Genomic DNA, 115,343 nt, shown 5'->3' with positions numbered 1-115,343 from the left:
CTTCAAGTTTACAGTCTCTTTCTCCAGATGGATTGAAAAGTAATGGATTCAAATTAATTTGCGGATTTTTCACAGAACGTTCCCTCCCAAACTAGGCTATGAATCATCTTATGCATGGGATTTTGTTGATGTTCTTATTACTTTCTTTAAGTGCGTGTTCAAAAAGGTGACAAACGAAAAGGGTTACTGGCTAAGTACGCTGGCATCCTGCAAAAAACGCCAGTTACTTGCCCGTCCTGGACGTCGGAAGGAGAAGAGCGGCGGCAGTTCCTGAGGACCGGCATTCCACCGGATGTGGTAGCTTCAGGCGCCAGCCACAGGACGTGAGCGGTTTTAGCCAGCGATCCTCTTGTATCCGCTACATGAGGACCGGAAAAACAAGAGGGCGCCGAGATTCGCAAGTTATCATTTGGTGACTTTTTGAACAACCTCTTTAATTCTTTATAATATGTTTGCATTATGCTTTAGATGGTTATGTACCAAATATAGAACTCTATATGAGTTTTATAAAATACTCATTTAATGTTAAAGAGAAAGGAGAATGATCTTATGTCTCAAACAATTGAAAATCCAACTACACAATATTATAACAGTGAGTTTCCTAGCCAAACACAAGAGCCTCCTGCTCTGCAAGGAAATATGGATCCACTACCTAATAGTGGTGAAGAAAGTTACGTCGGTTCTGGAAGATTAAAAGGTAGAAAAGCTCTTGTTACTGGAGGTGACTCTGGTATAGGACGAGCAACAGCGATTGCTTTTGCACGAGAAGGAGCAGATGTTGCTATTAATTATTTGCCCGTTGAAGAAGAGGACGCTTTAGAAGTAAAACAACTTATTGAAGCCGAAGGGAGAAAGGCCAATCTTATCCCTGGTGATCTGAGTGATGAAGCCTTTTGTAAGGATTTAGTTGATCAAGCCTACAATTCTCTCGGTGGATTAGATACTTTAGCACTCATTGCAGGTAAACAACAAGCTGTCCAAAGTATCACCGATCTTACAACTGAACAACTTCGGAAAACGTTTGAAATTAATGTGTTCTCCTTATTCTGGGTTGTAAAAGCCGCGTTACCATATTTACCTGCCGGTGCATCAATTATGACCACATCCTCAGTCGAGGGATATAACCCAAATCCTTTATTATTGGATTATGCATCAACTAAGCGTGCGATCATTGGGTTTACCCAAGGATTAGCCAAACAATTAGCTGCGAAAGGTATTCGTGTAAACTCAGTTGCACCTGGACCAATCTGGACCCCACTCCAAATCTCTGGTGGGCAACCAAGTCAAAATATACCCAAATTTGGTGAAAGCACGCCTCCAACACCATTAAAGCGTGCAGGTCAACCAGTTGAAGTGGCAAGTACTTATGTTTATCTAGCCTCTCAGGATGCAAGCTACGTTACTGGTCAAGTTTACGGTGTTACGGGTGGCATACCAACCGCTTAATGCACTCGAATTTTGTCGAATAATATGTATGGCAAAATCAAAGTGCAGAGCTTTGCAAAGGATAAATGCAAAGTTCTGCACTTTATTTAATAGGTATACAAATTTTTCAACCAACCTAAGTCCTTGCATCGTAGTGATGTCGGTTCAATACATGTGTGGTGGATTTTATCTTTTATATAGCCCATAATAGCCGCCATAGTTGGATCTGTCGCTGCATCAGCTTGATCCTCTGGAGATGCCCCATCATTTTTCACTAAAAACAGACTCAATAGGTTCTCAAATTTAATTGTTTCTAAAACCACAGTTAGGGAATGAAATATGTAGAAGATGTTATTTATGTTTAATGATTTTTTACTTTATATTGTAGTGTTCTGGATCGATATGGCGTTATGGCCATTTATGGAGGCATTCAAGATCGATGTGACATGACTAATCAGAGCATATTTCGCTCATTTACTACTATTTTCAACAAACTTGGTCAAACTAAAAACAGAATCGTCATCTTTAGCATAAATGATTGCTAATTTGACATCTTTTATGTATAATCAGCCTTATTGTATTTGATTAAATCAGCTTATTTTAGCTATTTAGGGAGGTAGAAAATAATTGGGAAAAGCGTTAATTATTGGCGCTGGTGGTGTTGCTAGTGTGGTTGTACATAAATGCTGCCAGAACTCAGATGTTTTTGAAGAGATATGTATAGCGAGCAGGACAATTGAAAAATGTGAAGCTCTGAAAAATAAGTTAGATGGAGATAGAACAAAGATTCAAACTGCTCAGCTCAACGCTGATAATACTGATGAAGTTATTGACATTATTAAAAAGTTTGAGCCAGATGTTGTTATAAATGTTGCTCTTCCTTACCAAGACCTTACAATTATGGATGCGTGCCTTGCGACCGGTGTCCACTATGTGGATACAGCTAACTACGAGCCGCCTGACACACCCAAATTTGAATATAAATGGCAATGGGCCTATAAAGAAAAATTTGAAGAAGCGGGAATTACCGCATTACTTGGAAGCGGATTCGATCCTGGTGTAACGGGCGTATTTACGGCTTACGCTCAAAAACACCACTTTGATGAAATTCATACCATTGACATTGTCGATGCCAATGCTGGTGATCATGGATATCCATTTGCAACCAACTTTAATCCTGAGATCAATATACGTGAAATAACGGCCAATGGGCGTTATTTTGAAAATGGTAAATGGATTGAAACAGAACCTCTCGCTGAAAAAAGAGTCTATAATCTCCCTGAGATAGGACCTAAAGATATTTACCTTTTATATCATGAAGAATTGGAATCATTATCTATTAATATTAAAGGTGTTAAGAAAATTCGTTTCTGGATGACATTCTCTGAAAAGTATTTGACTCATTTACATGTTTTAGAAAATGTCGGAATGACTTCAATTGAACCAATTGAGTTTGAAGGAAAAGAAATTATTCCACTTCAATTTTTGAAAGCCGTTCTCCCTGACCCAGCTTCACTTGGACCAAGAACTAAAGGAAAAACAAATATTGGCTGTATCATTCGAGGGATTAAAGATGGTAAACCAAAAACGTACTATGTTTATAATGTATGTGACCATGAAGAATGTTATAGGGAAGTCGGGTCACAAGCCATTTCCTATACCACAGGTGTCCCTGCGATGATTGGTGCTATGCTAATTATGAAGGGCATTTGGAAAAAACCTGGCGTTTATAATGTTGAAGAATTTGATCCCGATCCATTCATGGATGCATTAAATAAATATGGATTACCTTGGCAAGAAAATTTCACACCAACTTTAATCGACTAAGGACAGAATAATGACAAACATAATGAATAAAATTGATTTAAATAAATTACCTTCACCTTGTTATCTTATCGATAAAAGAAAGCTTACTATAAATCTAGAGACATTGAATTCTGTTCAAGAACGAACAGGGTGTCATATACTTCTTGCATTAAAAGGATTTTCGATGCATTCTGTTTTTCCACTTATTGGTCAATATCTCAAAGGAGTTACATCAAGTTCTCTCTTTGAAGCAAGATTGGGATATGAAAAAATGGGGAAAGAAGTTCATGCCTATTCACCTGCTTATGTCGAAAGTGACTTTGATGAACTCCTAAAATATGCAGATCATATCGTATTTAATTCCTTTGATCAATGGAATAAATATAAAGATAAAGTGAAAATGACATCAAAACAAATTGAATGTGGTATTCGCGTTAACCCTGAATACTCGGAAATTGATACTCCTTTATATGATCCTTGTTACGCGAATTCAAGACTAGGGGTTACCTTATCCAATTTCAGACCAGATGAACTTGAGGGCCTTGATGGTCTACATTTTCATTCCATGTGCGAACAAAATTCTGATACACTAGAACGTACACTAAAAGTCGTTGAAGAAAAGTTTGGTCAATATATCAAAAGGATGAAATGGCTTAACTTAGGTGGCGGACATCACATAACAAGAAAAGACTATGATATTGATAAACTTGTCCAATCGATTCTTTATTTAAAGGATAAGTATGATGTGGAGATTTATCTTGAACCTGGAGAAGCAATTGCTCTAAATACTGGTTATCTTGTAGCAACTGTTTTGGATATTGTTCAAAATGGCATGAATATCGCCATTTTAGATACATCAGCAACTTGTCATATGCCTGATGTACTAGAGATGCCATACAGACCAGAAATTATTGATGCAGGCCAGCCAAATGAATTGCCTTACACTTATAGACTTGGTGGTCTGACATGTCTTGCAGGAGATGTCATTGGGGACTATTCATTTAAAGAACCGCTGAAACCTGGTGATAAACTTATTTTCTGTGATATGGCTCACTATACGATGGTAAAAAATCATATGTTTAATGGTGTTAATCTTCCTTCTATAGTAACTTATCACGATGACGAAGGAATAAAAGTCATTAGACAATTCGATTTTGAAGATTATAGTGGACGTCTATCTTAAAAAGTTATTCATAGCATTAAAAACGCAGTGCCATTTTTAAATGGTGAGCTGCGTTTTTTTTATCTAAATAGTATGATTTAGCACGAAAGTCATTTCCCAATCATATCCATAATTTTAAACAAAATATAGCCAACGCCACTATATACAATTAAGGCAAATAAGGCGGATAAATCAAGGACATAATCACCAGCAAACGTTACTGGTTCGAACATGTTAAAGAAGGGCGTTAAAAGTGGTGTTGAGAGCCCATTCACCCACTGAACAAATGGAACCTCTTTAGCCCCAAAAAATTTCAATATAATAAATAAACATAATAGAATTTGGATAACACTAAGAAGTATACTAATCAGCCTTGAGAATGTCTTTGGCTTTTTGGCTTTCACAAGGATATCCTCCTCTTATCATAAGTTCCTTGATATGCGATGTAATCGTTACTACATGTTACTACATATTTCCTTTATCATTTCATTTTTAAATTAAATCTATAAGATGTTGTTCAAAAAGTCACCAAATGATACCTTGCGAATCTCGGCGCCCGCTTGTTTTTCTGGTCCTCATGTAGTGGATATAAGAGGATCTCTAGCTAAAATCGCTCACGTCCTGTGGCTAGCGCCCGAAGCTATCACATCCTATAGAATGCCGGTAATAAGAAACATCAACGCTCTCGTCCTCCGACGTCCAGGACGGGCTAGTACTGGCGTTCTGGCAGGATACCAGCGTAATAAGTCAGTAACCCTTTTCATTTGTCACCTTTTGAACATCACTATAAGTAGTTATTAACACGATTAAGGTGGCCCCATTAACCATTACAATCCAAGTTGTTGTCTTTGATCATATGTTAATAGATAAAGGAGACCACGTCAATGAGATTAAAATGGCTAAAATCAAAATATATTCAATTACCCGAGATTCTCCGCATATTTATTGTCATTATCATTTTGATGACGTTGATTGGGTTTGGTATGCATTTAATTGAACCCAAAACATTTGATACTTTTATTGATGTACTATGGTGGGAGACCATTACATTCACGACTATTGGCTATGGTGATATCGTTCCAAAGTCTCAATCTGGTCAAATTTTTAGTATTTTAACTATTTTTATAGGTGCTGGATTTGTCACTTACTTCTATACACATTTAGCTAGCCATGTCATGCTTTCTCAACTTAGGGATCATTATGGCAAATCATTATTTAAAGGAGATCAACATATGATTATCGTAGGTTGGAATGAACGGACCAAAAAAATTATCGAGAGCTATCGTACCCAATATGGATTAAAAAAATCGATTGTTTTAGTTGACAAAACCTTAAAAGAAAGTCCAATAGATGACTGCTATTTTATTAAAGGAAATCCGTATGAGGATGCAACAATGATGAATGCCAATATTATGGAAGCAAAGCAAATCATAATAACAGCTGACCCAAATGTTCTAGAACAAGATGCAGATATCCACACCATAATGACCCTACTTACTGTAAAAGGATTGAACCCAAAAATACATGCTATAGTTGAAATTTTAACCTCATCTCAAATAGATAACGCTAAACGTGCTGGTGCCAATCGAATTATTCAAACTTCAGAACTTACAACAAAAGCAATAGAAAATTCCTTAGGCAAGCTAGACCGCTAATCTTTACAAAAAAACTTCGCCTATAGGCGAAGTTTTTAGATCATAGGACAAATCATCAAATTTATTTATTTAATCTTTTTTCAAGTTCTGCTTTCTCAGCTTCAAACCCAGGTTTACCAAGTAGAGCAAACATATTTTTCTTATATGCTTCAACACCTGGTTGATCAAAAGGATTAACACCTAAGAGATAGCCACTTATTGCACACGCTTTTTCGAAGAAATAAACAAGGTAGCCAAAGTGATAAGGGGTTAATTCAGGTATTTTTACAACAAGATTGGGTACTTCGCCATCAGTGTGAGCAAGTAATGTCCCTTCAAACGCTTTTTTATTAACAAAATCCATTGTCTTACCAGCTAAGTAATTCAATTTATCAAGATTATCTGCATCTTCTTCAATGACAATATCTTGTCTAGATTTTTCTACATATAAGGCCGTTTCAATTAACTGGCGACGACCTTCTTGAATATATTGGCCTAATGAATGGAGATCCGTTGAAAAATCAGCTGAAGCAGGGTAAAGGGCTTTGTGATCTTTGCCTTCACTTTCTCCAAAGAGTTGTTTCCACCACTCAGAGAAATAATGTAACCCTGGTTCGTAGTTCACAAGTAATTCAATATTTTTCCCTTTATTATAAAGGACATTACGACTAACCGCATATTGATAAGCTTGGTTCTTTCTCAATTCAGGCTCGTTAAAATCGTTTTGTGCATCACGAGCTCCAGTCATCATTTCATCAATATCAACACCACTTACAGCAATTGGAAGAAGACCTACTGCCGTTAGAACAGAATAACGTCCGCCAACATCATCAGGGATCACGAAGGTTTCATAGCCTTCATTATCAGCTAATGTTTTAAGGGCCCCTCTTGCTTTATCTGTCGTTGCATATATTCTTCCTTTGGCTTCTTCTTTTCCATATTTCTCTTCTAAGAAACCTTTAAATAATCTGAATGCAATAGCGGGTTCTGTTGTTGTACCTGATTTTGAGATAACATTGACAGACACATCTTTATTTTTGAGTACATCAAACAATTCTTTTGTGTACGTTGGACTAATGCTGTTTCCAACAAAGAAGACTTGTGGTGTTTTACGTTCTGATTGATCAAGTATATTATAGAAAGAATGATTTAACGTTTCAATGGCCGCACGTGCACCTAGATAAGAGCCACCAATACCAATCACAACAAGAACATCTGAGTCATTTTTAATTTTTTCTGCAGACTTTTGGATACGAGCGAACTCTTCTTTATCGTAGTCAGTCGGTAAATTAAGCCAACCAACGAAATCATTCCCTGCTCCTGTACCTTCATGAAGTGCTTTATGAGCTGTTTCAACTGCACCAGCTAAGTAATCTAATTCATGTTCAGCGAAAAAAGTGAGTGCATTACTGTAATCAAATGTAACTTTATTACTCATGTACAAAACGCCTCCTAATATGTAAAACTGTTTACTTAGTTCTAAAAGACTTTCATAGACTCATTTGTAGCAATCGCTTACAGAAATCGCAGAGAGAATATGAAAAATATCTTTATCGTATATCATTATACAATAATTTTTATAATAATACATCGAAATCGCACATATTGACACTTTTTAGTTGTTGTTTTATTTACATATGTATAATTTAATATGGCTCTTGGAAAGCTAATAATGTGCCAAAAAAGGAGGTATAAAAATGGGTGGTTTACAACGTTTTGCACTGGCTTTACTCATCATCGGTGGCATAAATTGGGGATTAATTGGTTTCTTTAATTTTGATTTAGTCGCTGCTGTTTTTGGAGGCCAAAATAGTGCTCTTGCACGCATCATTTATGGTATTGTTGGAATTTGTGCCCTTTATTGCCTAACATTACTTTTCAGGCCAAGTGAACAAGCCGAACATTCCCATCAAACAACAACACATTAAATAAAAACAAGCTGATTCGCAAGTTGTCTAACTTTAAGAATCAGCTTTTTAATGGAACTAAAGTTTATTTCTTTAGACGTTTATTTAATTGTGCTTGACGGTCGTTAGATTCTTTTAACCAGTCTTTTAACTTTTCTTCTAATGTATTAAAACCTGGTTGTTTATCTGTAGATTCTGTTCTAGATGAGCGATTTCTAGGAGAAAAAGTTTTTTTCGGTTCAGCCTTTGGAGCAGGTTCTGTTGCTCTTATTGAAAGAGAAATTTTTCCGGATTCCTCATCAACTGTTAACACTTTGACTTTAACAGGGTCCCCAACACTTAATAAGTCATTGATATCTTTAACATATTTATGGGCTACCTCAGAAATATGAACAAGTCCTTGATGTTCATTATCAAGTGCAACAAAAGCACCAAAAGGCTTTATACCTGTTACTTTTCCTTCAACTATATCACCAACATTGACATTCAATTGCATGAAAACAACTCCTAAACATTTATTAGCTTTTAAAGTATACCACACAACACTCACATAAGACAAAATTCTTAAAAATAGATTTCTTTTGTCGTATTTTTTTAAGCCTTTCTTAAATAACGAGCACCTAAAACTTGATTATAGCTTATGTCCCAGGAAATAATGCTAAAAACTGTTGAAAAATGTCGGTTAAGCAACAAGAATGACCTGTATTTTGATTTATCTAATGGATCCTTTAAGGTTCAGACAGATGCCTAGATTCATTTATACTTTATACCTTAAATTTAAAGCGTAAAAAAGAGAGCATAAGCTGCCCTCTTTAATTTTTAACTGGATCTAATTTTTTTGTTTCGATAAATAATGCTTTTTCAATATAAATTTGATGCCAAATCATAAACACAAGAACGGTCCATATCTTTCTGCTATTATCACGCTTTCCATTTTTATGATCATCAAGAAGTTTCAATACATAAGATTTATTAATATATTCTTCAGTATTACTTTCTCGTATCAATTGTGTTGCCCATTCATATAATTCATTTTTCAACCATACCCGAATTGGCACTGGAAAGCCCAATTTTTTACGATAAAGAATCGAATCTGGAACAATTCCTCGCATAGCTTCTCTTAACGCATATTTTGTTGTTTTTTCAGCTGTCTTTAAAGAAGAAGGAATCGTTTTAGCCACTTCAAAGACTTCTTTATCAAGAAATGGTACACGAAGCTCAAGCGAATGGGCCATCGTCATTCGATCTGCTTTAACAAGAATATCCCCTCTCATCCACGTATGAATATCAACGAATTGCATTTTCTCAACACTATCATACGATTTTGATCGGTCATATAAAGGCCTAGTAATGTCGGTGAAATTAATTGAATCTTGATGTGTTTTCAGAACAAATTGTTTCTCAGCTTCGTCAAACATATAGGCATTCCCAATATATCGATCTTCTATAGGTGTACATCCACGAAGAATATAACTGCGACCTTTCATATCTTCCGGCATTTTTTCAGCCAGCTTTTTCATTATGTTCTTTCCTGGCGTTGGTATCTTATTAAACCAATTTAAAGCTAAAGGTTCACGGTAGATGTTATACCCACCAAAGAGCTCATCTGCCCCTTCACCAGAAAGAACGACTTTAACATGCTCGCTCGCTTTCTTTGCAACAAAATATAAAGGGACAGCTGCTGGATCTGCTACTGGGTCATCCATATGCCAAATAATCCGAGGTAATTCCTGTACAAATGCTTCAGGAGTGATCACTGTATGTATATTGTCAACTCCTAATTTTTCAGCTGAGTCTTTGGCAATATCGATCTCACTATAACCTTCACGTTCAAATCCAACTGTAAACGTTTGGATGCTTGGATGAAACTCTTTTGCTAATGCGACGATGCTCGTCGAGTCAATTCCACTAGAAAGAAAAGCACCAACCGGCACATCACTTCTCATATGCATTTTAACGGAGTCACGAAGGACATTTCTTATCTTCGTCTTAGCATCATCAAGTGATTGATGAACGGGTGAGAAACTAGGACGCCAATAAGCTTCAATGCGTAATGGTTCATTTTCTTTTTTTATAAGATAATGTCCTGGCTCAAGACGTTTAATATTTTCGGCCATTGTATAAGGCTCTGGTACAAACTGATAAGTTAAATATTGTTGTAATGCTTGTTTAAATACAGGATGAGACTCTTCACCAACTAACATACTTTTCTTTTCAGAAGCGAAAAATATGCCCTCTTCTGTATCCATATAATAGAAAGGTTTAATACCAAAATGATCTCGTGCAGCAAATAGTGTACGCTCTTGCTTGTCCCAAATAACAAATCCAAACATCCCCCGAAGACTTTGCATGGCTTCTTCTTTTCGATCAGCATACAATGCTAAAAGGACTTCTGTGTCAGATGACGTTTTGAACGTGTAACCTTTTTCTATTAGTTCTTCTTTTATTTCTAAATAGTTATAGATTTCACCGTTAAATATAATATGGTAGCGTTCATTTTCATAAGGTAGAGGTTGATGACCTCCTTCTAAATCAATAATACTTAAACGTCTAAAGGCTAATTGTACTTTATCATCTGTATAGTAACCAACATCGTCTGGACCACGATGAGTGATAATATTTGCTCTTTCAGGCATTAGATTTTGATCATGTTGTTCAGGTACTAATGATTCATTTGATATAAACCCACAAAATCCACACACTTTTAAAATCCCCTTTCGATGTCAAACAAAAAAATGCATGACTTTACCAATTTAAGTTTATCATTCAAAATTCAAATTGCCTAGTAATCCATCGATTCATTTTAAAAAATGACTCCCATTAATTTAGGGGTTATTCCATGACCAAAGCCCCACCTCTATATATAAAAAATCTTAAGAAGTGAGGCAAGGAAGTTCATGATTGGGAATTTTCTTAAATGTCGTTTCAATTCAAGTAGAATAATACGGATTAGGATAGTTTTATTCTATCATGAATATTCGTTTAAGGGGACTTTTTTATGGATCTTTTTTCACCTGATATTTAGATAAAACTTGCCATATTATTTGGATTGTCAGCGCTACATGAATCATCATTTATACCCGTCTTTTCATGCTCCTCTACTTCACAAAATAAGTCAATAAGCGGTACATTTAATATAATTGAGACTTGAGCTAACGTATCTGCAGTAAATTTACTTCGACCTGATTCAAGATAGTAATAACCATTCGGACTTTGATAGCCTAAGGATGTCGATATTTCTTTTAATGTCATTTTAGACTTTCTTATTTTCTTTAATTTTTCCAAATTTACAGTTAATTTTTTCAATATAATCACCCTTTGCCTAATTGGTAACTCTTAATGTGATTATACCATTATTTTATGATAAATCAAAAAAGTGTTTTCCTTTTTGTCAATTAACCATTCGGTAATTTGTGATCATGATAAAATTTTTAAGACGCAAATTATTGAAAGGTGCATCTCTAAATGAGGAACATACTTGGTTTTCGAATCCGCAATTTACGAGAAATAGCTGGTTATTCTCAAAAAGAACTAGCAGAAAAACTGAATATTTCAAATGTTCAACTCAGTCGATATGAATCAAACAATCGAAAACCAGATCCAGATACACTTATACTTATTGCAGATTTTTTCCAAGTAACGACTGATTATTTATTAGGTCGAACAGATCAAGTTCGCGAATTTAATTTCACATACTCAAGTGATCAAGATATCAAATTCATTAATCGAATTAGACAGTTCCCTAATTTAGAACAATTTATTAATGATCTGCTAGATCATCCGGATAAAATGAAGAAATTACAAGAGATCTGGAAAATTATTCGTACTGATTAAATTAAATAAATGTATCATTTTGACACCTGGATGGTTTTATCATGGTTTAAGTGCTTAAGTACGGCTTCTGTTAAGACGCCCCGTCCTCTTTTAATGGTGTAAACATCAAGTTGCTTCTTCCCCCATTGTTTATATACATCATCGACCGTTTTAAAATACAGGTCCAATGTATAGCCTTTGATGGCGTTTCCCGTATCAGCTACAACACCGTATCCGTACCCTGGAATATATAAAATTGTTCCAATTGGGTAGATTTGAGGATCAGCCGCAATTGTAGAAAATACGTCTCTCGTAACTCTTACCCCACTATATGTAATCCCATAAGACTTGTCTTTTGGCAGTTTTCCTGTAGATTCTTTTCCTGCCGTATAACCTGTCGTCATGACTTTATGATGTGGATAAGTATTCAATTCGGTCACACCCAAAACGACACCATTAGTTTGATGACTATATGCCGTCTTTCCCAATGCAATTGTATGGGATGTTGTTTGACAAAAAAATAAACATAAAAAAAGAAACATAGTAGAGTTTCGTTTCTTTCCGTAGATGTTATATTCCTTCACCATTTTTTCACGCTCCTATAATAAAAGTATCCCCCATTTCTTTTTCATTATGTATTATATTGATTGCACCAGTTTCACCTTCTGAACCTCTCATGACTAAAGTCACGAGTGTTCTCGGCTATTTCATAAAGTGAAACTTCCATCAGTGGGGATTTTTCGACGCACAGAAGTGCTAGTCCAGGCGTTGCGACAGGACGTCGCGTTTTTAGCCTGCGTCATCCCCCAACCTAAGGAATGCTCGTTTACACTCATTCCCTTGAGGTGGTTACTAGCCGTTAATGCGGAATTTTTCAGAGCTAATTAAAAGAGAACCAATAAAGCCATTTTTCCAAGGGTATACATTAAATTTTCCCTAGTACCTCATTTAAAGAGTGGAAAAGGCAACCTCTGGGTTGTATGAAAGAAACATTATTCGTATTTTAAAAGGCTATCGATGTCTATGACATCGATAGCCTTTTAATTAATTTACCAAATATTAAAATGGTTTGAATTTACCTTTTTTAAGTAGTAAACCTACCCCACCTTGTAAGAACAATGATCTATCATCAATGACTTTTTTCATGGTTGCAGCAGCCTTACCTTTGAGTTTTTTATCACCAAATACAACACCAATGGCGTCACTATGTCCGAGAGAAGCCACAGTACCTTTTGATTTATAAACAAAGGTTTCAGTTGGTTCATTTTTAAGAACGTGTTTAATGTTTCTAGCTATTACATTGGCTTCTTGAAGAGCAATCTGTGCAGTTGGTGGATAAGGACGACCTGATTCTTCATTCATAATTAAGGCACAATCACCAACAACAAAGACTGAATCATCATCAGGCGCACGTAAATCACCTTTAACAGGAACTTTACTGCGATTTGTTTCAAAACCAGAGTTTTCAACGATAGAATTCGCTTTTACTCCGCCAGTCCAAATAATTGTACCTGCTTTAATTTCTTCAAGCTCTTCGCTACCTTTAGTTTGCATTTTTACACTACCAGGTGTGACTTCTTTAATGAATGTATTTAACTTAAATTGTACACCTTTTGACTCGAGGTAGTTTTTTGCGTAAGTCACAAGTTCAGGATCAAATCCAGGTAAAATGGACGGAGCTCCTTCAACGTTGGTGATTTTAACGAGTGTTGGATCGATATCATACTCTCTGCATAATTGAGGTACGCGGTTAACGAGTTCACCAAGAAGCTCGATTCCACTGAAACCACCACCGCCGACAACAATCGCTAATTGTTCAGGCGTAGCATTTTTGTCATTGTTATAGTTAGCAAATTGGTAATCAATGTGCTCACGAATTCTACGAGCTGTGTTAATACTACGCATTGCAAAGGCGTATTCATCTAAACCTTTGATACCAAATGTTGCTGATTCAAAACCAAGAGCGATAACAAGATAATCATATGTGAGTTCTCCATTTTTAAGGATAACTTTCTTTTCGTCTTTCTTGATTTCTCGCACTGAATCTTGAACAAAATTGACACGGTTTGTATTAATAACATTTTTAATTAGAACTCTTGCTTTGTCATGATGAATCGTTCCAGCCGATACTTCATGTAACCAAGTTGATTCATAGTGATAATTGTGTTTGTTAACTAACGTAATATCTGCATCTTCATTGCTTAGTTCTTTTGTTAAACGTACGGTAGTCATCAATCCACCGTAGCCAGCACCTAGAATTAATATTTTTGGTTTGCTCACTGGTCACACCCACTTCTCTAATAGTATGTTCAAACTGTATTGATTTTGAGGAGGCTGTTCAAAAAAATATCCTCATTTTTTGAACACGCTCTTTTTTAGCAAAAAACATCTATTTGAAAACATCTTTTGCTTCAATAATCAACTTCATCCATAATTAATAATATGTCTTTTTTGTGTATTTTTCAAGCCTAACGACCCTTATATTCCGAATAACTCACTAAAAGGTCAACATCATTATTCGTTCTTTTGTGACAAATTTGCAAACTGCATAACTGTTGCCGTATCTTGTTGATTATCCACATATTGGATTCGCACACTTTCCCCTGGCTCTAAGAAAACCGAGTATGGAAACTTTGTCGAAGTCACGGTGAAAATTTGAGTTTGCCCCTTTATCATAAATTGCGTGATGGTTCGATTATTCTCAAAAGCTTTATAAACACGAATAACTTTTCCTTCTAACGTTTTCGTATTAGCCATGTCTGACGGAACGGCATTATCTTCCATATTTAATGATAGTTTGTTTTTGTAATTATTGAAAGTGTCTCTTTTGTTGTCACTATATCCCATCATTTTTTCATTTTCTGCATTAACAACAGCTAAATTTCTGAAGACCCCATTATCATCTAACACAGGAACAACCCAAGAATACTGACCATAAATGTTATAAAGGGTTGGTCCTACGGCTTTATATCCTTCACGTTTAAACGTCTTATTTACAACGTTAATAGCTGCTCCACCATTAATAATACCATTTGCTTTTGTGTAATATGTCAATTGACCTGATCTTGCATCCATTAATGTATAACCGACCATCGAACCTGAATTAGTATTATTAATCGTATGATCAGTAAACCATTGCATTTGACCCTTTCGATTAAAAACCGCCGTAACCTCATCTTGACCCTTCCATTTCGTTGGCTCATGTACATCCTTTTTCCCTATTAGACTGTTGAAGAAACCATGTTTATACTTTCCAAACCATTCATTTCTTTCTTCCGCAATAGAATCCGGGATGACTTGATCAATAAACGAAGGAACATTTGACATAGAATAACGTTTCATTTTCCCATTTGTTGGATCTACGACAATGACACCATCAACAGAACGAATTTGGCGAAACTTTGTATAATGACCGTAACTGACAACATAATAAGATTTTCCATTATCGTCAGGTTCAAACGAATCCCCATATAGAATGAGATGAGGATATTTTGCTCTAACCACTCGATCTAAGTGATGATTAAAATAGGCTGAAGGGACAATGTCCATTTTTTCTTTTATAAATTGAGGTTCAGCATTTTCATCCTCAGCATTCATTTTTATATATCCAGGTACCGTCCCTGCCTTCATCCATCGAAAAAATCCTTTAAACTCGATAGGTGTTACCCAATACAACTTTTTATCTATTTTTTGAATAGAGGAATCACCTAATTCGTAATATGAGTAATTGCTCACACTACCTAGTAACTTCTCAGATTTATATCTCGCATACTTTTTAGGAACAACAGGAATATGCTGAATATCCACAGGCTCTTCCTTTTCATTGGTCACTTGTGCATTTGCCATATTATATTTGGGGTGGGCTAACGTCAAAGGGTAAATAAATCGAAATCCCGTATAGGCGAGCAAGAAAATTACAATAAATCCAGTGAGATATGTTATAGGTTTTGTTCTCTTTCGACTAAATATTCCAATATCTATCAAAAAAGATACTAAAATTAAAGGAACAAAAGTAACAAAGAGGCCACTATACGTTAAATCGATCAATTTAAAGTATGTAACGAAGAAAATATACAAACAACCAACGAATAGCTTTATAATTTGATAATAATAAAAATGTGTTTTTCTGTAATGCTCTCGCCATATGGACGGTATAAGGGTCATAAATAGGATGGCAATAAAATAAGGTAATATATGCATCATGACAGCTTCCTTTCCTTAATGATGTACAAAAAAAGAACGTAAAGCTTAGCTCTATTCACTTTTACGTAAAAAAACACTTTTTGGTTCCGCAAAACCTATACTCGTAGACAACGGCATTATCCATAGTCCGCTATTAATTAGACGCAAAAAAGGTTCAATCCATATATGGTATGAATTGAACCTGATCAATATTTGATATTAGAGGTTGTTCAAAAAGTCACCAAATGATAAGCTACAAAAACTCGACGCCCGCTTGTTTTTCCGGTCCTCATGTAGTAAAGACCTACATTTTGGTCCTCAAAACAGCGCCGCCTTGATCTTCCGACGCCCAGGACGGGCTAGTACTGGCGTTTCTTGCAGGATGCCAGCGTACTTAGCCAGTAACCCTTTTCGTTTGCCACCTTTTTGAACACGCACTATTAAGAAAAATGATTAGCAATCTTTCGTTGGTGTGCCTGCATTTGTAGCCGTTTTAAAAGAATGACCACATCCGCATGTCGCAATGGCATTAGGATTGGTTATCGCAAAGCCGCCACCCATCATATTTTGCTTAAAATCAATGGTGACGTCTCTTAATAATGGGGCACTTTCTTTATCAATAACAACTTTTATGCCATTGTCATCGAATGAAAGATCGTCCTTTTTAAGAGTATCATCAAATCCGAGTCCGTAAGTTAAACCCGTACAACCTCCGCCATTGACACCAACACGAAGGAATATATCTTCTTTTTCTTCTTCTTTCATCATTTCTTTGATTCGGAAGTTTGCCGCCTCAGTGATTGTTAGAATCATTTTTTTCTCATCTCCTAAATAAAAGGATGATCATATTATATCGTGAAACCCACTTTTACTCAATTAATTGATGCTTATCCTCGGCTTTGCTTGATTAAGATGTTGTGCAAATCATCAATTTGGCGACTGTATTTCAATACGGTGGGATCTAGAAACCCTCGTTCTATAGCAACTGATATCATACGGTGACGGAATAGTTCAATTTGAGCATAAACGTTTTCTTTATTCATCTTTACTGACCTCCTGCTGATCATTTAAAAGAGATTCATACTTTACACATTTTTCGGAAGAAATTTGATTTATCCCGCCTTAACGGGCAAGTATTGACCCACACTTCAAGATTCTGAGTATTCAAAGAAGATTGACGTGGGATCAACTGTCCGTAAAGGTCCGATTGGTTCAGGCTTTCCGTCAGTTGGAGATGACGCAGGCTAAAAACCAGGCGTCCTGTCGCAACACCTACTACTTGCCATCCTGTGTGTCGAAAAACCCCCACTAATGGAAGTTTCACTTTATTAGCAAGGAACCGCATGATCAGTTTTCAGCCATTAATTGCCGATATCCTATGAGAGAAAGAACATTCCATCACAAATCGTAACAGCAGCTCCTGTCATCCAAACATGATTGGATTCACTGTCCCATTCTATTTGAAGATCTCCCCCAGCAAGATGAACGGTGATCAACTCACCTTGATGGATTCGTCCCTCTAAAATCGATGCAACAACGGCTGCACATGCTCCTGTCCCACAAGCTTGCGTAATTCCTGATCCTCGTTCCCAAACTCGATAATGTATTTCATTTTCTGATATCACTTCAACAAATCCAACATTCGTTCCTTCAGGAAAAAGGTCGTGTCCATCGGCTAATTCTGGACCCAATTCATTTATAGGGATATTGTGTATGTTGTCTACAATAAATATACCGTGCGGATTACCCATAGAAACACCAGTTATTTGATAGGCTTGTCCTTCAATGATGTGTGTTTCCTGAATAACTGTTTCTTCTGGCTTTCCTCCGGTCATGGGAATACGTTTACGTTCTAAAATGGGCTCGCCCATATCGATGGTCACTTTGTCAACACCGCCATCAGTTGGGAAGACTTTTGCCTCTACTTTGCCACTAATCGTTTCAATTGAAAAGTGTTCTTTATTCACCAATCCATGTTCAAAAGCATACTTTGCAACACACCTTAGCCCATTTCCACAATTTTTTGCTTCGGAGCCATCACTATTGAAAATGCGCATTTTCACATCTGCTATTTCTGAAGGTAGAATAAGAATAAGTCCATCTGATCCAATACCGGTATTTTGGTTGGACACTTTTTTAGCCAGTTCAGGATACGGTGGCAAAGGCTCCGTATAAGTCAATCGATCGACATAAATATAATTGTTACCTAATCCATGCATTTTTGTAAAAGGTAATCGTGTCATAGATATTCCCCACTTTTTAATTAATAATCTAAAAACTTATCGACAAATATTGTCGTATTTCGCACTTTGGCAAAATTACAAAAGATATTGTTAATGAAAGAACCTCATTCATTCCGCCTTAACGGCTAGAAAAGACCCCCACCTCAAGAATATTCAAAGAAGATAGGTAGAAGATCAACTGCCCGTAAAGGTCCGATTGGTTTTGGCTTTCCATCAGTGGGGGATGACGCAGGCTAAAAGCCAGGCGTCCTGTCGCAACGCCTGCACTAGCACATCCTGTGCGTTGAAAAGTCCCCACTGATGGAAGTTTCACTTTATCTTAAGGCTTGATCACTCCAGATATAATCTTGATCCATTTCAACAATAACTATTTTTTCATGACAGCAAGGCATAATAACATGGGTTTTTATCCCTTCTGCTGCTTGATTAGCTGCTGCTTTACTTAGATGTAAATAGACATTTTCCGTATGACAAAAAGGACACTCTGTGAAGTAATAATCGTCTTTTATTTTTTCGTATGGCCAAGTATGAGAAAAATCCAATTTAGCATCCTCCTTGATAAAGACTTCGTATAACAACTAGATGTAGCCGCTCTTAGCCTTCTTGCTTCTAATTTGTCACCTTTTTGAACACGCACTTATAATATAAATAGTTGTGTGAAAAAACACTACAGAAGATTTCTGTAGTGTTTTAAAACATCGGGTTTTCTTCTAAATAGGCATATATATTTTCAACGAGTTCATCAGGTGTTTCACCTGACACAAACTCACCATTGACTAACGCATAAGGTCCTTCATAGCATAATCCACAATATCCAAGACATGTATATTCAATGACGTCTAGATTAGGATCCTTTTCGAGTTTCTCAAGAGCCTTTTGCGAGCCACTGGCAAGATTACTCATACAGAACTCTATAATTGGCTTCATTTTGGCTCACCTCGATACAATCCTAACGTGTGATTCCTGTTTCGTCAACTTTTGTTGTTTAACTTCATGGACTAAAAGTCAACCTTTTTTATTCAGAAATAGATAAGCCTTCTTCTTTCTCAATATATTGAAAGATTTTCTTCAGATTCGGTATTCCTTCGCCGATTATCGTGTCATTTGCTACGATTAGAGGGAAAAAAAGTTCATCATTAATGATTTTCTCTGTATATTTCTTATCTTGTTCAGTAATGGGAGAATAAATATCCACATATCGGATTGAATGATTTGTATTCGTAAATTTGCGTCCAATTGCTGCTTCGAGCCATTCCATCGTTTCTCTAGAAGATGGCGCTTGGACACAACTTGAACATCGTGCCTCTGAACCATAAACGGTAAGTTCCATAACATTCACCCTCTCATATTAGTGCGTGTTCAAACAGGTGGGCAAACGAAAAGGGTTACTGGCTAAGTACGCCGGCATCCTGCAAGAAACGCCAGTACTAGCCCGTCCTGGGCGTCGGAAGATCAACGCGGCGCTGTTCCCGAGGACCGGCATTTCTCGCGTTGTGGTAGCTTCAGGCGCCAGCCACAGGACGTGAGCGATTTTAGCCAGATATCCTCTTGCATCCACTACATGAGGACCGGAATAAACAAGCGGGCGCCGAGATTCGTAGCTTATCATTTGGTAACTTTTTGAACACCCTCTATAAGCAACTCTTTCTTATACTATATACAGTTTTCTAACAAAACAAAAGTCATGATTTTCTGTCGTAGCTTTCCGCATGGATTTTTTTATCGTTGTCGTTTATAATGGACCTATATGTATGGAGAAGGGAGTCTGAACGACATGCGTGAACAAGTTGAAGAAGTATTAGATAAACTTCGTCCTTTCTTGCTCCGTGATGGTGGCGACGTTGAATTAATTGACGTAGAAGATGGCATTGTACGCGTCCGATTAATGGGTGCCTGCGGTAATTGTCCAAGTTCGACCATTACGTTAAAAGCTGGCATTGAACGAGCACTTCTTGAAGAAGTACCTGGTGTACGTGAGTTAGAACAAGTTTTTTAAATAAAACATAATAGCTAATCTCTCCCCCTCATACATCGTGTGAAGGGGATTTATTTTATCAATAATGAATGATTATTTTTATAGAACTGGCATCTATTTTCTTCAAGTTAAGGTTTTTAACCAATCTACCGCATTGATATGATATCGATTGGCAAACGACTTTAAAAATTGTTCCATTTTTTCTGATTTTTGAATGATCATTTTTAATTGTTTCATCATTTCCTCGGACCTATCTTCACCAAAGTAGTAATCTTCACCACATTCAATAAAAGAAATGGGTAATAATAAACGCCCATATATACGTGATAGGACATCCTCTGTAAGAGGGAATATTTCATGATAGTGTTGTAAGAATACATCAACTTCATTAATTGGGAGAGTGTGTGTCTTCCAAATGGTATCACGAATCCAGTCAGCTATATCTCGAGATCGATGATCAATAACCCACTCCGCTGGATTATCAACTCCATTATCTGACATTTGCTGATTTTTCACTCGATAATGGCAAAGGACGGGTGGTTCAATTTCTAATGAATCCATATTCCAATCAACATAATATTGAATCGCATTTTCTGATAACCCAATGAAATAGGGAAAAACTCGAATGAATTTTTGTTCAAATGGCTGAATGTGATTTGAATTCAAAGATTGATCTACCTTCTTTTTTAAATTGTCAACTCGCTCTCCCCAATACATATTATTTCGCAAGTAAGGTGATTCTTTAAATGTATTAATATCGATACCTAACGTATCTCGATGAAGTTTTGCCAAGTTTTTCGGATAAGAAAATGAATGCCCTCTTGTCATCAATGGCATACTACACAACACATACGGCTGATTTTGTATTTGAATGGTGTATGGTCCTTGAATGGTTTTATGAATGAACATCGACTTTTGATGTCCTGCTGATCGAAGAGATTCAGAAAGCTGCGCAAGTTGATCGATTTCCTGATGATAAAAAGCCGATAAAGGCTGCAAGATGAGTTTTTCGTTATTCCATCGTAGGATGGGTGATTCTTTTGTACCAATATTTTCACATACAAGGCCATATTGTTGATTGATAAACATTATCCATTCATTGTTCATGTCCATCACCTCAGATGATAACGGTTCTTTCTTTTAGGACTATTCTATGCTAAAGCCCATAAAATGTGACATCATTAAACCAGACTTGATTAAAAAACGATTTGGGAGTGAATAAAAGTGAAACAAAAACAACTGAATGTTATTGAAACAAAAGCTAGAGAATGGCTGCTTGATCGTGGTGTAAAAGTGCAAGACATCGCAGAGTTAACCTATCATTTACAAAGGAGTTATTTTCCCCATTTAACGATAGAGGATTGCATTCGGCATGTCGAGAAAGTTCTTTCCAAACGTGAAGTGCAAAATGGGATTCTTACAGGGATCCAATTAGATCGACTGACAGAAAAAGGTTTATTAGACGAACCCCTACAAAGTATGTTAAAAAAAGACGAAGGACTATATGGCATTGATGAAGTTGTCGCTCTTTCTATTCTTAATGTGTATGGTTCGATCGGTTTAACTAACTATGGATATATAGATAAACAAAAACCGGGGATCTTATCGAGACTAAACGATAAATCCACCGGTGACTGTCATACTTTCTTAGACGATATTGTTGGTGCTATCGCTGCAGCTGCCGCGAGTCGTCTTGCTCATAATTCAGACGTAACACCAACTTCTTAACTTTAATAGCCAAAATTGCTTTAGTTTCTTAAAGAGGTTGTTCAAAAAGTCACCAAATGATAAGCTACGAATCTCGGCGCCCGTTTGTTTTTCCGGTCCTCATGTAGTAAAAACCTACATTCCGGTCCTCAAAACAGCGCCGCCTTGATCTTCCGACGCCCAGGACGGGCTAGTACTGGCGTTCTGGCAGGATGCCAGTGTACTTAGCCAGTAACCCTTTTCATTCGTCACCTTTTTGAACACGCACTTAAAATGTCCATTCTTCTAATGACGAAAGGGCGTAAGTTGGTTTTTCCTTTATGGCTAGTAACATTTCTTTTGTTGTTACTCCTGTATGGACAAGTAATGTATCAATGCCTGCCCTTAGTCCCGCAAGAATGTCCGTATGATAATTATCACCAACCATAATGGTACGTTCCGCTGCTGTACCTATTTTCTTTAAGGCTTGTTCTACGATGATTGGCTCAGGCTTTCCGATAAAAATGGGATCAACCATCGTAGAAACAGAAACTACGGATGTCAACGATCCATTCCCTGGAAGAAATCCTTGTTCTGTTGGAAGAGCAATATCAGGATTCGTGGAGACAAATTTGGCTCCTTTGCGAACAGCTAGACAAGCTTTTGTTAACTTTTCATACGTTATTTCACGGTCCATTCCCATAACCACATAGTCTGGTTTTTCTTCTTCATATTTAAGACCAACCTCTTCTAGTGCTTGCTTTAATCCTACTTCTCCAATAAAATAAACCGATGCATTTGGATTTTCATCTTTAATAAATTGGGCTGTTGCCATACTCGTGGTCAACACGTCATCAGGTGTTGCTGGTACACCAAATTGTTGTAATGACTCTGCAACAACTTCTTTTGTTCGTGTTGAATTGTTAGTGACAAATAAATAGTTAATATCTTTTTCTTTCAGTTTTTTTACGAATTGAACAGCCGCTTCTATTTTTTCCGTTCCTCGGTACATCGTTCCATCAAGATCAATTAAAAATCCTTCATAATGTTTCATCAACATCCCTCACAATTACTATTTTAAATTAAGCATAAAGATTTTTCGCTATGTTCTGTATCAATCAGTTGATTTTATCTTTTTTACGACAAAATAGGCACAGCCAAAATTACAATATTCAAATATGTAATCCGTAAGTGTACTGATTTTGGTGTCGTAGGAGGCTTTTCGATGGGTATCCTCATAGAAACCACGTAGTCTCAATTGCTCATATCCCCAATCTCCAACAATATAATCGAACTTGGTTAGTATATCACTATACCTCTGTAAAAATGAAGCTTCTTTCCAGCCATCGCGAACATTCTCAATAACTTCATATGTTATATTATTGACCATGACTTTCTCACTCAAATTTCTCACTCCTTGCCAAAACTTTCTCCATAAAATTCCAAGTAAATTTACTCTAAAAAAGGTCATGATATATAGTGAAACTTCAATCAGTAGGAGTTCTGCCTACCTCTACTGACTGTAAGCTGAACCAATCACGGTTTCTTGTCTAATAATTGTTCTATTATGCATCTAACGATTCCGCTTTAACGTACTGCCCGTAAATAGCGAGCTATTGATGAAACGGAGAGAGCACCGAAAGAAAAATCACTCGTTTTGTTTATATTATAACAGTTTATCCAATTTTATATCTCCTCTTATCTCATTTCAACTTGGAGAATCGGGGTTGGATTTAGTGTTATAACTAGTTTACAAAATTTAGTAGGGAGGCAAAGCATGTCTTTTTTATTTCGAACCTTGTTTTTATCACTGCTCTTATTTTGCTTTTCTACCCCTTTAGTTGATAAAAACAGTCTTGCTAAACAAGATATATTTGATGAACGTAAAGCGTTATATCTGAAAACAGCTGCAGTCACTGGTGTACCTTGGACAATCTTAGCTGCCTGCGATCAATATGAACGCAATATCCACAGACTAAAGTCAACGACAAATACAAACGATGAGCTGATTGGTATAAAAATGGATGAACATCTGTGGGTTGGATTATTAAATCCAAATCCGAAAGATACAAATCCAAAATCTATTGGTTTTTTTCAAGGGCAAGGAAAGGATGGAAATGGTGATGGCATCATCGATATCCACTCCCCTGAAGATGTTTTATATAGCTATGCTTCTATCCTTTCACATGAAGGACCCGGTCTAGACAATGAGAAAATTGCCTTATGGAAAATGTATCATCGTGGAAAAACGGTTGAAATGATAACTGAATACGCCAAACTATATCGACACTTCAATACCACACAGTTAGAAACTCATGCTTTTCCAGTCCCTGTTCATATGAATTATGATTATCAATCAACTTGGGGTGCTAGACGAGGATGGGGCGGTCTACGCATACATGAAGGAACTGATATTTTTGCTGACTACGGGACGCCAGTTCTCGCTACGTCTTACGGTGTTATCGAAATGATGGGGTGGAATAAATATGGAGGATGGCGTATCGGTACGAGAGACCCACAAAATAATTATCATTACTTTGGACATTTACGAGGCTATGCCAACAACGTTCATGAAGGATCAGTGATAAAACCAGGACAAGTCATCGGTTATGTTGGAAGCTCCGGTTATGGACCTGAAGGAACACAGGGCAAATTCCCTCCCCATTTACACTATGGTATGTATCGAGATAATGGTCGTACTGAATTTTCATTTGATCCATATCCATACTTACGAACATGGGAAACAAAAAGTTTACAACAACATAAAAAATGAAGGCTCTTTACGGGCAGTTGATCCCCTCCTATCTTCTTTGATTATTCAGAATCTTGAGGCGGGATCTTTACTAGCCGTTAAGGTGGAGTAAATTGAAGAAAGGAAGGATGTATGACCACGACCATACATCCTTCCTTTTTGTATTAAATCATTTTTTAGGTAATGGTAAGGCTGGTGTTGAATGAGCGCCATTTCCATCCTGATAATAAGAAGGAACTGGCCCTTTAACAAGCGTTTCAAAAATAGGGACATTTCGAGTAATCGGTTTTGCCTTAACCGCAAATGGAATAATAACATTAATATCAACACGAACTTGAAGATAGAGTCGATAATAGTTGGTGGTAATATCTAACGCTGTCACCTTGGAAACAACATTAACTTTAACATCACTGATTAATTCCATATTAATGGGCACTCTAGGTCCTAAGTTCGATAACAAAGCATTGTGAGAAGCTTCACCTAATGGTATTTCTGCAACCACACCACTGTGTTTTTTAGGATTTTCCTTTATTGTGACATCGTCTAATTCCGAATTACTAAAATCAACGTTCCCTCTTTCGACCATACGAAGGAACCATTGAATTCGATTTTCCGTTTCAGTCATGTATTGTGTTATGGCAACGGTGTTTGGCGTTACGTTGACTGGATAACCCTCTTTATTATATTTTATTGTTGCTAATTGTTTTGCTATTTTTTGTGGATTGTCGAGTTTAGCTGAATCATTTGTTAAATCATTCAGGGTTTTTTTTCCTATGCCATAATTGATGGCATAAGAGCCAATCTGATCGGCCTGTGTTGATGCGATCGTCATTAAAGAAGGTGTGATACTTTTATCGATAATCCTCAGTCCAACAAAAGTAAAGATGGAAAAGAGAATCGTTGTAATTAATAAAACATGTTTGAAAGGTAGATTTCGTCGTTTACGGTATCTTCGATATGGTTTAAACATTGCGAATCCCCCTTTATAAAGCATGTATATGCCTAACTAAAGGGGGACATACGTTTTTTATTATGACGCTAAATCCATTTTATCTATTTGTGCTTTCATTTAACTCATTTTTAACAAAGCCTCTTTGCCTATCATCCCTTTTGTAATCCCCATTTGCTCTGCATGTGTTGTCACAGACTCAAGAGGACATGATAGCAATTGATCAATTGTTCTTACTCCTACAGCACGACCACTAATGATACCACGATCACTTAAATGATCATTCAGAAATTTAACATCTAAAGCTCCACACATGATGTAGCCGACATCATTATAAACGGCAAGTAATGTTGTTTTTGGCATTTTTACGGTGACACTGGTAAAAGGCTTTCCTTCGATGATGATCGTCTCTAAATTAACCATTGAACCACAACTCCTTTACCATTATCTTATGGTAAAGGAAAAGTCTTGGTGCCTATTTTTAGGCTTGAACCAAACCAAGATACAAAAGGCCGCCCAGAGGCGCCTCATTTTGGCGAAAAGATTGGTTTTATCAAATCAACACAGGAGCATGATAAAAATTTCATTTAAAATATGTCTTCAATTTCCATCCGAGCAGATCTCTTAAGGTTTCTGGAATAAAAAAGTTTTGCTTTGCCTTCGCAATCGGTGGTAATAAGGCTCCAAAGGTGAACATGTCGATTGTGGCGACTTTATATGATGCATACCGATTTAAAGGTTGGTTATTCACCATGACATCCTCTTCATGTATGCTACCTTCACGTTCATTATAACTAAGCCCACTAAAAATCAGAGCTCCAACCACTTTTCCCCTGAATCCAAATCCTTTAAGTTCAAAAGTTTGAAATTCCTTATCTCTACCTGTATTAATAATGGTAAGGAGATCTTCTCCAGTTAGTTGAACATTACATGGATTAATGGGATGTGGACATATACGGTGAATCATTTCCTTTGTGACAACTCCAGGCTCCAACCCCTTTAAAATCAACCCTGCATTGATAATACTCATATCCGCATGGCACCATTCACGTAAGCTCTCAGCCAACAAACAAGGCAATTCACTCTTTCCATACCAATCGACTGATAAAGGCCCTGGCATGACCGTTATGACTTCTTGTAACGTTTCCATACCTTTTTGTGAAAGTTCATGAATTAAATATTTGGTCTCAATGTCTTCATCTTGATCTAATGGAATAAGATATGCCTCTTTATTGACGATTGTTTTTGTAGATTCTTCAATTTCTAACGTAACATGTCCTGCAAATTGGCCGTATTTTCCTGCTTGTGTAATAAGGGTTGAGCCTATTTTTAAACCATTATGCAAGAAATGATGCGTATGTGAACCTAGAATAACGTCAATATCCGGTAATTTTTCCGAAATCATCTTATCAAATGGTAGACCAATATGCGACATTAGAACGACAGCATCGGCTTGTTCTCTTAAACATTTGATAATCGGTTCTACTTCACTAAATGGATCTCGTATATCCCAACCAAGAGGTGAATAAAAATCACTAAACCTTGCCGTCACGGCTGTTATCCCAAGCGTGATTCCTTCGATTTCGAAGATAACAAAAGGGGTACACCAATGAGGACGATTTCCTTCTTTATCATACAAATTAGCTAATACAACTTGAAAATGGCGGTGATCATATAAATGATCAAGAATATCTTTAGTAAATGTTATGCCCTCATTATTTCCTATTGTAATAAAGTCATAGCCCGCTTGATTAAGCAATTTGACATTTCCGGAACCCATCGTCCCTTCTGTAAGAGGGTTCACTCGATCCATATGATCGCCTAAGTCAAACAGGAGAGAAGGTTCACCATTATTTTTTAATTGCTCTCTTTGATTTTTTATATAAGTAATAAAACTTGCCCAATGTTCAAAATGGCTATGTATATCATTTGTATGAAATAAATGGAGTTTTTTCAACGTTCATTCTCCTATTTTTTAAATATTTTATCTCTATAAGTGCGTGTTCAAAAAGGTGACAAATGAAAAGGGTTACTGGCTAAGTACGCTGGCATCCTGCCAGAACGCCAGTACTAGCCCGTCCTGGGCGTCGGAAGTCTAAGAGCGGCGCAGTTCCTTAGGACCGGCATTCCACAGGAAGTGGTAGCTTCAGGCGCCAGCCACAGGACGTGAGCGGTTTTAGCCAGCGATCCTCTTGTATCCGCTACATGAGGACCGGAAAAACAAGCGGGCGCCGAGATTCGTAGCTTATCATTTGGTGACTTTTTGAACAACCTCTATAAACAATTTTATCTCTATAAGTGCAAAAAAGGAATGACCAGTTATTCTGGCATTCCTTTTTAATATACCCTAAATTATTAGGATTGAACAAGCATACGGTCTAGTGCAAGTTTTGCCTCTTTGGCTATGTTATTAGGCACTTTAATAATATTTTGTGGATCCCCTTCGGTAATCTTCTCTAAAGCATAGGTGAAGTGCGGAAGATCAATTCGGTTCATGGTGAGGCAGGCACACATCATCGTATTAAGAGAATGAATAGTTAGTTCAGGATGGTCTTGTTTCAAACGTTGAACTAAGTTCATCTCTGTACCGATAGCCCAATGAGTACCAGCTTCTGCTTCTTCAATTTTTTTAATGATATATTGTGTCGAACCAGCATAGTCAGAAGCCTCTACGACATCATATGAGCATTCCGGATGGACAAGAATTTGTATCTTTGGATCCTTCTCACGCCAACTGTTGATGTTTTCAAGCGTGAATTTTTCATGGACGGAACAATGTCCTTTCCACAGAATCACTTTTGTCTCTTCACTAGCCTCACCTTCATAATTATTTTGAATTGGATTCCACACGACCATATCTTTAAGCGGTATCCCCATTTTCGCACCGGTATTTCGTCCAAGATGTTGGTCAGGGAGAAAGAGAATTCTTTTTTTCTGAGTAAAAGCCCATCTCATCATTTTATCAGCATTTGAACTCGTAACTGTTGCTCCACCATGTCTCCCACAAAAAGCTTTTATTTCAGCTGTTGAATTGACATAAGTCATAGGAATAATTGTATCGCCAAATGTTTCTTGGAGAATAGGCCAAGCTCGTTCTAGTTGGTGAAGATTGGCCATATCTGCCATTGAACAGCCTGCTCTCATGTCAGGAAGAATGACTTTTTGGTCTTCACTCGTTAAAATATCTGCTGTTTCCGCCATAAAGTGAACGCCGCAAAAAATGATATACTCCGCCTCGGTATTTTTAGCCGAAATTTGGGCTAACTGTAGTGAATCCCCTTTATCGTGAGCAAATTGAATCACTTCATCTTTTTGATAATGATGGCCTGGAATATACACTTTTGAACCTAGTTCATCAATCATTTGCTTCGCTTTTTTTTCTAAGTCAGCCTGATTCATGGTTTTATACTTTTCAGGTAAGTCGTTTGTTTTTACAAATTGTTCTAATAGACTCATCATTGTGGTGACATCCTAAGACGTTCACCTTCACCTCCTATGATCCGCTTTCTTTCCTGACTTGCCTAAGATCTTCTAAACTTTTTGGATAACCTCAACCGGTTGAATGTTAAAACTGATATCCATCGCTTGATATGAATGTGTAAGAAAACCAAGAGAGATATAATCTACACCTGTTTTCCCGTACGCTTCGAGGGTTGAAAGATCAATACCTCCAGATGCCTCAGTTATAATGTGACTTGGAACATATTGAATGAGCTTACGGATTTCATCCGGCGTACAATTATCGAACATAATAATATCTGCATTGGCCTTGACGGCTTCTCGTACCTCATCTAAACATGTGGTCTCTACTTCAACTTTCACTGTATGCCCAAGTTTTGCTCGAACTTTTTCTACTGCTTGCTTTATACTCCCCGAATAAGCAATATGGTTATCTTTTAACATGACTGTATCATATAGACCTGTTCGATGATTAAACCCGCCTCCACATGTTACGGCGTATTTTTCAAGCATACGTAAACCAGGGGTTGTTTTTCTTGTATCACAAATACGCGTTTTTGATCCTTGAAGCTTTTGGACAGCTCTGTGCGTCATCGTTGCGATGCCACTCATTCGTTGCAAGAGATTTAATAAGACACGCTCAGCTGTCAGTAAATCTCTCACAGAACCTTGAACGGTTATGATATCAACACCTGCTTCTACATAATCCCCTTCGTTCACATGCACGGTCATCTTAATATCAGGGTTGATGAGCCTATAGCCTTGCTCCACAACATGAAGACCGGATACAACACCTGAAGATTTCACCGTATAGGTCCCTGATGTTTGATCATTTGGAAGAAAAATAGATTCACTCGTTAAATCTCCATCTCCAAAATCTTCATTAAAAAAGTCTTGTAACAACATGTTTAATTTAATAGTGTTCAAGTTGACGATTCTCCCTTATTATTTGCTTTAACTGCCATGCTGGATCCTCATTCGGATAATCAGATCTGAAATGACCCCCGCGACTTTCGGTTCTCTCAAGTGCAGATGTTGTAATTAACCATGCTGTTAATAACATGTTGAAACGGATCATTTCATCTTTTCCTATATAAAGTTGGCGCGGAACATGTGTAAAGTCGATCCATTCCTCGCACCAATTTTTCATTTCTAATAACGTCTGTTCGTCACGGATAATACCGACATTGGACATCATGCGTTTTTCGATATCTTTACGACTTGGTAATTCGAGAGTCGATTTTTCTGGAATGCTTTTTTCTAAATAATCAAATGTGTTAAGGGGTGATTCTAGAATTTCATGTGAGACGCGATCCGCAAACGTTACGGCTTCGAGTAAAGAATGACTGGCGATCCGATTTGCTCCATGAACACCGGTACATGCCACCTCACCACAAGCCCAAAGACCATTGAGTGAACTTTGTCCATTCTGATCCGTTACGATGCCTCCCATCGAAAAATGATGACCCGGCGCAACTGGAATTCTTCCTTCGGAGATATCCACACCAGCCTTTTCACAAATTGAGGTAATGGTTGGAAAGTGTTTATCAAAGTCTTTTATCATCGAAATATCAAGATAAACGGTGTCAGCAAGACCCTTCTGTTTTGCCTGATAAAGTGTCCTGGCTACAATGTCTCTTGGGGCTAAATCCTCAAGTGGATGAACACCTTCTAATAAACGTTCGCCGTCTTGATTAACTAATTTGGCTCCTTCCCCTCGGACCGCTTCAGAAACGAGTCCATAAGACTTACCGTCCTTGACAAGTAGAGTGGGATGAAATTGAATAAATTCCATATCCGCGAGTTCTGCCCCAGCCCGGTAAGCCATCGATAACCCATCTCCAGTCACCGCTTCGTCATTCGATGAAGGCTCATATACATGCCCGGCACCTCCTGTAGCTAAAATGGTATGTGCAGCCGTATAGATAACGGGCTCATTTTCTTTATTAAGGGCAAAACAACCAACACAACGTTGATCTTCGATAATGAGATTCATGGCAAATGTATGTTCATGAATGGTGATGGTATCCGTCACTCGAGCTTTCAAGGTTTCTACGATTCGCCTTCCGGTCGCATCACCCCCTGCATGAAGAACACGCGAAGCTGAATGCCCGCCTTCTCTAGCCAGACTAATTTCCCCTTGTTTATTGCGATCAAATTGAACGCCTGCTTCGATTAAATCCTTTATTGTACGCTTACTATGTTTAACAAGATAGGCGGTTGTTTCTTGGTTATTATGAAATCGCCCTGCCTTTATGGCATCTTCTAAGTGGATCTGCCAATCATCCGTTTCTGCAAAAGTGGCTGCGATCCCGCCTTGAGCCAAATATGAATTACTCGACGTCCACGCTTCCTTTGTCAACACGATGACCTGTTTTTGTGGGGCAAGTTTATATGCAGCATATAGTGCTGCCAAACCGCTTCCGATAATAACAACATCAGCTTGAAAGGTTTCCATTTTCATCACCTGTTTTTACATATGTCTTGACACCTATATTGTCACATTATTAAACTATTAGCAAGCATTAAAACTAAGTTGGTAAGAATTGATAAAAGAGGTTGTTCAAAAAGTCACCATATAATAAGCTACGAATCTCGGCACCCGTTTGTTTTTCCGGTTCTCATGTAGTAAAAACCTACATTACGGTCCTCAAAACTGCGCCGCTCTTAGCCTTCTTGCTTCTAATTTGTCACCTTTTTGAACAGGCACTAAAAGAATATTAAAGCAAGATGACAAATCAAGAAAAAAATGATCTATTTTCGAACTTAATGCTAACTATCTATGCTTAAAACAACTAAGGAGAATTTATCATGATATATTTAGATTATGCTGCGACGACACCGATGTCTGATGAAGCACTTGCAACATATACCGAAGTTGCCAAACAATACTTTGCGAATACGATGAGTCTCCATGATATGGGGACAAAAGCGAATGATTTGCTAAATTTCTGTCGTGCTAAATTAGCTAAAGCTATCAATGGAGATCCAGATGGCGTTTACTTTACTTCTGGTGGATCTGAAAGTAATTTTTTAGCCATCGAGGGTTTGGCTCGTGGGAATCGAAATAAAGGGAATCATCTCATCACGTCACATGGGGAGCACGATTCGATAATAAATACATTTAAAAAGTTGGAAACTGAAGGTTTTGATGTAACGTATTTAGATCGTCAAATTGATGGGATTGTTCGTTTAGATGACATCATACCTCATTTAAGAGAAGAGACGATCTTAGTCGCGCTTGGACACGTGAATAGTGAGATTGGGGCTATTCAAGATATAGAAGCGATTGGAAGCGAACTGTTCAAAAGAAACATCTTATTTCATTGCGATGTTGTTCAGTCTTTTGGAAGACTACCGATTCATGTCAATACTATGCATATATCAAGTCTATCCATCTCTTCTCATAAAATTTATGGCCCAAAAGGCGTTGGGGCTTGCTATATTGATCCATCGCTGACATGGGAACCTCTTCTCCCAAATAGTACACATGAAAAAGGGTTTCGAGCGGGTACCATTAATCTTCCTGGCATTGCTTCTTTCATAACAGCGACTGAAGCCATTTTTAAGACGATGACGAATGAACTTGAAAGAATGAAAGAACTGAGAAAACTTTTTATTGAAAACTTAAAAGATTTGAATCAGCCTTTTGTGATAGAAGGAGAAGAAGAGACTACATTGCCAAGTACATTAGCGATTCGTGTAAACAAAATAGAAGGGCAGCAATTAATGTTAGCATGTAATCAATTAGGCCTTGCTATTGCGACTGGATCAGCCTGTCATTCCGGACATCATGCACCATCTAGTACGCTTATTGCCATGGGGAGGTCGAAAGATGAAGCTAGAGAACTTGTCCGATTATCTTTTGGGAAATGGACCACAAAAGAAGATATTCGCCAAGCAGCCAGTCGGTTTAGGGAAGCTGTCAATCGTTGTTTAAACCATGTCTAATTATTAAGTATTTTCCTTACTTATTATAAATTGTTATAATTCATCCAAATTTAGTATATAATTAGTCTATTAATCATCTTTATCTTTAGAGATTGATAGACTATTTTTTAATTTGTTGATGGAGTCATTGGAGGTTTTGATGAATAAGTCGCTGATTGTTTCGTGTCGTCTTTTTTTCATATGTTATATGATTTTGACTTACTTATTTTCTGAAGTTTATCATTTTATGTTACTGAATATCCTACTCGCCTATATCCCCTTTGAGTTATCCATTTGGTTGTCTAGAAAAAAGAGACCCTTCATCGTTTTTGCCCTTGTCAGTGTCGTATGGCTAGTTTTTTATCCGAATGCACCTTATTTGCTGACAGACTTTTTTCATTTGCAGGATCTTGGTATGAAGGATGTTGCTTCAGGACAATTTAAAATGAATGTTTATATCTGGTTCCAATTTTTTATTCTTTTACTTGGCATATTTTATGGATTATTTATCGGTTTTCGGTCCTTAGAAACAATGTTACGAGAATGGATGAATCGTTTAAAAATCAATTCCTATGTCAGTTATTTTACGATACTCTTGATTATTACTTTATTAACTAGCTATGGAATCTATCTTGGTCGATTTGTCCGTCTCCATACCATCTACCTTGTCACAAAACCAATCGTCAGTATCCATGAGATGTTCTCGGTATTTTCCTCGTCCTTCTTTATTTTTATTTCCATTTTCACTGGATTACAACTGTTTGTTTTTATCCTTTATAGCGGCTTGATTTCATCCGAAAATAAAATAAAGTGAAACTCCATCAGTAGGGGTTTTTCGACGCACAGGATGTGCTAGTGCAGGCGTTGCGACAGGACGCCTGGTTTTTAGCCTGCGTCATCCCCACTGATGGTAAGCCTGAACCAATCGGACCTTTACGGGCAGTTGATCCCCTTCCTATCTTCTTTGAATACCCAGATTCTTAAGGTGGAGGTCTTTTCTAGCCCTTAAGGTGAGATAAAAAAATCATCATAAGGTCAAGGGATTATCTTTTCTCTCTCCTATACCATGAAGGTTTTAGTTGATATGATTAAGATAAAAAGAAAATTCTTATTATAACTGTTTAGTTATGTTACAATTATGAAAATACTTTCATTTGGAGGATCTGGTGGAAAAACGGCATACTAAAATAATTCATAACTAAAGATCTTTCTTCATTCACAAAATTAGAGATTAGTATAATAGATCATCCTTGTTTTTTACAAGACCTCTAAAACTCATTGACAGCATAGCCAGAAATTGATCGATAAATGGCCGCATGCTCTCCATCGAAGCCTCCGGGTACTGCTTGAGATAACTAAATACTTGCGTTTCGTAATAGCTTATATGAGATTGAATCACCGCATGAAGGGTGTTAATATTTACGTCCTCTTTCAGGTCAAGTTTATCGACCATTTTTGAAAAATACTCCGTTCCAATAGATTTCATGTCAGCATACACTTCAGTCATCCGCCCTGCCAATTTTTCGGGTGGATTGGTCATCGCTTCGACAACTAGAGGATAAATATCCGGATGGTCTTTCATAAATTGCAACTCTTTCTCCGAATAAATTTTAAGATCATTAATCACTCGGTTGGTTATCGGCCAATTCTCATAGTCAAGTTCTTTCAATGTAAAGTCAATAGCATAGTGAATACACGCTTCATATAGTTTTTCTTTTGATTCGTAATAATGAAAGATTAAGCCTTTTGATGTATGGGCCATTTTTGCAATGTGATTGGTAGAAGCCTGCTCAAACCCTTTTTCCGCGAATTCATGTATGGCCGCTTCTAGAATTGATTTTTCTTTTGATTCTAGCATCTATACTTTCAAGTCCTTCCTCCGGTAAATCCAAAATGTCAAGCAACAAGCGATTAAGATAATAAGCCAATCGGTCAGCATATACTTTCCTTCAATACCATCTTGAAATACCTTACTAGGCAACGCTGCTTCTATTGGAGAAAAATAAGTTAGGAACCGGAAATCATGTTGGAGTTTCCCCACAATCCCCAATATATAGGTTAAGAAGACAAGCCCTAAAGATAGGGACGTTGCTGACTTATTTGATGATAACATGGATGAAAGTAGAAAACCAACACTGAGAAAGGTTAAACCCATCACCCATCCAGCTAAGGCAAAAAGAGAAAAATTAGTGACAAGATCAGATGCTGAAGCACTAGATTCTTTAAAAATAAGACAAATTAAGAGTGAAACACAGACCGAAATAATCCAGTACAATGTATAAAGTAGTAAACTTGATAGCATTTTAGAAACGATGATGGAAGTTCTTGAAATAGGCTGTGCATACAAGTATTCGATTGTTCCCTCTGCTTCCTCTCTTGCCAAACTATTCGTTCCCAGCATAGCTGCAAAAATCCCAGTCGCAATCATAATATACTGAAATATATATCCGAAGTACCCACCAACGGTTGAAAGAGCAGCCATGTCTGAAATATTGAAAGCCTCCATCAGCTCTTGCGGCATCGCATTTTTGAACTCACCCATACTCTCTTTCATTGATGGGAATATCGCCATCATTCCAAATGTCAACAAAGTGACGACAATCATCCAAATGAGCAGACTTTTCGTATGCGTTTTACATTCTAGTCTAAATAACGTCATCACCATTCTCCCCCCTTATTTTCATACATGGACATGAACTGTTCTTCTAGATCACGATTCGAAACTGTGATATCATCAAGCTCATTTGAAAGTTCTTTTAATGTAGTAAAAAGCTGAACTAGGTCTTTTTCATAGAGAAAACGAATTTCATCTTCATTCTGAGTGATGCTCTTTGCACCGATGGCTTCCATTTGCTCAACAGGTAAATTACGGCCTTTCAGTGTAACAACTTTTACTTTTTTATTCATTTTTGTTAGGTCTTCCACACCGATCAGTTGTCCGTTTTTAATGAAAGCTATCTTTGAACAATAATCTTCCACTTCTTTAAGATTATGACTAGATAAAAAGATCGTAACACCTTGTTCTTGTTTTTCTTTCATCAATCGGAACAATCTTGCATGCATCAGTGGATCAAGTCCATTTGTTGGTTCATCTAGAATAAGTAATTCTGGTTGGTGAATCATGGCACAGACAATAGCCACCTTTTTCTTATTGCCTAATGAAAGATCGCCAAATTTTTTCTTTCGATCAACTTGAAACAGTTCACATAACTCATCGACTTCTTTTTTATTTTCTTTTACTTGATGAAAGTCCATGGTATAGCGGATTAAATCTTGAACACGAAGTTGTGGATAAAAGCGGACATCACTAGGCACGTAACCTATTCTTTTTTTGACAGCCACATTTCCAGCAGGCATTTCCTGACCAAAAAGCTTGACGGTTCCCCCATCTTGCTTAATAAAGCTTAGAATCATGTTCATTGTTGTCGACTTTCCCGCTCCATTTGGACCAATAAACCCAAAAAATTCGCCTTTTTCAACTGTCAAAGACAAATCTTTGACAGCTGCAAATTTACCGAAGTACTTACTAATATGGTTTAATTCTATGACCGGCAACATCACGCCACTCCTTTCTCAAACAAAAATGACCACTTGGTCAATGACACTATATCACGGATTGACCAACCGGTCAGTAATGAATTTGAATGTCCATTATCTGCTTTCTTGAACATGGTTTTTGTTATATAAAAGTAATTATTAATTATTAAATAATGCAAGGGGTTACTTAGAAGGGAAGCCAGAAAGAACCCTGACTTATAGAGGTAGAAGCAGTATTAAGTGATCCGATCGAGGTGGAACAATGGAAAAATTATCTTCGCCTCTTTAAGAATTAGGGACTTAACCACTCATATATCACACATAAAAACTCTTCGTAAATGTTAAAGACTACCAATCACATGTTTTGATTTTCTTAAATCTGGTCATTATAATATAGGAATAAATTTGTAGGGGGTTTATTAATGGATTTTTCTAAAGTTATGCAAGAACGTCGATCAGTTAAAAAATACGATCAAAATGTTAAAATGACGAAAGAAAAAATAGAAAAAATCATTGAAATAGCATCATTATCTCCATCAGCATGGAATTTACAACAATGGCATTTTCTTATTGTAACGGATGAAGATAAGAAACAACTATTGCAAAGGTGCGCTTGGAATCAACCAAAAGTCTCGGAAGCCAGTGCGTCAATTGTCGTACTAGGTGATTTACTTGCTTATGAAAGAGCAGGAGAAGTAGCTGAAGAATGGGCTCAAAAGAGTTATGTTCCTTCTGACGGAAAAAAGGGATTAATAGACAGTATCTACAATTTCTATGAAGACATTCAAACGCAAAGAGATGAAGCCATACGCGGGGCCTCTCTTGCTGCGATGTCTCTTATGTTAACTGCCAAAGATATGGGCTATGCTACATGTCCAATGATCGGTTTTGATCCTGAAGCGATTCGAAAAGAGTTTAGTATTCCAGATCGTTATGTTCCTGCCTTAATGATTACACTCGGCAAAGGGGAAGAAACGAGAGAACGTGCAAGCAGGCGAAGTCCTAAAGAGATTATTACATATGAAACTTTTTAAACCAATAACATGACCCTCCACCATTATGGTAGAGGGTCATGTTAATGTTGAGTTAAAAAGTATAAGAACCAAACCACATGATTTCAAATGTGTATTTTCTGTGAAGTCGTTTACTAATAAAGACGACTAAGTTATAATCATTTTGATTTTGGTAAGGAGGATCAAAGGCATAATTTATTTTGTAAGCGTTTTAAATTAAATTTAATTAAGGAGTAAAAATATGACAAAGTTTAAACTATCATCAATGAGTCTACGAACACTACAAATAATGCTCATTGTGCTAATCGTTATTATTCCAGATTCTATTATTTTTTCTTATATCTATAAAACCGTTACCAATTCTATGCAAAAACAATTAAACAATAGCGCAACAAACAGTGTTCATTTGCTAAATAATAATATTACAGAGTTTATTAGTGGTGAAGAGCACGTTTTAAATAACATAAGTAAGCATCTATCAGGTGATTTTGAACAAAAGCAGGCCATGCAGACACTGCTCGATTACATACATGAAACTGATAACAGTAGTAATGCCTTCACTTTAGGCAATGTAAAGGGTCAATACGTTCGTTCGCCCAATGTTAAAGTAACGAACGATGTCAGACAGGAGCTTTGGTACAGGGAAGCCATGGCTCATCCAGGAAAAGTGATCATTACCCCACCTTTTGTCTCAACATTAACAAAACAAATAACAGTTATTATCGCAAAGACAACCCCTGATAACAAAGCTGTTATAAGTATGGATGTTAAGATAAGCTCTTTAGAACAGTTAACAAAACAAGTTACCGTGGGCAATAGCGGTTATGCGTTTTTACTGGATGAAGAAATGAAATGGATTGCAAATCCAAAGTCGAAAGTGGGTTCCAAAGCAGCTGAATTATTAAGAAATAAATTGGCTCATTCCTCAAATGGAACGTTTACCGATACTCGTTATCAAAGTAATGATGAGATCTTCTTTACAACAAATTCACTAACTGGATGGAAAATAGGTGGTGTTATGTCAGCCAAGGATATAAACACTATTGTTCATCCTCTTATATTAAAACTAAGTGTTATTGCGATGATAACCTTAGTTATTATCATCATCCTTGCTTGGCTATTTATTTTCTATAAAATCATTCGTCCACTGGACATCTTTGTTAATATATTTTCAAAAATAGGATCTGGGGATCTCACACGCAGTTTAGGAAAAGAGGTTGCCGCTAATAAGGAATTTACGAAAATGTCACATAGTGTCAATAAAATGATTGATTCTTTAAAAGTTTTGTTTGCTAGTATTCGAGAAAAGTCTGAATTGCTAGCTGCCTCTTCTGAAGAACTCACAGCGTCTACCGAAGAAAATAAAGCTACATCTGATGAGATTGCTCACTCCATTCAAGAGGTGGCATCAGGAGCGGAGGAACAATCTAAACGTGTCGACGACTCTATGAAAAATGCTGATGCGATTCAAGCGGCCTTGACCCATATTGAGAATAGAATTGATCACTTAAATGATACTTCTGAAAAATCGATGTCTACAGTTAACAATGGATTGAATGCCGTCACCCTAACGACTCAACAAATGAATTCGATTAAATCGATCGTTGAGGATCTTTCATCTATTGTAGATAACCTAAGCCATCGTTCAGGTGAAATTGGTAAAATTATTAATGTCATTAACGATATCGCCGAACAAACTCACCTTTTATCATTAAATGCAGCTATCGAAGCTGCTAGAGCCGGCGAAGAAGGTAAAGGATTTGCTGTCGTTGCCGAGGAAATTAGGAAGCTCGCTGATCAATCCTCTCAATCAACCAAACAAGTTCATAATACGATTACTTTGATACAAAATGAAACAAATCTAGTTGTTGAATCCATGAACAGAAGCGTTGAAGAAGTAGAAAAAGGGATACGTGTTGTAGATAAAACTGGCCATGCTTTCAATAGTATCAATACATTTTCTAAAACAGTAGAAGAGCAAATACAAGCTGTTATTGAAGCCATCAATACAATTTCTGAAGCAACGACTCAATCAATAAATTCATTTAATCCAATAGCTAAACTTGCAGATAATACATCTGCCTATTCACAAAGTGTATCTGCAGCAACTGAAGAACAACTCGCTTCGATGGAAGAAGTTGCAAGTAATGCCGAAAGTCTATCTAAAATGGCTGATGAACTTCAAGCATCCATTTCTAAATTTAAAATTAATTAAATCAGTAAACGATCTAAAAGTGAAAACCCCTCCAAATCAGGCTAACCTGCTTGGAGGGATTTCTAATAGGATGATTACCCAATCGAACCTTCCATTTCGAACTTGATAAGTCGGTTCATTTCAACGGCATATTCCATTGGGAGTTCTTTCGTAAATGGCTCGATGAAGCCCATGACGATCATTTCAGTCGCCTCTTGTTCAGTTACACCACGGCTCATTAAATAAAAGAGCTGTTCTTCCGAAACTTTGGATACTTTTGCTTCATGTTCAAGTGAAACATAAGGGTTCAAAATTTCATTGAATGGAATCGTATCCGACGTCGATTGATTATCCAAGATCAACGTATCACATTCGATGTTCGAACGTGAATTGGTTGCTTTTTTACCAAAGTGGACAATACCACGGTAAGTTACTTTTCCGCCATGTTTAGAAATAGATTTCGATACGATGGTCGATGACGTATTGGGTGCCAAATGAATCATTTTAGCTCCTGCATCTTGGTGTTGGCCTTTACCAGCGATGGCGATTGACAAGGTATTGCCTCGTGCACCTTCACCTTTAAGGATAACAGCAGGGTATTTCATCGTTAATTTAGAGCCGATGTTTCCATCAATCCATTCCATCGTGGCATTTGCATAAGCTACAGCACGTTTTGTTACAAGGTTATAAACGTTATTTGCCCAGTTTTGAATCGTTGTATAACGGCAATATGCGTCTTTCTTAATAATAATTTCAACAACCGCACTGTGTAGCGAGTTTGTTGTATAAACAGGTGCCGTACATCCTTCAACATAATGAACCGACGCGCCTTCGTCAACAACGATGAGCGTCCGTTCAAATTGCCCCATGTTTTCGGAGTTAATCCGGAAATATGCTTGAAGTGGCGTTTCACACTTAATTCCTTTAGGAACGTAGATGAAAGAACCACCAGACCAAACGGCTGAGTTGAGTGCAGCAAACTTGTTGTCTGAATAAGGAATAACGGTACCGAAATATTCTTTAAAGAGCTCTTCATTTTCACGTAGAGCGGAATCCGTATCTTTAAAGACAATTCCCATTTCTTCAAGATCTTTTTTCATGCTATGATAAACAACCTCGGATTCATATTGGGCAGACACACCAGCAAGGTATTTTTGTTCAGCTTCTGGAATTCCTAATTTATCAAATGTTCGTTTGATTTCATCAGGAACCTCATCCCATGTTTTACCTTGAGCTTCAGATGGTTTAACATAATACGTAATATCATCAAATTTGAGATCATTTAGATTTCCACCCCATTGCGGCATGGGTCTTTTGTAAAATTGCTCTAATGATTTCAAACGATATTCTAGCATCCATTCAGGCTCATTTTTTCTTTTTGAAATATCTTCTACGATTTCTTTTGTCAAGCCACGTTCTGCACGGTATACTGATACGTCTTTATCGACAAAGCCATATTTGTAATCGCCAATTTCAGGCATTTGTTTTGCCATGTTGTGGAACCCTCCTTATAAGATATGTGTTATCTATGATTAACGCTTTTTTCCATTGCTTTCCATGCGAGTGTTGCACATTTGATTCTTGCCGGAAACTTACATACACCTTGAAGTGCCTCAATATCACCAAGATCCAGTCCAAGTTCCTCTTCGTCCACATCTTTTCCAAGCATCATTTCAGAAAAATAATGGGACATTTTTAAAGCTTCTTCTACAGATAATCCTTTAATCGCTTCAGTCATCATGGAAGCTGATGACATGCTGATGGAACAACCTTCACCCGTGAATTTAGCATCCGTAATTTTATCATTTTCCACTTGAAGGTGTAATTGAATACGATCTCCACAAGTGGGATTATTCATATTAATGACAAGCTTATTCTCACTGTCCAATTCACCGCGATTTCGAGGATTCTTATAATGATCCATAATCACACTTCGATAGAGTTGATCGAGATTATTAAAAGACATGTCCAAAGAACTCCTTCGTTTTCTTTATCCCTTCCACAAGTCTGTCTATATCATCTTTTGTGTTATACAAATAGAAGCTTGCACGGACTGTGGCAGAAACATTCAAACATTTCATCAGCGGCTGCGCACAGTGGTGACCAGCTCTTACAGCAATCCCTTCTGCATCTAGCACCGTAGATACATCATGAGGATGAACCCCTTCGATATTAAAGGTTACGAGACCGCCTCGTTTTTTTGGTCCGTAGATTGAAATACCTTCAACTTCCGATAAAACATCAAGAGCATAAGTTGCAATTTCATTTTCATGAGCATGAATCTCATCCATTCCAACTTGATTTAAAAAGTCAATGGCTGCTCCAAGCCCAATAGCCCCTGCGATCGTTGGTGTACCTGCTTCAAATTTCCAAGGGAGTTCTTTCCAAGTTGAGTCATATAAACCAACAAACTCAATCATATCTCCACCTGTTTCCACAGGCTCCATGTTTTCTAGAAGATCTTGTTTCCCATATAGAACGCCAATGCCTGTTGGGCCAAGCATCTTATGACCCGAAAAAGCGTAGAAGTCCACGTCAAGATCTTGAACGTCAACGGGCATGTGAGGTGTGCTTTGCGCCCCATCCACAACAATGACCGCTTGATGCTCGTGGGCTATTTTGGCTATTTCTTTAACTGGATTAATGGTACCCAAAACGTTTGAAACATGGGTGACCGCAACGATTTTTGTTTGATCTGTAATCGTTTCTTTAATATCTTCTAGGCTCAGTGTACCGTCTTCTTGCATCGGAATATACTTTAGTGTCGCCCCTGTCAGTTTAGCTACTTGCTGCCAAGGAATGAGGTTCGCATGATGCTCCATCGGTGTGATCACAATTTCATCACCCTCATGAACCTTGGCCCTACCATAGCTTTGTGCGACTAAGTTAAGTGAAGTCGTTGTCCCGCGTGTAAAGATAACCTCTGATGTTGATTTTGCATTGATAAATTGACGTGCTTTTTCTCTGGCATTTTCATAGCCTTCAGTCGCCATAGTACCTAATGTATGAACACCGCGATGAACATTAGAATTATATTCTTTATAATATGTTGAAATAGCATCAATGACAGTATTCGGTTTTTGAGACGTAGCCCCACTATCTAGATAAACGAGAGGATGTCCATTGACTTCCTGATCAAGTATCGGAAAGTGGCGTTTAATGAGTGCCTCGTCCATTAGCGAACTTTCCTTTCAATAGCTGCTGTGAGCTGAGCTTTGACACTTTCTATTTGGAGTTGTTCAACAACAGGTTCAAGGAACCCATGAATGATTAAACGTTCAGCTTCAGAACGTGAAATCCCACGGCTCATCAAATAATAGAGTTGAACAGGATCGATACGGCCCACAGAAGCGGCGTGCCCAGCCATAACATCATCTTCATCAATTAAAAGAATTGGATTGGCATCTCCTCTGGCCCCTTCACTTAGCATCAAGACGCGTTGCGTTTGATCACCATTTGATTTAGAAGCACCGTGTTCAATCTTAGTACGACCATTAAATATGGCTTGAGCTTGATCCTTCTGTACACCATGAATTAAAATGTTACTTTCTGTATTTGTTCCTATATGAACAATATAGTTATCGAAATTTTGTTTTTGATCACCGCGGCCAATACTAACGGCTTTCGTATGAGATACCGCACCTTCACCCACAAGTTCAGTAACATTTTCAGACACCGTATTTCCATCATTCATTTGACCAAATGCCCACTCTAGCTGACCATAGCGTCCGACTTGACCTTGTCTATTCACATAAACGGTCACATCTTTTGAAAAGTAATCGACAGCTCCAAATTTTACTTGAGCATTATCTTCAACGTATACTTCTGTTAAAAGATTAGCTACACCTTCAATATTTTCATGATCCGACACATAATTCTCTACATAAGTTAAGGCGCTCCCTTGATCTGCCACAAGGATGGAGTGGTTAATTAAGCCAAAATTTTCTGCATCTTGAAAATAGACCGTCTGTAAAGGTTTTTCTATAACAACGTTTTTAGGAATATAAACAAATGTTCCTGAATTTAAGATCGCTGCATTTAATGCTGAAAGACGATGTTTATCGACTTTACCCGCTTTAAAATAATATTTTTTAACAAGATCGCCATGTTCAATGATCGCCGTTTGCAAATCCGTTATGATAACCCCTTTGTCTTGCAATTCTTTTGAAATTGAAACATATGCTTTATGTCCATTGTGTTGAACAAGGATGGCTGCATATTGATCTTCGGCACCGACAACCTTTGCTGCTTCAGAAGGTAAATCATTAAGACTTGAGACTTCTGTCCCTCTTGTTTTATAGTTAAAGTCTGTAAAATTCCATCCAATAATTCTCGTTTTTTCCGTTCTTGGTAAAGGCAACGTTTGAACAAGTTCGTATGCATGCGTGCGAAAATCCGTTAACCATTCTGGTTCATTTAGTTCTTTTGAAAAACTCACAATATCATTTGTATCATATTGTAGGGTTTTTAATTCGGTTGACATACTATTCCTCCTACCTCATCATTTATCCGATTCAATCATGAGCATCATAATAAATATGAAAAAAGTTGGCTTTGAAAGTTTCCAAAGCCAGATCTTTATTTAACACTTAAGCTATAAGGCCTCTGTCTGCGCCTTATAGGCCTCGCAATCGGCAAGTTTTCTTTACACTTTAAAACAGTTAAAATTTCAAGGTTTAAAGTATAAGGGCAACTAGCATAATCTTCTTCGATTAAGTATCGAGTTGTCGCGAAGGCGAAGCCGTAGTGACACATTCTAAGCCTCTGTCTGCGCCTTTCAGGCTGGCCAATCGGCAAGTTTTCTTTATGCTTCTACTGTTTCGTCTTCAATACCCAATTCTTCTTTAATCCAGTCGTAACCATGGGCTTCAAGTTTTTCAGCTAATTCAGGACCACCTGATTTTACAATACGTCCTTGCATCATCACGTGGACTTTATCTGGTTTAATATAATTTAACAGTCTTTGATAGTGGGTAATGATGAGGCAGCCAAATTCAGGAGAACGCATTTCATTAACTCCTTTGGCTACAAATTTCAATGCATCAATATCGAGTCCGGAGTCAATTTCATCTAATATCGCAAAATGCGGTTGTAACATCATCAATTGTAAGATTTCGTTACGTTTTTTCTCCCCACCAGAGAATCCTTCATTTAGATAACGTTGTGCAAATTCTTGATCCATATCTAAAAGATCCATACGTTTATCTAATTGTTTGATAAACTTCATAAGCGGGATTTCATTTCCTTCTTCTCGTCTCGCATTAATGGCCGTTCTAAGGAAGTCTGCATTGGTTACTCCACTCACTTCACTTGGATATTGCATGGCTAAAAATAGACCAGCGCGGGCACGTTCATCGACTTCCATATCAAGCAAATCTTTACCATCAAGCGTTGCTTTTCCTTGTGTGACTTCGTATTTTGGGTGACCCATAAGAGCAGAAGCAAGTGTTGATTTACCTGTTCCGTTTGGTCCCATAACTGCGTGGATTTCCCCACCATTTATTTCAAGGTTAAAACCTTTAACTATGTGTTTATCCTCAATGGATACATGTAAATCTTCAATTTTTAAATTAGGTACAGACATTCTCTATAACCTCCATTTTATCTTCGTTCTTGGAATTATAATTTCATTCTCAATCTATTCTCATTATCATCTTATATCAAATCCAAAAACTTATCAACTGATACCCATTACTATTTTAATGTTATAAAAGGGTAAAAACATATCAAAGATTCATTCTGTTTTTTCGTTTTTCGTTTATAAAGAATCTGCTAAACGTATCTTAGTTTAGCTTTTCCTCAATATCATTTTTCATCCGCCTTCGAGTAGTGTAACCTCTTTCTCTACCTAAAAAAAAAATCACCTTCAGAACCATGTTCTAAAGGTGATTTTCTTCTATTATTTAACAGGCAAGACAGCGCCTTTGTATTTTTCTTTAATAAAGTTTTGAATGTCTTTTGAATGTAGAACATTGATGAGCTCTTTAATGGCTTTTTTCTTTTCATCGCCTTTATTGACAGCCACAATATTGGCATAAGGAGATTTAGAACCTTCAAGGATTAATGCATCTTTGTTTGGCGTAAGATTGGCTTGTAAGGCAAAGTTGGTATTAATCGCAAACAGATCAGCTGTATTATTTTGATATGCTTTTGGCAATAGTGCAGGTGCGATTGGTGATAAAAATTTCAAGTGCTTGAAGTTATCAATGTCTTTTAAAGTGGCCGTGACTTTATCGACGCCTGGTTTAATTTTAACAAGACCTTTTGACTCAAGTAACAAAAGAATTCGCCCTTGTTCGGATTGGTTATTACTTATTTGAACGGTAGCACCATTTTTAATGTCACTGACGTTTTTATATTTTTTCGAATAGATACCAAATGGTTCAATGTGAATTTTACCAGCGTTCACTAAATTGGTTTTGTGTTGTTTGTTATATAGATTTAGAAATGGGACATGTTGAAAATAATTGGCATCAATTTGTTTCGATGCTAAAGCTTTATTCGGAAGAACATAATCTTGGAATACTTTAATTTTCAAGTTAATCCCTTTTTTCTTAAGTAACGGTTGTGCTTTTTTCAAAATTTCAGCATGTGGAACAGCTGATGCTCCAACAGTGAGTGTTGTTTCTTTTGATGATGAAGATTTTCCACAAGCAGCTAAAACTAAAATTAAAGATAGGGATAATAGCACTAACGATATTTTTTTCATTGTAATCTTCTCCTTCTGTTTCGTTTTCTCTATTTTTTGTATTCGGTTAGTTACTCTTTAAATAACCAATTAACAACACATGATGAACACTCCCTTCAAGCAGCCTAAGATTTATCTCTTATCGACTTGGCGTGTCATGATATCACCAATAAATTGAACGATAAAGACGATAATCAATATAATAATTGTGGCAACTAACGTAATATCATTTTGATTGGCTTGAAATCCATCGTTAAAGGCAAGGGTTCCAAGCCCCCCCGCGCCAACAACACCAGCCATCGCTGTGTTACCGATTAAAGCAATCAGCGTAACCGTAATTCCTGATAAGAGAGCAGGAAGCGCTTCTGGTAATAAAACTTTCCATATGATTTGCCATTTGCTTGCTCCACCAGCTTGTGCGGCCTCAATGACCCCCTTATCGATTTCACGAAGTCCAATCTCGACTAAACGTCCGTAAAATGGGGCAGCGCCAATTATAATAGATGGAAGGGCTGCAGAAGCGCCGATCATGGTCCCGATAATCACCACGGTTAAAGGAATTAACAAAATGATGAGAATAATAAATGGGATCGCTCTAAATATGTTGACGATAGCCGATACAATCCGATAGATAAAGACATTTTCATATAAACTTCCTTTTGCTGTTACATACAATAAGAGCCCTAATAAAAGTCCAAGAATAAATGTAAATACACCAGAAATGAGCGTCATATAAAGTGTTTCGCCTGTCGCTACCCACATGGCATTCCAATCTACATTAGGAAATAGCTGCGCCATGTTCAATCACCTCCACAAGCACACCTTTCGATTTAACAAAATCAATGGCTTTTTCAATATTTTTTTCTTGATCACCGTCAATGTGAAGCACTAGTGTACCTAATGCTCCCTCTTGAGTATGTGAAATTTTCCCCCATACAATGTTAATCGTTAAGGATGTGTCTCGATAAATGTCATTGACAATCGGTTGTTCGGCTATATCACCATTAAACGTTAATTTCACAACTTTTCCTGAACGATGAGTAGATAAAATATCTTCTATTGAAGAGGCCCATTCATCACTCTCATTTACTTGTTTAACGAATTCCTTCGTGATGTCTTCTTTAGGATGATTAAAAACATCCTTGACACGTCCTTCTTCTACAATATGGCCTTTGTCCAAAACACCCACGCGATGGCATATGCTTTGAATGACATGCATTTCGTGTGTAATTAAAACAATGGTTAGCCCAAGATTCCGATTAATTTTAACAAGTAATTTGAGGATTGAATTCGTCGTCTTCGGATCGAGAGCAGAGGTCGCTTCGTCACAAAGCAGCACTTTTGGATTATTAGCTAGCGCTCTGGCAATACCCACTCTTTGTTTTTGACCGCCACTTAATTGCGATGGATAGGACTTGTCTCTTCCTTCTAATCCAACTAACGTGATCAGCTCTTTCACGCGTTCCTTGCGAACTTTCTTAGGGACTTTCGCAATCTCAAGTGGAAATTCAATGTTTTCAGCTACGGTGCGTGACCAAAGTAGATTAAAATGTTGAAAAATCATGCCTATTTTTTGTCTCTCTCTTCTAAGCTTTTTACCTGTTAGTTGAGAGAGATCTTGATTATGAACCCTTATAGAACCGGATGTTGGCTGTTCGAGAAGATTGATCAATCGGATTAAGGTACTCTTACCTGCACCGCTGTAACCAATGATGCCAAAAATCTCGCCTTCTTTTACATCAAGACTAATGTCTTTTAAAGCTTCTACAGGACCATTACTTGTTTGATATATTTTGGTTATATTATCAAGTCTAATCATGATGTCCTCCTAATACATAAACAAAAACGTATTAACGAAAATCCGTATACTTTGTAACAACATAATAAATATAAACGTTATTTTAACTATATGGGTGTGACTCAGGTTAAAAGGTAATCCACACCAAACATGCCTATCATGTATAGCTAGTTGAATTATATATTAACTCATTAAATTAATAAACATACTCGGATTATTTCAAAATTTTTATAAAACTGCAAAAGTAAGAAAAAAGCTTATTTACAAATGAACCATCTATCATGTATCTTGGTATGAATTCATACAACTAACTTTGGATGCTTATCTTTACTTTTTTCTAATGCTTGATCTATATCTTTTAATAAATCATTCACATTTTCAATGCCGACAGATAACCGAACAAGATCTTCCGTGACTCCTACTTTGATTAAATCATCACCACTTAATTGTTGATGGGTTGTCGATGCTGGATGGATAACAAGGGATTTTGCATCACCGACATTCGCTAATTGTGACCAAAGAGACAAATTATCGATAAATGTTTTTCCAGCTTCTAAACCGCCCTTAATACCAAACACAACGATCGATCCATATCCATTTGACAAGTAATAGTCAGCAAGTTCATGGCTTGGGTGATTTTTAAGTCCAGGATAGTTAACCCAACTCACAAGTGGATGCTGACTTAGATGCTCAGCGACTTTTTTTGCATTATCATTATGTGCTTTGACTCTTAAATGGAGTGTTTCAAAGCCTTGTAAAATTAAAAATGCGCTAAAAGGACTCAGTGCAGCACCAAAGTCTCTTAATAATTGTGTCCTAGCTTTCGTAATATATCCTGCTCTACCTAGATCTAGTCCATATCTCAACCCATGATAACCAGGATCAGGCTCCACAAATTCTGGAAAATTACCATTGGTCCAATCAAATTGACCGCTATCGACAATGAGACCACCTATCGTACTCCCATGGCCACCAATCCATTTCGTCGCAGAGTGAACAACAATATCCGCTCCGAAGTTAAATGGTCTTGAAACATATGGGGTTGCAAATGTGTTATCAACGATTAAAGGAATTCCCGCTGCATGTGCGATATCCGATACTGCCTCAACATCAAGCACATGAAGACTCGGATTTCCAATGATTTCACCAAATACGGCTTTTGTATTTGATTGAATTGTCGCTTTAAAATTTTTAGGGTCCGTCGGATCAACAAAACTGACATCTATCCCATATTTAGATAAAGTCGAATTGAATAAGTTATATGTCCCGCCATATAAATTTGATGCAGCAACAATATGATCGCCGCTACCGGCTATGTTTAGAATAGAGTAGGCAATGGCGGCCATGCCTGAGGCTGTAGCTAAAGCACCTACCCCACCTTCAGCAAGAGCGATTCTTTTTTCGAGAACCTCTACGGTTGGATTGCCAATTCTTGAATAGATATGCCCCTCTTCTTCTAAACCAAAAAGTTTTCTCGCATGCTCCGTATTTTCAAACACATAAGAGCTTGTTTGATAAATAGGCACCGCTCGTGATCCAGTTGTCGGATCAGGTTCTTGCCCCCCATGTAGAAGCACTGTTTCTAATTCATAATTTTTCTCTTCAAATCCCATTTCTTTCACTCCTTAAGTTTTTTATCAATCAAAAACTTGAACACTCTTCAAACGCCATATGCTATCAAACGATAAAGCTTGTAATGGTGAAGACACATCAAAAAATGTGAGAATTCTAGGCACTAAAAAAAATATATGAATGCCAATTCTTTAGGAGAAAGAGAGGCGTCAATCACTTATCTTCAGCAATTCAATGAGATGCTTTATATAAGTAAAAAACCCCTCAGATAAGAGGGGTTTTATGTATATAAACCGCTCTTATCTGCCAAAAGTCTTCACTTTTGCAGGAATTAGCACCTTCCCAAATTACTTGAAGTAATAAGGGGGTTGCCGGGCATCATAGGGCCAGTCCCTCCGCCTCTCTGGATAAGAGATCTATTCTTTTTTGTTTGTTAGTGTAATATGAATACTAACACGGTTGTGACTCACTGTCAATTGGTATATTATTAAAATTATTAAAATTTAAAGTGCGTGTTCAAAAAGGTGACAAATTAGAGTAAGAAGATCAAGGCGGCGTTGTTTTGAGGACCGGAATGTAGGTTTTTACTACATGAGGACCGGAAAAACGAGCGGGCGCCGAGATTCGTAGCTTATCATTTGGTGACTTTTTGAACAACCTCTTAAGGAGATGCATAAGCATGTATGCACCACAGTTTACTCTATTTGAATTACAATCAAGAAAAAACGTCTCACTTTCTGACTTTCAAGGCATGCCCGTCATGTTAACTTTTTGGGTTTCATGGTGCCCTGACTGCCAAAGAGATATGCCGAATAAGATTCAGTTTTATCAATCATTAGATAAAAATACATTAGCTTTTCTCACAGTCAATGTAACGGGCCGTGAACATTCTCCAGAATCAGGTCCACAATTTGTATATGATCATCAGCTTCCCTTTCCAGTTTTAATAGATCAAGGAAGAGAGCTTTATGATGCATTTGGGTGTACTGGCGTACCAACAACCATCATCTTGGATAGAAACCATGAAATTGCTTATCAATTTGGTGACAAAGCCTCATTTTACGATATATTACAAGCCTTATCTTCCGTTTTAAATCAGTAAAACAACCTAATAAGTTGTCTTTTTTACACCCTGAACAATCATATCCCTTTTTAGGCATAACTTAACAAACAAGGGTCGCGTTAAAAATTAACTCGTCTCTTGTTTATTTGGTATCACGTTTAAGTAATTCCCATTATTGAATAAGTCATATCCTAAGAGTAATTTATCCTACAAATAAAGTTTATAAAATTAATAATAGCTAATACATTGGATTGGTTTTTATTTTGCTAATTGAGATCATGAATATTTCATCCAGTACTTTTGATCTAATTTAAAACTAGAAGAATCATTTTTTTCTTTTATTTGGACATCTTTTTGATTTTCTTCTAACGGAGTTCCCATGCTTCTTAATTGTTGAAGTGGGATATTTTTGACTTGGTCAATCGTTATAGTGTGATGATTACGCAAGGCATCTAAATAAAACAGATATTTTCCAGTAGAAAAGTGCTGACCTATCGCTTTCTTTCTTTCCTCTATTGATGCATCACGCATTTGATAGTCACTATAACCAAGTTTTACGAGTTTTGGACGATTCGTTTCAAGTGTATGAAGTAAATGAGCCCTTATTTTACTTACATCTGATTTACTCGCTGCATGTGTTAATGTTGTTGTCACCATAAACATCGGATCTTTTTCCACAGGATTAGATTTCTCCATCTGTGACATAAGGTTAGGAAGAAACGTTTTAAGTGACACATCTTCATCGCTCATTTGATTGAGTAATTGTTCTGCTTCCTTATTAAAGCTTCGTGTTTGAATAACATTCAATTTATTATTTAAACTAATTTCAAGACTTGGAAAAGCATCGATACTGACATAGGCTGCCGTATCCTCACTCGTATTCATTCGTTTCACCATCATTAAATACATCATTAATGACAAACAAACAACCATCGCACTAATGGTAAAAAGTATCATAAGACGTTTCATATTAATGAGTGAGAGATCATCGTATAATACTCTTTGTCCCACTGATAGATTCACAGTCTTTTTTAATTTAACAGATTTAAAACTTCCATCCTTTGTCAATACGACTGCACATCGTCCATCCTTCGATACAACAATTCCTTGATCCAGGGTTCTTCCCCCCCTCTTTTTAGGACAGTGTTTCCGGTTCGATATAAGATTGCAAAGCAGCAAATCCACCGATGTAGATTAGCGCTAATGCTATAATATACTTTCGATTCCTTTCAATGGTTTTACGACTGCATTGAACATAATTTAACAGCTCTTGAATAGGTAATCGTTTCTTTTTTTGTAAAAATTGAACCATTTTATCGTTGCTAACAAGTAGTCTAGCCACAACTTTTGCATTTTCCCTAGCATCGACATGTTTCGGGCAATGTTTACTCAATACATTGAATGTAATGCCATATTGCAATAACATTTGCTCATATTCTTCGATTTGAACCATACGTTCTTCAATCTGCTGCTGCTCTTCATAGTGACTGATGGCTACTTGTTGTTCAATATAGCTTTCTTCAAGTCCATTCTCATCATCGCTATCAACATAATCTAGAAAAATGTGCTTTACTTGCCTTGTCTCTTTTCTAATAAAGTCAATAATCCGGCGTCTTATAACCATATCAGCAAAAGTCAAAAACTTACTTCCTTGGCCCTTGCGATATTGATTCATGGCTTCATTAAATGCGACAAGCCCAATACTAAATTCATCCATTGTATGGTCTATAAAACGATTGCAGACTTTTGATACCACTTTTTTTATAAAAGGTTGATAGGCTTCGAGAATACGATTTCTAAGCGACTCATCACCTTGTTGGATTTTATATATATTATTTTCAAGTGTTAAGGTTTGACCGCCCTCAACAGTTAATTGATTTTTATTTAATGTATTTAAAGTATTCATGTATACGATTCACCTCTCGCATTTCGTTCTAACTTTGTTATATCACGAATAATGACGTTCTTTAATATTGTGAAATTTTTTTGTTAAGATGACCGATATTGGGTCAAAAAAAATACTCACGATATCCGTCTATTCCTTTATAACACGAAATAAGAGACTAAAAAGATACAGTTACATAAAAATACACGTCAAACGTTTAACAAATAAGGCAAAACGATAACAATATTACAGGTGTCGTATTTTTTATACTTAAAATAAATAAACTGCAATACAGTTGCAACCTTTTTAAAATTTGTTCATGTTAGATAGATTTTAGTAATCTATGTAGTTTTGTCACTGATTCAAAAGAGTAGATGACATTTTGAACTTCATGATGATGAAGGATCATTAAACAGGGGACACTTGATATTTTTTCATTCATAACAAAGTGTGTCCATTCATTTACACGGCAATGATAAAGTTCTGGAGGCGTTTTTAATGCTTCCATAGCAATCAGAAGCATCCGTTCAGCCAATTGGCATGTACCACAAAGTGGCGAAGTAAAAAAAAGAAGAATCTGTTGACCGTGATTAATATTTGGCAATGACCGTTCTTTTAATTCAATCATTCGATGCTCCTTTCCAATTTATAAGGATGATTTGTCATAATTAAATTTATCAAGTATTGGACAGGCGTCTTATTACTAACAACTTCCTATTATAGTGCGTGTTCAAAAAGGTGACAATTATCGAGGCGGCGCTGTTTTGAGGACCGGAATAAACAAGCGTGCGCCGAGATTCGTAGCTTATCATTCGGTGCCTTTTTGAACAACCTCTTATACTGAATGAACAGTAAAAAACCTGTTAGTTGTCCTAACAGGCATAGAAAGACTCTCTTTATTCTTCACTGATCATTTTCTCATAAGCTTCTGCATCTAACAGTTTTTCTAATTCGGATGGATCTGATGGTTCTAGAACGATCATCCATGCCTTGTCATACGGAGATTCATTAACAAATTCGGGTGAGTCTTCAAGTTCCTCGTTGATTTCGACTACTTTTCCACTTACTGGAGCATAGAGTTCAGAAACTGTTTTAACAGATTCAACACTACCAAATGGTTCATCAGCCTCAAGTTCATCGCCAACTTCTGGTAGTTCAACAAATACTATGTCACCTAACTCGTCCTGAGCGAAATCAGTAATTCCGATTCTAACTTTCCCATCTTCTTTTTTTACCCATTCGTGCTCTTCTGAATAGATTAATTCATTAGGTACACCCATCCTTGCATTCCTCCGTTTATATGTATTTATATTGTTATCTTATAATAACCATCCGCGTTCATCAAGGCGAATTGTATGATTATTCTTTTTCCCAATTATGTTTAAATGTCTCCTCTTTAAACCCTACTGTTACATGATTTTCATCTGCAACTAAAGGACGTTTGATTAACATCCCATCCGAAGCAAGGATGGATAATAATTCGTCTTGGGTTGCCTCATTAATTTTATCTTTCAATCCTAACCCGCGATATTTCTTCCCACTGGTATTGAAAAACTTTTTAATTGGTAACCCGCTTCGCTCAACATAAACTTTCAATTCTTCTTTTGAAGGTGGTGAGTCAACGATATGGACATTGCGGTACTCAACTTCCCGATCATCTAACCATTTCTTTGCTTTTCTTGATGTACCACATTTTGGATATCCATAAAAAGTGATCACGACGGTATCTCCTCCCCATTTTCATTCATCCCATAGTATATACGATTATTCACATGAATACACATATCGTGATTTCCTCACATCATCTGTTTTCTTGTTATACAATCCATTCTTAATCATTTACAGCCAAAACCAAATAAATCAAATTCTAAATATTTTTAATATCATTTTACAGGTGATATGATTCAATTAATAGAAGAAAAAGCCCAGATTAAGCAGGTATATATTTACCATAGCCATAAATTACAAAATCCGCAATATGATCAATAGAGAGGAGATTGTTCATGACGAAACGTACCATAACGACAAATGATCTATATTCTTTTAATTATTCTGGTTCACCTCGTTTTTCTCCTAATGGAAGTCATATCGTATATGTTGTCACAACCACTTCAAAAGAGAAGAACGGATACGCTTCTTCCCTCTATTTGTCTCATAAACAACAACGTTCTATCGCCCTTACCCGCCCATACGCTGATAAGAACGTTCGAGATCACTCACCATTCTGGTCAAAAGACGGCAAATGGATCTATTTTCTCTCCGATCGAGTTAAAAATCAGCAAGTGTGGCGGATTGCCTCTTCAGGAGGAGAAGCAGAGAAAGTGACAACATTTGAACATTCAGTTCAACATTTTGCCTTATCTAATGATGGGCATAAATTAGTTTGTCAACTATCTATTCCGCTCGAAAAAGAGACAGATAATGATGATGTCACGATCGTAACACAACTTCGCTACTTAGCTAATGGAACAGGAATAATACTTAAAAGTCCGCAGTTATTTCTTCTTAATTTGACTAAGCCAAATGAAAAGGCAAAAGCCTTAACAATGGCGTGCGAGCGACTCCATTCTGCCATTTTTTCAACAGATGATAACGCCATTTTTTACTGTAAAGGGAAATCAAATCCCGAAAAACACGATTATTTATATTCACTCTATGAATATGATCTTCTAACCGATCAAGAAAATAAGTTATATGATGGAAAGGGCTCAATCTATAATGTACAACCCTCGCCTAATGGACAATATGTTGCTTTTTGTGGACATGATGATGGTGAAGTGAGTCCACAAAATAATGGAATATGGCTATACTCCCTAACTAATAGGACCTGCTCATGTATCACTCACGAAGAGAAATACTCCATTGGTCAGTATATTAGTACAGATGCTCGATTTGATAAAGGAAATCCAGATTTTGTTTGGAATGCTAATAGTGATTCTCTAACATATCTTGTCACCGTTCATGGAGGTACCTCTTTAAGAACCGTCGATCTTTATGGAAGGATAAGCTCAAATTATGAATCACCGGACGAAGTCATCACATCGTTTGATAGAGTTGGATCGGCTTTTACCTTTATTGCAGAAACACATACAACAATAGGTGACCTGTACTTCTTAAAAGACCGTCATAAATCACAATTATCCTGCCATAATAAAACACTTTTTGATCAATTAATGATCTCAGAGCCTAAAGCCTTTCATTATAAGAGTGAAGATGATTGGGAAATAGACGGTTGGATTATTTTTCCGCCATTACTTGAAAAAAGCAAAAAAGTGCCTGTTGTTCTAGAAATTCATGGTGGTCCTGCTTCTGCGTATGGAAATACGTTTTCCCATGAATTTCAATGTCTTGCGGCAGAAGGTTACGCTGTTGTCTATACAAATCCACGAGGCAGCCAAGGTCGTGGTTCAGAATTTACAGCTGCTTGTTATGGCGATTGGGGTAAGAAAGATCGACTAGATATTTTAAATGGGTTAGATTATGCACTAGAACATTTTTCTTGGTGTGATAGAGAGAAGCTGTTTGTAACCGGTGGAAGTTATGGTGGATTTATGACAAATACCATTATTGGACAAACGTCTCGTTTCACGGCTGCTGTAACCCAACGTTGCATTAGCAATCTCTATAGTTTTTTTGGTACAAGTGATATAGGTTACTATTTTGGTTCCCGTGAACTAGGTAACGTTGATTTATGGGAAGATGAAGAACAAATTATGTCATTTTCACCCATTCGCTATGCCAAACAGGTTACCACTCCTGCCTGCATTATTCACAGTGAAGAAGATTACCGTTGTCCAATCGAACAAGCAGAGCAATGGTATGTTGCATTGAAACGTCTCGGTGTAGAGACTCGATTTGTTCGAATAAAAGGTGAAAACCATGAATTATCAAGAAGCGGAAAACCAAAAAATCGAATCAGCCGATTGCATGAAATCATTAATTGGTTTAATCGTTATTCATAATCTGATTAGGCGACTTATTAATTAAGTCGCTTATTTCTATGGATAACTCATTTATGCTTCGTACCATTTGCCACTCCACCTTTATGCATGACTGAAAGTCGCATAATACTTGTTTACCCACTTGACGGACAATAAAATACTGATTGAAGTTTCATTTTATACGAATGGGAGAAAAATTAGGCTGATCTACAATCTCTTACATCAACATTTCTATTAAATAGATAACCTTTCAATCTAATCTATATGTATTTTTTGGATAATTAATCCATTTTTTCTAGTAAAATCAGGTAACTTTATTTTTACCCCTATTAACCCTCAAAAACTCCGAAACTTATGAGCACAAGGAGGGAGAAATACAACATGAATAAAAAACTACTAAGTATCGCATTAACAGCAGGACTTATTTTACCAGGAGTAGCAGCAACACATGCCAACGCAGAAACTAAGCCGGTGAATTATAAAGTTTGTACAGCTTCTGAAAAAGTTGTGAAATTTGAAAAGGTCAATATCCATGAATTGATCAAAAAGTACAACTTACCTGAGCTTGAAAAACTTATCAAAGAACAGCAATCTAAAAAACCAGTAAATCATCCTAAAGAAACAACAACAAACCATAAACAAGAGTCTAACTCAAATTCTACTCATAAACCTGCTGATTCAAATACAAAAAAACCAGCACAACCAACAAATACAGAGAAGCCAGCAAAACAAGATAATGTAAGCAAGCCTTCTACTCAGGCACCAGCACCATCTAAACAACCAGCTTCAAATAGTGAAAATAAACCAGCAGCAAATCAAAGCAATTCAGCCCTTAATGCATTTGAAAATAAAGTCGTTGAACTAACAAACCAACAACGTGCGAAGCAAGGTTTAAAACCACTTCAAATCGATACAAAATTATCTAAAATGGCTCGTGACAAATCAAAAGACATGAAAGATAAAAACTACTTTGATCACCAATCACCAACATACGGATCACCTTTTGACATGATGAAATCTTATGGTATTTCTTACTCTACAGCAGGAGAAAATATCGCAGCAGGACAAAAAACACCACAAGATGTCGTTAACGCTTGGATGAATAGTGAAGGTCACCGTAAAAATATCATGAATAGTCATTTTACGCATATTGGTGTAGGATATGTTGATGGCGGTGCTAAAAGAACCTATTGGACACAAGAGTTTATTGGTAAATAAGAATCCTATTTTTAACCTCACATTTGTGAGGTTTTTTTATGACGTAAAATAAGTCTATCGGAAATTCTAGGTATCTTTCAGCTTAGTTAAATTTATTATTCATTCATAACCGGTTTCATAAAAAAGGGCCATAACAATCTATTACCGACTGTTATGGCTTTTTTTTAGTGGGTTATTTCTGTTAAGTCTCTTACCAAAACTTCTGCTTTGTTTTCTGGATGGTCAATATAATTAACAATGACCGTGTCTTTCTTCTCGTGAATTTTTTCAAGAAAGACCTCTTCTCCATTATATGTTACCGTAATCATTTCGGGCGAAGCGATTATCTTCTTAGCTCGTTCAACACTGATCATAGGGTATCCTCCTTTCTAAGTATCACTCCTATTATTTCTCTTTTCAAAAAACGTATACACAAACCATTTTCAAATAAATAAAAATGATAACCTCCGCATAGGATGTAAGTGTAAAGGGGGACGGACCGCCATGAACAAATCTCGTCGTATTTCTTTTTTGTTTTTGGTCATATTCCTCATAACCCTTAGTATTCTTATTTTTTATCTTATTAAAACCACAGCAAAGCATGAAGCAATTAACACGGTAAAAGAATTTTATCGTGAAGAGCAAAAAGGAAATTTTGGGACGTCATATGATCTTTTTCATAGTTCTATGCACCAACATTTTACTAAAGATCAATATATTCAAAAACGAGCTCATGTTTTCATGCAAGATTTTGGCACAAAGAGCTTCGATTTTACAATTGGAGATGTCGTACATTTAAAGGAATGGTCATACAACAAAGAAGAAAGCCCTATAAAGGATGTGTTTCAAATATCCATTAGCTTAACTTTTCATAGCGTTTTTGGTGTTTTTTCACTAGAACAAGACGTCTATGTCGCAAAACAGAAGAATGAATGGCGCATTCTTTGGGAGTACGAATAGTGGCCCTGGCACCATTCCTACTTCACCCCCATATATTAGTAGAAAAGAGTATTTGGAGGTGAAACCCAATGGTCATGCAGCAGCCTTCTTCTCCGCTAAATTATGTTGCCATCGGTGATTCTTTAACCGTCGGTGTTGGTTCTACTATTTTTACTCCAGGTTTTGTGGAACGCTATAAAAAATTAACTGAACAAGCATTAAATAGGCCTCTAGCTGTAGTTACTTTTGCCAAAAAAGGGGCCACTTCCTCTCAAATCTATCTAACGTTCGACTTTCCTCCTTTGCTGAATGCTCTAAAACATGCCGAACTTATTACATTGACAGCTGGAGGTAATGATTTCATTCAAGCAGGTAAACAATTCTTAAGAACGAGGAATACTGGTTTCTTATACCATGCCTTAAACACAAGCATGGCAAATATTAAACGCATGATCATCATTATTCATCAAATGACACAAAATCAATATCATCCTATAATGATTCGAATCTTAAATTTATATAATCCCTTTCCACAAATTCCAGAAATTAATGACTGGATCACTCTATTCAATCAACAGTTATTAACACTTTCTCATCCACCTTATATACAAATTGCCGATATCTATCATGCATTCTTAGGTCATGAACGGGAACTTTTATTTATAGATCATATTCATCCTAACCCACGCGGTTATGAAGTTATGGCGCAGACAGTCGTACAACTTGGGTTTAGTCCCCTTTTGTAAAGTAAAGCAGCCTTTTTTTTGAAAAGACTGCTTTTAAAATAGAACACCTCTAGGTCCTATAGCTGCAATTTTATAAAGACGAGATGAGAAATCAAAGGGTTGATATAGTTCGTGGTTTGAAATCCGTTTTTAAAGTAAATCTTCAATTAGAGAGGCTTTATTAGCCGGTAAATAAACTTCTAAAAAGATCGTACGCTAGATGATTTTATTGACTTACTCGTTGGACTTTATTGTAAAGTGAAAACATAAAAGCATAGATTCCGGCACTAAGAAAAGCCAGTATTCCTAGAATAATAAATGTATAGGTATATCCGAACCAAACGGTCATGGGAATGGCGATCGGAGCAATTGTTCGACCAATAGAGAATCGTAAACTTGCAGCTGCAAAATATTGTCCCCTCATGTGTTCTGGAGCTAGTCGAGAGATGAAGCTGTCTTGAACACCTACAGTCATCAGTTCTGCCCATGAGAAGATCATCACTGCGAGAAATAATAACCAAACATTCACTGTATATCCAAATAGAATAATTGCTACACCATAACAGAAAGAAGAGGCCATAAAAACAAAGCGCTCTTGGTATTTCATCATCCATTTCGTTACAAGCATGGTTAATAGCGCCACACACAATCCGTTAATCGATACTAATAAACTAAAAGCACCCTTTCCATCAATAGAAACCAACCAATCTCCAATGGATAGAAGTGTTTGTTTTGGTACAAACCTCGTGGTATGGATTGCAACTAATAAGTCGAGTTGCATAAAGGTTTGCGCTACAAGAATTCCTGCCAATATAAACAAAAGAAAAACCTTATCTTTAAAAATGATGGTGTAGTCTTTCAAATGATGTTTCAAAACGGACTTTAAACTTCGGTCTTCTGATTTGCCCTTTGCAATTAAAGTCTTTTTCGGTGTTGTGTCATGAATATATTTATTAAGTACAAAGATAAGTATAATACTAACAATCAAACACGCGCATAAAAAAGGAAAACGATAATCAAAGAAGAAGATCCCCCCTAATATAGGACCAATGACAACAGCTATATTAACAGTAGTATAAAACACCGCAAAAACAGACGTCCGGTGTTTCTCAGGCACAACATCCGCAATCATGGCATGACTCGCTGGCCAATACAACTGTCCAAATAGACCAAGGAAAGAAAAGCTAACGAAAGTCAAGATAGGTGAAGTGAGCCATGGTGAATTAGAATATGCAAAGAAAACAAAGCAAAGTGCTTCACCAATGCTGGATAAAACCATCATTTTCTTTCTCCCAAAGTGATCCGCACAATAACCACCAAACAAACCAACAACGACACTTAAAATTTGTGAGGCAATAAGTAGGAAACCCGCTGTCTCTTGACCAAAATGCTCAGAAAAGTAAATGGCCATAAAAGGAAAGTACATCCAAAATAAGATATTAAAAATCCCTTCACCAATTAGCCTTACTTTTAAATTTATATCCCAATCCTTCCATCTCATAAAAAATACCCCCTAATAAATTCTTTTCATCATCATGAGAGGGCTTTTAAAACATAAAAAAGCCCATACAACAACATAAACATGCCATTGTACAGACTTCTCTTTCAGTCTTTAGACGAATAGCATGGATTCATGACGTCCGATCATGATGAAGGCATCAAAAAATAAATTCACGAATGAATACGCGAATTGACTTCTTTATCCTCTTAACACCATTAAATCGACTGACATGACCATGACAAAAACCCCTATCTCAGAACTTTGATTCAATTTTTATCCCACCTTAACGGCTAGAAAAGACCCCCATCTCAAGAATCTGAGTAGTCAAAGAAGACAAGCGGCGGATCAACTGCCCGTAAAGGTCCGATTGGTTCAGGCTTTCCATCAGTGGGGGATGACGCAGGCTAAAAACCAGACGTCCTGTCGCAACGCCTGCACTAGCACATCCTGTGCCGAACCCCCCACTGATGGAAGTTTCATCCTTTCATATTATATCTGAACATCTAATATTTAACAATAAGTAAAATTGTAAAAATAAATTATTTTTTAGATAATATTGTCAAATTTCCTTTCATAACATTAGACTCTTTTTATATGAGATTGTGACTAGCTGTTTAAGACAATAGAAGAACATAAAAATTCATCCAGTGCTTGTCTACACTGGATGAACCTCAGTTAATTAAATCTTTTTTCTTTTGCAAAAAGCAAAGTTGTGAAATATTTTCGGGCATCAGCAGACAGAACATGTAAAACTTTCGTTTTCACACTACGGTTATCATGATCTATATAATCGAAATGAACATGTGCACCACTTAGATCTTCTTTAATTCCTATGATTTTGTAGCCTTGATCCACCAAATCATCAATGCTTTCTTTCTCTTTCATAAACAACTGATGTTCATGCAACTGACATCACCTCAACATCTTAGGATAGTGTTGTTGGAACGGTATCGATTTCGACTTCTCCTTGATTAAATTTTTTTCGTTTTAGATATTTTCCGCTCCCTTGTTTACCAACAAATTGTTTGTCTTTAATCACGTATTCTCCGCGAACAAGAACAGAAATAGGCTCACCGACAACCTTCATACCTTCTAGAGCACTATAATCCACATTCATATGGTGGGTTTCGGCTGAAATGACTCTTTCTTTATTAGGATCAAAAAGAACAATATCTGCATCACTTCCAACAGCAATCGTTCCTTTTTGTGGGAACAATCCAAACAATTTAGCTGCTTGTGTTGAAACAATATCCACAAATTGATTTAATGTAATCCGCCCTTTTTTAACGCCTTCAGAATAAAGCACACTAAAGCGATCTTCTATAAATGGTCCACCATTCGGGATTTTTGAAAAGTCGTTTCGGCCAAGTTGTTTTTTTCCATTAAAATTAAAGGAACATTGATCGGAACCGAGTGTTTGCAATTGGCCAGCTTTAAGGGCATTCCAAAGGACATCTTGGTTCCATTTTTCACGTAGGGGCGGGGACCAAACATATTTTGCCCCTTCAAAATCAGGTTTTTCGAGGTCGGTTTGATCAAGGAGCAAATATTGCGGACATGTTTCACCCCAAACTTTATAACCTTTAGCCCGGGCTTCAGCAATTTTGTTTGCTGCTTCGGCACACGTGACGTGAACAACATATAATTGAGCATCAGCCATAGCACAAAGTTCAATGGCGCGTCCCGTTGCTTCTCCTTCGGCTTGTGGCGGACGAGTTAACGCATGATAGATCGGCTCTGTATGACCTTCAGCAAGAGCCTTGGTAACTAGATAATCGATAACATCTCCATTCTCACAGTGGACCATGACGAGGGCTCCACTTTCTTTTGCTGTAACAAAGGTTTTAAAAAGTGTTTTATCATCGGCTTGAAATTCTTTTTTATATGCAAGGAAGATCTTCAATGATGTAATACCTTCAGAGTCGATAATTTGCGGAAGTTCTTCTAATACGGCATCATTCGCATCATTGATCATTAAGTGAAAACCATAATCAATAACCGCTTTATCATCGGCTTTCTCATGCCACGTTTGGACGGCTTCTTTTAATGTTTTATCTGGAGTTGATAGACAAAAATCAACAATAGACGTTGTGCCGCCATAGGCCGCTGCAATTGTTCCAGTTTCAAAATCATCATCCGTCACCGTGTTATTGAAAGGCATATCGAGGTGTGTATGTGGATCTACGCCTCCTGGAAAGACATACATTCCTGTTGCATCAATGACTTCCGCCCCATCACTATTAAGGTCGTATCCGATTTGAACGATTTTTTCATCTTCAATTAAAATGTCCGCTTCAAATTTGTCTGTGGCTGTCACAATAGTTCCATTCGTGATTAATTTTCTCATCATCTTGCCCTCCTAATTTATATATTTATCTTAAAATTAATCGCAGATTCAGATCCTTAACTCACTGTTTCTTCTCCAATGGTCATTTTCCCTAATAGGCTTTGACGCTCATTCCAAGTCATTGCGACTTCACTCGGATATTCAATCATATCAATGGCTCCATCAACCGGACAGACGATAGAACAAAGATTACATCCAACACAATCATCTTCGCGTACCTTCAAATAACTTTTTCCATTCGCATCAATGAGTCGGTCAATACACTGATGCGACGTATCCTCACAGGAAATATAGCACTTGTTGCAGTTAATACACTTCTCAGGATTGATACGAGCAGCGACTTTGTAATTTAAATCGAGATCACCCCAGTTTTGATACTTACTAACTGTTTGACCTATTAGATCCATCGCTCGCGCTAAACCTTTTTCATCTAAATAATTGTTTAATCCATCAATCATATCTTCAACAATTCGAAATCCATGATGCATCGCTGCTGTACAAACTTGTACGTTTGTCGAACCCATTAACATGAACTCTACGGCATCTTGCCAATTCGATATACCACCAATTCCAGATATCGGAATGTTTATTTCTGGATGCCGAGCACATTCAGCAACCATATTTAATGCAATGGGTTTCACTGCTGGGCCGCAATATCCGCCATGTGTCCCTTTTCCACTGACATGTGGGATGGTATTCCAAGAGTGGATATCAACTCCCATTAAACTATTAATCGTATTAATGAGACTGATAGAGTCAGCTCCGCCCTGCACTGCTGCATAAGCCGTTGCGGTGACGTCCGTTATATTTGGCGTTAATTTCACAATAACAGGCGTCTCCGCCACTTCTTTCACCCAATAGGTTTGTTTCTCAACAAGTTCTGGAACTTGACCAGATGCTGAACCCATGCCTCTTTCAGCCATTCCATGAGGACAACCAAAGTTAAGTTCTAAACCATCTACTCCTATGGCTTCGACCTTTTTCACTATTTCGTGCCATTTTTCTTGTTTTGGTTCAACCATTAAAGAGGCAACAATCGCATGATTGGGAAACTTCTTCTTCGTTTCATAGATTTCTTCTAAGTTCACTTCGAGCGGTCGATCCGTAATCAATTCAATATTATTAAAACCGGCCACTTTTTGACCATTAAAGGTACTTGCTGAAAAACGAGATGATACATTAATGACAGGATCTCCTAGTGTTTTCCATACAGCTCCACCCCAACCCGCTTCAAAAGCCCGTTGTACTTGATAACCTGAATTTGTAGGCGGTGCAGATGCTAACCAGAATGGATTCGGTGACTTTATGCCTGCTAGATTAACTGATAAATCTGCCATTAGCATGCCTCCTCTATTTAGATTGCACAGGTATTGAAAAGATTTTAGATTAAACATTTCATTTTCTTATCGACTAGGGTGACCTGTACATACAAAAACCTCCTATAACAACTAAAATGAAGAAAATGACCTAACAAGATAATTTTTTATCTATGGCATACGCCGCACGTTTTCCTTGTTCAGCAGCACTGACAACCATGGCATCACCGTACTCCGTACTACCATATACAACATCACCCGCTGCAAAAATTTGATCATTCGATGTTTGGTAGGTTTTATCATTCAGTTGTAAAATACCGGAATCATGATTTAAACCGAATGCTTCAATAAGGTCAATATGCCTTGACTGTCCGATCGCTCTAACGACAATATCTACATCCATTAAAAACGAAGAATCTTGAACAGGTACAGGTCGCCTTCTACCAGATTCATCAGGTTGACCCAACTCCATCTGAACACACATTAATTGCTTAACATGTCCATTCTCGTCTCCCATGATTTTTGTTGGTTGAGTTAACCACCTAAATTCAACTCCATCTTGTTTAGCAAATTCAAATTCAAATGGATAAGCCGTCATCTCTTCCTCTGTTCTTCTATAGATAATCTTGACATGACTTGCGCCTGAACGAATGAGACATGTAGCAGCATCGATGGCCGTATTCCCTGCTCCAATCACAATGGCACGTTTTCCTATAAACTGTTCTGTTAAAGGTTTCGTTTTTGTATTTTCAACAAATTGAATAGCATCATAGACACCTGTTAAATCCTCGCCCTCTATTCCTAGTTTAGGAACTTGCCCCATGCCTACCGTAATCAGAACAGCATCAAAGTCATTCTTTAATGTTTCAGGAGAAATGTCTTTACCAACCGTACAATTTGTCCGTATATCGACCCCTAATTTTTCTACCTGCTCAACTTCCCAAAGCGAGACAGATTGAGGTAGTCGAAATGATACGATGCCATATGTATCTAAACCACCTGCTTTTTCCTTAGCTTCAAAGATCGTCACTTCATGTCCTAATCTTCTCAACTCCCTTGCTGCAGAAAGACCTGCTGGTCCACCACCTACAATGGCTACTTTTGTATTTGTAGGAACACCTGATTCAAAAAGATCCACATCATGGTCCATTGCCCAATTTGTTGCATGACGCTGTAAGTCACCAATACGTATCGGCATGGACACATCATTTAACACACATGCGCCTTCGCATAACTCACTAGTAGGGCAAACACGTGAACAGGTCGCTCCAACAGGGTTTGCATCCAAGATATCACGTGCGGAGCCTTTTAAATTTCCAGACGCCATTTTTTTAATAAAGGAAGGGACATCAATACCTGTCGGACAGGCATTCATACAAGGTGCATCGTAGCAATATAAGCAGCGATTAGCCTCATCAATAGCTTCTTTCGGTTTCATGTCTTGTTTTACTTCAAAGAAGTTACGCTTTAAATCGACAGCTGTTAATAATTCGCTTTCCGCACTTTTCAAATAATCTCCTCCCACTAACTGAAATGAATTGTTTTAAAGAGGTGGTGGATAAGCAGCCACCACCTTTTGATTAGACTATACTTAATTAAAGAGTAGCTGCACTTTCATCTTTATTCTTTGGATCTGCAAACATCGTGATAGACTCGTACTCTCCTGGTTTCAATAAACTACTATCGTTTCGCATGAGATACGTGTAGAGGGCAATGGCAATGAATAAACCAAAGGTCCATGCATTATCCCATAGGAAGCGTAATCCAGGCGTGAAATAACCTATAACAGGGATTAATATGCCAACAACTAAAGCAATAATACTATTCTTGTTAAATCCTGAAGAATAATTGTACCGTCCATTTGGTTGGTACAACTCTTGAAGAGCTATATGTCTGCGTCTTACGATCCAATAATCAGCTATAGCAATACCATCAATAGGTCCAAGCAAAGCACCATAGACACCTAACCAACCAAAGATGTAGTTACCAAAATTAGACATGATGTACCAAGGTTGCATCAAGATGGCAAATAGCCCAGTAATAATCACACCGATACCAAAAGTAATGCGACGAGGATAAATATTTTCAGCCGCCCGTGCTGGCGCTACTAAGTTAGCACCTACGTTGATCGTCACTGACGCAATAACAATAATGATTGTTCCTAACAGAATCACAAATGGTGGGAATTTAGCTAATAAAGTCACAGGATCCCATAGAGCTTCACCGAAAATAACGACAGTCGCTGAAGTTACGAAAATACTGATAAAAGAGAACACCGTCATGGTCAAAGGTAGAGCAACAGTTTGTCCAATCATTTGTGATTTTTGGCTTTTAGCTTGACGAGCAAAATCGGGAATATTTAAGGCAAGCGTTGCCCAAAAAGCAATAACGCCAGTTAATGATGGGAAGAAAATTTTAAGGAATTCCCCTGCACTATGAAATTTACTTGGCTCGGTAACAATGGGTCCGAAACCACCACTAACATGAGTCGTCGCCCATATAAAAAGAATGATAGCTGATATTCCAACAATCGGGCTTGCGATAATTCCAAGAACTTTAATGGCTTCTGGGCCTCTGTAGCCAATAGCTATATTAAGTAACCAGAAAAAAGCAAAAACAATAGCTGTATGTCCTGGTACATTTCCCCAGGCCTTCATTGATGAAGAAAGTAACGTATCTATCGCCGTTGTTCCAATCCATGTATTAATACCAAACCATCCAGCGGAAACAATAGCGCGCGCCATGGTTGGAATATGGGCCCCTTTGGAACCAAACCACATTCTTGCAAATACGGGATAAGGAATACCAAACTTAGTTCCTGCATGAGAGTTTAATAAAATAGGAATAAGAACAATAATATTACCAAGAAAAATGGTTAAAATGGCTTGCCACCAGTTCATACCTAGTGAAATCATGCCGCTCGCCATCGTATAAGAAGGAATACACAAACACATTCCAATCCAAAGTGTTGAAAAGTTCATGCCTGACCAAGAATGTTCTTTTATCGTTGTTGGTCTCAAGTCTTCATTCCACATATGACTGGATTCCAACTGGGCTGCAGCTTGGTTGGTTAACGTTACAATCCCATTTTCTTCAATTTGTGTTTTCATACTCAGAACCTCCTTCTCCAATTCACATTGTTTAATAATAGTGCCACCTAAACTTAAATCCTTTTAAGAGGTTGCTTTAAAAAGTCACCAAATGATAAGCTACGAATCCTCGGCGCCCGCTTGTTTTTTCCGGTCCTCATGTAGTGGATACAAGAGGATCTCTGGCTAAAAATCGCTCACGTCCTGTGGCTGGCGCATGAAGCTACCACAACGCGAGGAATGCAGGTCCTAAGGAACTGACGCCGCTCTTAGCCTCCGAAGACGCCCAGTACGGGCTAGTACTGGCGTTTCTTGCAGGATGCCAGCGTACTTAGCCAGTAATTTGAACACGCACTTTAAGTGTTCCGAAGATTTGCCATTTGTTCATCATTCGGCATAAATACATGTCATATTTTCTTACTTTATTCTAAATTATTATCAAATATAAACTAAAAATCCACCTTTCCATTATATTTTGTTTCTTGTACGTTACATTTTATAACATGAGTATCGGAATAGCATTTTACAAAATGTAAGTTTTTATCTTAATTCATTTTATGTTTTGTTTAATTATAATATTTAGAATTTATTAATTATTACTCTAACTTCATGATTATGGTCATATGTCTAAGTAAAAAAAGAGACAGCATAGAACCATCAATTCTACGCTGTTTTCATCTTTCAATTTATTCGTGCCATAACCTGAGATAAAAGATGAGCTCGAATGGCGAATTCAATCGATAATCGTCTCTCCGTATTCATAAAGTCTCCTCCAAGTAATTCTTCAATCTTCTGAAGACGATGATAGAGCGTTTGTCTTACAACATAGAGTCGCTTAGCCGCTTCTTGTTTTGAACCTCCACAGTCTAAGTAAACTTTTAATGTTTGCAGAAGATTAGAACCCTTTTCTTCATCATAAGCAAGGATAGCTCCTATGTAGTCGTTAATAAAACTATCCATTTTATGTTCGCCTTGCATCATAAATAGTAATCTAGCGACTCCAATGTCATCGTAGAAATAAGAATGTTCTAGTGTCTCCTCTCTTAACTTGAGTTTTTCCATATTAATAACAATCTGTGATTCCTTAAATCCAAGATGACTATCTAATAATTGATGTCTTTCTCTTCCAATACCAATAATAAGAGTTGTTTTATCTCTTCGCTTGTGTAAAAATCGTTCTTTTATCTGATCTAGAGTATTCTTTAGATGGTGTTTAAGATCACTATTGGAATCCTTTGTCATCACAATAGCAATGATCTGGTTATTTTCTGTTGTTATGAGCAGTTGAAAACCATTTTCTTCAAATATCGTTCGTGTTAATAAGGATATGTAAATACGAAGTGATTCTTCTTCCTCCATGACTTTTCCTTTTTTAAGATCGACCATCTCAATCACACAGACGCGAAAGCGAACACACCCTTTTATGTCTAACCCAAGTCTTGCTTTCATTTGTTTTTGATCAATCGGCCGCTCATGAATTAAATCTTTTATCCACAATTGTTCATGGTGCATCTGTTTTTCTTCGACATATTTAATCCGAATATTCTCTTGAGCAATACATAAAACAGCTCGTCCCATCACTAAAGTATCAAACTCAGAGGGTTTCTGATGACCTACATTCATGCAAAGATAAGCCCATGTTTGTCCCATCGCTACTATAGCTTGTAAAACAAACGTATTCTTATCTTCACTCCATATAATAGGCTCACCACGTTTTAATTTTTGCCTATTCGTGGATACAGCGATTTGCTTTCCAATCTGCTCGGTCATCTTCTGACAAACGCTTTGTTTAAGTAGTGGAATACTTGTCTCTCTTCCTTCATATGGAAGATAAAAAATCTGATGATTCAACTGTTTTTGAAGCAATTTTAATATATTGTAAAGACCTGTGGTAGAAGAAAGGGTGAGTTGGTGGAATTCTTTTGAGATTAATTCAAGTTGTTGCAACGTACGATAATGCGTATTGATTAAAAAAGTATGCAAATCCTGTGTAATTTCGATAAATTTGACTCTTTCTTCAAAAACAATAATGGGAAAATCATGTTCAAGGGCAATAGAAATTAGATCTTCAGACACACGTGGAAATGAAGGACCCAATTCTATACACAGACAGCTTGCCCCATGTTGAATGAGCGTTCGCAAAAAATCTAATCGTTCTGAATCCTTATTTAAACCAACACCCGTTGTCAAAATCAATTCTTCGCCGTTAATGAGTTGATCCATATCAAGAGTTTCAAGGACATGTGCCCATCGAATCCGGCGATATAAACCATTTTTACTCGTCACTAACTTTGCCTTAGAAAAACAAGGTCTATTTAGTGCAGCTTTAACCGTTAAATTCACATCCACGTTCATTATCGCACCGTCCCTTTACGATTTTTATTTACTTTGGTAAAAGAACCCATCTCATTTTTATAGACTTCTGCTGAATGATTTAACATTTTGTCTAATTGTCATTAAATAATAAACTTTATATTAATAAAATTATAGAATATTTGCAATATATTTAACACTCTTATCCCAATTTTATGTCATATATATACGTTTGTCTATATTCATATAACACACAAAACCACAGCTTATAAAAGCTGTGGTAGATTAATTAATGGTTAAAATTTATTTTTTTATGACAAATTACAAACTCTTATTTCTGATTAGCCTCTAATGAAACTGCCACTTTTTCATTTGGTCTATCAATTTCTTCAATTGATTTTTTTTGCCCAAGAACATTAAAGACAATGTTTAAAATAACAGCTGTTAAACTTCCTGCGATAATACCGTTATTTGTAATGATTTGAATCATTACTGGTAATTTTGCAAATAGCGCAGGTTGAACGGTTACCCCAAGGCCGATTCCAATAGAACATGCAATAATAAGCAAGTTTTCATTTTTTGTAAAATCGACTTTACTTAGCATACGAACACCAGAAGCCACAACCATACCAAACATGGCAATCATAGCCCCGCCAATAACTGCACTTGGAATTAAGATGGTTAAGGCACTAATTTTAGGAATAAATCCTAAAATGATCAGAATAAAACCACAAACGTAAATGACGCGTCTTGATTTAACTTTTGTCATTTGAACGAGTCCTACGTTTTGAGAGAATGTCGTATATGGGAATGCATTGAACAGACCACCAACAACAACGGCTAAGCCTTCGGAACGGTACCCTCTCGATAAAGCTTTTTTATCAATAGGTTCCTCGCAAATTTCACTTAGCGCAAAGAAAACACCGGTTGATTCAATTAAACTAACAATGGCCACAATCGTCATGGTAATAATGGCATCCACATGAAAGGTTGGATAACCGAAACCAAATGGTTTCAACCCTTGAATCCACTGGGCTTGTCCGACAGAATTCAAATCAACCATACCCATAAACGCTGCAGCAACGGTTCCAATAATGATCCCCAATAAAATAGAAATGGAACGCATAAATCCAGTGAATAGTCGATTAAGAATAATAATAATTGCTAAAACACCAAAAGATAAAATTAGATTTTTTACACTTCCAAATTCGGGTGATCCTTGTCCCCCGCCCATATTATTAATAGCGACTGGAATGAGTGTTACGCCGATGACGGTAACAACCGTCCCCATAACAACGGGTGGAAATATTTTAACAACTTGACTAAAGAACGGAGCAATAATAAGAACAATGAGACCCGATACAATAATAGCTCCACAAATCCCAGCCATGCCATAGTGTTTTCCAATCGAAATCATCGGGGCAACGGCTGTGAAAGTACATCCCAAGACAATGGGTAATCCAATTCCAAAATAGCGAGTTTTCCAGACTTGTAATAATGTCGCAATACCACTTGCCGCTAAATCAATCGAGACAAGATAAGCCAAGTGTTTCTGATCCATCCCCATCGCAGCGCCAACAATTAACGGAATAAGTACGGCTCCCGCATACATCGCAAGAACATGCTGTATACCAAGTGACAGTGTTTTACCTACTGTTTGTTTTCCTTGCACTTTTAAAAACCTCATTTCATAGTTTTGTAATATCTAAGGTTGTTAATAAAGCGGAACTTGTTGATTAATGCAAAGTTCTTTTTCCTTCTTATTCTTGTAAAAATTCGACTCCCGTCTCGCTTAAAGATGCAATTCGTGCAAGAGAATAAATAGGATAACCAAGTTGATCGAGTCGTTTTCTTCCATCTTGAAACGATTTTTCGATCACAATGCCGATCCCAGAAATCGTGGCATCCGCTTGTTTAACGAGATCGATGAGACCCATAACAGCTTCACCCTTGGCTAAGAAGTCATCAATAATAAGAATGCGATCATTTGCGTTGATGAAATCAGCCGACAGGTAGATCTTATTTGTTTCTTCCTTTGTATAAGAACGGACGACAGCCGTATAAGATCCTTTTCCGAGTGTTAACGAAGGTTTCTTCCGAGCAAAGATAACAGGAACACCCAGTTTAAGTCCAGCCATGACGGCTGGTGCAATACCAGATGATTCAAGAGTCACGATCTTTGTTATCCCCGCTTCTTTAAATCGTTCAGTAAATGCCTCACCGATCGCATCCATTAATATTGGATCAATTTGATGGTTAAGAAATCGATCAACTTTCAAAACGTGCCCATCAATGATGATGCCTTCTTCTTTAATTCGCTGTTCTAGTAATTCCATAAGATAAAAAATCCTCTCTCTTAAAGATACATACAAACACAAAAACACTCTCATTCTAGAGTGAGAGTGTTCGTCCATGATAACGCATATATATATGCAATCTCACTCGTAGTCGAATGTTTTTTGGTCATTCGGTAGAAACTTGCAGGCCATATCCCTGCGATTATACGAGTAGGCTATTAATTTTTTTACAATTGTTAACAAACTAAGTATAATATAAAACTAGTAATGAGCCAATATGAAATATTTACAAATAAATAAATCGAAAAAATAGACTTATGAAATCCTCTCAATTTCTTTTTTATTTCTCTTTTTGCTAGAATTGGCAACAAATTCATCACATTCCTCAATACGCGAACGATAATGGATCACTTTTAAATAATAGAGGTTGTTCAAAAAGTCACCAAATGATAAGCTACGAATCTCGGCGCCCGCTTGTTTTTCCAGTCCTCATGTAGCAAAAACCTACATTCCGGTCCTCAAAACAGCGCCGCCTTGATCTTCTTGCTTCTAATTTGCCACCTTTTTGAACACGCACTAATAAGCGTATAATTAACGAAATAAATATACAGTTTGCAAACAACGAAATGAGGTTAATCATGAAAAAAATTCTTTTACTAGCTACAGGTGGTACGATAGCTTCTGTCACAAGTGATGATGGTCTAGTTCCCGGGTTATCGGCAGAAGAACTTCTTCATTACTTTCAATATGATCAATCTCCCCTTGATGTAACATGTCAAATTCTAATGAACCGAGATAGTACAAATATGCAGCCAGAAAACTGGATACAAATCGCTGATGCTATCAGTAAGCATTATAACGAGTTTGATAGTTTCATTGTGACGCACGGAACAGATACGCTAGCCTTTACAGCAGCCGCCTTGTCTTATATGCTTCAAGGATTAGATAAACCCGTCATATTGACTGGTTCACAGGTGCCGATTAGTTTTAAGAAGACAGATGCCAAGAAGAACGTTCAGGACGCTCTTCGTTTTTCACAGGAAAATATCGGTGGTGTCTTTGTTGTCTTCGATGGCCGTGTCATTATCGGTACACGGGCAGTGAAAATGAGAACGAAAAGCTATGATGCTTTTGAAAGTATTAATCATCCTTATGTTGCCACAATTGATGGCTCATCCATTAAATACTATTGGACTCCCGAAAAGTCAAAAGAAGCTTTTCATCCCGAAACAAATCTATGTACAGACATATTTGTACTCAAACTTTTCCCTGGAATGAATCCAAACATTTTTGATTTTATAAAAGAACATTATAAAGGAGTCATCATCGAAAGCTTTGGTAATGGAGGAGTGCCTTTTGAAGGCCGAAACCTTCTTCCTAAGATAAAAGAATTAACTGAAGCAGGCATTGTCGTTTTAATTTCGACACAGTGTCTTGAGGAAGGCCAAGATATTTACTTATATGAAGTTGGAAGAAAAGTCACAAATTATAATATTCTTGTTTCTGGGGATATGAATACAGAGGCGAGTGTTCCTAAACTCATGTGGACACTTGGGCAAACAGATGATTTTAAAAAAGTGAAGGAAATCATAGAAAAACCAATATGTTGGGATCTTTCTCCAGATTGGGAAGGGTAAAATGGTTAAAAACCTAGTACATGTTATTATTGTACTAGGTTTTTTCGATTGGTTATCATTGATCAATTATTTTTATCCAAGATAAGCTTGAAGCATCCAGACATGTTTCTCTAGGTTGCCTTTAAGACCAATAAATAAATCTTGAGTGACATCATCCCCAGCTTCTGCAGCATGGTTAATCGACTCTCCAAGTTCTTTACTTAGTAAAGTGTAATCATTGATGATTTCCTTTACAAAATCATCTGCCTTACGATTGACATCTGTTGATTCTTGCAAGCTAGCATGTTCAAGATATTCTTTTAGTGTGGAATATGGTGAACCTCCTATCGTTAAGAGACGTTCGGCTAAGTCATCAAATGTCGCTGCCGCCTCATCATATAATTCTTCAAATTTTGTATGTAATGTGAAGAATTGTGGTCCTTTTACATACCAATGAAATTGATGCAATTTGATATAAAGCACACCGAAGTTAGCTACTTGTTTGTTCAATAATTCTTTAATACCCACCGTTTGTGTTGTTGCCATAATAATCTCTCCTTTATCGTTCAAAATAGTATCTTATCTCCACTTACAATTATACTTGTTTTTTAGATTAAATCAAGTATTATTTTATAATAATTATAATTTAACTTTTTTAACCTTAAAATAATCATGACATATATCACTGATTTTTTAAATCTTTGTTTTTATGCTGATTAAATATTATCAATTAAAACTTATAAATGATAATAAACATAGGATTTTGATGATAAATTATGTTGATAAACACTATTTTTGATAGAGTCAAAATAAAAACTGTGCAATCAAAGTCATGGAATCACTTTGACGCACAGTTGGTTATTTTAATATAAAGTTATATGAACTTTAATATAGACCTTCTTTTTCTTCTTTTAAACTAATGTAAATACTTTTCGTTTGTGTATAGGCGTCTAGAACACTTTTATATGTTTCACGACCTATACCAGATTTTTTATATCCACCAAAAGGAACACCAGCTGGCAGTTGGTTATACGTATTTACCCACATACGTCCTGTTTCAACCGCACGTGCTACGCGAAGGGCTGTATTGATGTCGCGTGACCAAACCGCCCCGCCTAATCCGTACTCTGAATCATTGGCTAACTTGATGACTTCTTCTTCTGTTTTGAATTTAATGACCGTAGCCACTGGACCAAAGATTTCTTCTTGAGCAATGCGCATGTCATTTGTCGCATCTGCTAGAATGGTAGGTTCCATAAATACGCCGTTTGCCAAGTCTTTTGTTTTCAATTGACAGCCACCCGTCACGAGGGTTGCCCCTTCTTCTTGGCCAATGGTGACGTATTCCAAAATTTTCTCAAGTTGTCGTTTGTTTACTTGAGCTCCCATTTGTACACCGTCTTCCCAAGGGAGACCCACTTTAACTTTTTGGAAAGCTTGTTTTAGTTCGCTTATAAACTTATCATAAATACCTTCTTGAACGAAGATTCGTGATCCTGCACAACAAACTTGGCCTTGGTTAAACAAAATACCTAATTGAGCTCCTTCGATCGCTCTCTCCCATGGAGCATCATCGAAAAAGATGTTTGCTGATTTACCACCAAGTTCCAAGGTTGAAGGGATAATGCGTTTAGCCGCTTCAATACCTACTTCACGACCAATGGCTGTTGATCCTGTAAATGCTAGTTTACTAAATCCTTCATGTTTCAACATGTAATCACCAGAATCAGAACCACGACCTGTGATAACGTTTACAACTCCAGCCGGAAGAACTTGATCTAAAAGTTTCGCTAATTCCAAAATACTGAGTGACGTAGCTGAAGATGGATGGATAACAACCGTATTACCAGCAGCGATAGCAGGAGCTATTTTCCAAGCTGCCATAAGCAAAGGAAAGTTCCAAGGAACGATTTGTCCAACGACTCCAAGAGGTTCTTTTAATGTGAGAGTCAATGTTTCATCATCAAGATCTTTTGCAGTGCCTTCTTCAGATCGAATAACACCTGCAAAATAGCGGAAATGGTCACTGCTACAAGGAACATCCACATTCAATGTTTCTCGAATTGATTTCCCGTTGTCTAATGTTTCTACCAATGCCAAGTGTTCTGCATTTTCATCGATCAAGTCTGCAATTTTAAGAAGGAGACGGCTTTTTTCTTGAACACTAACTTTTTTCCAAGATTGGAATGCTTTTGTCGCTGCTTCCACAGCCGCGTCAACATCAGCATGACTTGCATCGACAAATTCAGAAAGTTTTTCACCTGTACTAGGATTGTAGCTGGCTAATTTTTTACCTTCTGAACCTTCAAGCCATTTGCCGTTAATGTAAAGTTTATACTCCGTATCAACCGCATTTTCAATTGTATCGATAAGACTGCTCATTGTAAAACCTTCCCTTCATGATTGTATTTATTTAGAAAAATTGACTACATATATATTGTAGTACTTAAAATGAAAAATAGAAATGAAAACGCTTTAATTTTTATAAATTTTTTTTTATTGGAAACGTAAATGCTTAGACATACGTTTTCGTCAAATTGATCATGACATTCATCACTTCCTTATAAAATACTCTATACCCATGACAGTTGGAGACCTTGACGATTATGATTTCTTTTAGGGCGTTGATCGTTGTGATTATTTCAGACAAAAACCCAAAAAAATAACCACCCTTGAGTTCGCAGCTCATAACGGGTAGGTTGTTTTTGTCCTATTCTAGTGCGCTGATCCCTTTGGGAATCACGTTATTGTATGCCCGTTCAGTGTTCCTGCACATGCGGTCTTTTTTATTTTATGTGTTCTACTGTTATTATCGCAATACTTACGAATTTCAAAACACTGTCTAATCGTCTGATGTGGAATTATGATCTAATCTAGGATTATTAGGACGAAAGTAAGAAACAGCATGCTTTAAATTAAAATTTCTTCGCCCTTCACCCTAATAGTGCGTGTTCAAAAAGGTGGCAAATGAAAAGGGTTACTGGCTAAGTACGCTGGCATCCTGCAAGAAACGTCAGTACTAGCCCGTCCTGGGCGTCGGAGGATAAGAGCTGCGTCAGTTTTCTTTGGACCGGCATTCCTCGCGTTGTGGTAGCTTCAGGCGGCCCGCCACAGGACGTGAGCGATTTTAGCCAGCGATCCTCTTATATCCCTACATGAGGACCGGAAAAACAAGTGGGCGTCGAGGATTCGTAGCTTATCATTTGGTGACTTTTTGAACAACCTCTAATAGAAACACTGTAACGATCATACATTTGAAGCTTTCCTTTGGATTTGACTATTACCTTGAGGCGAGGGTCAATATTCGCCGTTAATGCAGGTTATTGAGCCGCTTCCCTAAGTGATTGAGCCACTCTCAGTATTTGAGCCACTTCCTTTGGTAATAATTTCTATATTGAAAAAGACGTCCATGATTTGTTAAACCATGAACGCCTTTATTTAGAACAGTCTATTTATTTCTTATAAACTTTCAAGATCTCATCTCCGGAATTTCTTCCATTTAATTCCGGTACGATCTCTTCATATTCGTTTGTATTGGTGACAATGACCATGGTCGTTGTGTCATACCCTGCTTTTGCAATTTCATCTCGATCGAATGTTGCGAGCAGATCACCTTTATGCACTTTTTGACCATTTTCAACTTTAGGTTCAAAATGTTTTCCATTTAATTCAACCGTATTGATACCGATATGAATCAAAACTTCCACGCCATTTTCTGATTTAATACCATAGGCATGACCAGTAGGGTAGGCCACGATGATTTCTCCATCAACCGGAGAAACAACTTGATTTGATGAAGGTTCAATACCAAGCCCTTTTCCCATCGCTTCTGAACTAAAGACTGGATCATTCACAGATTTTAGCGGAACAGCTTGTCCACTAAGCGGGCTGAAAATAGTATCACTTAATGATAGGCCAGTCGTATCAATTTCTGGTTCATCAATCGAATCACTAGTCGTCGTCTCTTTCGAAGCCATACTTTGTTCGAGTTTGGCTGTTTTTTGTTCCGTTAAGCTCTTTTTACCTGAGGTTACTTTGGCAAATAATTTCTCTGTATTGCTTTCATTGAAGCCCAATAGTAAAACAAGAATGAAAGATAAGAGAAAAGCGACAATTCCCGCAATGGCTGCCCATACGATACTTGAGTTCTTACCGATAAATAACGGCATTTCAAAAACATTCATGATCGGTGTGTATTGGAAGCATTTAACGCCTGCAGTACCAACAATGGCACCACCGACTGCTCCACCAATGAGACCGAAGACAAATCCTTTTTTGTATTTTAAATTAATCCCGTATAAAGCCGGTTCGGTAATACCGAAAAACCCACTTATGGCAGCTGAAGCCGCGATTTCTTTATTTTTTGCTTTTTTCGCTTTAAAGATAGCACCCGTGACAGCACCAAATTGTCCAGCTACCGCACAAAACATCACGGCTAACAAGGTATCAAAGCCATATGTTTGTATATTAATTAATGAAATTGGCAAAATACCCCAGTGTAAACCAAAGATAACGAAGATCTGGAATGTCCCACCTAGAATAGCGCCAGCAATTAATGGACTCAAACCATATAAGAAACTATAACCATAAGCAAGGCCTGTACCTAATGCTGTACCAAGCGGTCCAATAACGACAAAAGTGAGAATTCCAGCCACAATCAAGGTTAAAAATGGAACGAAAACCAATTGGGCGACAGCAGGTAGATGATTTTTAAACCATCTTTCAATATAACTTTCAAGCCAAATGGCGAGGATCGTCGGAATAACCGCACCACCATATGTTTTAAAATTTATACCATAGTCACCTAAATGAGCAATATTAGGTATTGTATTGTCTGTTAATGGATAAACCATGGCCGCTGCTAATGCTACAGCAATAAATCGATTGGTATTAAATTTATCTGCAGCTGTAATTGCAATGAAGATAGGCAAGAGTGTAAAGACCCCACTCGCCAGTGCATTTAAAATGATATAAATGGGCGATGATTCAGGTAATAAGTGCAAACTTGAAATTAAAATTGCAACCCCTTTTAAGACACCTGCCCCAGCCAAAACAGAAATAAAAGGAGTAAAAATACCAGATAAAACAGAAACAAATTTTTCAAACCAATTTTCTTTCTTCTTTTCAACAGTTGCATCACCGCCATCTGAGGCAAGACCCGATTTTGTGTCACTGCCACCCGCACTAAAGTGGTACTGATTCATAATTGACTCATACACTGGTACAACTTCATCACCAATAACCACCTGATATTGTCCACCTGCACTTACTGCGGTGAGAACCTTCGGCAGATCCTCTAGTGCCTCTTTATTCGCTTTACTCTGATCTTTTAGTCTGAAACGAAGTCTTGTTGCACAATGAAGGAGAGAATTTACATTTTCTTTACCTCCGACATTAGCGACAATATCTTGAGCTAACTGAGTGTAATCTTTCTTAGCCATCTTATACCTCCTAGTGAATCGTTTACTTTTTTTACAATAACCTAATTATATGACTATTTACCATAGAATCGTCATATTGCAAAGAACATTGATATCGTAAATGTTATTGTTTTAACATCTCTTTATGAGAACGTTTACATAAAAATTTGTAATTACCTTTTAGCTACTAAAATAATTTTTTATCAATCAGAATTTAAGTAAAACCTACTTTATTTCCGTAATGAACTAAATTATTCATGTACCTAATAGGAAAGCGTTCTCATAATAAAGTAATAATATATCAAAATCTCAAGTTTGGGAAGAGTTTTGTGCTTTTTGACACACTTTTTTCATTTATTATTTCAGAGTATGATCCATTTGTGGGGTTTTATCTTTTTACAATTATTTAAATAAAACTTGCCGATTGCGGGGCCTAAAGGCGCAGACAGAGGTCTAGAATGCATCACTACGGCTTCGTCTTCGCGACAACTCGATGCTTAATCGAAGAAGATTATGCTAGTTGTACTTACACTTTATACTTTAAATTTTTCTTTCTTAAAGTGTAAAAAAGAAGGGCCATATTTATTCATAAGACGTTCTCTTTTGAATCACAAAAATTGAATTAGCAACACAAATAGGGTACAGAATCGCAATGGTTCTCGTACCCTATTTTTTATTGATTAATCAAGGTTTTTAGAGAATTATCATAGTAAATCGCATACCGAATCGCAACAGAATTTTTGTAACGGGAATAAGTGTTCTTTTTTTGGTAAATACTATGCTAAAATAGGTGTGAATGACTATACCAAAACAGAAGGTTTGAACGACATAGCAAAGCCATTAGAGTTCATCATGCCAAAAAAATCCTTTTTCATACTTTAAATAAAAGTTAAAGTGCGTGTTCAAAAAGGGAGCGAATTAGAAGCAAGAAGATCAAGGCGGCGCCGTTTTGAGGACCGGAATGTAGGTTTTTGCTACATGAGGACCGGAAAAACAAGCCAACGCCGAGATTCGCCACTTATCATTTGTTGACTTTTTGAACAACCTCTTAAAGAACAGTTTCTTAAATAAAGGATAAAAATAAAAAAGCATGGTTGACTAAATAGGAAATTTACCATGCTTTTTCTAATGCTATTTACTATGATTTTTTCCAAATTGTGATTTCAAAAGGAACACCTAAATCATTAACCAAATCCTCTTTTATCTTTTTTATTGTTGTATTTGCCTTTTTAACGAAATGATTCGCTCTTTGGGAAGATGTGTTTTTTCTGCTATATAATCAATTTCCTTATGCTCTCTAAGAAGTTCAATTGCTTTAAATACATTATCCAACGCTTCTGCTTGACTTCTTTTCGTAATTTCTTCGTATAACGGTGTCATTTCAATCACCTCTAACATTTTATTGGTTTCGTCTTCCGATAAAAATTTATGCGAAATGGTTATAATAAATGAAAGAACCTTCGTTTGCATATCTTTATCTGGAATTTTACTTGCGATTTGAGCAGAATCCAAAACTCTTTCCGAACGTTTTACTTCTGTCTTCATTAGAGGCAATAAAATTAATTTCCCCATATCAGCATTTGATAAAGATTCTCCATTTTCTACCTTCATCCATAAATCTTTAACCAATGCATCCCCATCTTGATTACTTAGAAATATAAACTCTGGTTGGTAGAAAATAGAGCCATACGATTTTGATTCAATTGCATCTTTCACATCTGCTCCAAATACAATAACTGTCCGTACTGGTTTCTTATACCTATCATACAAAAGAGCATCATACTTCATAAATCGATCCAAGTCTTCACCTTTTGTTGTGGTTTGAAACTCTAAATGTAAATAGGTTTCATCTTCCAATAAACAAAGAAAATCGACTTCTAAATCACTCGTTTCAATCGAAATAATATTTGTAGGGATCATTCAATTACATTTGCTACATTTATTATACCCAATGCATTAAAAAAATCATCTTTAAACCATTCTGCAATATACTTAAAAGTCAGGTCATAGTTATTTCGATGAATTTTATGATTCCTCATACAACATCTATCCCCATTTTAACATATCTTCCCTTCCCGTTCCATTCACTTAAATACTTGATAATGTCTATCCTCCTTTTTCTGTATGGACAAGTTTCTGTATGGACAAGTTCCAATCCTGTTTTGTAATTAACTATATATTATAAGCGTGAGATATGAATACGAAAAGGAATTATTTCAAAAAGTTCGTTTTTTAGACTATGATTACTACCGCATATCCAAATAAGGATTATAAACAGTTAATCTCTGGATACACAAATATCAAAAATAAATGATGGATGTAAAGCAGGGGGAATTCATACGAATTCCCCTGCTTTTTTATATGTGATTCACTATGATATTACAGATTTTGCACTCCAAAAGAGAACGTCTTAATTTATTCAGGCACCTCCTTTATTTACTTACATTATTTTCTTGTATAAATGACTATTGCATCTCTTAAGAATTCGGCCGCACCTTTTCCACATTTGGTATCATAGTATTTCATAAAACGATCATCGTCGACATACATTTGGGCAAGACCTGCATGAGCTTCCTTCGAGTAGGCGTGCCACCAATACATCAGCCATTGTTTATGCATTTCTGCTATTTCTTGTGCTTCATCACTTGCTGGATCACCTGTCTCAATCGCTTTTTCTAACTTTGTTAATATAGCCTGACTTAAGCTTTCAACCTTTTGATATTCTTCTTGACTCATGCCTTTTAATTTCTGATTCGAACGGTTGATTATATCTGCGCCATATTTTTCGCGAATTTCCTCTCCGTACTTCTTTTCATTTTCTTCTATCATTTTATCTTTAAAACCTTCGAACTTTTCTTTATCTGTCATCGTTATCCGCCCTTTCTCTGAATCCATGGTTTTTTCCACATTTTCAATAAGTTTGTCAAGATGAGCTCTTTTCCTTAGAAGCTGAGTGTGATGTTCCTTTAATGTTTCATAACGATTAAAGTCTGGTGTCGATATCAGCTTTTGTATTGTTTCTAAGCCCAAGCCAAGTTCACGGTAGAAGAGAATATGCTGCAGCTTATTAACCTCTTCTTGACCATAAATCCGATATCCTGACGAATTCACTCTTGCCGGCTTTAAAAGATCAATTTCATCGTAATATCTAAGTGTTCTCCCGCTAACACCTGCCAATTGAGCTAACTTTTGAACCGTGTATTCCATATCACCCCTCCTGACAAAACTCATCTTACACCTTGACGTAACGTAAAGCTCAAGGGGTTACCTGAAAAAGATCAGAAAAAAGGATGTTTTTTCAATGCAGATTGCATTTTGCAAAACGTTCCACTTCTTTTTCGAATGTCAACTTTTTGATTTCTCATACTTATCAATCATCGCATGGTAGGTCAAAATTTTTTTATCCAAATGCTTAAGGTTTTCTTCTAGTTTCTTTTTCTCCTCTATTATGAATAAGCGATGTTGCTCTAGCATCGCTCGTCTCTCCTTCATGGTTGAATCACCTTCATATCTTAACCTAGCGTATTCTTTAATCTTTTTAATCGGCATGGCCGTTTCTTTTAATCTTAAAATAAAGGCGATCCACTCTCTATCTTTTTCTGTATAGGTTCGTCTGTTATGTTCATCCCTCTCTGGAATGATTAATCCTTCTTTTTCATAGTAGCGCAGTGTATCAATGCTCAAGTTCACTATTTCAGCAAAAGTTCCGATGGAATAACTCATCTTATCACTCCATTTTATGGTTGACATGGAGTTAACTCCAGCCATTATGATCATTTTATAAGAAAAATGGGAGGTCATCAATATGGAAAAAAATCGCTATGAGTTAGGGTTAGAAAAACTAGGAGAAGTTGATGGAGACCAAGGAGATAAAGTGATTGAATCGTTAAAAGACATTGCTCCAGATCTCGGTAAATTCATTATTGAATTTGCATTCGGTGATATTTACACACGTCCTGCATTAGATCTACAAGAACGCGAACTCGTGACGCTTAGCTGCTTGACAACCCTTGGAGCAACAGAAAAACAACTGACGGTTCACATTAATGGGGCACTCAATGTCGGTATAGGGCAGGAGAAAATTATTGAGACATTCATTCAATGCATCCCTTATGTTGGATTTCCAAGAGTCTTGAATGCTGTATTTGTAGCGAAAGAGGTTTTTCAATCAAGATCATTTTGAGCAAAAAAAGAATTTCTTGAGCCATATTTTATTGGCTAAGAAATTCTTTTTTATGCCGGTCCAGTTTTTTATTGTCTGACTCACATAGGCTTAGATCTTTCCATAAATCTTCCTCTAAATCCATTATAAATTAAGGCTATACCTAAACTAATGATTAGATACAAAAGTAAAATGAGCACATCTTGAACAACAATATGTGCCACCACACCTCCTACTGATTCCCGAACCATGCTGATCGCATAGGTGAAAGGCAAAAATGGACTTAGTGTTTGAAAGAAGGACGGTGTCATACTGACTGGAAAGGTTCCGCTCGATGCCGATATTTGTAGGACAAGGATAATAACCGATAGTCCTTTTCCGATATTTCCAAATAATGAACATAACGTATAGGTGATCGTAATAAATACCAAACTGCTGAGAAGGCAAAGCAAAAAGAATAAACCTTTATTGACAATGTAGGTTTTGATTAAATAGATATCTCCTAAAGACACAACAGCTGCTTGGGCTAAACCCATACTTAAGAATGATAGAAGTCGTCCTAAGTACTTTTGCCTAGGTGTATACAAATGTTTTTGATCCTCCACCCTCGTTGGTAAAGACGAAATTAATAATGTCGCCCCAACCCAAAATGCAAGTACCGTATAAAAAGGGGACATAGCCGAACCATAATTAGGAATAGGGAATACCCTCTCCGTTTTCAAGGTAATCGGATTCGATAAGAATTCACTGTGTGATTGGGGATCATGCATGAGCATATTAATGGCGTCATTCAAATTCATATTATTAGAAAATTGGTTGATTTTATTAGATGCTGTGTGAACGTCTTTTTCAAATGTTGGCAAGTCATTTCTTGCAAAATTGGCTGCTCTTTTGATCACCTGTTCCACTTGTGGAAGCTTTGTTCGAACCAAATCTGATGCTCTTCGTACATCCTGTTCGAGCTTTGGTAAATCGTTTCTTACAAAATTGGCCGCACGATGTATTTTCTGTTCCACCGTAGGAAGATCCTGACTCATAAATTGTGAAGTTGATTGAAGCATACTTGCAGCCTTTGTAAGTCGTTGGTCTAATCCTTGACTAACCGCTTGAATTTCATTTCTGATATCTTGTAATTCTGTGTATTGACTTTCTAGTTCCTGTTGATTTCCTGTTATTTCTTGATTCGATGCTGTTATTTGTTGTAAACGACGAATTTCATCATTCAGTGCTTCCGAAATTTCAGACAAATTACTACTAACTTGATGATTGACTAAGCCAGCTGCACGATCCATACGATCCACTTTGTTTTGAATCGCCATAATTTGATCTCCAGCTTCATTTATTAAAGGTAATTTATCTTCAACTTTTAAAATCGTATCTCCTGCTCTATCAATGTCTGATAGTCGATTTTCTAATAAGATGACCTTTTGACCTTTCGCCTTGATTTCAGGTAATTTTTTTTCTAACAAAATAGCCTCTTGCCCCATTTTTCTAATTTGAGGAAGAGCATCTTCCAATTGATTAATTTGGTTTTTAGTATGTAAAAACAAAGGCATATCTTGCTTTAATTCAAGCCCAACTTTGTTGAATTCCGTAAACAAGGCTTTTCCCACTGTCTTGATAAATGCTTGTCTAATTTCTGTCGTAATTGTCGTAGCGCCTGAAGTAGCCACTTTAGGTGCTACCGAATTGATTTTTTCATTCACCGAAAATTTGAGTTCTGGTTTTTTTGGATGATCCTTAAGAATACTCGAGATATCTGTTGAGAAATTTTTTGGAATGAGGATGCTTGCATAATATGACCCTTCTTTAAGACCGTCTTCCCCCGTTTCACGATCTACAAATTCCCAGCCAAGATTGTGGTTATGTTTTAACTTATCGATGATTTCATCACCAACGTGGATGGTCTTGCCTTGAATCTTTGCCCCTTGATCTTCATTTATCACAGCTACTTTTATCCCAGATGTATGACTATAAGGATCCCATAAGGCTTTTATATTAATCCAGGCATAGGCGGATGGAAGAAAGATTAGCCCAAGGACCAAAACTAAGATCGAGGGTGTGCGACACATTTTTATCCAATCTAATTGATAGATATGTAAAATCTTGCTCATGATTTTCTCCTAACATAATTTTAGACAGTGTCTATCCTTATTGTTAGGATTTGTTGATCAGGTGGAAAAAATACAATTTAGCTGATCTTTGGTAGATGAGCTATTTTTGACTTCCTTTATTATGAATTTATCGATTGTCCACCTTAAACATGGAGAATTTGACCTGTGATATCTTTTTATTGGAGTGGATGAGTGGCATTAAATAAATGTTGCCCATCCAGTTTATTCCCATAACCCAAGATTTCAACTTGAGGATCATCAACTAATAGTCTGTTTCTATCAATCCCATCAAAAGGTACAAAAGCATTCAATCTAACTTCTTCCCCTGGCTTAATATTTAATTCATTTCCTTTAGCTAATATCTTAAATTCATTACCTTTTTGTCCACCCTTAATTTTTATAGGGAATGAAACAAAAACATCATTTTGCTTTAAAGTGAAATGACTACCATTAATTAAATTTATCATATATCTTATACCATCTTTAGAAGTTTGTTTTTGATCTAATTTCAGTTTAACTTTCTTAGCCTCATTAAGATTAAAATCAGAAGTCTTTTCATTTGAACACCCAGTTAAAATAATTACAAATACCCCTAAAAACAACATAAATTTTTTCAATATTCCGTCCCCCTTTCTATTGTGTAATAGTTTAACATTAACCACCAAGAAGGGGAAAGTGATCTATGATTAGTGAAACGATGATTCTAAAATTAATTGAATAACAAAAGACCATTCAATCATACTATTCGTCATCCGACTGGATCCTCAGATTGACTCCCTCGTCAAGGGTGTTGGAGGATGTATTCACTTAGATGGCTTAAGTGTTAAGTAAAATAACAATAAATAAAGAATCAAAACAAAAAAGCAATGTAACATTTTTCGTGTTAAGTCTTATTCTTTCTAAGGTTTGTTCCAGAAGAATACGGATAAAGCAGGTAGGATAACTGCAAAAAAAACGACAATAGCATTTCCAATTTATCCTATTATTCTGAGTGCGTAATTGCTTAAGATAGATGTAATCATAACCATAAAAGATAAAATAACTGCGATTAAATAAATGACTCGATCAGAAAAAAGATCGCCAGCATGGCTAAAAAACCACATCAAATAAAGCACAAGAGATATTACAAAGGGAGTTATGGATATAACACCAAAAATCTTTCGCATGTTCATCCCTCCTCTGTAAAGTTAAATACGGCACAAAAAGTAAATTCATTTTAAGAATAAAGTCTAGAATGTTAATTTTATTTTATTTCAATCCACATATTGAGTTTTAACAATAAAGGAGCCTAATTTATTTTTTATTGCTTCATTATTCACTATATGGGAAATTTCTTCTTTTTCTTGATCACTTATCTTTTGATCTTTTTTGATCATAATAGTGATTAGTTTTTTATCAACGCCAATTTCTATGGCTGCCGCTCCAGTAGATCGATATCCGTTTGCTTTTAATTCTTTAGTCACTTTATCGACAAACTTTGATTTGCCTATCATTTTTGACATGGCTGTTACATACTGTTCTTCTTCATGTGTTATGACATTGGGTTTATCTTTATCATTTGTATCTTTCGCAGAAACAGGCTTGTGTAATTGAGAATAAAAACGAGCTATTGATAGACTAATAACACAAACTAAGATAATAGTCGATAGGGTGATTAGATTTCTTTTCATATTACTCTCCCTCATACTTAATAATTCCCATATAAAGCATGTATACTATGTCAAAGACACATTAGAACTAAATATATTGAAGTTCTTATCTCACTAGTAATGAACTGGACAAAAAGTTAATGAACTTATTAAATATCATTGGTTAACTTAATTCGGCTTTGACCATATTAATAGTCAGTTGATCTGTGTTTATTTAATCAGTAAAAATGTCATTTAAATCACTAATCTCTAACTTTATATCAATGAAAGTACTGTAAAGAGTTAAAAGTACTTAACGTTATCGGATATTTTTTAACGCTCTTTGTTTAATACCAACCATCCTTTAAATATTGAGTTGTTTTTAAGATTAAAATAATACTTGTGAATCTGACGAATTCTTGAGTGTTAACCTCCTTGAATCGATATAGTCGGAAGTAAGTCTTAAGAAATTTTTCTGCCCCTTTAATGCCACCTCTATTTTCAAATAGTTTCCATAACATTGCACTTGATTTTTTCTGATAAAATGAAAGCGCCTTGGAAGCTTCTTTAGAGATTTCCTGACATTCCTGTTCATCCGTTCCAAATACACGAATGGCTGTCTGTCCACTCTTAATAGTGGTATATTGTGGCTTTTTTAGAAATGCAACAAATATTTCTTTAACATTATTAATAGAATATGAACCTTTATGTTGACTTGGAAATTGATCATTTTAGTAGAAGCGATGGTATATGTTTTGGGAATATCATAAGTCACATGAATGCCCTCACTTTCCTTTTATGATAAAAGAATCCATATCCTTCTAAAAAAATTAATTCATCCCAGAATAATGAAAAGGATCAGGATGATTTATATTAAGTTCATTATCCACTAATCACGTAATATACGCATTAAATCATAATTACGGTATTTTTTATTTCTTAATGTTTCAGAGTCAGTGAATAGCAATTTTTTATCTACTAACGATTTTAATGCCTTTCTTGTCGTATTCGGAGATAATCTCGCCGCAACAGCTGCTTTTGATGTAGTAGTGAAAGGATTTGAAAAGGTATAAAGCCAGACCTTTGCTTCAGAATCGGTACCGCACAATCCCAAACCTTTGTGAGCAAGAACTTCAGCATCTGATAATTTTTTTATTAATCTATCCGACATGCGATCACTTGCATTTAAAAAGAATAAGATCCAATCTCCCCAATTTGGGTTCTTTCCTCGAACGGCATTCAACATTTCATAGTATCTAGGTCTTTCTTTTTCTAATTCTTCACTTACAAAGAAAATAGGTTGAGAAATAACCTTTGACTGCATTAAGTGTAATACAATTAAGATACGCCCTAACCTTCCATTGCCATCTAAAAACGGATGTATTGACTCAAATTGCGCATGCAATATCGCCGTTTTTATTAATTCATTCGCATGTTCATCAAAAATAAATTGTTGTTCGTCTCGTTGATTTATTGATAAATTTACACCATATGGATGTCCATTAATAAAATACTCCAAGTTCTCCATATATTCATTAATTTTTTCAGCTGTAATAGGGATATACGATGCATCTTCTATTTTATTTGTTGGACCGATAAAGTTCTGTATTTTTCTAAATTCTCCTGAAGCTTGAGTAGAACCTCTGGCACCTTCCATTAATAACTGATGTAGCTCTTTTATTAACCGAGTCGATATAGGATATCCGTTACGAATCCTCTCAAAACCAGTCATTAGCGCATGTTGATAATTACTAACCTTTTTGATTTCCGATCTTGGGTTCTTATTATCTTTTTCTTCAATCATATCTGTAAAAGTTACTTGAGTTCCTTCGATTCTTGTTGATTCAACAGATTCACTCAGTGATAATATTTGTACAAGTGCATCACTAACAACCGAATGTTTAAAATCCGACTCAAGTCTTCCAATCTTATTACTAATTTGAGGTAATAGTTGCAGGATGGTTAAGGCACTGGGAATATCAACTGAAACAGGTAATTTCGCTAATCCTTGTCTCGCCATAATTAACATCCCTTTCTTCATTATTTTCCTTAACTACATCCTTTTTTATCAATAAACGCAAAATATTAATAAAACTGCGTTTATAAAAAATGACACGATACTGTTTGACAGGGGATTATACCTATATCTAACGTTAATGTTCTAGGCGGATTTTGGCGAAGCGGCACCTAAACTAAGTTAAACCGAAATATAGACCATCCGACTATATTACCCCATTCTCTATAATGGAAAGTCCAGGTTTGTCACAATTAATTTCAGTTAAAGCACCATATGGAAGTATACATTTTGGTTCATTATGACCAAAACTCGCATTATAGAGAATAGGCAAATCTTCTCTACCAAATTCTTTTACAACTTGCAGAATCACTCGTTTATATTCTTCATAATATTTATTCTCCTGCGGTTTTCCGAAAATAATGCCATTAATTCTCTCAAGTATACCCATAATCCCATAACTTCTTAGGCTTGTTTCAACCATCCAAACAGGAGGAAATTCCTCTGACGTTTCAAGAAATAAGATGGAGTCATCAAAACAATGTAACTCGGGGAATAAAGGGGTCCCTTTCATCATATCTATTACTTCAAGATAACCACCGATTAATCGTCCAGAAACTGTTTTTTGACCTTGCAGGAGTTCATATCCTGTATTTTTGATAAAATTTCTCGTCACGTTTTTATTTTCTATCGTCCATTCTAATCTTTCGCCTGTCCACGTATTTGATGTTTGAATCTCACCAATCGTTTGATTTTGAAATAATACTTTTTTGATCCATTCAATAGAATATTCCGGCATGGAAACATTTTCAGCGAAGTCAGTCAGAACAGACGCGCCGTAGAAGCTTGATATCCCCGCCTTTAAACACATAAAATGAGTCACCGTACTGTCTGAATATCTCATGAAAATTTTAGGATTATCACGGATCAGATCAAAATCAATATATGGTAACATTCTGATACTATCGATTCCCCCAATACAGGCAATAATCCCTTTAATCGAAGGGTCAGCGAATGCTTGCATTAAATCTTCTGCCCTTTTTTCAGGATGCTTATAAATATAATCAGAGCCTTTTAATGTATGTTTCATTTCAACAACTTCAAGACCAAATAATTCTTTAAGCCGTTCCTTGCCTTGTTCATAGCGCCAGAGTAAATCTTTGTCTCCTGCACCACCCCAAGAAAGACTAACAGTAGCGATTTTATCCCCTCTATTTAACTTTTCAGGTTTAATAAGATTTAGCATCTTTAATCCTCCTAGCAAAATTTGAAGACTATTTTCACTTGAATGTTACCTGTTTTTATCTAGTAGATTTGTTTCGCATCTTTTGGTAAATCCTTAATATGTTTTATAAATGCGAAACTTTTCTCGGCTTTTTCATCTGTTTATGATTTATTCCTTCTAATCCAACCATAATCCCATCATGATAGAATCATAGTAAACACCATCGATAAAGAGATCTTTTGTAATTAATCCCTCTTCTACAAAACCAAAAGTGTAGTATAAATGAATCGCTTTTGTGTTATCACTCCGCACGAGTAAGTTGATTTTTTTTATTACACCTTCATCTTTGGCTAATTTTATAATCTCTTGCATTAATGTTTTACCAACATGCTTCCCCCAGTAGTCTTTCTGAACACTGATTCCAAATTCAGCAGTATGAAAATTTCTTGGCTTTAAACCGCCCGTAAGATTGGAACATCCAATAATTATACCGTCCGTTTCAGCAACTAAATATATCGAGTTTTTTTGTTTTTTATGATCTTCTAGAAAGGCTTCTTCTTGTTTAACAGTAACATGAAATTCACCTTCTCCAAATGAAAGATAATCAGACTCCGCTGCAATGGTCTCAAGATATTCAATTATTTTCCTGGCATCCTCTTTAACTGCTTGTCTTATGACAATATTACCTTTTATTTCCATATTTGAACCACATTTATGAAAAAAACTACTACGATACCAAATTTAAAATAATTTACAGAAGGGGCATTTTATTAAAATTACGAAATGAATAAAAAAAGCTTACTTCAATGGCGGCGCAACAAGTTCAATCTTCATTCGATCTGGATCCTCAAAATAAACTGCATAATAATCGTCTCCTCCAGCAAATGGATGCTTGTCCATATAAAGAATTTTCACCCTTCGTTTTATTAACTCGTTCGTAATCTCGTCAACCTCTTGACGAGAATCAGCGTGAAAAGCTAAATGATTAAGTCCAGTCCCGCATCTATGATAGGGATGATTAAGATATTTTTCCCGAGTTTGAACAAAGACAATATATGTATCACCTAGTCTATAACTCTTCCCCTCAGTCCATTCTTGAAAAGGCTCATAACCTAACTTCTCTAAAAACCATCCCCAGAAATGAATGGAATGAGATAAATTAGAAACGTTGAATTCGATATGATGAATAAGTCCGCTCATTATGTATCACTCCGATGATTCAATTTATAAATCATTTCAAACTCCTCACAAACCACTAACATATCTTCCGAAAAAGCTTTATTTATCTCTTTTAATTCATTTTCAAAAAACTGAATATGTACTTTCCTCCAGTACTCTAATGATCGATCACCTTCACCTTCTTTAAAAGCAAAGTCACTCGTAACTTCATAAAAAGGTAAAACATCAACTTGTTTGGTTTGTATGATACATTTTGCATCACCCTTGGAATTTGTAATGATGCCTATATCACCTTTTTCCGGAAGTTTTTCATTTTCAATCTCATACAAATAGTATAGAGAGGTGGTTGCTGTTTTTTTCTCTTTTAAAACAAGATCAGCCAATTCATCAGCTTGAGTACCGAAACTCCAAACATCGTATGACCTTTTCGTTTGTATGTTTTTATTCATTAATTTTAAATAATTTGACCACATGTCTTCAGGTGTCATAAAAATCCATCCTTTGATTAGTTTTCTGCTCTATTATGAGCTACAGCGATTTGTTATGTAATCTATTGATAACCATAAAAAATATATTATAGTAAAAGATACAGATTTGATTTAGATGTATTGTATGAATTACTTAAAAAGCCATCGAATCCTTTAATATACTCATAAAAAAAAATCACAAAAAAGAGGTTATTAGCTTGATAGAAGTAGTGTTTCTTTATCTTATCATTTTGAATATTATTGGCTTATTTGTCATGTATCTAGATAAATACAAAGCCAAACATAGACAGTATCGAATTAGTGAATCAAAGTTGTGGCTAGTAGCTTTCTTTGGTGGAGCTCTCGGTTCAACCTTAGGTATGCACTTATTCAGGCATAAAACAAAACATATTCATTTTAAATTAGGATTCCCAACCTTAGCGATTCTTCAAATTGCGATTGTTTTTTTCCTATTTTTACGCTGAAATAGGTTATTGTTTTTAAGAAGGGAATCTACAAAAGTTCGTACTCCATGATTTGCTTTCTTAAATCTGTTTCGCTAGTTTTAGATAATGAGCGAAACCCTAACTTATTTAAGAATATTAATTCAGAGGAAGAAGTTTGAATACCGGCACGCATCGTCCTAATTCCCTGTGTCCTTAGATAATTTGCGAAACATGTAAAGACCTCTTTACCTAGCCCATTTCGCTGATAATCTTTGTGAATTAATCGTAAACCTAACCAGAATGATTATCTGTTAGATTTTTCTCAAGATAGTCCATCATGCCAACCGGCGTCCCGCTATCTTCTAAAGTAATACCAAGGATATGTCTTCCAGTTTCATCTGTGCCATTAACCAGTCTCTTGGAAACATATCCATGTCATAGTAATCGTGATCCTTCACGTCTAAGAAAGAAATCAGTGTTAGAAATATACACCTCAAAAAAAGAATCTAAAAATTATTCCTCGAGTTCTGAAATTTTTAACCTATCGCTCTTAAATTCAATCATTGTTTGTCCCTGGATTCACTTTGGCTTTAATCCGTTTACTACTTTATCTAACACTTTTTTTACATATTGATCAGTTTCTATAGATACAGAATCCAGCATTCTCCCTTGAACCAAAACAAAGGTCATTAATGTCGAAAGAAACATGGAAGATGAAAGAGCTAAATCCTGCTTATCAATTGGAACTCGAATCATTTTTTGAAGCAAATCACTCGCAAAGTCCCGCATCGATATAAGAGCTTTCCCTAATTCATCACTTATGTCATGATTGGTTATCATTTCAGGAGACCAAACAAATAAAAGAAATTTTTTATTGCTGGAAAGAAAATTGACATATATCTCACCAAAAGTCTTCAATGCTTGATAGGGTTCCCATTCACCTAATGTTTTCATTTCCTCTTGAATGGATCCAACAAAAGAATATCTCTGCGTGAGTTGCCGTAATAATGTATTTTTATCTTTAAAGTGATAAAAGATGAGTCCTTCTGCTACGCCACTTCGATTAGCAATTTCTTTTGTTGTTGTAGCAGAAAAACCTTTCTCACAAAATAGTTCTAAAGCACTTTCTAAAATTAATTCTTTCTTTGTCGGCATAATTTAAAAACTCCTCGGTACAATTAATCATACATTTCAAATCATGTAACTTAACTGGTACTTAATCTTTTTCTAGTTGTTTACCTAAGAATAATCCGAGTTGATTTAAAAATAAAGTTAATACAACCCCGACAGGCACACTAATTAAAATCATCATCCAATTGATTAAACCCATTTGAAGAACATAAGAAAAAAAATAGATACAAAAAGGGATTAACAAAATAATAGCCGTTAAAACCCCTGGGGTATAGCCTTTTAACACGATAGCCTGAGCGAGATGAGTAAAACTATGCAAGAAAAGAATAGAGACAACGGAAAGAATACCCACAATCGACCATTCATACTCTTGGCCCCATAAAGCAAGAAATACCATGAAAAGAATTCCAATATACTCAACCAGTACAGCCACTGAAAATCCCGCAGTATGTCTTGGAAATACACGATTAAAATATCCGTGAAATCTTTTTGGTAAAACACTTAGAATTCTTTTTTCATTTTTATTGAGCCATTTCTCTACAACAATAATTTCTTCAAAATCATGAATGATAAAAACACTTAATACAAGCCAAATCAACGACGAAAAATCCATCAGAAGACCTCCTCAAACTTTTCTTTTTGGTTCTTGCTCAATTTCATGAATTTATCTTTTTGAGTAAACACTCAAATCGAGTATATACTCAAAACCTTGGATTGATCAATAATTATTTCTCATGATTTTTCTATACGTCATGAAAAGGAAAATCATCCAAAACGTCGAAAGTTATAGCTAAAGGAAAACAGAATAAATGACTGTGAATCATCACAATATTAGTTATGATGATTTTTATAGTTGGTGTTTCAAAACTTGGAGGAATAAATGTCACAGGAAAATAAAGAACTCACTATAAGACCTATCGTTGAATCAGATTTACAAAGACTATGGGAGTTAATCATTCTATCCATAAACAAAAAGGAAAGAGGTGCAGAAATATAATTCCGTACCTCTTTCCTTTTGAAAATAAATAATCCTTCACTTCTCAGGCCTTTTGATTTGCAATCTCCTTCTTCAAATCCTTCATTCGTTTTTTTCCCCATTCAAACATCATTTCTACAATAGGGAGAATGGTCATACCTAACTCAGTCATGGAATACTCCACTCTCGGCGGAACTTCTGGGTAGACTTCTCGATGAACGATGCCATCTTCCATCAGTTCACGCAATTGATTGGTTAACATTTTATGGGAGATCTTTGGAAAAAGTCTTTGGAGATCACTAAATCGATGAGGACCTTCCACACCTAAATGCCAAAGAATGACGACTTTCCATTTTCCACTTAAGATCGATAATGTTAGTTCTTTTTCACAATTAAAATCGCCATTGATGATTTTCTCTTTAATTTCTTTACGAAGTGTATCTGTCAAAACGCCCACCTCCTTCTTTCAAAAGTTACTCTTTGGTAACCACCTTACAAAAAAGTGCATTCTTCACAGAACGATAAACCAAGAGTAAACTTAGTTGTGTGATGAAAATAAAAAATATCCAGGAGGTTATATTGATATGAGTAAAAAAGCATTACTAATTATCCCCCCAGAACGATTTAACGAAGATGAATTATTCAAACCAAAAGCAGCTTTAGAAGAAGCTGGCATTGATGTAACAATTGCTAGTACGAAAACAGGTGAAATCACCGGAGATTTCGAAGGAAAAGCAACGGCAGAAGTTGTTTTTACTGAAGTTAATCCAAGTGATTTCGATGTTATTTCAGTCATTGGTGGATCCGGTACAAACGATTACCTTTGGGGAAATGAAGAATTACTCAGCTTAATCAAAAAAGCATATGATCAAAAAATTCTTGTTTCTGGCATCTGTGCAGGATCTGTTACCGTTGCTAAAACTGGGCTTCTCGCTGATCGAGATGCAACATGCTACCCAGTTGACGTTCAAATTGATCAACTCAAAGCAAATAACGTCAAATATGTTGGCGGTCATGTTGTAGCTGCAGAAGATATCATCACAGGCGACGGCCCTGATGGTGCTGAAGAATTCGGTAAAAGTCTCGTTAAAGCTTTAAACTAAATCTAATCCTTTACTTAAGAGTCTTAGAATTTCTAGGGCTCTTTTATTATAATCGATTGAAATCTAGCTTACAAAAAAGGGGCTTGGTGGTATGTGTCAAGTTTTTTTGATGTTGTTTTAGTACCAATATTTATAGCACTCTTTTTTTGTACATTTTTTCTACCGCGCGTTAGCTGGCTATACCTGGTATTTCGTTCTCACGTTCTAAACCTGGAGCCTGCAACGAAATACCAGGTTATCTGAGATTTGTGCAATTCCGCCTTGAGGTGGTTCAATCCATGCATAAGTCGTGCAATCTCATGTCAGAGTTGTGTAATTAACGTTGTATTAATCTATGTTTGAACTTATTTTAGCTGCTTTTCATTATTTGAGGAACTTCGGCGCCGAATTGAGCCACTTCTGGATTAATTGAGGAACTTCGGCGCCGAATTGAGCCACTTCTGAATTAATTGAGGAACTTCGGCGCCGAATTGAGCCACTTCTGAATTAATTGAGGAACTTCGACGTCGAATTGAGCTACTTCTATATTTATTGAGGAACTCTGGCGTCGAATTGAGCTACTTCTGGATTAATTGAGGAACTCCGGTGTCGAATTGAGCTACTTCTATATTTATTGAGGAACTTCGGCGTCGAATTGAGCCACTTCTGGATTAATTGAGGAACTCCGGTGTCGAATTGAGCTACTTCTATATTTATTGAGGAACTCTGGCGCCGAATTGAGCCACTTCTGAATTAATTGAGGAACTTCGGTGTCGAATTGAGCCACTTCTGAATTAATTGAGGAACTTCGGTGTCGAATTGAGCTACATCTAGATTAATTGAGGGACTCCGGTGTCGAATTGAGCTACTTCTGGATTAATTGAGGAACTTCGGCATCGAATTGAGCTACTTCTGGATTAATTGAGGAACTCCGGTGTCGAATTGAGCTACTTCTATATTTATTGAGGAACTCTGGCGTCGAATTGAGCCACTTCTGGATTAATTGAGGAACTCCGGTGTTCTTTATTATTCCGTTCCATGGAAATCCCTTTTTCTAAAATGTACTAGCCTGCCAGTATACATTTATGATAGAGTGCCTTTTCTTTTTTGGCTAGGCAATAGCTGCTTCATATACCCTCGACAAATATTTGCTCGTTTATACTCATTACCTTGAGGTGGGGATCTTCATTCCCGTTAATAAGAGATAAAAATTCAAGTATAAAAAAGTAAAAAAAAATGAGTCATACTCTAAATCACTAAAGTTTCTCAGTTTTCTTTTATCTCTTAATCTTTATATCTAATTTTCAAATACATCCCATACGGTAATGATCCCCAATAACTCTTCCACTGGATCACCATGCTCCGTGATAAGTAAAGCATTTATGTAGTTATGGTTATGCCTTGTCGTTAACAGTTCAGAAGCAGAATAGACATCCATATCTTGATCAATAAAAAGATAATTAATCTTTCCCTGTTCGACAACCAGAATATCCTTTAATGTCGTCTCACTCATTGAGATGATATCCTCATGCACATTTTGAGAAAGCCATATGGCAATCCCGCTATCTGTGACCATCCCTTTAAACTCCTGCTGATCATAAACAGGAAATTGAGTAAACCCTGTTTCTCGTATCGTTTCAAGCATCAAAGCCAGTGAGTCATTGACATCAAAGGTCGTTACCGGCCATTGAAACTTTGGAATCACTTTTGGCGGTGAGATAAGTTCTGAGGCTACTCTTTTAATGTGAAAATAAAGATCTTCAATAGATTCAGCTGAGACTTCTTTTATATCTATTTTCCCTATATTAATGGCATTATAAATCTTTGAAAAATATAAAAGATCACTTTCAAAATATTTGATAACAGCATTAATTTGTTTTTTAGCCCGAATGGTTTCTGCAAAGGTTGGGTAATTTGGATCCTTAATGTAAGATTCAATTTGTTTAAATTGTTGGTTAAAATCTCTAGTTGTAATGGTCATATTAGGAATCCTCCTTTAACCTGCTAATCTAGTGCAAGCCAAATCACACTTACCAGGTAGGAATTATTATAAACGATAGTTTAAGAACGTGTCAATTTACTTTCAAATACTTCTAATAATCAATATAATCAATTTATTAAAGAAAACTTACCGATTGCGGGGCCTATAAGGCGCAAACAGAGGCTTAGAATGTGTCACTGCGGCTTCGCCTTCTTGGCAATTCGATGCTTAATCGAAGAAGATGATGCAAGTTGCACTTATACTTTATACCTTGAATTTTTTATACTTTCTTAAAGTGTAAAAAAGTCAAAAAGTGAAAGATTCGATATATTCGATTTCAAAAAATAACATACATAGATGTATAAACTTTATATTTTGCATATAGATATTAGAGAAAAACTTCATCCTAATTTTCTTAATTTTCTCGTTAGGTTGACTTTTATTTTTCGAGGTGTTAGACTCAGTTCAACCCAATTTTATAAGAACTTACGCGATGACAAGGAATAGTACATTTCCGGGTAGAATCTAAGAGAGCTGCTGTTTGGTGTAAAGCAGCATTCCAAGGAAATCGAACTCGCCTTTGAGTGGCTTACTGAAATAATGATTAGTAGGTAATGCTGGCGGTCAGCCAATATCCTGACGAGATATTCTGATATCTCACTAAGTGATTCTTATCGTTAACGATAAGGATAATTAGAGTGGTACCACGGAAGTTAATCCAACCTTTCGTCTCTTAAAATTAATTAAGAGGTGGGAGGTTTTTTATATTTCTAAATCTAAATACACGACCTTGATAAATAAAAAATAGAAGGTGGCGTTTTACATGAACTATCAAAAATATAAACCTTACAAAAAAATCAAAAAGGTAAACCGCAAATGGCCTGATAATGAAATTACAAAGGCGCCGATATGGTGCAGTGTGGATCTAAGAGATGGTAACCAAGCTTTAGAAACACCCATGAACCTTGAGCAGAAAATTAATTTTTTTAACTACTTAGTGAAATTAGGTTTTAAGGAAATTGAAGTGGGCTTCCCTGCTGCTTCTGATACAGAATACACATTCACAAGAACCTTAATTGACAATCATATGATACCTAAAGATGTGACTATTCAAGTCTTGACTCAGCTTAGAACACATATCCTAGATCGTACCTTCGCAAGTCTAGAAGGTGTGCATAAAGCGATCGTTCATCTCTATAATTCAGTTTCTACCATTCAACGTGACGTTGTCTTCCGAAAAAGTAAAGAAGAAATAAAAGCACTTGCTGTCGATGGTGCTAGACAGGCAAAGAAACTAGCCAAAAAATATGGTGAAGAACGTTTCATCTTCGAGTATAGCCCGGAAAGTTTTCCAGGAGCCGAAGTCGATTATGTTGTAGAGGTTTGTAATGCCGTTCTCGATGAACTCAAACCTGCATCTGAAAATAAAGTCATTATTAATCTACCAAATACCGTTGAATTATGCACGGCTAACGTCTTTGCCGATCTTGTTGAATACATTTGTGAGAATCTAAAATATAGAGAAAATGTCATTGTTAGCCTTCATTCGCACAACGACCGTGGAACAGGCATTGCGGCTTCAGAACTTGGCTTAATGGCAGGTGCCGATCGAATCGAAGGTACATTATTTGGTAATGGAGAACGAACAGGTAATATGGATATTGTGAATTTTGCTTTAAACCTACTTACACAGGGTGTGGATCCAAAGCTTAATTTTAGCGACATGGATGAAATGATCAAAGTCTATGAAGAATCAACGAAGATGAGTATTCACCCAAGACACCCCTATGCAGGAAAATTAGTTTTTACCGCTTTCTCAGGCTCACACCAAGATGCGATTAACAAAGGCATGGCCCATATGGAAAAAGAAAACCTTGATTATTGGGATGTCCCATATTTACCAATTGATCCGAAAGATGTTGGACGAAATTACGATGCTATTATCCGAATTAACAGTCAATCTGGTAAAGGCGGCGTTAGCTACATTTTGAAAACTCACTATGACCTTCATCTTCCAAAAGCCATGCAGCAAGACTTTGGACCAATTATTACACAGATTTCTGATCAAGCGAGTAAAGAACTTACACCTAAAGAGATCTATGAAGCTTTCATTAGTGAGTATGTGAACATTGAGTCACCTCTTCAATTGATAAACTATGTCGAACAAGTCGATGATAACCATCAATCTACTGTCCGCGCTAACTTAATCTCTGAAGGTGAAAAAGTGGCTATTTCAGGACATGGAAATGGTGTCATAGATGCCTTCTGTAAAGGTTTGAGTGACTTAGTTGAACAAAAAATTGATATTGCTAGCTACAGTGAACATGCACTAGAAAATGGTTCAACATCAAAAGCGATAACCTATATCCAAATCCATACAGAACAAGGTGACTATTCTTATGGATCTGGTATATCACCGAGTGTTACCCGATCATCTTTGCAAGCCATTGTAAGTGCTACAAATCGTGTTTTAAAAAAAGTGGTTGTAATGCAATAAAAAGATAAAAGTTTCCGTTTTTGTTCATAATTTTCCAAAATAAAAAGGAGATGGATTGTAATGATAGAAATCAAATGTCCACATTGTGAAGTAGTAGGAAAAGAGCATATCGTATCAACGGAAAGCGTAGAAAAAAGTAAAAACGGAGATCCTTGGTTTCACATTGCTTATTGTGATAAGTGCGGTCATGTCTATGGAACATTTACAAAAACTGTTAAACGTCCTACTCAAAATTTATATCCGATATTCTAATTTAAAAAGGGTTTATGCTTTTTATCCCACATTAACGGCTAGAAAACTCCCACCTCAAGGTAATCCAATGTAAACGAGCATTCCTAGGTGTAATAACAGCCCGTAAAAGCCCGATTGATTTAGGCTGACAATCAGTGGGGGATGAAGAAACACCCCACTGATTGAAGTTTCAAATTATTAAATCAAGGAAGGTTTTTTGAAATTTATATTGTAAAACATTCTTTATGGCTAAAAGAAAAGGATAGATGAACAGGGAGCATTCCTTCTACATCTATCCTTTTTTTGTACGTCATATGGATGCACTATTTGACTTTACAACACTAAAATCCCATATCTTTCTTCAACTAGAGCCGCTGTTTGTAGAAGCAGCTCCCTTTTAATTAGCGATGATTTTACCCTAGTATAATAACTAATACTAGGAGGATAATCTTTAAATTGATATGCTTTCATTTCATCTAAAGTACGATCTTGAAATTCTAAAGTAGTTAATAGTGCCTTTTCAGCAACCTTTTTAAATTTGGAGAAGGGGCTTTTTTATACCGTCATTTATACCTTTCAGAGTTATCATTGATTCCATATGATATATCGATTGATTAAAAAAGGGGGTGTATATAGATGGGTTTTCAAAATAACACCAACTCCTATGGAGGAGGATATAATAACAACTCATTCGCTTTAATCGTTGTTTTATTTATCTTGTTAATCATTGTCGGTGCCTTCTACTGCTACTAATCTTTAAATCAACCTATCCCCTCAAAAAAGCCAAGTTCTTGTCATCACCTTTTGGGGTACCAGCCATTGGTACCCCTTTCCTTTATCCGCTAATTCAAGAATCACCATTGCCATGGGAACTTCATAAAATACTCAAAAAATGGAGTTGAACAAAATGGTGCAATGGATTGATGTATCAACATCAAAACATAAATTAAAACTTTTTGATGATGACACTTTAATTAAAGAGTATCCTATTGCCGTTGGAAAAATATTAACACCAACGCCTGTTGGGACTTATACCATTATCAATAAACAACCTAACCCCGGTGGGCCATATGGAGCATTTTGGATGGGATTATCAAAACCCCATTACGGTATTCATGGAACAAATAATCCAGCTTCAATCGGTAAGGATGTCTCTCTTGGTTGTATTAGAATGTATAATCAAGATGTTTTAGAATTATCGACTAGAGTTCCCATTGGAACTAAAGTTAAAATCCATAAATGATGACTTTGGTGAAATTTCTTCCCTCGCTGTGATGGAGTACAACCTTAAATCTAAAAAAACAAATATGTAGTAAAAGCACTCATTTTTACTCACTTCTCTATTATTCTGCTTCTACTGAAAAAAGGTATAGGAACACTCGTTTAAGCCATTTAGCTTCAAGTTCAATGTTTTCTTTTTTCGATGGTAACGTTAACTTGTTTTGTTGGGTGATCTTGTTATGAAGTGAAGTACATCTGTAGATGGTTTATTATATATAAATGATAGATGAAACATTTAATTGGAATAATGTGGGCATTCGGTTATCTAGTACTCTGGTGTAAATTCACCAATTATTATCTAGACATTCATTCAATGTATAGTTTGACGCCATTTGGATCTACGGTCTTTTTCAATTTTATATTACTAATGATAGCTCGTAATATTGTTGTTTTGTTCCCAACTGTTGAAATGATCTGGGGGATATCTTCTTCGAATAGATTCATTAGTAATTTCGAAAGACCATCTGATTTAGTACTTATTTCCAACTTGTTTATTTTAGTAAGGCTGTTTTCTGATTCTACGGCATCGTGATGAGTTTGAAGTTCAATTCGGAAACCAAAAGGAGTTCCGATAAAAGTTCTTCTTTCATTCACTTGTACATTTAAATTCATTTTCCGTGCCTTGTTAAGGATCTTTTGATTATCCTCATCTGAAACGAAAAAGCCAATATGGTCAAACATGATTTTCTTTCCATAACCAAAGGTAATATTAATTGCGCCCTTTTTCATTTCAATAATCCGAAAAATAATCTTCTTATTTCTAAACTCCTCCCAGTCTTGAGGGGGATTAAATGTTTGAAAATCGCCTTGATATTTCCCAATTCTTTGATAAACATAAACACCATTAGCTTTATAAAACTCTTCGGTTTCTTCAACAAAAGGTGTCCAAAAATGATAATGAAATAACATTTCAAAAACCGCCCTTTTTATTTATCATACTTTAACCATGCGGAATATTGAAATAACTTGCTTAACGAAATCGGTCCACTCTTTATATACAATGTTATACGGAATACGGATTCACTTACAAATCAATACATAGATGTTATACTACTAATCATTTCTTTTTCGCGTAATCTTTCACGTTCTTTTGAAATAAAGCACTGATACAAAATAGAAATCCAATGACTAATGTGATAAGACTATAATGAAATTTGTCGTTAATCATATAAGCAATCGAACTTGCAATAAAGATAACTGATGTAATTGCCTTAAAGGTTCTTTTTTGATTGGGAGACATTTCTTCTCACTCCATTCTTCGTCTATAACGAGATAGTCATTCTATTAATAGACTTATTTTACCATATGTATACTTGGTTCTATTTATTAGATTGTGACAGTTTCGTGGAGTAAACTTGTCTTCTTTTTGAAATTTAAGGACGATTTTCAATACTTTATGTTGATTGTATACTACATGTCTGAATTGCACTACTTCATCATTGAATTGCACTACTTATCATGGAATTGCACTACCTCATCACTGAATTGCACTACCTCGTCACTGAATTGCACCACTTATCATTGATTTGCACTACCTCGTCACTGAATTGCACCACTTATCATTGATTTGCACTACCTCATCATTGATTTGCACTACCTCGTCACTGAATTGCACCACTTATCATTGATTTGCACTACCTCGTCACTGAATTGCACCACTTATCATTGATTTGCACTACCCCATCATTGATTTGCACTACCTCATCATTGATTTGCACTACTTCATCACTGAATTGCACTACTTCACAAAACCCACTTTTGCTCATCCGCATACCCGTCCTAATTAAGTCATCAGTGAGGAGCTTTACTAGCCGTTAAGGCGGGATAAAACAAAAACTGTGCACCCACTATAAAGGTACACAGATCTACTTTTATTATTTTTGCAATTCTACATCAGAGAAGTCAAAGTCGTCGTCAGTTAATGGTTCAATGTTCAATGGTACAACATAATCCCCTTTAGTTGAGAAGAAATCATGATTGACCGTACTTGTATCAATTCCATTTAATACGATCTGGCTGACTGGATCATGTTCATAACGATCATCTTTTCCAAGGTTTTGTAATGCTCTGTTGGCATTATATTTAACATAATCATATACATCTTTTTCTAGATTAATTTTTTTATAGATTTTTTCTGTATATGTTTTTTCAAGTTCAAGCAGTTGATCGAGTAGCTTGTAAGTTTCTTCATCCGCTTGTTCTTGTTCAGCTACAGTTAAGTCTTCGTTGTATAGGCGCTGGGCCACCATTCCTGTGAAACTTCCGTGGATCGATTCATCTTGAATGATTTTGCGAATGATTTCTCCACTTGCAATCATGCGGCCTTGTCCTGATAGATAAACTGGGTAGAAGAAGCCGCTGTAGAATGAGAAACTTTCAAGAAAGACAGAAGCGACCATAGCCATATAACGATCAAATGAAGTAACTTTAGGAGCTAAAAGTTTATGATACCAATAAGAAATGAGACGATATTTCTCTTGGAGTTCCGGCTGCTTATCCACCCATTCGCCTAGATAATAGTCCGTTTTATTCGATGGAATCAGAGTTGAGAAAATATGTGAATAACTTTTAGCGTGAACATGTTCCATCATGGCCATCCATGAAAAAACAGCTTGTTCGTGCATATTATCGTGGTGGTAACCAATTAAAGGCATCCCTTCATCGCCTTGTTCACGGTCAAGACCTGTTAACCCGGACAGCACTTCAACATAAGTGGTTTGTTCATCTTCAAGCATGTTATCCCAATCAGATAAATCGCGGGATACTTTGAACGCTTCTTCTGTCCAGAATTGATTTAAGTTTTGCTTCCAGTAAATTTTTGCGACTTGATTCGCATTTGTATTCCAATTAATGGCTTTCATCTATAGTAATCCCCCTCACACTGAGCAAGACGTGCATTCTTCAGGTGATAATAGTTGCGTTCTTGTATAGTAAAGTGATTTCAACCCTTTTTTATGGGCATAAGCGTACAGACGGGCAAGTTCACGTGTACTCGTCATGCTATCAACATAAAGGATGGTCGAAATACCTTGGTCGACATGCTGCTGTGCTTCAACAATTAAATCAATCACACGGTATTGATTCGTTTGAAAGGCTGATTTATAGTACCACATCGTCTGTGGAGATAAGAAAGGCATGGGATAGAACGTTTCACTGTTGCCATATTTTCTGCGTTCAATAATATTGACGACAGGCATGACTGAACTTGTTGCATTTTGAACGTAGCTAATCGATTGTGTTGGTGCGATAGCTAAACGATAGGCATTATACAAGCCATTTGCCTTTACTTCTTCACTAAGGTTGTTCCAGTCTTCTGGTGTAGGAATGGCAATACCTCTAAATAACTCTTTGACTTTCTCCGTTCGTGGAGCAAAAGATTCCACTCGATATTTATTAAAATATGTGCCATCAGCATAACTTGATTTTTCAAAACCATCGAAAGTTTTACCACGTTCTTTGGCGATCTCCATCGATTTTTCGATCGAATAAAAATTGACAATCGAGAAGAACGTTCTGACAAAGTCACGAGCTTCTTCCGATTCATAAGCGATTTGATTCTTCGCTAAATAGCCATTAAGGTTCATGGCACCAAGTCCGACGGAATGGAGTTCATTATTTGCTTTTCGTACACCTGGAGCATTTGATATGTTCGTCATATCACTAACTTGAGTTAAAGCATCGATACCATCGTGAATGGATTCTTGTAACTTCCCGCTTTCCATAACATTAACGATATTTAATGAACCAAGATTACATGAAATGTCACGTCGAATGATATCCTCTACGCCGTAATCATTAATCGTAGACGTTTCTTGAAGTTGAAAGATTTCTGTACAAAGATTGGACATTTTAACTTGTCCAAGGCTACTGAGAGCGTGATTTTTATTTGCATTGTCTTTAAAGAAAATATAGGGATAACCTGATTGCATTTGCATTTGGGCAATAATATTTAAAAACTCACGAGCGTCCGCACTTTTCTTTTTAACGGCATCGTTTTGTACCAATTCATCATACATCTCATCGATATCCATATCATCAAGATGACGCCCGTAAGCTTTATACACCGTATAGGGTGCGAACATATAAAATGATTTACCTTTCTCCGCGAGTTCGAAAAATTTCCCAGGTACGATAAGACCAATCGATAAGGTCGACAAACGGATGTCTTCGTCGGCATTTTCTTTCTTTGTATCTAGAAATTCTGGTGCATCCCAGTGGAAAATGTTTAAATAAGCTGCCCCAGCACCTGGACGTTGACCAAGCTGATCAGCATAGGAGAAACCGAGTTGTAATTTACGTGCAACAGGAACGACACCTTTGGCCACACCTTCAACGCCTTTGATCGCTTCCCCGCGAGCCCGAATTTTTGAAAGGTTAATAGCCACACCGCCACCGATTTTTGAGAGTTGTTGGGCTGTGCTCTCTATGTAGTTAATCGAGTTTAAGGAGTCATCCACTTCAAGTAGAAAACAAGAAACCAATTCACCACGACGTGCTTTACCTGCATTTAAGAAAGTGGGTGTTGCTGGTTGATAACGTTGTTCCATCATCGAACGTGTAAAAGTCTCAGCTTTCAAAGCATTTCCACGTGCAAGATAAAGGGCGACAATCGCCACACGATCCGCATAATGCTCAAGATAACATTTTTTATCGTCTGTTTTCATCGCATAATCACGGTAAAATTTACTTGCTGCCATGTACGATTGAAACTTAAAGTTAAAGCTATGAGCCAATTCATGGATATGTTGAACTTGTTCTTCTGTATACTCGGCAAAAACATCATAATAAAAATGTTCATTAACTAAATAGTGAATCCGCTCTAATATACTTGAAAACTTAACCATTTTTTGATCCACTTCAACCATATAAGCTTCAATAGCTTCTTTATCCTTCTCAAGACGATAAAACCCGTCTTCTCCTCTTTGCATCATTTCATTATTTAATTCAATGTGCGACTTTGTCATTGCTTCGATCAAATGCGTTCACCCTTTCGCGAAATGTAATTACGTCTTGAGATGTCCCGCCTAACTCAAACTTAAACAGAATAGGCACGTTATATTTAGCTGAAATGACATCAGCAGAATGTGCGAAATTAGGTCCCCAATTGCGGTTTCCACTTGCAGCAACACCTCGTATTAAGTGACCCTTATTTGATAAAAATTCAGTCACCGATTCGGGGGGTTGGCCGAATCCTATCGTATTTGTCACTAATATAAAAGGCTCATCAATTTGGGGTTGACTATCAATATGTTGATGCTCTAATCCGACTTTGTTCAAAAATCGTTTGACATTTCCCGTCATGGTTTCAAATAGAATAAGCACGAAACGGTCACCTTTTCCTTGCTAATATTTCAGATTCATAGTTTTTTAGAGAATACTTTAAAAGAAGTAAGATCGCCTTATTAAAGTATTTTTACATCTATGCATGGTAGTATTGATATACCCATTTTCCGAACCAAATACTACATCTTGTTGTTAATATTAAACTTACCACAATATATTGTATTATTCAAGATAAAAACATCTTATGCGATAACGTTTTTAATTGGGGACATTAAGATTCTCTAAACAGGAAAAAGAGTAGAATTTCAATTTTTATTTGAGGGAAAAAAAGAGTTTGCGAGAAGTTAGACCCAAGATAAAATAATATCATTCTATAGACGGTTAATCAAATCATGATTCATCAAAAATCGGCCATTTTCTTCACAAAATGCACATGCATTACAACAAAACTCTACATAAAAAGTGATAAAGAAATTTTTTTCGGGCAGTTATTCCTTCATCACGTTGACACCCATTTGATACCCTATCGAGACAATCAGGTAAACTCCCGTATGGCGAGCTGTAGAAGAATGTACGGAAATTATCACTATGAACGTTTTCTAACTCACTATTATTAGAAGCCTTGATTAGAAATATGGTAATACCTGGCCATTAAAAATAATCCATATGTGTCTCCATATTTCTATTATTGATTATAAAAGAAGAAACTGAAAACATCATCCATAAATGGTCTTCGTCTACAGTCCAGGACTAGTTTCCTAGTCTATTGCAGACCGTAGACTTAAGTCCACGATCTTGCAAAACCCTTGATTGGTTAATATGGGTTATGGGTTCTCTTACATTTAGACATCCAGATTTGGGGATAGGACGCTTTGTATACATTAACTTTTGTTTAAAGTATGTCTTTAGAGTATTTCACTAATTCCACTTTTCCACTCAATTCTCATTGCCTGAAATAAAAGGAAACTTCAAATTAGGTAAAACAGCTTTTTGACATAATACCAACGCTTAGATATTTTTTGGATCAAATTTAGTTCATAAAAAACAAAACAGTCGTTTTTGGTTATGAAATGAGAATCTTCACCCCCTACCTTAAAAAACACTAAATTTTATAAGGCTCTTTGTCATATGTGTTAGTGGTGGTACCACAAGTGACAAAGAGTCATATTTAAACCCTCTCTCGTTGATGTGACCCCTAAAAGTTAGAGTTTTATTTAAACAGAAAGACCATGTAGATCCGTGAGCGCCTACAAAAAGAGAGGATTTTGCTTCATCGATTTGTTATTTTCAGCCTAATTCAAAGAAAATCTCTAGGTTTAGTTTAGATTTTCCTTTGGTTTTGCTATTATTAACCTAGAACAATCATTGAGAGGTGAATGGATATGAACATACTAGAAACCATCCAGAACAGAAGAGAAATCACAAATTTTCAGGATAAGAAAATTCCAGAAGAAACATTGGAAAAGGTATTGGAAGCTGCATTTCTATCTCCATCAGGAAATCATTTGCCTTCTAGGGAATTTATACTAACCGTAAAGCGTGAGACTATCGATCAGTTAGTCCATACAACCCCGTTCGTCTCGTGGTTACGAGAAGCAACCGCTGCGATTATTGTGACAGGACGACCTGAGATCAGTAAATATTGGCTACAAGATGCATCCATTGCTTGTGGGTTCATTTGGCTGTCCGCAGTTGAACAGGGATTAGGGACTGCGTTTGGAGCGGTCTATCATTCGGAAGACCCTAACGAATCAAAAAAACGTGAAAATTTTGTAAGAAAACAGCTGTTGATTCCTGATGACCGGAGAATTGTAGCAATTATGGGATTAGGATATCCCAAAGGAGAACCAAAGACAAAGAAGCTTTTGTCAAGGGACGAAATCATTCGTTACGACCATTTTTAATAAATAAGCAACTAATCACAGTCGAAAAATGATGCCTTTTTCATTTCCATATGATTGTAGCTCTTTCAATTGGCTATTTTTACAAAAAAAATGAGCAAGCGCTGATAATATAATTATCAGGCTTACTCTTCTAGAAATCTTGCTTTAACTATTATTTTTGGACGTGTGTGACACGATTTTTTATTTCTTCTAAGATACTTGCTTTAAAGTCTTCATATGAAACGGTATTAGAAGCTTTCTCGCCGTATTTACGGACATTAACGGCGTTATTCGCAATTTCGTCATCCCCGATAACAAGCATATATGGGATTTTGTGTGTTTGTGCTTCACGAATTTTGTAACCCAATTTCTCAGTTCTATCATCTACGTGTACACGAACTCCTTGTGCTTTTAGATCGTTTTGTAATTTGTAGATATAATCTAAATGAACATCTGCAACTGGAATAAGTTCAACTTGCACAGGAGCAAGCCAAGTTGGGAAAGCACCACCAAAGTGCTCGATCAAGATTCCAAAGAAACGGTCAACCGATCCATAGACCGCACGGTGGATAACAACTGGACGAACCTTTTCATTATTTTCATCGATATAGGATAGATCGAATTTCTCTGGCATTTGGAAATCAAGTTGAATCGTTGCACATTGATGACTACGTCCTAATGCATCTTTGATATGGAAGTCGATTTTTGGTCCATAGAAAGCACCATCGCCTTCGTTCAAATGATAGGAGAATTCAAGGTCATTAAGCACTTGAGTGAGTGATGATTCTGCTTGTTCCCATAATTCATCACTACCCATAGAATCTTCTGGGCGTGTTGAAAGTTCAACCGTATACTCAAATCCGAACGTGTTATAAATTTTATCAATTAACGTAAAGATCTTTTTAATTTCGTCTTCAATCTGATCAGGTCTTACAAAGAGGTGAGCATCATCTTGGCAAAAAGTACGAACGCGAAGCATACCGTTTAAAGCTCCGCTAAATTCATGACGATGGACCTGACCAAATTCTGCCATACGAATAGGAAGATCTCTATATGAATGTAGCGTATTTTTAAAGACCAGCATGTGACCAGGACAGTTCATCGGTTTCAATGCAAAACTCGTTTGATCCACTTCTGAGAAGTACATGTTCTCATGGTAATGATCCCAGTGCCCTGATTGTTCCCATAAACGTTGATTCATCATGAGTGGCGTACGAACTTCCTCATAGTCAGCCTGACGTTGAAGTTCACGAGAGAAATTTTCTAATTCTGTACGGATCACTTGACCGTTAGGGAGGTAGAAAGGCATCCCTGGTGCTTCTTCAGAGAACATAAACAATTCAAGCTGTTTACCTAATTTACGATGATCTCTTTTCTTCGCTTCTTCAAGAAAATGTAGGTGGTCATCAAGTTCCTTTTTATTTAAAAAGGCTACGCCATAAATCCTTTGCAACATTTGATTATCACTATTGCCACGCCAATAAGCTCCAGACACACTCATTAATTTAAATGCTTTAATTTTACCTGTTGATGGGATGTGCGGACCACGGCAAAGATCAAAAAATTCTCCTTGTTCATATATCGTGATAACCGCATCTTCTGGAAGATCGCGGATCAATTCTAATTTTAAATGGTCATTTATTTCTGTGAATATCGCGATAGCTTCCTCGCGACTTACTTGTTTTCGGACAATTGGAAAGTTTTCATTGACGATTTTTTTCATTTCTTTTTCAATCGCTGGAAAATCTTCTTTCGTTAACGTATGTTCCATATCGACGTCATAGTAAAAGCCGTTTTCAATGACTGGTCCAATGCCTAATTTAACATCAGGATAGAGTCGTTTTAAGGCTTGTGCAAGCAAATGGGCACAACTGTGACGCATCATCTCTAATCCCTCATCTGAATTTTGCGGCACAATTTCAATTGTGGCGCTAGCTTCTATAGGACGATTTAAGTCGACTAAATGTCCATCTATTTTGCCTGCAACTGATTTTTTCTTTAAGCTTTGACTAATGGATTCAGCCACTTGTTCTGACGAAATACCCTTTTCGTATTCACGAACCGAACCATCAGGAAACGTTAATTGAATGTTTGACATCTTAATTTCTCCCTTTCAAAAATAAAATCTCAAATATGATCCTTGGCATCACTAACAAGCCATCGAGTGAAACAATAGAACACATTCGCCATTATGCGTAAAATATAAAAACACCCGTCTCAATAAAGAGACGAGTGTTGTATACTCGTGGTTCCACCCTTGTTCCATCGCTCATTAGCGATAGCACTTAATCGAGATAACGACGTTCTGCCGTCAGCGATTACTCATCGTTCACCGCTGAAGTTCCAAGGTGGTAAGATATCTTTCCGTACTAGGAAGCTTTCACCTTTTGTCTTCCCTCTCTATAAGCCGTGTAGGATACCCCATGTCCTTTTCCTAACTGATAAACATTATTTACATACTTTATATTATAGAGACTAAAAAACAGAATAGCAAGTGGGATCTATTGGTTATATATATGAATATTCTTGTTATCTCTTGACTCAGCATAGGTTACCACATAAAATCCACTTTCTTTTGACCATTCTGCGCAGTAAATATCCTCAATCCGATCATATCCTTCGTTCTTTAAACTTGATATGAGCCACCCTTTATTTTTACCTTTCGTTTTCAGCTCAGTTTCTTCAATTTCACCTTCATCAACAAAAAGACTTGACGGCTCAGCCGATAGGTCACCATATTTCATGACACTCAGTGATCCGTTTGTCTCCAATAAGGCATATCGAACTTCTTTTATTGAAAAGATTCCTTTACTACGCAACATCTCACGAAACTGTTCAACTTCTAATAAGTTTTTTTGAAAAGCTTCAACGAGCAGCTCACCATCCCAAATTAGTGGTGCTGGTACGCCGTTCAACACTCTTCTTGATTTATCATTTCTTTGTACAAGGACTTGAATGACATAAATAATAACACCCCAAACAGCCAGCGACAATAACATGTCAATAATACTAATGGAACTAGTATAAACCGCATTTCCTATTATTTCACTTAAAATAATGGCATATATATAATCAAAAGGAGTCACTTGTACCATTTCTTTTTTACCTAGCAATCGAACAAGAATAAGTAATCCGATTAATCCAAAGAAAAGCTTTAAAGCGATTATTCCTATGCCCATAGCCTCCCACCACCTTTCTAATTTGGTTCCTTACAGATAAATTCCCTTAGTTTCTATTACTAAAACAACTATGTTTTACAAAATAAAAACCCGTATCGTTTAGTTTATTTAACTAACGATACGAGTTTGTTTTTTTGATCTTTTATTGTTGTATATTATTAGGTTTTAGTGGCCAATTGCTGCTAATTTCTCATCCAGATAAAGATCAACGGCACACGCTGCTTTTCTTCCTTCTTGGATAGCCCAAACAATCAGACTTGGTCCACGTCTAGCATCTCCACAAGCAAAGACGCCATCTGTACTTGTTTCATACGTTTTGTTGTCTGCTTTTATGGTTCCACCGAGTTTTTCAACTCCCATGTCTTCAAAGACCGCATCTTCAGCGCCTTCAAAACCTATGGCAATTAAAACCAAATCGGCATCCCAAGTTCGTATTTCTGACTTTTCACCTTGTTTAAAGGTATCTGTTGTGAGGGAAACCACATGTCCATCTTCGTTGCCGATAAATGCGTTTGTTGCAACATAGTATTCACGAGGATCTCTTCCTAAGACTTCTTTTGCTTCTTCATAGGCATAATCTAAAGAGAAAATCCGCGGATTCTCTGGCCAAGGATTAGAAGCTGCCCGTTTTTTGGGAAGTGCTCCATGTTTACCAAATTGAACAACACTTGCGCAACCTTGTCTAATTGCTGTTGCTACACAGTCTGCTCCTGTATCTCCACCGCCAATAACAATGACATTTTTCCCTTTTGCATTAAAGTCTTCATCGAGGGTAAATGACGGATCAAGAAGATGTTTTGTGCTCGCCGTTAAATAAGACATAGCTGGATGAATCCCTTTAAGCTGTCTTCCTTCAATCGAAAGTTCACGATGTTTTCCAGCACCTGTCGCAAGTACAATCGCATCAAAGGCTTGGCGCAATTCTTCCATCGTTACATCTTTTCCTACGTTAACATTCGTTTTAAATTGAATGCCTTCAGCTTGAAGCAGCTTAACACGACGTTCTACAGCGTATTTTTCAATTTTCATATTCGGTATGCCGTACATGAGTAGGCCGCCGATGCGGTCGTCACGCTCAAACACAGTGACCGAATGGCCAATTTTGTTTAACTGGTCAGCCGCTGCTAAGCCAGCAGGACCAGACCCAATAACTGCAATTTGTTTTCCTGTACGTCTAAGAGGGGGTTCAGGTTTAACCCAACCCTCATCGAACGCTTTATCAATAATTGCTTTTTCGATCGACTTAATTGATACCGGATCACTCACTAGCCCTGCAGTACATGAACCTTCACACGGTGCTGGACAGGCTTTTGATGTGAACTCAGGGAAGTTGTTTGTTTTTATTAACCGTTGATAAGCTTCCTGCCATAAGCCTCGATAGACAAGGTCATTCCATTCAGGAATAAGATTGTATAATGGGCACCCACTCGTTGAGCGATTAATTTCCACCCCCATTTGACAATACGGTGTCCCGCAGTCCATGCACCTAGCCGCTTGATTTTGCAAATCTTGCTCTGGAAAAGGTAATTTATATTCATTCCAGTCATTAACACGTTCAGACCCTTTTCTTTCTTTTTGTTTCTGTTTATCTATGTTTATAAAACCCATTAATTGCCCCACGGTAATCCTCCTCCTTCAGTTTCACTGTCCCTTTACGCCGGTTGATAGTTTGGGTCTCCATGGTCTAAAGTGATGCGTCCACTCTTTTTTAGTTCAAAAGCTTTTTGGGTGGCTTCATCATGCGATAATCCTTGTGATTCAAGTTTCTTAATTGTCGACAGCATGAGCTCATAATCTTTCGGTATGATTTTCACAAACTGAGTAACAGATTCTTCCCAATTAAGAAGGATTTTTTCTGCTTTCGGACTTCCCGTATAATGAGCATAGTTCTCAATGAGCTCTTTCACTTCTTTTTGTTCATTTGGGTCAACAATGGTTTCAATATTCACCATTTCTTTATTAACTTTATTTACAATTTGGTCATAGTCGCCAGATTCATTGAATAGGTATGCCGTGCCACCTGACATTCCAGCAGCAAAGTTCTTTCCAAAATGTCCAAGAATAATAGCTTTACCGCCCGTCATGTATTCACAACCGTTGTCGCCGATCCCTTCAATAACCACTTTGGCACCGCTATTTCGAACACAGAATCTTACGCCTGCTGTTCCTCGAACGTAAGCTTCACCACTTGTTGCACCAAAGAAGGCCACATTGCCTACAATTGCTTGATTATCATCTGGGGTACCATCATTTTCATTTGGTTTAATAATGAGCTTTCCTCCAGATAGTCCTTTACCGACATAGTCGTTGGCGTCTCCAGTAAGTGTCATGGTGATCCCTTTTGGGACAAATGCACCAAAGCTTTGACCTGCATAACCATTGAATTGGAGTTCTAGGGCATCCTCTTCAAATCCTACACCATTTGTCGATGTCGTAACCGTAAAGCCTAGTGTTGTTCCAACAGAACGATCAGAGTTTTTAATATTGAAATTAAATTGTCCTGTTTCCCCACGCTCAACAATCGCTTTTGTTTGAGGTAATATCTCACGGAAATCATATGTTTTATCTAGTTCATGATTTTGAGGTGTTGTAAAGTTGCACTTCTCATCACGCTCAGCCGTTGGAACTAACATTTTTGATAGATCTAAGTGGCTCGCTTTTGGATGATTTTGCACGCTATCTTTGACTTTTAACAATTCAGCGTGTCCAACGACCTCTTCTAATGAGCGAAATCCATTTTGAGATAAGATTTCACGAATGTCTTCAGCAATAAAATGCATATAGTTGACAATGTGATCAGGGCTACCCGTAAAATTCTTACGCAATTCGGGGTTTTGTGTAGCAATCCCCACTGGACATGTGTCTAAGTGACAGGCTCTCATCATGATACAGCCCAATACAGCAAGTGGAGCCGTTGCGAAACCAAATTCTTCGGCACCAAGACAAGCGGCTACAATGACATCCTTACCTGACATTAATTTACCGTCAACTTCTAACGATACACGATTACGAAGACCATTTAACAATAAAGTCTGATGTGCTTCAGCGAGACCAATTTCCCAAGGAATACCGGCATGAGCAATACTTGATTTCGAAGCTGCTCCTGTTCCGCCATCATGACCACTGATTAAGATGACATCAGCTAACCCTTTTGCTACTCCAGCTGCAATGGTTCCAACGCCTGCTTTTGCTACAAGTTTCACACTGATT

The 115,343-nt window shown here is 36.7% G+C and carries 107 protein-coding genes, 2 riboswitches and 2 other annotated features (2 of these 111 running past the window's edge); of the genes, 27 read left to right on the top strand and 80 right to left on the bottom strand.

Annotation, left to right across the window (positions count from 1 at the left end; genetic code table 11):
- A protein-coding gene (gene comA, locus FG390_RS07465; protein ID WP_141190411.1) for a phosphosulfolactate synthase crosses the window boundary here: on the bottom strand, positions 1 to 73 show its beginning. Its footprint begins 722 nt before the window's first position; the window shows 73 of its 795 coding nt (coding positions 1-73); its start codon is at positions 71 to 73; its stop codon lies off the left edge, out of view.
- A gap of 476 nt (positions 74 to 549) precedes the next feature.
- Between comA and FG390_RS07460 the strand changes: the two genes are divergently transcribed.
- On the top strand, positions 550 to 1,446 hold the full coding sequence (locus tag FG390_RS07460; RefSeq protein WP_141190410.1) for an SDR family oxidoreductase: 897 nt from the start codon (positions 550 to 552) through the stop codon (positions 1,444 to 1,446).
- A gap of 86 nt (positions 1,447 to 1,532) precedes the next feature.
- Here the strand turns inward: FG390_RS07460 and FG390_RS15750 are convergent, their stop codons facing one another.
- Positions 1,533 to 1,715: a hypothetical protein gene (locus FG390_RS15750; RefSeq protein ID WP_181406419.1), complete on the bottom strand. Its 183-nt coding sequence runs from the start codon at positions 1,713 to 1,715 to the stop codon at positions 1,533 to 1,535.
- Between the two features lie 337 nt (positions 1,716 to 2,052).
- Between FG390_RS15750 and FG390_RS07455 the strand changes: the two genes are divergently transcribed.
- Positions 2,053 to 3,252 (top strand): saccharopine dehydrogenase family protein, encoded by a 1,200-nt coding sequence (locus FG390_RS07455; RefSeq protein WP_141190409.1) that lies wholly within the window; start codon positions 2,053 to 2,055, stop codon positions 3,250 to 3,252.
- Between the two features lie 22 nt (positions 3,253 to 3,274).
- Positions 3,275 to 4,414, top strand: coding sequence for a carboxynorspermidine decarboxylase (gene nspC / locus FG390_RS07450; RefSeq protein ID WP_141190479.1), 1,140 nt, complete (start codon positions 3,275 to 3,277; stop codon positions 4,412 to 4,414).
- A gap of 89 nt (positions 4,415 to 4,503) precedes the next feature.
- Here the strand turns inward: nspC and FG390_RS07445 are convergent, their stop codons facing one another.
- A complete protein-coding gene (locus tag FG390_RS07445; protein WP_141190408.1) occupies positions 4,504 to 4,797 on the bottom strand; it encodes a YggT family protein in 294 nt (97 codons plus the stop codon).
- A 480-nt stretch (positions 4,798 to 5,277) separates the two neighbouring features.
- On the opposite strand from FG390_RS07445, the gene FG390_RS07440 reads away from it, so the two are divergent.
- Entirely contained in the window at positions 5,278 to 6,048 is a 771-nt protein-coding gene (locus FG390_RS07440) for an ion channel (protein WP_141190407.1), read from the top strand.
- Positions 6,049 to 6,109: 61 nt separating this feature from the next.
- Here FG390_RS07440 and FG390_RS07435 read toward each other — a convergent pair whose 3' ends face one another.
- Positions 6,110 to 7,465 carry a glucose-6-phosphate isomerase gene (locus FG390_RS07435; protein ID WP_141190406.1) on the bottom strand — a complete coding sequence of 452 codons (1,356 nt, stop codon included), beginning with the start codon at positions 7,463 to 7,465 and terminating at the stop codon, positions 6,110 to 6,112.
- Between the two features lie 259 nt (positions 7,466 to 7,724).
- Here FG390_RS07435 and FG390_RS07430 point away from each other — a divergent pair, with 259 nt between their 5' ends.
- Entirely contained in the window at positions 7,725 to 7,955 is a 231-nt protein-coding gene (locus FG390_RS07430; protein WP_141190405.1) for a DUF378 domain-containing protein, read from the top strand.
- A 64-nt stretch (positions 7,956 to 8,019) separates the two neighbouring features.
- Here FG390_RS07430 and yugI read toward each other — a convergent pair whose 3' ends face one another.
- From yugI to FG390_RS07415, 3 genes are all read right to left on the bottom strand, one after another.
- Positions 8,020 to 8,430 (bottom strand): S1 domain-containing post-transcriptional regulator GSP13, encoded by a 411-nt coding sequence (gene yugI / locus FG390_RS07425; protein ID WP_141190404.1) that lies wholly within the window; start codon positions 8,428 to 8,430, stop codon positions 8,020 to 8,022.
- Positions 8,431 to 8,746: 316 nt separating this feature from the next.
- Positions 8,747 to 10,636 (bottom strand): asparagine synthase (glutamine-hydrolyzing), encoded by a 1,890-nt coding sequence (gene asnB, locus FG390_RS07420; RefSeq protein ID WP_141190403.1) that lies wholly within the window; start codon positions 10,634 to 10,636, stop codon positions 8,747 to 8,749.
- 319 nt (positions 10,637 to 10,955) lie between these two features.
- The gene (locus FG390_RS07415) at positions 10,956 to 11,249 is read right to left on the bottom strand and encodes a helix-turn-helix domain-containing protein (RefSeq protein WP_258311623.1); all 294 of its coding nucleotides are present in this window, start codon (positions 11,247 to 11,249) and stop codon (positions 10,956 to 10,958) included.
- 150 nt (positions 11,250 to 11,399) lie between these two features.
- On the opposite strand from FG390_RS07415, the gene FG390_RS07410 reads away from it, so the two are divergent.
- Entirely contained in the window at positions 11,400 to 11,768 is a 369-nt protein-coding gene (locus tag FG390_RS07410; protein ID WP_141190401.1) for a helix-turn-helix domain-containing protein, read from the top strand.
- Between the two features lie 14 nt (positions 11,769 to 11,782).
- Here FG390_RS07410 and FG390_RS07405 read toward each other — a convergent pair whose 3' ends face one another.
- The 9 genes from FG390_RS07405 to FG390_RS07365 form a co-directional block, all read right to left on the bottom strand.
- On the bottom strand, positions 11,783 to 12,334 hold the full coding sequence (locus tag FG390_RS07405; RefSeq protein ID WP_141190400.1) for a 3D domain-containing protein: 552 nt from the start codon (positions 12,332 to 12,334) through the stop codon (positions 11,783 to 11,785).
- 472 nt (positions 12,335 to 12,806) lie between these two features.
- On the bottom strand, positions 12,807 to 14,027 hold the full coding sequence (locus tag FG390_RS07400; protein WP_141190399.1) for an NAD(P)/FAD-dependent oxidoreductase: 1,221 nt from the start codon (positions 14,025 to 14,027) through the stop codon (positions 12,807 to 12,809).
- 234 nt (positions 14,028 to 14,261) lie between these two features.
- Positions 14,262 to 15,950: a hypothetical protein gene (locus FG390_RS07395; protein ID WP_141190398.1), complete on the bottom strand. Its 1,689-nt coding sequence runs from the start codon at positions 15,948 to 15,950 to the stop codon at positions 14,262 to 14,264.
- Between the two features lie 432 nt (positions 15,951 to 16,382).
- Positions 16,383 to 16,742, bottom strand: a complete 360-nt coding sequence (locus FG390_RS07390) for a HesB/IscA family protein (RefSeq protein ID WP_141190397.1) — start codon at positions 16,740 to 16,742, stop codon at positions 16,383 to 16,385.
- 74 nt (positions 16,743 to 16,816) lie between these two features.
- Positions 16,817 to 16,972: a Spo0E family sporulation regulatory protein-aspartic acid phosphatase gene (locus tag FG390_RS07385; RefSeq protein ID WP_181406417.1), complete on the bottom strand. Its 156-nt coding sequence runs from the start codon at positions 16,970 to 16,972 to the stop codon at positions 16,817 to 16,819.
- A gap of 333 nt (positions 16,973 to 17,305) precedes the next feature.
- A complete protein-coding gene (gene dapF / locus FG390_RS07380; protein WP_141190395.1) occupies positions 17,306 to 18,172 on the bottom strand; it encodes a diaminopimelate epimerase in 867 nt (288 codons plus the stop codon).
- A 314-nt stretch (positions 18,173 to 18,486) separates the two neighbouring features.
- Complete coding sequence (locus FG390_RS07375) at positions 18,487 to 18,714, bottom strand: hypothetical protein (protein WP_141190394.1); 228 nt, start codon at positions 18,712 to 18,714, stop codon at positions 18,487 to 18,489.
- A gap of 148 nt (positions 18,715 to 18,862) precedes the next feature.
- The gene (locus tag FG390_RS07370; RefSeq protein ID WP_141190393.1) at positions 18,863 to 19,099 is read right to left on the bottom strand and encodes a YuzB family protein; all 237 of its coding nucleotides are present in this window, start codon (positions 19,097 to 19,099) and stop codon (positions 18,863 to 18,865) included.
- Positions 19,100 to 19,187: 88 nt separating this feature from the next.
- Positions 19,188 to 19,502, bottom strand: coding sequence for a DUF1462 family protein (locus tag FG390_RS07365; protein WP_141190392.1), 315 nt, complete (start codon positions 19,500 to 19,502; stop codon positions 19,188 to 19,190).
- A 444-nt stretch (positions 19,503 to 19,946) separates the two neighbouring features.
- Here FG390_RS07365 and FG390_RS07360 point away from each other — a divergent pair, with 444 nt between their 5' ends.
- Positions 19,947 to 20,168 carry a NifU family protein gene (locus FG390_RS07360; protein ID WP_141190391.1) on the top strand — a complete coding sequence of 74 codons (222 nt, stop codon included), beginning with the start codon at positions 19,947 to 19,949 and terminating at the stop codon, positions 20,166 to 20,168.
- Positions 20,169 to 20,270: 102 nt separating this feature from the next.
- Here FG390_RS07360 and FG390_RS07355 read toward each other — a convergent pair whose 3' ends face one another.
- Complete coding sequence (locus FG390_RS07355) at positions 20,271 to 21,254, bottom strand: YutH/CotS family kinase-like spore coat protein (protein ID WP_141190390.1); 984 nt, start codon at positions 21,252 to 21,254, stop codon at positions 20,271 to 20,273.
- Between the two features lie 117 nt (positions 21,255 to 21,371).
- Here FG390_RS07355 and FG390_RS07350 point away from each other — a divergent pair, with 117 nt between their 5' ends.
- Positions 21,372 to 21,875, top strand: coding sequence for a phosphatidylglycerophosphatase A family protein (locus tag FG390_RS07350; RefSeq protein ID WP_181406416.1), 504 nt, complete (start codon positions 21,372 to 21,374; stop codon positions 21,873 to 21,875).
- 247 nt (positions 21,876 to 22,122) lie between these two features.
- Here FG390_RS07350 and nucF read toward each other — a convergent pair whose 3' ends face one another.
- Together nucF and FG390_RS07340 are read right to left on the bottom strand one after the other, a co-directional pair.
- A complete protein-coding gene (gene nucF, locus FG390_RS07345; protein ID WP_141190389.1) occupies positions 22,123 to 22,887 on the bottom strand; it encodes a 5' nucleotidase NucF in 765 nt (254 codons plus the stop codon).
- Positions 22,888 to 22,947: 60 nt separating this feature from the next.
- Positions 22,948 to 23,223 (bottom strand): YutD family protein, encoded by a 276-nt coding sequence (locus FG390_RS07340; RefSeq protein ID WP_246092707.1) that lies wholly within the window; start codon positions 23,221 to 23,223, stop codon positions 22,948 to 22,950.
- Positions 23,224 to 23,610: 387 nt separating this feature from the next.
- On the opposite strand from FG390_RS07340, the gene FG390_RS07335 reads away from it, so the two are divergent.
- Positions 23,611 to 24,606 (top strand): M23 family metallopeptidase, encoded by a 996-nt coding sequence (locus FG390_RS07335; RefSeq protein ID WP_141190387.1) that lies wholly within the window; start codon positions 23,611 to 23,613, stop codon positions 24,604 to 24,606.
- Between the two features lie 148 nt (positions 24,607 to 24,754).
- On the opposite strand, the gene yunB is transcribed toward FG390_RS07335, so the two are convergent.
- From yunB to nadB, 6 genes are all read right to left on the bottom strand, one after another.
- Positions 24,755 to 25,555, bottom strand: coding sequence for a sporulation protein YunB (gene yunB, locus FG390_RS07330; RefSeq protein ID WP_181406415.1), 801 nt, complete (start codon positions 25,553 to 25,555; stop codon positions 24,755 to 24,757).
- A gap of 99 nt (positions 25,556 to 25,654) precedes the next feature.
- Positions 25,655 to 25,957: a YunC family protein gene (locus FG390_RS07325; protein ID WP_141190385.1), complete on the bottom strand. Its 303-nt coding sequence runs from the start codon at positions 25,955 to 25,957 to the stop codon at positions 25,655 to 25,657.
- Between the two features lie 160 nt (positions 25,958 to 26,117).
- Complete coding sequence (locus FG390_RS07320) at positions 26,118 to 27,491, bottom strand: bifunctional metallophosphatase/5'-nucleotidase (protein WP_141190384.1); 1,374 nt, start codon at positions 27,489 to 27,491, stop codon at positions 26,118 to 26,120.
- Between the two features lie 398 nt (positions 27,492 to 27,889).
- The gene (gene nadA / locus FG390_RS07315) at positions 27,890 to 28,990 is read right to left on the bottom strand and encodes a quinolinate synthase NadA (RefSeq protein ID WP_141190477.1); all 1,101 of its coding nucleotides are present in this window, start codon (positions 28,988 to 28,990) and stop codon (positions 27,890 to 27,892) included.
- 75 nt (positions 28,991 to 29,065) lie between these two features.
- Positions 29,066 to 29,920, bottom strand: a complete 855-nt coding sequence (gene nadC / locus FG390_RS07310; protein WP_141190383.1) for a carboxylating nicotinate-nucleotide diphosphorylase — start codon at positions 29,918 to 29,920, stop codon at positions 29,066 to 29,068.
- Positions 29,907 to 31,451 carry an L-aspartate oxidase gene (nadB, locus tag FG390_RS07305; RefSeq protein WP_181406414.1) on the bottom strand — a complete coding sequence of 515 codons (1,545 nt, stop codon included), beginning with the start codon at positions 31,449 to 31,451 and terminating at the stop codon, positions 29,907 to 29,909. The genes nadC and nadB overlap by 14 nt, the downstream gene beginning before the upstream one ends.
- Before the next feature lie 353 nt (positions 31,452 to 31,804).
- Here nadB and FG390_RS07300 point away from each other — a divergent pair, with 353 nt between their 5' ends.
- On the top strand, positions 31,805 to 32,944 hold the full coding sequence (locus tag FG390_RS07300) for an IscS subfamily cysteine desulfurase (RefSeq protein WP_141190381.1): 1,140 nt from the start codon (positions 31,805 to 31,807) through the stop codon (positions 32,942 to 32,944).
- 139 nt (positions 32,945 to 33,083) lie between these two features.
- Positions 33,084 to 33,737 carry a DUF1361 domain-containing protein gene (locus FG390_RS07295; protein WP_181406413.1) on the top strand — a complete coding sequence of 218 codons (654 nt, stop codon included), beginning with the start codon at positions 33,084 to 33,086 and terminating at the stop codon, positions 33,735 to 33,737.
- Between the two features lie 417 nt (positions 33,738 to 34,154).
- On the opposite strand, the gene FG390_RS07290 is transcribed toward FG390_RS07295, so the two are convergent.
- The 3 genes from FG390_RS07290 to FG390_RS07280 are packed head-to-tail and all read right to left on the bottom strand — an operon-like array spanning position 34,155 to position 36,481.
- On the bottom strand, positions 34,155 to 34,781 hold the full coding sequence (locus FG390_RS07290) for a TetR/AcrR family transcriptional regulator (RefSeq protein ID WP_141190379.1): 627 nt from the start codon (positions 34,779 to 34,781) through the stop codon (positions 34,155 to 34,157).
- Positions 34,782 to 35,582: a DUF2705 family protein gene (locus tag FG390_RS07285; protein WP_141190378.1), complete on the bottom strand. Its 801-nt coding sequence runs from the start codon at positions 35,580 to 35,582 to the stop codon at positions 34,782 to 34,784. It lies immediately after the preceding gene.
- Positions 35,582 to 36,481 (bottom strand): ABC transporter ATP-binding protein, encoded by a 900-nt coding sequence (locus FG390_RS07280; RefSeq protein ID WP_258311622.1) that lies wholly within the window; start codon positions 36,479 to 36,481, stop codon positions 35,582 to 35,584. The genes FG390_RS07285 and FG390_RS07280 overlap by 1 nt, the downstream gene beginning before the upstream one ends.
- A gap of 401 nt (positions 36,482 to 36,882) precedes the next feature.
- On the opposite strand from FG390_RS07280, the gene FG390_RS07275 reads away from it, so the two are divergent.
- Together FG390_RS07275 and FG390_RS07270 are read left to right on the top strand one after the other, a co-directional pair.
- Entirely contained in the window at positions 36,883 to 37,494 is a 612-nt protein-coding gene (locus tag FG390_RS07275; RefSeq protein WP_141190377.1) for a nitroreductase family protein, read from the top strand.
- A 220-nt stretch (positions 37,495 to 37,714) separates the two neighbouring features.
- Positions 37,715 to 39,688, top strand: a complete 1,974-nt coding sequence (locus FG390_RS07270) for a methyl-accepting chemotaxis protein (RefSeq protein WP_141190376.1) — start codon at positions 37,715 to 37,717, stop codon at positions 39,686 to 39,688.
- A 74-nt stretch (positions 39,689 to 39,762) separates the two neighbouring features.
- Here FG390_RS07270 and sufB read toward each other — a convergent pair whose 3' ends face one another.
- The 9 genes from sufB to FG390_RS07225 form a co-directional block, all read right to left on the bottom strand.
- The gene (gene sufB / locus FG390_RS07265; RefSeq protein WP_141190375.1) at positions 39,763 to 41,160 is read right to left on the bottom strand and encodes a Fe-S cluster assembly protein SufB; all 1,398 of its coding nucleotides are present in this window, start codon (positions 41,158 to 41,160) and stop codon (positions 39,763 to 39,765) included.
- Between the two features lie 29 nt (positions 41,161 to 41,189).
- Positions 41,190 to 41,633: a Fe-S cluster assembly sulfur transfer protein SufU gene (gene sufU, locus FG390_RS07260; RefSeq protein ID WP_141190374.1), complete on the bottom strand. Its 444-nt coding sequence runs from the start codon at positions 41,631 to 41,633 to the stop codon at positions 41,190 to 41,192.
- Positions 41,623 to 42,843, bottom strand: a complete 1,221-nt coding sequence (locus FG390_RS07255) for a cysteine desulfurase (RefSeq protein WP_141190373.1) — start codon at positions 42,841 to 42,843, stop codon at positions 41,623 to 41,625. The genes sufU and FG390_RS07255 overlap by 11 nt, the downstream gene beginning before the upstream one ends.
- A complete protein-coding gene (gene sufD, locus FG390_RS07250; protein ID WP_141190372.1) occupies positions 42,843 to 44,150 on the bottom strand; it encodes a Fe-S cluster assembly protein SufD in 1,308 nt (435 codons plus the stop codon). Before sufD ends, FG390_RS07255 begins: the two co-directional genes overlap by 1 nt.
- 321 nt (positions 44,151 to 44,471) lie before the next feature.
- Positions 44,472 to 45,251: a Fe-S cluster assembly ATPase SufC gene (sufC, locus tag FG390_RS07245; protein WP_141190371.1), complete on the bottom strand. Its 780-nt coding sequence runs from the start codon at positions 45,249 to 45,251 to the stop codon at positions 44,472 to 44,474.
- A gap of 315 nt (positions 45,252 to 45,566) precedes the next feature.
- Complete coding sequence (locus FG390_RS07240; RefSeq protein ID WP_141190370.1) at positions 45,567 to 46,376, bottom strand: MetQ/NlpA family ABC transporter substrate-binding protein; 810 nt, start codon at positions 46,374 to 46,376, stop codon at positions 45,567 to 45,569.
- 111 nt (positions 46,377 to 46,487) lie between these two features.
- Positions 46,488 to 47,153: a methionine ABC transporter permease gene (locus FG390_RS07235; RefSeq protein WP_141190369.1), complete on the bottom strand. Its 666-nt coding sequence runs from the start codon at positions 47,151 to 47,153 to the stop codon at positions 46,488 to 46,490.
- Positions 47,134 to 48,174, bottom strand: coding sequence for a methionine ABC transporter ATP-binding protein (locus FG390_RS07230; RefSeq protein WP_141190368.1), 1,041 nt, complete (start codon positions 48,172 to 48,174; stop codon positions 47,134 to 47,136). Before FG390_RS07230 ends, FG390_RS07235 begins: the two co-directional genes overlap by 20 nt.
- A 278-nt stretch (positions 48,175 to 48,452) precedes the next feature.
- Complete coding sequence (locus tag FG390_RS07225) at positions 48,453 to 49,766, bottom strand: O-acetylhomoserine aminocarboxypropyltransferase/cysteine synthase family protein (protein WP_141190367.1); 1,314 nt, start codon at positions 49,764 to 49,766, stop codon at positions 48,453 to 48,455.
- A gap of 255 nt (positions 49,767 to 50,021) precedes the next feature.
- Positions 50,022 to 50,139: riboswitch (SAM riboswitch) on the bottom strand.
- A gap of 265 nt (positions 50,140 to 50,404) precedes the next feature.
- On the opposite strand from FG390_RS07225, the gene FG390_RS07220 reads away from it, so the two are divergent.
- Entirely contained in the window at positions 50,405 to 50,827 is a 423-nt protein-coding gene (locus tag FG390_RS07220) for a TlpA family protein disulfide reductase (RefSeq protein WP_141190366.1), read from the top strand.
- A gap of 237 nt (positions 50,828 to 51,064) precedes the next feature.
- Here the strand turns inward: FG390_RS07220 and FG390_RS07215 are convergent, their stop codons facing one another.
- The 5 genes from FG390_RS07215 to FG390_RS07195 all read right to left on the bottom strand — a co-directional run bounded on the left by FG390_RS07215 (position 51,065) and on the right by FG390_RS07195 (position 54,392).
- Positions 51,065 to 51,973, bottom strand: coding sequence for an anti-sigma factor domain-containing protein (locus tag FG390_RS07215; RefSeq protein ID WP_141190365.1), 909 nt, complete (start codon positions 51,971 to 51,973; stop codon positions 51,065 to 51,067).
- The gene (sigI, locus tag FG390_RS07210; protein ID WP_141190364.1) at positions 51,924 to 52,694 is read right to left on the bottom strand and encodes an RNA polymerase sigma-I factor; all 771 of its coding nucleotides are present in this window, start codon (positions 52,692 to 52,694) and stop codon (positions 51,924 to 51,926) included. The genes FG390_RS07215 and sigI overlap by 50 nt, the downstream gene beginning before the upstream one ends.
- A 301-nt stretch (positions 52,695 to 52,995) precedes the next feature.
- Positions 52,996 to 53,301 carry a thioredoxin family protein gene (locus FG390_RS07205; protein ID WP_141190363.1) on the bottom strand — a complete coding sequence of 102 codons (306 nt, stop codon included), beginning with the start codon at positions 53,299 to 53,301 and terminating at the stop codon, positions 52,996 to 52,998.
- 268 nt (positions 53,302 to 53,569) lie between these two features.
- Positions 53,570 to 53,953, bottom strand: coding sequence for a glycine cleavage system protein GcvH (gene gcvH, locus FG390_RS07200; protein WP_141190362.1), 384 nt, complete (start codon positions 53,951 to 53,953; stop codon positions 53,570 to 53,572).
- A 79-nt stretch (positions 53,954 to 54,032) separates the two neighbouring features.
- Entirely contained in the window at positions 54,033 to 54,392 is a 360-nt protein-coding gene (locus FG390_RS07195; RefSeq protein ID WP_141190361.1) for an arsenate reductase family protein, read from the bottom strand.
- A 284-nt stretch (positions 54,393 to 54,676) separates the two neighbouring features.
- Here FG390_RS07195 and FG390_RS07190 point away from each other — a divergent pair, with 284 nt between their 5' ends.
- The gene (locus tag FG390_RS07190; RefSeq protein ID WP_141190360.1) at positions 54,677 to 56,635 is read left to right on the top strand and encodes a S9 family peptidase; all 1,959 of its coding nucleotides are present in this window, start codon (positions 54,677 to 54,679) and stop codon (positions 56,633 to 56,635) included.
- 360 nt (positions 56,636 to 56,995) lie between these two features.
- On the top strand, positions 56,996 to 57,832 hold the full coding sequence (locus FG390_RS07185) for a CAP domain-containing protein (protein WP_141190359.1): 837 nt from the start codon (positions 56,996 to 56,998) through the stop codon (positions 57,830 to 57,832).
- A gap of 164 nt (positions 57,833 to 57,996) precedes the next feature.
- On the opposite strand, the gene FG390_RS07180 is transcribed toward FG390_RS07185, so the two are convergent.
- Entirely contained in the window at positions 57,997 to 58,185 is a 189-nt protein-coding gene (locus FG390_RS07180; protein ID WP_141190358.1) for an H-type small acid-soluble spore protein, read from the bottom strand.
- A 130-nt stretch (positions 58,186 to 58,315) separates the two neighbouring features.
- Here FG390_RS07180 and FG390_RS07175 point away from each other — a divergent pair, with 130 nt between their 5' ends.
- Positions 58,316 to 58,771 carry a hypothetical protein gene (locus tag FG390_RS07175; protein WP_141190357.1) on the top strand — a complete coding sequence of 152 codons (456 nt, stop codon included), beginning with the start codon at positions 58,316 to 58,318 and terminating at the stop codon, positions 58,769 to 58,771.
- A 68-nt stretch (positions 58,772 to 58,839) separates the two neighbouring features.
- On the top strand, positions 58,840 to 59,496 hold the full coding sequence (locus FG390_RS07170; RefSeq protein WP_141190356.1) for a GDSL-type esterase/lipase family protein: 657 nt from the start codon (positions 58,840 to 58,842) through the stop codon (positions 59,494 to 59,496).
- 205 nt (positions 59,497 to 59,701) lie between these two features.
- On the opposite strand, the gene FG390_RS07165 is transcribed toward FG390_RS07170, so the two are convergent.
- From FG390_RS07165 to FG390_RS07125, 9 genes are all read right to left on the bottom strand, one after another.
- Positions 59,702 to 60,976, bottom strand: a complete 1,275-nt coding sequence (locus FG390_RS07165) for an MDR family MFS transporter (RefSeq protein WP_141190355.1) — start codon at positions 60,974 to 60,976, stop codon at positions 59,702 to 59,704.
- Positions 60,977 to 61,651: 675 nt separating this feature from the next.
- The gene (locus tag FG390_RS07160; RefSeq protein WP_141190354.1) at positions 61,652 to 61,882 is read right to left on the bottom strand and encodes a hypothetical protein; all 231 of its coding nucleotides are present in this window, start codon (positions 61,880 to 61,882) and stop codon (positions 61,652 to 61,654) included.
- A gap of 19 nt (positions 61,883 to 61,901) precedes the next feature.
- Positions 61,902 to 63,323, bottom strand: a complete 1,422-nt coding sequence (hydA, locus tag FG390_RS07155; protein WP_141190475.1) for a dihydropyrimidinase — start codon at positions 63,321 to 63,323, stop codon at positions 61,902 to 61,904.
- A gap of 56 nt (positions 63,324 to 63,379) precedes the next feature.
- On the bottom strand, positions 63,380 to 64,660 hold the full coding sequence (preA, locus tag FG390_RS07150) for an NAD-dependent dihydropyrimidine dehydrogenase subunit PreA (protein WP_141190353.1): 1,281 nt from the start codon (positions 64,658 to 64,660) through the stop codon (positions 63,380 to 63,382).
- 130 nt (positions 64,661 to 64,790) lie between these two features.
- Complete coding sequence (locus FG390_RS07145) at positions 64,791 to 66,149, bottom strand: NAD(P)-dependent oxidoreductase (protein WP_141190352.1); 1,359 nt, start codon at positions 66,147 to 66,149, stop codon at positions 64,791 to 64,793.
- Positions 66,150 to 66,234: 85 nt separating this feature from the next.
- Positions 66,235 to 67,749, bottom strand: coding sequence for an NCS1 family nucleobase:cation symporter-1 (locus FG390_RS07140; RefSeq protein WP_141190351.1), 1,515 nt, complete (start codon positions 67,747 to 67,749; stop codon positions 66,235 to 66,237).
- 660 nt (positions 67,750 to 68,409) lie between these two features.
- A complete protein-coding gene (locus FG390_RS07135) occupies positions 68,410 to 70,083 on the bottom strand; it encodes a PucR family transcriptional regulator (protein WP_141190350.1) in 1,674 nt (557 codons plus the stop codon).
- A 289-nt stretch (positions 70,084 to 70,372) separates the two neighbouring features.
- On the bottom strand, positions 70,373 to 71,653 hold the full coding sequence (locus tag FG390_RS07130; RefSeq protein WP_373681541.1) for a nucleobase:cation symporter-2 family protein: 1,281 nt from the start codon (positions 71,651 to 71,653) through the stop codon (positions 70,373 to 70,375).
- 148 nt (positions 71,654 to 71,801) lie between these two features.
- Positions 71,802 to 72,377 carry a xanthine phosphoribosyltransferase gene (locus FG390_RS07125; RefSeq protein WP_141190348.1) on the bottom strand — a complete coding sequence of 192 codons (576 nt, stop codon included), beginning with the start codon at positions 72,375 to 72,377 and terminating at the stop codon, positions 71,802 to 71,804.
- Positions 72,378 to 72,466: 89 nt separating this feature from the next.
- A riboswitch (purine riboswitch) is annotated at positions 72,467 to 72,568 on the bottom strand.
- 408 nt (positions 72,569 to 72,976) lie between these two features.
- Here FG390_RS07125 and FG390_RS07120 point away from each other — a divergent pair.
- Entirely contained in the window at positions 72,977 to 73,975 is a 999-nt protein-coding gene (locus FG390_RS07120) for an asparaginase (RefSeq protein ID WP_141190347.1), read from the top strand.
- 72 nt (positions 73,976 to 74,047) lie between these two features.
- Here FG390_RS07120 and FG390_RS07115 read toward each other — a convergent pair whose 3' ends face one another.
- The 6 genes from FG390_RS07115 to FG390_RS07090 all read right to left on the bottom strand — a co-directional run bounded on the left by FG390_RS07115 (position 74,048) and on the right by FG390_RS07090 (position 83,124).
- Positions 74,048 to 74,500, bottom strand: coding sequence for a Dps family protein (locus FG390_RS07115; protein ID WP_141190346.1), 453 nt, complete (start codon positions 74,498 to 74,500; stop codon positions 74,048 to 74,050).
- A gap of 339 nt (positions 74,501 to 74,839) precedes the next feature.
- Positions 74,840 to 76,336, bottom strand: coding sequence for an aldehyde dehydrogenase family protein (locus tag FG390_RS07110; protein ID WP_141190345.1), 1,497 nt, complete (start codon positions 76,334 to 76,336; stop codon positions 74,840 to 74,842).
- 1,070 nt (positions 76,337 to 77,406) lie between these two features.
- Positions 77,407 to 79,395 carry a beta-glucoside-specific PTS transporter subunit IIABC gene (locus FG390_RS07105; RefSeq protein WP_141190344.1) on the bottom strand — a complete coding sequence of 663 codons (1,989 nt, stop codon included), beginning with the start codon at positions 79,393 to 79,395 and terminating at the stop codon, positions 77,407 to 77,409.
- Positions 79,396 to 80,583: 1,188 nt separating this feature from the next.
- Positions 80,584 to 81,294: an RpnC/YadD family protein gene (locus FG390_RS07100; RefSeq protein ID WP_141190343.1), complete on the bottom strand. Its 711-nt coding sequence runs from the start codon at positions 81,292 to 81,294 to the stop codon at positions 80,584 to 80,586.
- A 525-nt stretch (positions 81,295 to 81,819) separates the two neighbouring features.
- Complete coding sequence (locus FG390_RS07095) at positions 81,820 to 82,581, bottom strand: MerR family transcriptional regulator (protein WP_141190342.1); 762 nt, start codon at positions 82,579 to 82,581, stop codon at positions 81,820 to 81,822.
- A gap of 138 nt (positions 82,582 to 82,719) precedes the next feature.
- Positions 82,720 to 83,124, bottom strand: coding sequence for a MerR family transcriptional regulator (locus FG390_RS07090; RefSeq protein WP_246092700.1), 405 nt, complete (start codon positions 83,122 to 83,124; stop codon positions 82,720 to 82,722).
- 55 nt (positions 83,125 to 83,179) lie between these two features.
- Here FG390_RS07090 and FG390_RS07085 point away from each other — a divergent pair, with 55 nt between their 5' ends.
- On the top strand, positions 83,180 to 83,557 hold the full coding sequence (locus FG390_RS07085; protein WP_141190341.1) for a carboxymuconolactone decarboxylase family protein: 378 nt from the start codon (positions 83,180 to 83,182) through the stop codon (positions 83,555 to 83,557).
- Between the two features lie 80 nt (positions 83,558 to 83,637).
- Here FG390_RS07085 and FG390_RS07080 read toward each other — a convergent pair whose 3' ends face one another.
- The 9 genes from FG390_RS07080 to FG390_RS07040 all read right to left on the bottom strand — a co-directional run bounded on the left by FG390_RS07080 (position 83,638) and on the right by FG390_RS07040 (position 92,184).
- The gene (locus tag FG390_RS07080) at positions 83,638 to 85,650 is read right to left on the bottom strand and encodes a YhgE/Pip domain-containing protein (RefSeq protein ID WP_141190340.1); all 2,013 of its coding nucleotides are present in this window, start codon (positions 85,648 to 85,650) and stop codon (positions 83,638 to 83,640) included.
- Positions 85,651 to 85,826: 176 nt separating this feature from the next.
- A complete protein-coding gene (locus tag FG390_RS07075) occupies positions 85,827 to 86,267 on the bottom strand; it encodes a hypothetical protein (protein WP_141190339.1) in 441 nt (146 codons plus the stop codon).
- A gap of 357 nt (positions 86,268 to 86,624) precedes the next feature.
- Positions 86,625 to 86,816: a hypothetical protein gene (locus FG390_RS07070; protein WP_141190338.1), complete on the bottom strand. Its 192-nt coding sequence runs from the start codon at positions 86,814 to 86,816 to the stop codon at positions 86,625 to 86,627.
- Positions 86,817 to 86,903: 87 nt separating this feature from the next.
- Positions 86,904 to 87,320, bottom strand: coding sequence for a hypothetical protein (locus FG390_RS07065; protein ID WP_141190337.1), 417 nt, complete (start codon positions 87,318 to 87,320; stop codon positions 86,904 to 86,906).
- Positions 87,321 to 88,167: 847 nt separating this feature from the next.
- Complete coding sequence (locus tag FG390_RS07060) at positions 88,168 to 89,298, bottom strand: Fic family protein (protein WP_141190336.1); 1,131 nt, start codon at positions 89,296 to 89,298, stop codon at positions 88,168 to 88,170.
- Positions 89,299 to 89,500: 202 nt separating this feature from the next.
- Positions 89,501 to 90,538 (bottom strand): S66 family peptidase, encoded by a 1,038-nt coding sequence (locus FG390_RS07055; protein ID WP_141190335.1) that lies wholly within the window; start codon positions 90,536 to 90,538, stop codon positions 89,501 to 89,503.
- Between the two features lie 156 nt (positions 90,539 to 90,694).
- Complete coding sequence (locus FG390_RS07050) at positions 90,695 to 91,216, bottom strand: GNAT family N-acetyltransferase (protein WP_141190334.1); 522 nt, start codon at positions 91,214 to 91,216, stop codon at positions 90,695 to 90,697.
- A 99-nt stretch (positions 91,217 to 91,315) separates the two neighbouring features.
- On the bottom strand, positions 91,316 to 91,720 hold the full coding sequence (locus FG390_RS07045) for a VOC family protein (RefSeq protein ID WP_141190333.1): 405 nt from the start codon (positions 91,718 to 91,720) through the stop codon (positions 91,316 to 91,318).
- Positions 91,717 to 92,184 carry an ASCH domain-containing protein gene (locus tag FG390_RS07040; RefSeq protein WP_141190332.1) on the bottom strand — a complete coding sequence of 156 codons (468 nt, stop codon included), beginning with the start codon at positions 92,182 to 92,184 and terminating at the stop codon, positions 91,717 to 91,719. The genes FG390_RS07045 and FG390_RS07040 overlap by 4 nt, the downstream gene beginning before the upstream one ends.
- 197 nt (positions 92,185 to 92,381) lie before the next feature.
- Here FG390_RS07040 and FG390_RS07035 point away from each other — a divergent pair, with 197 nt between their 5' ends.
- Positions 92,382 to 92,648 (top strand): DUF1294 domain-containing protein, encoded by a 267-nt coding sequence (locus FG390_RS07035; protein ID WP_141190331.1) that lies wholly within the window; start codon positions 92,382 to 92,384, stop codon positions 92,646 to 92,648.
- Between the two features lie 540 nt (positions 92,649 to 93,188).
- Here the strand turns inward: FG390_RS07035 and FG390_RS07025 are convergent.
- The 3 genes from FG390_RS07025 to FG390_RS07015 all read right to left on the bottom strand — a co-directional run bounded on the left by FG390_RS07025 (position 93,189) and on the right by FG390_RS07015 (position 95,164).
- Positions 93,189 to 93,764: a TetR/AcrR family transcriptional regulator gene (locus tag FG390_RS07025; RefSeq protein ID WP_141190330.1), complete on the bottom strand. Its 576-nt coding sequence runs from the start codon at positions 93,762 to 93,764 to the stop codon at positions 93,189 to 93,191.
- Positions 93,765 to 93,825: 61 nt separating this feature from the next.
- Positions 93,826 to 94,353, bottom strand: coding sequence for an HXXEE domain-containing protein (locus FG390_RS07020; RefSeq protein ID WP_141190329.1), 528 nt, complete (start codon positions 94,351 to 94,353; stop codon positions 93,826 to 93,828).
- Positions 94,354 to 94,780: 427 nt separating this feature from the next.
- Entirely contained in the window at positions 94,781 to 95,164 is a 384-nt protein-coding gene (locus FG390_RS07015) for a winged helix-turn-helix transcriptional regulator (RefSeq protein WP_141190328.1), read from the bottom strand.
- 136 nt (positions 95,165 to 95,300) lie between these two features.
- On the opposite strand from FG390_RS07015, the gene FG390_RS07010 reads away from it, so the two are divergent.
- Complete coding sequence (locus tag FG390_RS07010; protein ID WP_141190327.1) at positions 95,301 to 95,819, top strand: DJ-1/PfpI family protein; 519 nt, start codon at positions 95,301 to 95,303, stop codon at positions 95,817 to 95,819.
- A gap of 1,276 nt (positions 95,820 to 97,095) precedes the next feature.
- Here FG390_RS07010 and FG390_RS07005 read toward each other — a convergent pair.
- Positions 97,096 to 97,779: a CBS domain-containing protein gene (locus FG390_RS07005; RefSeq protein ID WP_141190326.1), complete on the bottom strand. Its 684-nt coding sequence runs from the start codon at positions 97,777 to 97,779 to the stop codon at positions 97,096 to 97,098.
- Between the two features lie 484 nt (positions 97,780 to 98,263).
- Positions 98,264 to 98,516: a binding site (T-box leader), on the top strand.
- A gap of 86 nt (positions 98,517 to 98,602) precedes the next feature.
- On the opposite strand from FG390_RS07005, the gene leuA reads away from it, so the two are divergent.
- From leuA to FG390_RS06985, 4 genes are all read left to right on the top strand, one after another.
- A complete protein-coding gene (gene leuA / locus FG390_RS07000) occupies positions 98,603 to 100,276 on the top strand; it encodes a 2-isopropylmalate synthase (RefSeq protein WP_141190325.1) in 1,674 nt (557 codons plus the stop codon).
- Positions 100,277 to 100,336: 60 nt separating this feature from the next.
- Positions 100,337 to 100,528 carry a transcriptional regulator gene (locus FG390_RS06995; RefSeq protein ID WP_141190324.1) on the top strand — a complete coding sequence of 64 codons (192 nt, stop codon included), beginning with the start codon at positions 100,337 to 100,339 and terminating at the stop codon, positions 100,526 to 100,528.
- A gap of 615 nt (positions 100,529 to 101,143) precedes the next feature.
- Positions 101,144 to 101,260, top strand: coding sequence for a YjcZ family sporulation protein (locus tag FG390_RS06990; protein ID WP_141190323.1), 117 nt, complete (start codon positions 101,144 to 101,146; stop codon positions 101,258 to 101,260).
- A gap of 154 nt (positions 101,261 to 101,414) precedes the next feature.
- Entirely contained in the window at positions 101,415 to 101,750 is a 336-nt protein-coding gene (locus FG390_RS06985) for a L,D-transpeptidase (protein ID WP_141190322.1), read from the top strand.
- Positions 101,751 to 102,094: 344 nt separating this feature from the next.
- On the opposite strand, the gene FG390_RS06980 is transcribed toward FG390_RS06985, so the two are convergent.
- From FG390_RS06980 to nrdI, 5 genes are all read right to left on the bottom strand, one after another.
- On the bottom strand, positions 102,095 to 102,697 hold the full coding sequence (locus FG390_RS06980; RefSeq protein ID WP_141190321.1) for a hypothetical protein: 603 nt from the start codon (positions 102,695 to 102,697) through the stop codon (positions 102,095 to 102,097).
- Positions 102,698 to 102,845: 148 nt separating this feature from the next.
- Complete coding sequence (locus FG390_RS06975; protein ID WP_141190320.1) at positions 102,846 to 103,028, bottom strand: hypothetical protein; 183 nt, start codon at positions 103,026 to 103,028, stop codon at positions 102,846 to 102,848.
- A 634-nt stretch (positions 103,029 to 103,662) separates the two neighbouring features.
- On the bottom strand, positions 103,663 to 104,649 hold the full coding sequence (gene nrdF, locus FG390_RS06970; protein ID WP_141190319.1) for a class 1b ribonucleoside-diphosphate reductase subunit beta: 987 nt from the start codon (positions 104,647 to 104,649) through the stop codon (positions 103,663 to 103,665).
- 15 nt (positions 104,650 to 104,664) lie between these two features.
- The gene (gene nrdE, locus FG390_RS06965; protein WP_141190472.1) at positions 104,665 to 106,752 is read right to left on the bottom strand and encodes a class 1b ribonucleoside-diphosphate reductase subunit alpha; all 2,088 of its coding nucleotides are present in this window, start codon (positions 106,750 to 106,752) and stop codon (positions 104,665 to 104,667) included.
- Positions 106,733 to 107,110 (bottom strand): class Ib ribonucleoside-diphosphate reductase assembly flavoprotein NrdI, encoded by a 378-nt coding sequence (nrdI, locus tag FG390_RS06960; RefSeq protein ID WP_141190318.1) that lies wholly within the window; start codon positions 107,108 to 107,110, stop codon positions 106,733 to 106,735. Before nrdI ends, nrdE begins: the two co-directional genes overlap by 20 nt.
- A gap of 1,343 nt (positions 107,111 to 108,453) precedes the next feature.
- Between nrdI and FG390_RS06955 the strand changes: the two genes are divergently transcribed.
- Positions 108,454 to 108,975 carry a nitroreductase family protein gene (locus FG390_RS06955; protein WP_141190317.1) on the top strand — a complete coding sequence of 174 codons (522 nt, stop codon included), beginning with the start codon at positions 108,454 to 108,456 and terminating at the stop codon, positions 108,973 to 108,975.
- Between the two features lie 151 nt (positions 108,976 to 109,126).
- On the opposite strand, the gene thrS is transcribed toward FG390_RS06955, so the two are convergent.
- The 4 genes from thrS to gltB form a co-directional block, all read right to left on the bottom strand.
- Positions 109,127 to 111,052 (bottom strand): threonine--tRNA ligase, encoded by a 1,926-nt coding sequence (gene thrS, locus FG390_RS06950; RefSeq protein WP_141190316.1) that lies wholly within the window; start codon positions 111,050 to 111,052, stop codon positions 109,127 to 109,129.
- A gap of 123 nt (positions 111,053 to 111,175) precedes the next feature.
- Positions 111,176 to 111,399, bottom strand: a binding site (T-box leader).
- Between the two features lie 56 nt (positions 111,400 to 111,455).
- On the bottom strand, positions 111,456 to 112,133 hold the full coding sequence (locus FG390_RS06945; RefSeq protein ID WP_141190315.1) for a DUF421 domain-containing protein: 678 nt from the start codon (positions 112,131 to 112,133) through the stop codon (positions 111,456 to 111,458).
- Between the two features lie 165 nt (positions 112,134 to 112,298).
- Positions 112,299 to 113,753: a glutamate synthase subunit beta gene (locus FG390_RS06940; RefSeq protein ID WP_181406411.1), complete on the bottom strand. Its 1,455-nt coding sequence runs from the start codon at positions 113,751 to 113,753 to the stop codon at positions 112,299 to 112,301.
- 32 nt (positions 113,754 to 113,785) lie between these two features.
- Positions 113,786 to 115,343: the 3' portion of a glutamate synthase large subunit gene (gene gltB / locus FG390_RS06935; RefSeq protein ID WP_141190314.1), read on the bottom strand. The gene runs 2,993 nt beyond the window's last position; only the last 1,558 of its 4,551 coding nucleotides appear in the window; its start codon lies off the right edge, out of view; its stop codon occupies positions 113,786 to 113,788.

This window comes from Terrilactibacillus laevilacticus (genome assembly GCF_006517395.1).
In the GTDB taxonomy this organism is placed as follows: domain Bacteria; phylum Bacillota; class Bacilli; order Bacillales; family Sporolactobacillaceae; genus Terrilactibacillus; species Terrilactibacillus laevilacticus.
The sequence above is the reverse complement of the archived record's forward strand: the minus strand, read 5'-3'. Positions and strand labels throughout refer to the sequence as shown.

Excerpts from the sequence above, each read along its gene's own strand:
- FG390_RS07295 (WP_181406413.1), top strand. The coding sequence starts at position 33,084 with ATGAATAAGTCGCTGATTGTTTCGTGTCGTCTTTTTTTCATATGTTAT.
- nspC (WP_141190479.1), top strand. The coding sequence starts at position 3,275 with ATGAATAAAATTGATTTAAATAAATTACCTTCACCTTGTTATCTTATC.
- FG390_RS07010 (WP_141190327.1), top strand. The coding sequence starts at position 95,301 with ATGAGTAAAAAAGCATTACTAATTATCCCCCCAGAACGATTTAACGAA.
- leuA (WP_141190325.1), top strand. The coding sequence starts at position 98,603 with ATGAACTATCAAAAATATAAACCTTACAAAAAAATCAAAAAGGTAAAC.
- FG390_RS07230 (WP_141190368.1), bottom strand. The coding sequence starts at position 48,174 with ATGATTAGACTTGATAATATAACCAAAATATATCAAACAAGTAATGGT.
- hydA (WP_141190475.1), bottom strand. The coding sequence starts at position 63,323 with ATGAGAAAATTAATCACGAATGGAACTATTGTGACAGCCACAGACAAA.
- FG390_RS07065 (WP_141190337.1), bottom strand. The coding sequence starts at position 87,320 with ATGAAAAGAAATCTAATCACCCTATCGACTATTATCTTAGTTTGTGTT.
- FG390_RS07325 (WP_141190385.1), bottom strand. The coding sequence starts at position 25,957 with ATGGTTAATTTAGAGACGATCATCATCGAAGGAAAGCCTTTTACCAGT.
- FG390_RS06980 (WP_141190321.1), bottom strand. The coding sequence starts at position 102,697 with ATGTTATTTCATTATCATTTTTGGACACCTTTTGTTGAAGAAACCGAA.
- FG390_RS07285 (WP_141190378.1), bottom strand. The coding sequence starts at position 35,582 with ATGACGTTATTTAGACTAGAATGTAAAACGCATACGAAAAGTCTGCTC.
- yugI (WP_141190404.1), bottom strand. The coding sequence starts at position 8,430 with ATGCAATTGAATGTCAATGTTGGTGATATAGTTGAAGGAAAAGTAACA.
- FG390_RS07370 (WP_141190393.1), bottom strand. The coding sequence starts at position 19,099 with ATGAAGCCAATTATAGAGTTCTGTATGAGTAATCTTGCCAGTGGCTCG.
- FG390_RS07335 (WP_141190387.1), top strand. The coding sequence starts at position 23,611 with ATGTCTTTTTTATTTCGAACCTTGTTTTTATCACTGCTCTTATTTTGC.
- preA (WP_141190353.1), bottom strand. The coding sequence starts at position 64,660 with ATGGCAGATTTATCAGTTAATCTAGCAGGCATAAAGTCACCGAATCCA.
- FG390_RS07440 (WP_141190407.1), top strand. The coding sequence starts at position 5,278 with ATGAGATTAAAATGGCTAAAATCAAAATATATTCAATTACCCGAGATT.
- FG390_RS07050 (WP_141190334.1), bottom strand. The coding sequence starts at position 91,216 with ATGGAAATAAAAGGTAATATTGTCATAAGACAAGCAGTTAAAGAGGAT.
- nadB (WP_181406414.1), bottom strand. The coding sequence starts at position 31,451 with ATGGAAACCTTTCAAGCTGATGTTGTTATTATCGGAAGCGGTTTGGCA.
- FG390_RS07275 (WP_141190377.1), top strand. The coding sequence starts at position 36,883 with ATGGATTTTTCTAAAGTTATGCAAGAACGTCGATCAGTTAAAAAATAC.
- thrS (WP_141190316.1), bottom strand. The coding sequence starts at position 111,052 with ATGTCAAACATTCAATTAACGTTTCCTGATGGTTCGGTTCGTGAATAC.
- FG390_RS07300 (WP_141190381.1), top strand. The coding sequence starts at position 31,805 with ATGATATATTTAGATTATGCTGCGACGACACCGATGTCTGATGAAGCA.
- FG390_RS07135 (WP_141190350.1), bottom strand. The coding sequence starts at position 70,083 with ATGAACGTGGATGTGAATTTAACGGTTAAAGCTGCACTAAATAGACCT.
- FG390_RS07220 (WP_141190366.1), top strand. The coding sequence starts at position 50,405 with ATGTATGCACCACAGTTTACTCTATTTGAATTACAATCAAGAAAAAAC.
- sigI (WP_141190364.1), bottom strand. The coding sequence starts at position 52,694 with ATGAATACTTTAAATACATTAAATAAAAATCAATTAACTGTTGAGGGC.
- FG390_RS07460 (WP_141190410.1), top strand. The coding sequence starts at position 550 with ATGTCTCAAACAATTGAAAATCCAACTACACAATATTATAACAGTGAG.
- FG390_RS07120 (WP_141190347.1), top strand. The coding sequence starts at position 72,977 with ATGAAAAAAATTCTTTTACTAGCTACAGGTGGTACGATAGCTTCTGTC.
- FG390_RS07395 (WP_141190398.1), bottom strand. The coding sequence starts at position 15,950 with ATGATGCATATATTACCTTATTTTATTGCCATCCTATTTATGACCCTT.
- FG390_RS07235 (WP_141190369.1), bottom strand. The coding sequence starts at position 47,153 with ATGGCGCAGCTATTTCCTAATGTAGATTGGAATGCCATGTGGGTAGCG.
- FG390_RS07105 (WP_141190344.1), bottom strand. The coding sequence starts at position 79,395 with ATGGCTAAGAAAGATTACACTCAGTTAGCTCAAGATATTGTCGCTAAT.
- FG390_RS07435 (WP_141190406.1), bottom strand. The coding sequence starts at position 7,465 with ATGAGTAATAAAGTTACATTTGATTACAGTAATGCACTCACTTTTTTC.
- FG390_RS07225 (WP_141190367.1), bottom strand. The coding sequence starts at position 49,766 with ATGGGATTTGAAGAGAAAAATTATGAATTAGAAACAGTGCTTCTACAT.
- nrdE (WP_141190472.1), bottom strand. The coding sequence starts at position 106,752 with ATGACAAAGTCGCACATTGAATTAAATAATGAAATGATGCAAAGAGGA.
- FG390_RS07340 (WP_246092707.1), bottom strand. The coding sequence starts at position 23,223 with ATGGTCAATAATATAACATATGAAGTTATTGAGAATGTTCGCGATGGC.
- FG390_RS07175 (WP_141190357.1), top strand. The coding sequence starts at position 58,316 with ATGAACAAATCTCGTCGTATTTCTTTTTTGTTTTTGGTCATATTCCTC.
- FG390_RS07270 (WP_141190376.1), top strand. The coding sequence starts at position 37,715 with ATGACAAAGTTTAAACTATCATCAATGAGTCTACGAACACTACAAATA.
- FG390_RS07280 (WP_258311622.1), bottom strand. The coding sequence starts at position 36,481 with ATGTTGCCGGTCATAGAATTAAACCATATTAGTAAGTACTTCGGTAAA.
- sufB (WP_141190375.1), bottom strand. The coding sequence starts at position 41,160 with ATGGCAAAACAAATGCCTGAAATTGGCGATTACAAATATGGCTTTGTC.
- FG390_RS07115 (WP_141190346.1), bottom strand. The coding sequence starts at position 74,500 with ATGGCAACAACACAAACGGTGGGTATTAAAGAATTATTGAACAAACAA.
- FG390_RS07020 (WP_141190329.1), bottom strand. The coding sequence starts at position 94,353 with ATGGATTTTTCGTCGTTGATTTGGCTTGTATTAAGTGTTTTTATCATT.
- nadA (WP_141190477.1), bottom strand. The coding sequence starts at position 28,990 with ATGAGTCTATTAGAACAATTTGTAAAAACAAACGACTTACCTGAAAAG.
- FG390_RS07390 (WP_141190397.1), bottom strand. The coding sequence starts at position 16,742 with ATGATTCTAACAATCACTGAGGCGGCAAACTTCCGAATCAAAGAAATG.
- FG390_RS07170 (WP_141190356.1), top strand. The coding sequence starts at position 58,840 with ATGGTCATGCAGCAGCCTTCTTCTCCGCTAAATTATGTTGCCATCGGT.
- FG390_RS07240 (WP_141190370.1), bottom strand. The coding sequence starts at position 46,376 with ATGAAAAAAATATCGTTAGTGCTATTATCCCTATCTTTAATTTTAGTT.
- sufC (WP_141190371.1), bottom strand. The coding sequence starts at position 45,251 with ATGTCTGTACCTAATTTAAAAATTGAAGATTTACATGTATCCATTGAG.
- FG390_RS07205 (WP_141190363.1), bottom strand. The coding sequence starts at position 53,301 with ATGATTGAATTAAAAGAACGGTCATTGCCAAATATTAATCACGGTCAA.
- nucF (WP_141190389.1), bottom strand. The coding sequence starts at position 22,887 with ATGAAACATTATGAAGGATTTTTAATTGATCTTGATGGAACGATGTAC.
- FG390_RS07085 (WP_141190341.1), top strand. The coding sequence starts at position 83,180 with ATGGAAAAAAATCGCTATGAGTTAGGGTTAGAAAAACTAGGAGAAGTT.
- nrdF (WP_141190319.1), bottom strand. The coding sequence starts at position 104,649 with ATGAAAGCCATTAATTGGAATACAAATGCGAATCAAGTCGCAAAAATT.
- FG390_RS07190 (WP_141190360.1), top strand. The coding sequence starts at position 54,677 with ATGACGAAACGTACCATAACGACAAATGATCTATATTCTTTTAATTAT.
- FG390_RS07125 (WP_141190348.1), bottom strand. The coding sequence starts at position 72,377 with ATGGAATTACTAGAACAGCGAATTAAAGAAGAAGGCATCATCATTGAT.
- FG390_RS07095 (WP_141190342.1), bottom strand. The coding sequence starts at position 82,581 with ATGGAATACACGGTTCAAAAGTTAGCTCAATTGGCAGGTGTTAGCGGG.
- sufU (WP_141190374.1), bottom strand. The coding sequence starts at position 41,633 with ATGTCTTTTAATAATCTCGATCAACTCTATCGAAGTGTGATTATGGAT.
- FG390_RS07405 (WP_141190400.1), bottom strand. The coding sequence starts at position 12,334 with ATGGTGAAGGAATATAACATCTACGGAAAGAAACGAAACTCTACTATG.
- FG390_RS07255 (WP_141190373.1), bottom strand. The coding sequence starts at position 42,843 with ATGGACGAGGCACTCATTAAACGCCACTTTCCGATACTTGATCAGGAA.
- dapF (WP_141190395.1), bottom strand. The coding sequence starts at position 18,172 with ATGACACGATTACCTTTTACAAAAATGCATGGATTAGGTAACAATTAT.
- FG390_RS07005 (WP_141190326.1), bottom strand. The coding sequence starts at position 97,779 with ATGACCATTACAACTAGAGATTTTAACCAACAATTTAAACAAATTGAA.
- FG390_RS07365 (WP_141190392.1), bottom strand. The coding sequence starts at position 19,502 with ATGGAACTTACCGTTTATGGTTCAGAGGCACGATGTTCAAGTTGTGTC.
- FG390_RS07410 (WP_141190401.1), top strand. The coding sequence starts at position 11,400 with ATGAGGAACATACTTGGTTTTCGAATCCGCAATTTACGAGAAATAGCT.
- FG390_RS07055 (WP_141190335.1), bottom strand. The coding sequence starts at position 90,538 with ATGCTAAATCTTATTAAACCTGAAAAGTTAAATAGAGGGGATAAAATC.
- FG390_RS07385 (WP_181406417.1), bottom strand. The coding sequence starts at position 16,972 with ATGAATAAAGAAAACGTTTATGCTCAAATTGAACTATTCCGTCACCGT.
- FG390_RS07290 (WP_141190379.1), bottom strand. The coding sequence starts at position 34,781 with ATGCTAGAATCAAAAGAAAAATCAATTCTAGAAGCGGCCATACATGAA.
- FG390_RS07090 (WP_246092700.1), bottom strand. The coding sequence starts at position 83,124 with ATGTCAACCATAAAATGGAGTGATAAGATGAGTTATTCCATCGGAACT.
- FG390_RS07070 (WP_141190338.1), bottom strand. The coding sequence starts at position 86,816 with ATGCGAAAGATTTTTGGTGTTATATCCATAACTCCCTTTGTAATATCT.
- FG390_RS07185 (WP_141190359.1), top strand. The coding sequence starts at position 56,996 with ATGAATAAAAAACTACTAAGTATCGCATTAACAGCAGGACTTATTTTA.
- FG390_RS07040 (WP_141190332.1), bottom strand. The coding sequence starts at position 92,184 with ATGACACCTGAAGACATGTGGTCAAATTATTTAAAATTAATGAATAAA.
- FG390_RS06975 (WP_141190320.1), bottom strand. The coding sequence starts at position 103,028 with ATGTCTCCCAATCAAAAAAGAACCTTTAAGGCAATTACATCAGTTATC.
- FG390_RS07130 (WP_373681541.1), bottom strand. The coding sequence starts at position 71,653 with ATGTATGCGGGAGCCGTACTTATTCCGTTAATTGTTGGCGCTGCGATG.
- FG390_RS06955 (WP_141190317.1), top strand. The coding sequence starts at position 108,454 with ATGAACATACTAGAAACCATCCAGAACAGAAGAGAAATCACAAATTTT.
- FG390_RS07025 (WP_141190330.1), bottom strand. The coding sequence starts at position 93,764 with ATGCCGACAAAGAAAGAATTAATTTTAGAAAGTGCTTTAGAACTATTT.
- FG390_RS06995 (WP_141190324.1), top strand. The coding sequence starts at position 100,337 with ATGATAGAAATCAAATGTCCACATTGTGAAGTAGTAGGAAAAGAGCAT.
- FG390_RS07110 (WP_141190345.1), bottom strand. The coding sequence starts at position 76,336 with ATGAGCAGTCTTATCGATACAATTGAAAATGCGGTTGATACGGAGTAT.
- FG390_RS07140 (WP_141190351.1), bottom strand. The coding sequence starts at position 67,749 with ATGAAAACACAAATTGAAGAAAATGGGATTGTAACGTTAACCAACCAA.
- FG390_RS06990 (WP_141190323.1), top strand. The coding sequence starts at position 101,144 with ATGGGTTTTCAAAATAACACCAACTCCTATGGAGGAGGATATAATAAC.
- gcvH (WP_141190362.1), bottom strand. The coding sequence starts at position 53,953 with ATGGGTGTACCTAATGAATTAATCTATTCAGAAGAGCACGAATGGGTA.
- FG390_RS07165 (WP_141190355.1), bottom strand. The coding sequence starts at position 60,976 with ATGAGATGGAAGGATTGGGATATAAATTTAAAAGTAAGGCTAATTGGT.
- FG390_RS06985 (WP_141190322.1), top strand. The coding sequence starts at position 101,415 with ATGGTGCAATGGATTGATGTATCAACATCAAAACATAAATTAAAACTT.
- yunB (WP_181406415.1), bottom strand. The coding sequence starts at position 25,555 with ATGTTTAAACCATATCGAAGATACCGTAAACGACGAAATCTACCTTTC.
- FG390_RS07100 (WP_141190343.1), bottom strand. The coding sequence starts at position 81,294 with ATGATCCCTACAAATATTATTTCGATTGAAACGAGTGATTTAGAAGTC.
- FG390_RS07355 (WP_141190390.1), bottom strand. The coding sequence starts at position 21,254 with ATGAACAATGAATGGATAATGTTTATCAATCAACAATATGGCCTTGTA.
- FG390_RS07430 (WP_141190405.1), top strand. The coding sequence starts at position 7,725 with ATGGGTGGTTTACAACGTTTTGCACTGGCTTTACTCATCATCGGTGGC.
- FG390_RS07360 (WP_141190391.1), top strand. The coding sequence starts at position 19,947 with ATGCGTGAACAAGTTGAAGAAGTATTAGATAAACTTCGTCCTTTCTTG.
- FG390_RS06945 (WP_141190315.1), bottom strand. The coding sequence starts at position 112,133 with ATGGGCATAGGAATAATCGCTTTAAAGCTTTTCTTTGGATTAATCGGA.
- FG390_RS07060 (WP_141190336.1), bottom strand. The coding sequence starts at position 89,298 with ATGGCGAGACAAGGATTAGCGAAATTACCTGTTTCAGTTGATATTCCC.
- FG390_RS07080 (WP_141190340.1), bottom strand. The coding sequence starts at position 85,650 with ATGAGCAAGATTTTACATATCTATCAATTAGATTGGATAAAAATGTGT.
- FG390_RS07180 (WP_141190358.1), bottom strand. The coding sequence starts at position 58,185 with ATGATCAGTGTTGAACGAGCTAAGAAGATAATCGCTTCGCCCGAAATG.
- sufD (WP_141190372.1), bottom strand. The coding sequence starts at position 44,150 with ATGTCAACCGAATTAAAAACCCTACAATATGATACAAATGATATTGTG.